Genomic DNA, 108,279 nt, shown 5'->3' with positions numbered 1-108,279 from the left:
CGTCCTCGTCAACAGGGTCGATCCGGCGACGCTGGAGCAGTTCCGCCTGACCACGGCCGTCACCAACCAGGACGCCGCCATCCGCGACTACGCGCAGGACGGCGGGGCCGGGCACGTCGCGCAGTACCGGGCGGCCGTCCGGCAGGAGGCGGTGTCCGCCGCGCGAATGCGGCGGCTCCTCACCGGGGTGCCGGGCCGGGCGGACGTCGACCGCCTGCTCGCCAAGGCCACCGCCGACTCCCGGGCATGGCGGACCGAGTTCGCCGACGAGGTCGCGGCCGGACCGGGCGGGCAGGGCCTGGAACCCGGCCAGGGCCGGCGGGCGCGGCGGCTGCTCAACGAGGCACGCGGCGACATGACGCCCCTCCAGGCCGGCCTCACGAGGCTGCACGACCGGGCCGCCGCGAAGCTCACGTCCCGGGCGCAGACCGCCCAGTGGTCGACGGTCGCCGCGCTCGTCGTGGTCGTCGTGGCCGCGCTGCTGCTCGCCCTGCTGTTCCGCCGGACCGTGCTGACCCCGGTGTCGTCGCTGACCGGACGCGTCCGCGCCGTGTCCCACGGCGACTTCGGGCACCGCCTCGACGTCCCCGGCCCAGCCGAGATCAACGAGCTGGCGGCGATCATCGATGCGATGCGCACCCGGATCATCGAGGAGTGGCGGGCCAGCGAGGCGAAGACGCGCCGGCTCGACGAGCAGGCGCGGGCGCTCAACGAGCAGACCGAGGAGCTGCGCCGCTCCAACGCCGAACTGGAGCAGTTCGCCTACGTCGCGAGCCACGACCTGCAGGAGCCGCTGCGCAAGGTCGCCAGCTTCTGCCAGATGATCGAGCGCCGGTACGGTGACCAGCTGGACGAGCGGGGAAAGCAGTACATCGCGTTCGCCGTCGACGGCGCCAAGCGCATGCAGGCCCTGATCAACGACCTGCTGAGCTTCTCGCGGGTCGGCCGGCTGTCGCGTCCCGAGGAGTCCGTCGACCTGAACGACGTCGCCCGGCGGGCCCTCGACAACCTGGCGACACTCCGCGAGGAGACCGGCGCCGAGGTGGACGTGGCGGACCTGCCGGAGGTCTCCGGCGACCGCACGCAGTTCACGCAGCTCTTCCAGAACCTCGTCGGCAACGCGATCAAGTTCCGCCGCGAGGGCGTGCCGCCTCGTGTCACCATCGGCGTCCGCAGGGACGGCGACGAGTGGGAGTTCGGCTGCGCCGACAACGGCATCGGCATCGAGCCCCGCTACGCCGACCGGATCTTCCTGATCTTCCAGCGGCTGCACCCGCGCGACGAGTACACCGGGACGGGCATCGGCCTGGCACTGTGCAAGAAGATCGTCGAGTACCACGGCGGCCGGATCTGGCTGGACACCGGCGACTCCGGCGGCGCCCCCGGCACCACCTTCCACTGGACGCTGCCGGTGCGGCCGTCCACCGGCGACGGAGCGGACGGATGATGAACGAAGGCCCCCACCCCATCGAGGTCCTGCTCGTCGAGGACGACCCCGGCGACGTCCTGCTGACGGTCGAGGCGTTCGAGCACAACAAGGTCAACAACAAGCTGCACGTCGTCAACGACGGCGAGCAGGCCATGGCGTTCCTGCGCCGGCAGGGCGAGTACGCGGACGTCCCGCGTCCCGACCTGGTGCTGCTCGATCTGAACCTGCCGCGCAAGGACGGCCGCGAGGTGCTCGAAGAGATCAAGAACGACGACGACCTGCGCCGCATCCCCGTCGTCGTCCTCACCACGTCCGAGGCGGACGAGGACATCCTGTGCAGCTACGACCTGCACGCCAACGCCTACGTCACCAAGCCGGTCGACTTCGACCGGTTCATCTCCGTCGTCCGCCGTATCGACGACTTCTTCGTCACGGTGGTCAAGCTTCCCCGCTGACGTCCGCGGCGTCCGGCCGTGCCCCGAGCCAGTCGATGCACACGATCACCGCGTCGTCGACCGGCTCGGTGCCCTCGTGGTAGGCGACGAAGTGCCGGATCATCGTGCGGACGGCCTCCGCCGGGTACTGCAGCCGGGTGTCGCGCAGGGCCTGGAGCAGCGCGGAGCCTCCGTACGGGGTTCCGGCCTTGGACAGGGCGGCGTGCACCCCGTCGCTGACGATGACCAGCCGGTCGCCCCGGTCGACGGTGAACTCCTCGGTCGCGTAGCGCGTGTCGCCGAACATCCCGAGCGGCATCTGCGCCTCGAACCCGACCTCCTCGGCGGCACCGTTCCGCATCCGGTAGATCCGCGGCGACCCCGCGTCGATCACCCGGACCCGCCCGGTCGCGAGCTCGAACTCCAGCAGCAGCGTGTCCACGTGCCGCTCGCCCCGGTACCGCGCGAACAGCGCCTCGTCGGCGAGCGCCGCCTGCTCGGCGATGTCTCCGCCTGACCGGCGAGAGTTGCGCAGCGCGCTGATCGCCAGGTGGGTGAGCGCGGCCGACTCCGTCCCCGACCCCATCCCGTTGCTGACCGTCAGCGTGAGCCGCTCACCGGAGGCGGACCAGTCGAAGTTGTCGCCCCACACCGCGTACGCGGGTTCCAGTTGCCCCGCGAACCGGAACTCGGCGGAGTCGAAGGCGAGCGCGGGCAGCAGGTCCCACTGCATCTCGGCGGCGAGCGTCAGCCGCGTCCGGCGCCGGATGCGCCGGTACAGGTCGGTGCCCTGGTCGGTGATCTTGAGGGCGCGGGCGAGGGCGGCGGCGAAGCCGTCCAGCCAGGCCGGCCCGCCGTCCGGGAGCCGCACGGACAGCACCCCGAGCCGCTCGCCGCGCACGGTCAGCGGCAGGTGGACGAGCCGGCCGCCGTCCTCCCGGACGGTCCGCTGCGACGCGAAGGCCCGCCCCGGCCCGGTGTTGTCCACCGGCACGTCGTCGCCGCCGGAGATCGTCCGGACGAGGTACGCCTGCCGGTAGTCGACGAGCAGCACCTCGGCGCCCGCCCCGTCCGCGTACCGTCCGAGCAGGTCGTCCGCCGCCGTGAGCAGTTCGTACGGCCGCGCCGTCCAGATCGCCTCCTCGACCCTCTCGAACAGGCCGTCGTGCCCGGGTTCGCCATGCATCGTCGCTCCTCGCCAGTAGCCGCAGAGCCACCTCGCGGCGCCCGGGATCCATGGATCCCGGTATGCCGTGGGAGACGTCGTGTGTAACAGTGGAGGGCATGGTGGCCACGTCGGGTGATGGCGCCGCGGAGTCCGCGGCCGCGCTCGACGATGCGGCCTCCACCCTGATGAACGTCTGGTCGCGCGCCAACAATGCCCCGGACGTCCCCGTCCCGTCCACGCAGCTCCGCGCCCTCTTCGTGCTGGAGCGCGGGCCGGTCAACATCAGCAACCTGGCGGGCGAGCTGGGCGCGCTGGTGTCCTCGGCGAGCCGGCTGTGCGACCGGCTGGAGGCCGCCGGGCTGCTCAGCCGCGACATCGGACGCGACCGCCGGGAGGTCACCGTCCGGCTGAGCGCGGACGGGCGGGCGCTCCTCGACCGGCTCCGGCTGCGGCGGCGCGAGGATCTCACCCGCGTCCTCGCCGAGATGCCGGCGCCCGCGCGGGCCGCCCTGCTGTGGGGGCTCGCCGAGTTCCACGACGCGGCCTCCAGGCCGGACGACGAGGACGGCTCGCTCTCCATGCTCGCCTGAACCGTCCCATGAAATCCGTTTTTCCCGGATAAGCAGCGACATTCCACAAAGAGCTCGCCAAATCGACGGTTATCGACATTTAAAGTCGGTGTTCCGCTGCATTTTTCGCCATTCCCGATGCGGGCGCCTTCACCACTACTAACATCCCGCCCCATGGCGACAAAAAATGCCCCATGGCATTCCCTCCGCGCCGTCACCGCCGGCGGGCTCACCACGGCCCTGCTGCTGTCGCTCGCCGCGTGCGGCGGCTCGTCCCGGCACGGCACCGCGTCCGCCGAGGGCACCCGCGGGAGCGCCGGCTCCGCGAAGGTCCCCGAGGCGACCACGTACGGCACCGTCTCCGGCGCCCCCAAGGACGCGACGCCATCGGGCGCCACCGACGGCCTGGTCGCGCACCCGACCAGCCCGGCGCCGGTGCTCGACCGGCCGGGCGGACGGCGCGTCGCCACCCTCCCCACCACGGAACTGGGCGGCCCCACCTGGGTGCCCGTGGTGGAGACGTCGGGCGGCTGGCGGCGCGTCCTGCTGCCGAGCCGCCCGAACCAGGCGAGCGGCTGGGTCTCCGGTGCCGGGCTGAAGACCGCGCACACGCCCTACACCGTCCGGGTCGACCTCGCCCACCGGCGGCTCACGCTGGAGAAGTCGGCACGCCAGGTGGGCCGGTGGAACGTCGCGGTCGGCGGGGCCAAGACCCCGACGCCGCCCGGCCGGACGTTCGTCATGGCCAACCTCGCCCCGGCGAAGAAGACGCCGAGCCCGATCGTCCTGCCGCTCGGCACCCACTCGGCGACCCTGGACACCTTCGGCGGCGGCCCCGGCACCGTCGCCCTGCACGGCTGGCCCGACACCTCGGTGTTCGGCAAGGCCGTCACGCACGGCTGCGTGCGGGTGCCCGCGGACGCGCTGAAGGCGCTGTCCCGCGTCCCGCTCGGGTCGCTGGTGTTCATCACCGCCTGACCGGCCGCCGGAACCGCCCCCAGATCTCACGAGAATCGGAGTACGTCCATGCGTCACACCCATGTCATCAGGCGGCTCGCCACGGCGGGCCTGCTGGCCGGCGGCCTCGCCGCGGCCGCCACCCCCGCACTCGCCGCCACGCCCGGGAGCGAGGGCTCCGCGTACGGGCTGACGGTCACCGGCCCGATCGCCGTCCCGCCCGTGCCCGCCGTCTCGTCCAGCACGGGCACGGTCAGCAAGAGCCTGCTGCGCGAGGACCACACCAAGCTGGTCAAGGCGTCCACGCTGGACGTCAGCGCCTCCGCCGCGCGCGCCCGCTCGTCCGTCGCGCGCCTGTCCGTCCCCGCCGCCCGGCTGCTGGCGAGCGCCGTCACCGCCAAGTGCGTCGGCGGGCAGGGCTCCGCGCACCTCGCCCGCGCCGTCCTCGCCGGGAAGCGGCTCGACTCCTCGCCGCCGCCCAACACCACCGTCCCGGTCGACGTGGACGGCCTCGGCCGGACGGCCCTGGTCCTCAACAAGCAGCAGCGCACGGCGGACGGCCGGCTCGCCGTCACCGCCATCGAGCTGACCCTGCCCGGCGGCAAGGGCGCGATCCGGATCGCGTCCGCGACCTGCGGCCGCGCCGCCGCGCCGCCGCGGGGCCCGTCCGAGGCGCCCGCGCCGAAGCCGGTCGAGCACGACCTTCCCGTCACGGGCTGACCCGTCCCCGATACGCGGCCCGGCGGGCAATCGCCCGCCGGGCCGTCAGCTCGCCAGCGATTTCTCGAAATGCACGATCGAGCCGTTCCGGTGCACCCGGCCCGCGATATGCAGTTCCTCCGTGAACGCCCGCATCAACTGCAGTCCGCGCCCGCTCTCGGCCAGCGGCGGCGCAGGCGCGCCCTCCCACCCGGTGACCCCGTCCACCGCGTCGTCCGTGCCCCCGTCGATGACGTCCACGACGCATCTCGCCCCATCCATCCGCGCCCGTACCTCGTACTCCATTCCGGCCGCGGCATGCTGGATGACGTTCGCGCACGCCTCACTCAGCGCGAGCGCGATATCGGCACGGATCTCGGATCCCACCCCGAGCCCGCGGAGGGAGGCGTCGAGAGTGTGCCGCACCAGCGGAGCACTCTCGGCGTTCCTCGGCAGGGTCATTTCGAGAACGACCTCCATGCCAATCGCCTCCGTTCCCTCTAGCAGCCAGATTTCCCCTCGCTCCCCAAGGGAAACTCAAGCCAGGGATGTTTACTGCATTCTCTCCTTCTTCGGGGCCGTGACCGGCGGGGCTATTCGTCGGCGTGGCCGGCGAGTCTGCGCAGGGTTTCCACCTGTTCCTCGTCCAGGCCCTGGTAGTCGCTTTGGCGGTGTTGTTCGGCCTGGTCGTCGATCCACTTGCCGTGCGCCTCCCACGCGGCCTGCTTGCTGACCCCGATCGCCGCGCCGATCTGCGCCCACGACGCCCCGGCCCGCCGCGCCGACCGCACGGCCAGCTGGCGTCCGTACACCGCCTTACGCGCGATCACCTCTCCGAGCGCGAGCATCTCCAGCACCTCCGCGCGTCCGAGAGGTGATTCCCCGACCGCGTCCCGGACCCACAGGTCGTCGTACCGCGCTGCCGCGCTCGTCAGCGTGATGTCCCGTTCGATCCCATCTGGAGTGACCATGCTCCGAGCATGGGCGTCAGGTTCTCTTGACGTCAAGTGCTCTTGACGTCTTTCGCGTTCGGCGGAGAGCGCTTTACATGGCGTGGGTCATTTGACCCGGTGAGGGGGACGGGCAGACTGGGATGGTGGTCAAGTCGTTGCGTCCTCAGAACTACAACGAGGTCCTGTACGTCGGGCACTTCTTCCGCAAGGGCGTGCCCGTGCTCATGGACCTGACGGATCTACCCGACGGGGACGCCAAACGCCTCGTCGACTTCGCCACCGGCCTGGTCTTCGGCCGCGGCGGAGCCCTCGACCGCGTCGACCGGAAACTGTTCCTGCTCCAGCCCTGAGATGGCGAAGGACGAGCACTGGCCCGGAATGTGCGCCCGCTGCGGTCGCCGTCAGGCGTATTCGGAACCCTTCGACGCGGCGCTGTGCCCCTACTGCGATGAGTGGCGCGAGGACGCCTGCGGTGATCCCGGCTGCGAGTTCTGCGCACGCCGTCCGGCCCGGCCGAGCCTCGGACGCGAGGTGTATCCCAAGGACACCGCCCTGCGCCGCGCCGCACGCCTCGCCGCGCGACGCCCCCGCACCACCCATCCTCTGAGGTGATCAGCGCGACGTGCTCATGCCATCGCCTTCAGGATCCGGCGGGCGGTGCTCTGGATGTGGACCTCGTCAGGGCCGTCGTAGATGCGCCCCTCGCGGGCGTGGCGGTACATGCGGGAAAGGGGGAGGTCGTCGGTGAGACCGGCGGCGCCGTGGACCTGGATGGCCCGGTCGATGACGTTGTGCAGCATGCGGGCGCCGACGACCTTGATCGCGCCGATCTCGATGCGTGCATTCGCCCCAAGGCTTTGGTCGCCCGCGTCGATCTGCTCGGCGGCCTGGAGGGTGAGCAGGCGGGCCGCCTGGATCTCGGTGTAGGAGTCGAAGACGTGCTGCTGCATCAGTTGCTTCGCCGAGAGCGGCTCGCCGAACGCGACGCGGGTCCCGAGCCGGGCGCACATCAGCTCGAAGGCGCGCTGAGCCTGGCCGAGCCAGCGCATGCAGTGGAAGATGCGGCCGGGGCCGAGCCGTTCCTGGGCGATGACGAAGCCGTGCCCGCGCGGGCCGAGCAGGTTGTCGGCGGGGACGCGGACGTCGTCGTAGGCGACCTCGTAGTGGCCGCCGTTCAGGCCGAGGACGGGCGTCTCCCGGACGATCCGGTACCCGGGCGTGTCCGTCGGGACGACGATCATGCTGAAGGAGCGGTGCGGAGCGGTCCCCTCGGGCTCGGTGCGGCACATGACGGTGGTGTAGGCGGCGTCGGCGGCGCCCGTGGTGAACCACTTGCGGCCGCTGATGACCCAGTGGTCGCCGTCCAGGACGGCCTTCGTCCGCAGCTGGGTCGGGTCGGAGCCGGCGTAGGCGGGCTCGGTCATGGCGAAACTCGGCGAGACCTCACCCGCGACCATGGGCGCCAGGTACCGCTCACGCCAGCGGGGGCTCGCGTACCTGTGCAGCATGAGCGAGTCCTGGAGCGTGAACGTGCCGAGGGCGAGCTGGCCCCATTCGCTGCGCCCCTGCACCTCGTTGACGTAGACGTAGTCGAGGAAGGGCATGCCGCCGCCGCCCAGCTCGGCGGGGTGGCCGAGCGCCCAGAGCCCCCCGTCCTTGGCCTCCCGGCGGAGTTGCCGGAGTTTCTCGCGGTCGCCGGCGTTGAGCTCGGGCTCGGCCGGTTCGACGCGTTCGGTCATGAACGTGTGGACGGCGTCCCGGACGTCCCGGACGCGGTCGGGCACGGGGAAGAGCATCAGCCCTCCCCGGTCAGGTCGGCGGCGATGTCGCGGGTGCCGTAGCCCTCGGGCGCCGCGACCTCGACGACCGGCTCGGGACGGTCGTCGAACTCCAGCCGCAGCGCGCGGGACATCGTCGCGTGCATGTCGTACATGCAGGTGATGTAGGTGAGCTGAAGGATCTCCTTGTCAGGGAGGTGCTTCTTCAGCACCTCGAAGACGGCGTCGGGGACGCGGCCGCCGTCCAGGACGAGGCAGTCGGTGTAGGCGAGGACGGCCCGTTCCAGCGGCGAGTAGCAGTCGGCCGTCTGCCAGTGCGGAATCGCTTCGATCTTCTCCTCGGCCATGCCGAGCGCCCGCATCTGCTTGCAGTGCTGCGAGAAGACGAACTGGCTGCCGCGCGCCCAGCCCGCACGGCACTGGCCGAGCTCGCGCAGGACGGGGTCGAGCTCGGCGTTCCGGTACAGCGCGAAACCGCGGACGGCGTGCCGGAACACGTCCGGGGACTGGGCGAACACGGTCCACCAGTCGCCGGGCGACCCGGTCGCGGTGCCGTGGTCGGCCGCCGGGTCGCGGTCGGGGGCGAAGAGGTGGTCGTAGAAGAAGAGGATGCGCTCGTCGGTGACTTCGGCGCGGGGAACCTCACGCAGTCGCGGCATGCTTTTCCTTCCGGACGGCCCGGTCGGCGGCGTCAAGAGGTGACTTGACAGTCATATCAACTTGCCCGAGGCTCGGATACTGTTCCTGCGCACATCCGGTTGTCAACCGCCGGCGAAGGGGACCACGGCGATGCGGAGCGGCGACGATCCCGGCGGGCGGCCGCTCACCGAGCGCGGCGCGCGGACCAGGGAGCGCCTCGTCGCCGCCGCCCGCGAGGTGTTCGAGGAGCGCGGCTTCCTGAAGACCCGCGTCGCCCACATCACCCGGCACGCGGGCGTCGCCTACGGGTCCTTCTACACCTACTTCCCGTCCAAGGAAGCGGTGTTCCTGGAGGTCGCCGACCGGCTGTTCCAGGAGATGACGCACCACGACCTCGTCCCGTCCGCCGGCCCGTCCCCCGCGGACCGCGTCCGCCGCGCCAACCGCGCCTACTACGAGGCGTACCGGCGCAACGCGAAGATGATGGCGATCATCGAGCAGGTCGCGACCTTCAACGAGGAGTTCCAGGGGTTGCGGCGCAAGCACCGGGCCGCGGCGGTGGGACGTTCCGCACGGGCGATCACCCGATGGCAGCGCGAGGGGCTCGTCCCGTCCGACCTCGACCCGGAGATGACCGCCCGCGTCCTCGGCGCGATGGTCGACCACTCCCTGTACCTGTGGCTCGTCCAGGGCGACGATCCCCCGGGCACCGAGCGCCTCCTGGAGACTCTGGATGCTCTGAGCGTGCGCGCCCTCGGCCTGCAGTCCTGACGAAGGAGACCCGTGGAACCGAACACCCTGGAGCGAGCGCTCGCCGACCGGGTGGGCGCGGCCGTCACCGGGCTCCGCCGCCTGTCGGGCGGCGCGAGCCGGGAGACCTGGTCGTTCGACGCCGGCGGCCGCGCCCTGATCCTGCGCCGCGACCCGCCCGCGTCCCCCGACCCGGCCGCGATGGCCCGCGAGGCCGGGCTGCTCGCCTCCGCCGCGAATGCCGGCGTCCCCGTCCCGCGCCTGGTCGACCACGGCGATGACCTGGCCGGTTCGCCTTACATGATCATGGAGCGGCTGTCCGGGGAGACGATCCCCCGCCGCATCCTGCGGACGGAACGTCCCGGCCTGGCCCGCGAACTGGGCGGCATCCTGGCCCGCCTGCACACGATGTCGCCGGGCCCCGGTCTCCCCGGCGACGACCCGCTGACCGCGCTCACCGCGCACTATTCGGCGTTCGAGGCCCGCCCCGCGGTCGAGCTCACGCTGCGCTGGCTGGCCGACCACCGCCCGCCGCCGGGTCGCCGGACGGTCGTCCACGGCGATTTCCGCAACGGCAACCTGATGATCGCGCCCAGCGGCGTGACCGGCGTCCTCGACTGGGAACTCGCCCACCTCGGCGACCCCGCCGAAGACCTCGGCTGGCTGTGCGTCAAGGCATGGCGCTTCGGCTCTCCCCATCCCGTCGGCGGCTTCGGCCCACGCGAAGAGCTCCTCGCCGGCTATGCCGCCGCAGGCGGTACCCCGCCCACGCCGGAAGAGCTCCACTGGTGGGAGGTCTACGGCACGCTTCGCTGGACGATCCTGTGCCGCCACCAGGCCGAGCGCTATCTGAGCGGAGCCGACCTCTCGATCGAGTACGCGGTCCTAGGCCGCAGGGTCTGCGAACAGGAACACGATCTTCTCCTGGCCATGGACCTGACCGAACCCACGCTCGTCCAAGACCCACTGGAGAACGCGGAGACCCCCGATACGTCCCCTCACGACAGGCCGGACGCGCACACGCTCATAGACGCCGTGGGCGCCTTTCTGGCGGAAGCCGAACAGCCTGACGACCGCCTACGCTTCCATGCCCGCGTCGCCGCCTCCGCCCTTCGCATCGCGCGGCGGGAACTCCTTCTAGGCGAGACCCACAAGATCGCCCACCGGACCCGGCTGAAGAGCCTCGGCTGCGAAACCGACACCGACCTGGCGAAAGCCATCCGCGACGGCGTCCTGGACGACCGCATGGACGAGGTCGTGACCGCCGTGCGCGCCTCGGTGACCGACAAGCTCACCGTCGCCAACCCCCGTCACCTCTCGCTGCCCGCCTGACGCCGGCGCGCGTTTCACGGGGAACCGAAGGGCGGGCCGATGCATCAAATCCCCCAAAATCGCTCAATCAGGGGGTAATGGTGAAGCGTTCGGTTCCGGTTCTCTCGGTGCTCGCGCTCGGCGGGGTGTTGCTGGTCACCGGCTGCCAGAGCAACTCGCACAGCTGCGTCAACGGGAAATGCCATGTGACGGTGAGCGGTGCCGGTCAGACCGTGGAGGTCGACGACGTCGACGTCACGGTCTCGCAGATCAACGCTCAGGGCATGACCGTCTCGGCCGGCGGGTCGGCGCCCACCACGATCGGCAACGGGGAAAGCTCCCAGGTCGGGCCCGTCATGATCAAGGTCACCTCGATCGACGGGCAGAAGGTCAAGTTCGACCTGAACTGACCCTTGACCCTCACATCGATGTGAAGGCGTAGCGTCGTCCCCGAGCGAAGGAGGCCGGGGATGGCAGGCGCGTTGATCATCGGGGTCGGTCCGGGGATCGGGCGGGCGGTGGCCCGCCGGTTCGCCCGGGAGGGGCTGCCGGTCGGGCTCATCGCGCGGACCGAGGGGACGGTTCGGGCGGCGGCCGAAGCGGTCGAGGGGGTGCCCGTGGTCGCGGGGACGGCCGACGCCACCGACGAGGTCGCGCTGCGTTCCGCGCTGGACGAGGTCACCGGCAAGTTCGGTACGCCGGACGTCGTCGTCTACAACGCGGCGCTCATCCGGCCCGACGCGCCGGGAGAGCTGTCGGTCCAGGGCCATATGGACGCCTGGGCCGTCAACGTGGTCGGTGCGATCACGGCGGCCGCCCATGTCGCGCCCGCGATGGCGGAACGGGGCCGTGGAACGTTCCTCATCACCGGTGGAATGCCGGTGCCGAAGCGCCGGTACGTCAGCCTGTCGCTGGGCAAGGCGGGTGTCCGAACGCTGGTCGAGCTGCTCGACCAGGAGTACGGGCCGTCCGGGGTGCATGTCGCGAGCGTCACCGTTGCGGGCGCGGTCGAGCCGGGGACGGACTTCGACCCGGACGACATCGCCGAGCACTACTGGCGGCTGCACACGCAGGAACGGCATGAATGGGAGCGCGAGGCGTTCCACGGGCCCTAGAACGCGCCCGCACGCCCGAGAAGTGCGGGGGCCGGTCTACCCAGAAGGCCGGCCAGCCACGTGCCCGTTTCCGCCATGCGCTCCAGGTCGACGCCCGTTTCCACGCCGGTGCGGTGGAGGGCGTAGAGAAGGTCTTCGGTGGCGATGTTGCCGGTGGCGGCGGGAGCGAAGGGACAGCCGCCGAAACCGCCGGCGCTCGCGTCCAGGGTCACGGCTCCTTCGTCCAGCGCGGTGAGAGCGTTGGCGTAGCCGGTGTTCCGCGTGTTGTGGAAGTGGAAGCGCAGCGGTGTGCCGGGGGCCGCCTCGCGGGTGCGGCGGGACAGGTCGCGGACCTCCGCCGGGACGCCGACGCCGATCGTGTCGGCCAGCCCCACCTCGAAGGCCCCGGCATCGGCGGCGCGGCGGGCGATCTCGGCGACGCGGGCGGGCGGGGTGTCGCCCTCGAAGGGGCAGCCGAAGGCGGTCGCGATCGTCATTCCGATGGGGACGCCGGCGTCGGTGGCCGCCGCGGCGATGTCGTCCCAGGCGTCGAGCATGTCGGACGTCGTGCAGCCCTGGTTGCGGGCGCAGAAGGTGTCGGAGGCCGGAACGGCGACGTTGATCTCGTCCACGCCCACTTCCAGCGCGCGGTCCAGGCCGCGGCGATTGAGGACGAGCCCGCTGTAGGAGACGCCTTCGCGGCGGGGCACTCCGGCCATGACCTCCTCGGCGCCCGCCATCTGCGGGACGCGCCTCGGGTCGACGAAGGAGACCGCCTCGACGCGGCGGGCACCCGCGTCCACACACCGCGTGATGAAGGCGATCTTGTCCTCGGGTGAGAGCACGCGATCCTCGTTCTGCAGGCCGTCACGCGGCCCGACCTCCAGGATCATTGTATGCAAAACATCCTCCCTATGCCCTTGATGCACCCTTTGGGGACTATATTGCATGCAATCACCGCCAGGGAGGGACGATGGGGCGCGCCACCGACACGGCGTACGATGCCGTCCGGCAGATGATCCTTTCGGGCGCGGCGGAGGCGGGCAGCCGGCTCGGGGAGGCCGAGCTCGCGGAGACGCTCGGGCTGTCGCGCACGCCGGTGCGCGAGGCGCTGCAGCGGCTCGGCTCGGACGGCCTGGTGGAGGTTCTGCCGCATCGCGGCGCCCGGGTCGTCCAGTGGACGCGCGCGGACATCGAGGAGATCTTCGAGCTGCGGGCGCTGCTGGAGCCCTACGCCGCAGCGCGGGCGGCGAGCCGTGCGCCCGGCCAGGAGGTCCTCGACGACCTGCACGAACGCTGCGACGCGATGGAGCAGGCCGCCTCGGCGGGCGATCCCAGGCGGGTCGCACGGCTCAACTCCGCGTTCCACGCGGCGGTCATCGAGGCGTCCGGAAACCGGCGGCTGCCCGCCATGCTGACGTCCGTCATGCACGCCCCGCTGATCGTCGGGACGTTCCGCCGCTACGACGCGGACGAGATGTCACGGAGCATGAACCACCATCGCGAACTCGTCGCCGCGCTCGCCGCCGGCGCCCCCGCCTGGGCCGAGTCGGTGATGCGTGCCCACATCCACGCCGCAGTGGCGAGCCTGCGAGGAGAACGATGAGCACCCGGCAAGGGAACGATGGCGTCGCCGCGCTCGGCGACCTGCGGGTCGTCGAGATGGGGCAACTGCTGGCCGGGCCCTTCTGCGGCCAGCTCCTCGGCGACTTCGGCGCCGAGGTCGTCAAGATCGAACCGCCGGGCACCGGGGACCCGATGCGCGAGTGGGGCCGGGAGAAGCCGCACGGCATGTCGCTGTGGTGGCCGATCCTCGCGCGCAACAAGAAGTCGGTGACGCTGAACCTGCGCACGCCGGACGGTCAGGCGCTCGCCCGGCGCGTCATCGCCCAGGCCGACGTCCTGGTGGAGAACTTCCGTCCCGGGACGCTGGAACGCTGGGGTCTCGCGCCGGACGACCTGCGGGCCGAGAACCCGAGGCTGATCATCACGCGCGTCACCGGATACGGGCAGGACGGCCCGTACGCGCCGCGCGCCGGGTTCGGCTCGATCGGCGAGGCCATGGGCGGCATCCGGTACGTCACCGGCGATCCGGACAGGCCGCCGTCCCGCGCGGGCATCTCCCTCGGGGACGAGCTGGCCGGCACGTTCGCCGCCCTCGGCACCCTCGTCGGGTTGCACGCCCGTCATCGGACGGGACGCGGCCAGATCGTCGACTCGGCACTGTACGAGGCGGTCCTGGCGATGATGGAGTCACTCGTCCCGGAGTGGGAGATCGCCGGTTACCAGCGGGAACGCACCGGGTCGGTGCTGCCGAACGTCGCGCCCAGCAACGTCTACCCGACGAAGGACGGGCCCGTCCTCATCGCCGCGAACCGGGACACGATCTGGCGCCGCCTGGCCGCGCTCATGGGACGTCCCGAACTGGGAGACGACGAGCGTTACGCCACGCACGGCGCGCGCGGCGCCAATGCGGAGGAACTGGACGACCTCATCGCGGCCTGGACCGCCGGCCAGGACTCGGCGCCGCTTCTCGGCCTGCTCCACGAGAACGGCATCCCCGCCGGGCTCACGTACCGTGCCAAGGACATGCTCGCCGACCCGCACTACAAGGCGCGCGAGGCGATCATCCGGCTGACCCATCCCGACTTCGGCGATTTCCCGATGCACAACGTCTTCCCGAAGCTGTCGGACACACCGGGCGGGGTCCGCACGCTCGGCCCGGCCCTCGGCGAGCACAACACCGAGATCTACGAACGACTCGGCCTGACTCCCGCGGACATCGCCGGTCTGGAAGCCGCAGGCACGATCTGACGAGACCACCACCTCCGGCGGGCGTCCAGGACGGCGCTCAGGAAGTGCCGTCGGACGCCGTGAAGTAGGCGGCGCTCTCGGCGTCGGCCGGGTAGTACGACTCGATCGCCACCTCGTCCAGGGTGATGTCCATGGGGGTTCCGAACGTGGTGATGGTCGAGAACAGCCGCAGCTCCCGTCCGCCGATGCGAATGATCATCGGGATCGCGACGTCGGACTCGATCGAGCGGTCCGCCGTGTCCTCCGATCCGGGCGCCAGCAGTTCCTCGTAGAGCGCCGTGAGCTCGGGGTCGGGCGCGGTGGCGAGCTGGCGCGTGATCCGGGTGCGGAACATCGCGCGCACGTCGGCCAGGTTGACGACCAGGGAAGCGAGCCCGCGCGGGTCCAGCCCCAGGCGCACCAGGTTCAGCGGCGGCCGCAGCAGGTCCGGGTCGACGTCCGCGAAGAACGGGTCGACGGCGCGATTGGTCATCAGGATGTTCCATCGGCGGTCGAAGACCAGCGCAGGGTACGGCTCGTGCGCCCGGAGCACCCGCTCGACCGCGCCGCGGGCCGCCGACAGCGCGTCGCCGTCGAGCGGCCGCTCGGGGTACCGGGGCGCGAAGCCGGCGGCGAGCAGCAGCCGGTTGCGATCACGCAGCGGCACGTCCAGCTGGTCCGCGAGCCGGAGGACCATGTCGGCGCTCGGATTGGACTTGCCGGTCTCGACCAGGCTGACGTGACGCGCCGACACGTCGGCGGCGATCGCCAGATCCAGCTGGCTGAGCCGGCGGCGGTGCCGCCACTCCCTCAGCATCTCCCCGACCGTGTTCACGATCACCGAGGGTACTCATCGTGGCCCTGGACGCCATGACATGCCATTTCATCGACAACCATCGCGACCGCGGAAACACTGCGAACATGACCGGAGACAACAAGGACCTCGTCCAACGGGCACTGGCGGAGCTGATCGGGGCGGGCGGCGTCGACGCGATCGAGCCGTACCTGAGCGACGACTTCGTCCATCACAGGCCCGACTCGACCTCGTCGACCAAGGAGGAATGGCTCGCCGCCGTGCGCGCGGCGCTCGGCCCGCTCGCCGGAATGCGGGTGGACGTCCGGCATGTGCTCGGCGACGGTGATCACGTGGTGGTGCACTCGCAGCGCCGGCTTCCGGGCGGCGGCCCGGAGATCGCGGTCGTCGACATCCTGCGGGTCGGCGAGGACGGGCTGATCGCCGAGGCGTGGGAGATCATCGAGCCGGTGGACCAGGCGGCCGCCAACCTGCGCTGGTGGGAACCCGCCGGCCGCTGACCGGCCGGTGGACCTGCCCGACCCGCGCGGCCGGGCAGGTCGTCGCCGGTCAGCAGTACTTCGAGGAACCCGTCCGACCCCACGAGCACTTGTCAGCCACCCGGCCGCTCGCGTAGAGCAGGTAAGCGGTGTCGCCGGTGTTGTTCCAGACGTACCACTTCTTGCCCCAATAACGGTGCGTCGCGGTGCTGGAGCCCCTGCCGGTATGGATGTAGACCGACTTGCGGCCCTTCAAGGTGAAGGAGCCGAAAGTAAATGTGTATCCGGTCTTGTCGCGGAGCTTGACGCCCTTCAAGCTCTTCGACGATCTCGACGTGTTGAAAAGCTGCACCCATTCGGCGTTCAGCGATTTGTTCGAGCCCGTGTCGCTGCCGGGCGAGTTGTAGTACACCCGGTAGATCTGGACCGGGCTCGCGGCCTCGGCAGGCGTCGCCACCAGCACTCCGGCTCCCGCCGCCGCGATCGCGACGGCCCCCGTGACGAGAAGCTTCTTCACCCCTGTGGATCCCTCCTGGTCGAACGGATCCCTAGATGTACCGGTATTCACTGATCAATAGAGGTTTCTGGCCATGTTTGGGCTCGACGCCAACCGGGGGCCGGAACCACGCGTCCAACTATCCGCGTTTGCCCAGGTCATCCGGGAAAACACGGGGTCGTCAGAGCTCCTCGGGGTCGCGGCCGACCGCGTGGCGCCCACCGTCGACCGGGACCACGGCCCCGTTGACGAAACTCGCCTCGTCCGAGAGCAGATAGGCGACGGCGGCGGCCACCTCGTCCGGACGCCCGACACGGCCCAGCGGGTGAAGCGATCGCATTTCCTTCTCTATTCGCGCCGCCTCTTCCCGGGGCTGGTTTTCGAGAAAGGTCTCGTACCGGGCGGTGGTGATCGAGCCGAGCGCGACGACATTCGTCCGTATGCCGTGCGGGCCGTAATCGACGGCCAGTGCGCGGCTCAGCCCCTCGACCGCGGCCTTCGCCGTCGCATAGGGCAGCGAGCCGCGCACCGGACGCTGCGCCTGATGGGACGAGACATTGACGATGGCGCCACCCGCTCCGGCGTCCAGGAAACGGCGGACCGCGGTCACACAGCCGACCACGGCCGGATCGAAGTTCAGCGCGACCAGATCCAGAAGCTCACGGGCGGACGGGTTCACGACGTCCCGGAAAACGGCCGCGTTGTTGACCCACCCGGCGAGATCTCCCGCTTCCTGCGCCGCATTGGCCGCACGCTCGGCGACGCTCTCATCGGCGGCGCTTCCGGCGACCGCGGTTATGTCCGGGTGGTCATGCGTCCATTCGAGAACGGCCGGGTCGAGTTCGATCACGACGACACGTCCGCCGTCCGCCGTCAGGCGCTCGACCACCGACCGCCCGATCCCCCGTCCGCCTCCGGTCACGACATACGACTTCCTCACCCGCACATCATGAATCATCTGCCGCACAGGGCCATGGGGAGGGCATCGTCCATGGCGTCGTCCAGGGCCGGCCCGCCGCCCGGGTTGAGGTTGACCATGACGGTGGCCTGCCTTCCGTCCTTGGTCGCTCCCGTGCGGGCGCTGAAGCCGAGCATGTCGCCGTCGTGCCCCCAGAATCCGTCGCCGCAGGCGGGCAGATCCTTGGCCGGCAGCCACTCCAGCCCCAAGCCGTACTTGGATCCTGATGCGCGTCCCGTCGGACGGGCGCGCAGCATTTCCCGCAGTTGCGCCGGCCTCAGCAGGCGTCCGCGCAGCAGCGCCCCCAGAAAGCGATTGAGGTCCGAGGCGCTGGAGATCATTCCGCCCGCGGCGCCGCCGACGGTCGGGTTGAGACGGGTGACGTCCACCAGATCGGACTCCGGCCGCACGTATCCCCGCGGGTGCGGCCCGGGAATGCCGGGCGCGTCGCTCGGCACGAAGGTGTCGTGCAGCCCGAGCGGAACGAGCACCCGCCGCCGGATCTCCTGCCCGTAGGGACGCCCCGTCACCCGCTCGATGATCATTCCGGCCACCAGGTAGTTGGTGTTGGAATAGCCCCATTTCTCGCCCGGAATGAAGTTCCGGGGGTGCTGCAGAGCGATGTCGACCAGCTCACGCGCCTCCCAGTGCCGGAGCGGGTCCCTGAGGATGTCCATCGGGGTCAGGAACTTCAGAACGTCCGGCAGCCCGCTGGTGTGCTGCAGCAGCTGGCGGACGGTGATCTCCCGCCCGTCGTTGTCGGCCCCGCGCACCACCCCCGGCAGGTACCGCTCCACCGGGGCGTCCAGCTCGATCCGCCCCTCGCCGACGAGCTGGAGCACCACGGTGGCGGTGAACGGCTTGGTCAGGCTGCCGATCCGGAACCGGCTGCGCGGATCGACCGGCGCCCCCGTGCGAATGTCGGCGACGCCACCGGTCGCCACCTGCCGGCCGTGCCGATCGTCGACCTCCGCGAGCGCCCCCGGCGCCCCGTCCGGCCCGGTGAGCCGCTCCACCACCGCCCGCAGCCCACCATGCCCGGCCGCCTCCGCCGGGCCGGCCGCAGCCGTCCCCGCCAGGGCCAGAACCACCGCCACCGCACACAGGAACGCCGTACTTCTCGTGATCATGGACCGAACGATAGGAACCGGCGCACCGACCGCACATCCACCGCGTTAGCCATACGCCCCCTCACCCCCAAAGGTGAGCCACCCGGTACATGAAGGTGGGGCCCGGCGTGCGCCGGGCCCCTGTGTCGGCGCGCCTGGATACGGCACGCATCCCATGGCCTCACGACCGAATGGGTGGGTTGTTCAGGAACCAGCACCGGCCGACTCAGCGGCCGTCTCGCTTCGCTGGTCTAGATCTGGCTGGGGACGATCAAGAAGTTGGAGACCGTCTTGATCTTGTCGGACACGCCTGAGAGGAAGCCCTGGTAGAGCATCTCTCGGGTCACGCCGCCGGGGGCGTCCGTCCTCGAAGCCCGTCCCGGGACCGTTTCTTTGAGGGCCGAACCCGAGTTGGTGGACAGGTCGTTGTAGAACCTGATCCCCTTGTCCTCGGTCGCGTCCTTCACGTCCTCGGTCACGTACATCGCGAACACGAGGGCTTCGATCGCTTCGCCCGCCCTGCTGAGCCGGTTGGGCTCCACGGAGCAGAACGCGACCGCCCCCATCCCGGAGCATTCCGGGATCGCCGAGACCACTGCGCGGCACCGCTCCGTGGCCCTCAGTTTCGTGTCGAGGTGCACCGTCTCCGCGAAGGTCTTCGGCCCATCCTCGGTCACGAAGTTGACGAACGCGAAGTACTCGGTCGTGTAGGTGGTCACCGCGGCTGCCACCACGGCCTCCACCACGCCTGCCGCCTCGGCCTTCACCGAGCGCCGACAGGGAGTTTCGTTTGACATGATCCGTCCTTTGCCTTTGCTTCGTCCGCGCATGCGACGCGGGAGCCCCTTGGAGAGGGCTCGCAAAGGACAGTCCTCCCTCACCGAGACCCGGCAAGCTCACGGCCCGGCCGTCCGGATGTGGACGAAGGAAACGGCCGTCTCGTCAGCGGCCGGGCCCGGCGTCGCGTGGCCCGCCCCCCCGACGGGCCACGCGACGCCAGCGGGAGTCAGCCGGCTCCTGGGTCGTCCATCGACTCGCACAGCTGGACGAGTTGCTCGCACGCCTCGGTGATGTCGCTGATCGGAAGGCGGCCGGCCTCCGCGGAGCGGACGCACCAGCGGAACGTCGCCGCCTCGCACCAGACGGTCACGTCGCCGCGACCGGACAGGACGGTCATGCCGAACTCGTCCTTGGGCGTGAGGTGGATGACGCCTCGCTGGACGAGCAGCGCGTGCAGGTCTTTGGTGGCGTGGGGGCCGTCCACGCGCCAGACGTGGCGCCGGCGCACGGTGTGCGGGAGCGGAAGGGCGAACCAGGTCGCCTTGCCCGGGACGGCCGGCGCCGCCAGCCGGGACCGGGACGCGTGGTGCCCCCACCGCCCCTTGGTCAGCAGTTCGATGATCTCCAGCCCGCGACCGTGTTCGAGCATCGGGCCGGTCTCGTCCGGGCGGTGGCGCCAGGTGCGGAGGGTGTCGAACGCCTTGACGACCAGCTCGTCCCGCCCGTGGCCGTCCGTGCGCTGGTAGACCCAGAGTTCGGCGCTGGGGCCGCCTTCGCGGGGCGTGGCGTGCTGCAGGACGTTGGTGGCCAGCTCGCTGACCATGAGCGTGATGTCGTCGGAGTCCTGAATGGAGAGCCCGAGCGCGGGGAGCAGTCCTTTGACGTGGGCGCGCGCGACCCTCGCGATGGAGTCGTCGGCGGGCAGGGGCAGGGCCGCGCAGCCGCCGTTCTCCAGCCTCCAGGGAATCCCGCACATCGTCGCGGCCTTCGTCATGGCGCCCACCCTCGGGGGTTGCGGAGACATGTCGCGATTCAGACATTCGCGACATGAACCTCGATGGTTCGCGACTCGCTATGTGTGAATCACAGATCAAAGCTTCGCACATTTCTGGCCTCTCGGCGCACGACATCGCAAGGATCATGCGTTCACAGATGAGACGTACACCGAGGCACCCGAATGCGTACAAACTTCATCCACCCGGGGTACCGAAAACGTGTACCGGCGGACACGGGACCGCCCCGAGGGCGGCGCTGTAGCGTGGACGGCGCCTGAGAGAGGGCCGCACACATGAAGATCCCCCAGGGGTGCAGCCCTGGGGGATCCTGTGTGCGGCCCGGTCAGCGGTCGTACCGGCCCGCCCGCACATCGTCGAGGAACGAGGCGAAGACGGACCGGGCGACGACGTGCGCCCCGGCCTCCGGTGTCCTGCTGTCGCGCAGCCCGGTCGCCGTGTTGAGGTCGGCGACCTCGACACATCCCCCGTTGCTGCTCGCACTGGCGGTGGCCTTGAACCACCGTGCCTGAGAGAGGTCCATACGTCCTACTCCAGTGTCGCGATGAGTTTCTCCAGGTGGTCCGCGGTGTCGGCGGGGCTCAGCGCCGCCTGGCGGATCTGTTCGAAGATCGCGTCATACGCCTCCACTTTTCCGGGGGTGTCGATTTCCTGGATGTCCGCGTCGTTCTCCAGGAAGACCATGGACGGCTCGCCACCGGGGAACCGGAAGATGTTGACCAGCGTCGACATGCCCGGATGCAGGCCGTCCGACAGACGCAGCAGCCGCAGCTCGACGTTCGGGCGCGCGGCCATGGTCAGCATGTGCCGGTACTGGGCGCGGCGGTCCCCGGGGTCGCCCCACTCGTACATGAGGGACGCCTCGGTGATCAGCGCGGTGAGCTCCGGCGCCGTCCCGTCGTCACGGTCCAGGATCTGCTGCCGCCGCAGCCGGGCCCGCAGCGCCTGTTCCCGCCACTCGGGCGACTTCGTCCCGGACGACAGCAGCGCCTGCATGTACGGCAGGGTCTGCAGCAGGCCCGGCAGTACCAGCGGCATGACCACCCGGATGCTCGACGCGTCCCCCTCGTAACCGGGGAACTCGTTGTGGAAGACATCCGGGTAGTCGCGCCACCAGGCCCGCTTCCGGGCGCGCGTCGCCAGCTCCTCCAGTTCCCCGAGGTCGCTGCCCTCGTAGATGCGCGCCAGATCGCGGATGTCGCTGAGTTCGGGACGGACCCAGTTGTTGGCCTCGAACCGGCCGACCTTGCCCCGTCCCCAGTTCAGCCGGTCGCAGACCTGGTTGGCCGTGTATCCCGCCTCGACGCGCAGGTCCCGCAGCCGGCGCGCCAGCCCCAGCTTGGCAATGGTGGCCCCGTACGCCTCGCTCATCGGAGCCACCTCCCTTGACATACGGCCGGCATCAGCATACGCCTTCCGAATTTGTGAATCACAGATCTTGCCGGATCAGGATGCCGCCTGGTCGAACTCGCCCTTCTTCACACCGTCCAGGAAGCAGGCCCACTCGTGCTCGTCGAACACCGAGATCAGGTCTCCGGACGTGCGCAGCAGCGTCCACTCGCCGACGAACGCGACCTCGATGCCGCCCTCGTCCGTCTGAGAGCGCTTCCAGTCGAGGGCGTCGGGGTCGACGCCCAGTTCTTCGATCGATGGTTTCTTCATTCTGGCTTCCTCGCTACAGCACAGTAGGCCCAGCGTGACCCATCACTATCGGCCGCGTCAGGGTCCTCGGCCCCCCACTCACCGATGTAGCAGACCTTCGCCGCCGCCCCCTTCCACGGCGGGACGATTTCCAGTCCGGTGAAGAACCGCTCGACCTCGGCCCGAGTCCGCAGATGGACGCTGGCCGAGGACTTGGAGTACACGGACGTGAGCGTGCCGACGGCCCGATCGGACTGCCGGTCGCCGGTGCCGGCGGACAACGCCACGTAGCTGCCAGGCGCCAGCCGGCTGAGGTACCGCTGAAGGAGGCCCCACGGGTCCTCCTCATCGGGCACGAAGTGGACCAGCGCCACCAGCAGCAGCCCGACCGGTTTCGTGAAGTCGATCGTCTCCCGGGTGACCTCGTGCGCCAGCAGCCCCTCCGGGTCGCGGAAGTCGGCCGTCATGAAGGCCGTCCCGGACGAGCCCGCCAGCAGCTTTTCCGCGTGGACCCGCACCATCGGGTCGTTGTCGGCGTACAGGACCCGCGCGTCGGGCGCCACCGCCTGGGCCGCGTCGTGCGTGTTGTTCATCGTGGGCAGACCCGCCCCGACATCGATGAACTGCCGGATACCGTGCCGGGCCAGCCAGCCCACCGAACGCTGCAGGAAGCCGCGGTTCGCCCATGCCGCGTCCTGGGCCTCCGGCATGTTCGCGACGACCTTGTCCGCGGCCGTGCGGTCGACTTCGAAGTTGTCCTTGCCGCCGAGGAAGTAGTCGTACATCCGGGCCGGACTGGGGACGGTGATGTCCACGCCGGGCGGAGCCTGCTCGATGTCGCTCACCGTTTCGCCTCCATTGCCGCAACTTGTGATGCACGAATTATGAAGCAATGCGTGCCGCCATGCGATGCATCCGGCCTGCACATTCATGGTTCGGCTGGCACAGGCGGGGCATTGGCCGGGGCGAAGGGGGCAGACCATGAAAACCGCACCAGAACTCGCGCTACGCCAGGTCACACTGCAATTCATCGGGAATGCAACGACGCTGCTGCGCTGCGGACCTTTCACGCTTCTGACCGACCCCAACTTCCTGCACCGCGGGCAGCGCGCCTATCTCGGGCACGGGCTGACGTCCCGGCGGCTGACCGAGCCCGCCCTTCAGGTCGGCGACCTTCCGCGGCTGGACGCCGTCGTCCTGTCCCACCTGCACGGCGACCACTGGGACCGGGTCGCCCGCGCGAAACTCGACCGGGGCCTGCCGATCATCACCACCCCGCACGCGGCCCGCCGCCTCCAGGGCTGGCACCGCTTCCGGCACGCGATCGGCCTGCGCACCTGGGAGTCGCACACCATGGTCAAGGACGGGGCGGTGCTGCGCATCAGGTCCCTGCCGGGCCGGCACGCGCCCGGCCCCGCACGTCTGCTGCTGCCTCCGGTCATGGGCAGCCTTCTGGAGTTCGGCCCCGCCACCGGCGACGTGCAGTTCCGCCTATACATCACGGGCGACACCCTGATGTTCGACGGCATCCAGCAGATCGCCCGCCGCTACCGCGACATTGACCTCGCCGTCCTCCATCTGGGCGGCACCAAGCTGCCCGGCGGGCTCCTCGTCACGATGGACGCCGGCCAGGGAGCCGACCTCATCGAGACGATCCGTCCGGCGAACGCGGTCCCAGTCCACTACGACGACTACACCGTCTTCACTTCGCCTTTGGAAGACTTCCGCCGCGAACTGGAACGCCGTGGCCTCTCCGAGCAGGCCACCTATGTCGCCCCAGGCCAGACCCACACCTTCACACCCCCGTAGGCCGTGCATAGGTGGCGTGAGCTGGGTAAATGCAATGGTGACCCTACAGCTGGACGGGACACATGTTCGAAATCGAGGACATCCGGGACTGGCGGGGCCGGAACGTGATCGACGAGTCCGGGAGCAAGATCGGCGAGCTTGAGGCCATCTACGTCGACACCTACACCGACCTCCCGTCCTTCGCCACGATCAAGGTCGGCCTGCCGACCCGGCAGCGGCTGGTCTTCGCACCGCTGGCAGGATCGACGATCGGCCCGGAGCACCTTCGTGTCGCGCACACGAAGAGACAGGTCAAGGACGCGCCCTCGATCGACACCGACGGCGAACTGTTCGCCGAGGCCGAATCCGAGGTGTTCACCCACTACGACCTCCCCTACGAGGCCGGCCCGAACGAGCGCCGCCTGGCCCGTCGCTGACCTCGCCGCCCGGGCACGGGAACCTGGGCTCCCGCACACTGTGATCATGACGGTGGTGGAGACCGAGCGGCTGATCCTGCGCCCGCTGACCGGCGACGACTTCGACGACTACGCGGCGATGATGGCCGATCCGCAGGTCGCGGGCGGGCTGGCCGAGCCCGTCGGCCGATCGCCCGCCGACGCCTGGCGGAGCCTGGCGCTGTTCATCGGGCACCGGGAGATCCGGGGCTACTCGCACTGGGCGGTGGTCGAACGGGCGACGGGACGGTTCGCTGGACGAGCGGGCCCCTGGCGGCCGCACGGGTTCCCGGGCCTCGGCGTCGGCTGGTGCCTGGCCCGCGAGCACTGGGGCAAGGGCTACGCCACCGAGGCCGCACGCGCCACCGTCGCCTACTGCTTCACCGAACTCGGCGCCGAAGAGATCATTTCCGTCATCCGGCCCGGCAATCAGCGCTCGGTGTCGGTCGCCGAGCGCATCGGCCACCGCCTGCTCCGCGAGATCGACTACAAGGGCGGGCCCGCGCTCGTCTACGGGCAACAACGCCCCTGACACCGGTCGCGGGCCCCGCGACCGCATGACGGAAGATGGAAGGGGAGCACGATACGAGAGGAGGCCGTGATGGGGATCGTCTCGCCCGGGTTCCACGGCCGGCGGCGCGAGTCCGCCGTCGAGCTGCCGCCCGGCCAGTATCTGACCGAGGACTTCCCGGTCCTGTCGGCCGGCCCGACTCCGCGCATATCGGCGGACGACTGGGAGTTCACCGTCACCACCGAGACCGGGCACGAGCACCGGTGGTCCTGGCGCGATCTGCTGGAACTGCCGTCCGACACACCGCACGTGGACATCCACTGCGTCACCAAGTGGTCCAAGCTGGGCACGGACTGGCAGGGGGTCTCGCTGGACGTCCTCCTGGCCGACGTGGAGACCACGGCAGATTTCGCACTCGTGTCCTCCTATGGCGGATACACCACCAACCTGCCGCTTGAGGATCTGCTCGACGGGCAGGCCTGGATCGTCTACCGCTACAACGGCGACGATCTCGCGCCGGAGCACGGGGGCCCGGCGCGGCTGCTGGTGCCGCACCTCTACTTCTGGAAGTCGGCGAAGTGGGTGCGCGGCATCGACCTGCTCACCCAGGACGAGCCCGGCTTCTGGGAGACCGCCGGCTACCACGACTACGGGGACCCATGGCGAGAACAGCGCTACCAGGGCGACTGACATGGCGGGTCGCGCGGCTCACCGAAGCACGCCGGGAGACCGGGACCGCCCGCACGCTGGTCTTCGACGTGCCGGACTGGCCGGGGCATCTGGCCGGTCAGCACGTCGACGTGCGGCTGACCGCCGACGACGGCTACACCGCGCAGCGCAGCTACTCCCTCTCCGCACCTGGCCGGGTGGAGCTGACCGTGCAGTGGATTCCGGACGGTGAGGTCTCCCCCTACCTCACCGACGTGCTCGGCCCCGGCGACCCGGTCGAGATCCGCGGCCCGGTCGGCGGCTGGTTCGTCTGGCGTCCCGATGCGGGACGGGCCGTCCTGCTGATCGCGGGCGGCTCCGGCATCGCGCCGCTGATGGCGATGATCCGCGCCCGCCGCCTGGCCGGGAGCGGCGCCCCGTTCCGCCTGCTGTACTCCACGCGCACACCCGCCGACGTGTTCTACGCCGACGAGCTACAGCACCCCGACCCGGGCGTCGACGTCACTCACATCTTCACCCGCAAGGTCCCCGACGGCTGTCCGCGCCCACCCGGCCGGCTGGCCCCCGCCGATCTGGAGGGCATCTCCACGGACGTCGACTGCTTCATCTGCGGGCCGACGGGATTCGTGGAGGCGGCCGCCGACCTGCTGCTCGCCCGCGGCCACGACCCGCGCCGCATCAAGACCGAACGGTTCGGCTGACCGGAGGCTGACATGTCCGTGCGCTCTGGAGACCACGACCACCTCGACGGCAACGCTCTCGCGGGCCCGCTGAGCGAGGTCTTCGCCGTGGACGTCACGGCGGCCACCGGCCGCTGCGTCAACTGCGGCCGGACTGGCCCGGTCGCCGCCCTGCGGGTCTACGACCGGGCCCCCGGCCTGGTCGCCCGCTGCCCCGGCTGCGACCACGTCGTGCTGCGCCTCGTCCGCACCCCGGACGCCGCCTATCTCGATCTGACCGGCACGGTCTCCCTGCACATCCAGCTGCCGCCCGCCGCAGGCGAGCCGGGAACGTAGCGCGACTGCGTCCGAAGACGCAGATCCGGACGATCACCCTCGCTAGGCTCTCGTCAAACAGACGCCATTGTTTGACAGACCTGAGGCAGGTGGGATGTCCGGCGCAGGACTCAGAGCGCTCAGGGCCGGTGACCCGGCGCGGGTCGGGCCGTACCGGCTGCTGGCACGGCTGGGGGCCGGCGGGATGGGGCAGGTCTACCTGGGCCGCTCCCGGGGCCGCCGGCTGGTCGCGGTCAAGGTCGTCCACCCGCATTTCGCGGACAACGCGGTGTTCCGCCGCCGGTTCACGAAGGAGGTCGCGGCCGCCCGGCGCATCGGGGGCTTCTACACGGCGCACGTGATAGACGCCGACACCGACGCGGACCCGCCGTGGCTGGCGACGGAGTACATCGCCGGCCCCTCGTTGCAGGACGCCGTCGACGAGAACGGCCCGCTGCCCGAAGTGTCGGTGGCGGCGCTCGGTGCGGGGCTCGCCGAAGGGCTGCGGGCGGTCCACGACCAGAACGTGATCCACCGTGACCTCAAGCCGGGGAACGTCCTGCTGGCCCAGGACGGCCCGCGGATCATCGACTTCGGCATCGCCCGCGCGATGGACGCCCCGTCCCAGAGCATGTCCCTCGTGGGCACGCCCGGGTACATGTCGCCAGAACAGTACGTGGGCGGCGCCATCGGACCGGCCAGTGACATGTTCTGCCTGGCCGCCGTGCTGGCCTTCGCGGCGACCGGCCGCCACCCCTTCGGGGAGGGGCCGCCCGATGCCCTCGGCTACCGCGTCCGCCACGAGGACCCGGACCTGACGGGCGTCCCGGCGTCATTGCTGCCTCTGATCGCGGCCGGCCTGGAGAAGGACCCGGACGACCGTCCGCCGGCCGGGGAGTTCCTGGACCGCTGCTCCGCGCTGACCGTGGACGAGGGCATGTCCCTGCCGAAGAAGGTCAGCCGGATGATCGCGACGCGGGTGGCCGAGACCGAGGTCTTCGCGAAGGAGGCCGACACGGGTGGGCGGCAGGCGCCCCCGCCACAGGCCCCGCCCCCGCCGCAGGACCCGCCGCGGCCGCGACCGGCGCCCGCACAGGCGCGGCCTCCGCAACCGCGTCCCCAGCCAAAGCCGGGCGTCGCGGTCGCGGTCGGGGTCGTGGGCATCGTGCTGATCGCCCTGCTCATCGCCCTCACCGACAAAAGCGGCTCCAAAGGGGTGAACACCGCCAATGCCACGTCGACCCCGACCGAGACGCCGTCAACGAGCGGGACGACCAGCCTCACGGGCGACGACCCGAGCACCCCGAGCCCGACCCCGACCCCGGACCCGACGTATGAGGCCTTCGACGCGATCTCGCCCGGTGACTGCCTGGACGCGTACGAGGACCCCTACGACTCCTCCGAATGGAGCGAGGACGAACCCAACGCGGTCTCCTGCGGCAGCAGCAACGCCTACGTGAAGGTGACCGCAGTGGAGGAGGACGCCAGTTCGTGCGACTCCGAGGCGCTCGACGGAGAGTCGTGGTGGCGGTCCCCCACGTACGACGGAGACACGATCTACCTCTGCCTGCGCCGGGAGTTCAAGGAGGGCGAGTGCTTCCTGGGCAAGAAGGGCAGCGAGGAGGGCAAGGTGGCCATCACCGGGCACGGCCTGATGACCTCGTGGGGATGCAACAAGAACACCGTCCCAAGGGAGTTCGACTACATCCTCCAGTTCACCGGCTACTACGAGAGCCAATGCCCCAGCGACTCAAAGAGGTGGGACGACTTCCGCCTGGGCGTCCTATGCGCCCGAGTCGTCTAGAGACCCAATGTGACCGCTGCAGGCGCCTGCGCGGTCGCGGCAGATCACCCGGACGCCGGGCGCTCGACCAGCCAGACGACTCCCTCCGATAGTGGAATGAAGCGTTCCGTTCTGTTATAGTCAGAGCAGAACGTTCCGTTCCACATAGTTAGGGGTTCGATCATGACCTTCCTCGTCGCAGGTGCCACCGGGACCGTCGGCCGTCTCGTCGTCGAGGAGCTCCGCGCGGCAGGGCAGCCGGTTCGCGCCCTGACCAGGAACCCCGCCAAGGCCACCTTCCCCGAGGGTGTCGAGGTCGTCGCCGGCGACCTCGCCGACCTCGACTCACTGACCGGTGTCTTCGACGGCGTCGAGGCCGCACACCTGATCAACTTCGCAGGTGACGACTACACGCCCCTGCCCAACGGCGCCGACCTGGTGAAGCTGGCCGCCGAGGCGGGCGTACGGCGGGTCACGGTGCTCGGCGGGCGCGCGGACGGCGAGCTGGAGCAGGCCCTCACCGCCACCGACATCGAGTGGACGCTGCTCGAGCCGGTCGAGTTCATGTCCAACACGCTGCGCTGGTGGGCACAGACGATCAAGGCCGAGGGCGTCATCAAGGAGCCGTTCGGTGACCGGCTGAGCGCGCTGGTACACGAGCGCGACATCGCCGCCGTGGCCGCCACGGTGCTGATCGAGGGCGGGCACGGCGGCCAGACCCTCACCATCACCGGCCCCGAAGCGATCAAGCTCAAGGACAAGGTCGCGATCCTGAGCGCGGCCATCGGCACGGACATAGGGTTCGTGGAGCTGACCGTGGACCAGGCGCGCACCAAGTGGCGCGGCGACGGCATGGGCGAGGAGACCATCGAGTTCCTCGTCAACGCGCTGGGCAACACGCCAGAGGCCGGCTACACCGTGGTCCCGACCGTCAAGGAGATCACCGGCCGCCACGCGCGCAGCTTCGCCCAGTGGTCCGCGGAGAACGCCAACGCCTTCCGCTCCTGATCGATACCCACAGGGAAGGCGGCGGGACGGGCGCGCGGCGTCCGTCCCGCCGCCTTTCGCCCCTCACCCCCTTGATCCGTTCTGGGGCCGTCGCAGCCGCTCCAAAGTATTCCTTGACACGAATATTCTTGCTGGTGAATACTTCTCGGCATGGACGCACTCCTCAGCGCACTGGCCGATCCGGCCCGGTGGCGGCTCGTGAGCCTGTTGGCCGAGCGGCCCCGCTCGGTCGGCGTCCTCGCTCGGCTCACCGGGGCACGCCAGCCGCAGACGACCAAGCACCTGCAGACCCTTGAGCGCGCCGGCATCGTCACGTCCCAGCGCGCCGGCCAGCGCCGCATCTACGCGCTCCAGCCCGATCCCCTCCGGGACCTGGCCGCCGCGCTCAGCCGGCTCGCCGACACCGCGGACCGGCTCGGCGGCTCGCGCGAGACCTACGACCGCTACGGGCTCAGCCTCCAGGCGGAACGGCTCGCCGCGGAGGAGGCGGGGTGGGCCGACGGCCGCTCGTTCGGGTTCCGCCGGTCGCTGGCCGGACGCCCCGAGGTGGTGTGGCGCCACCTGACCGAGGCGTCCCTGCTCGCCCGATGGTGGACGCCCGACGACCTCCGCGTCTCCGAACTCGTCTTCGAGGCGCGACCGGGCGGGCGGGTCGTCCTGGAGTACCGCGATGCCGAGGACACCGACGGCTCCGACCTGGTCGCCGGACGCGCGGAGGGAGTCGTCGACGACGCACTCCCTGGCGAGCGTCTCACCTACCAGAGCTCACCGCTGCTTCCCGATGGCGGCCGCGCCTTCACCGCCCACGTGGACCTCGTCCTCCGGCCCACCGACACCGGAACCGATCTCGACGCCCGCTACCGGATCACCGGTAGCACGGTCGACTCCGCGGACTTCATCGCGGGCATCGAGATCGGCTTCGGCCAGAGCCTCGACAAGCTCGCGGCGAACCTCGCCGCGATCTCCGACAGCACCGAGCACGACATCGACACAGGGAGCACGAAATGACCGAGCAGACCGGCGGCCGCAGGGTCGTCACCAACATGAGCCTTTCCCTCGACGGCCACTACGCAGGGCCGGACGACCCTCGGGACATGAGCTGGGTGATGCCGTACGCCATCACCGACGTCGCCCGAGACCACCTGGCCGGCCTCTGGGAGACGGCGACGACGGCCCTGCTCGGACGGGTCAACGCCGAGGGCTTCCTCGGTTTCTGGCCCACCGTCATCGGCATGGAGGGTGCCGACCCGCGCGACGAGGGCTTCGCGAAGTGGCTCGTCGACAGCGACAAGGTGGTCCTTTCGTCCACCCTCGGCGAGGCGCCGTGGGAGCGGACGACGATCGTCGACAAGCCGACCACCGAGGCGGTCGCGGACCTCAAGGCGACCGACGGCGGCGACATCCTCGTGCTCTCCAGCGCGAGCGTCATCAAGGCGCTGCTGGCGGCCGACCAGGTCGACCGGCTTGCGCTCAACATCTTCCCGGTCTTCCTCGGCGGCGGCCCGCGCCTCTTCGACGACGGCCTGCCCGCCGGGAAGTGGACACTCGTCAGCCAGGCCGCGGGCGAGCACGGAACGCTGGCACTCGTCTACGACCGAGTCCGCTGAACGGGCCGACCAGCACGCGACTCGCCGTCGGCGTCTCGGCCGGAACCAGGGACGAGGATGATCCGAGAGTTCTGGGCGTCTCATCGGGCCAGAAGGAGATATTCGCAGTTGGTTACCACTCTGTCGTATCACGCACCCGCGGCCGGGCGCCGGAAGAAGGGCTCTGGACACGAAAGCGCGCCCGACTTGCGGGAGGTACGCATCGGTGACCAGAACAGCATGCGTGCTCTCGCATACGTCGAGGCGGACCCCGCGCTCGGAAACTCCGCCGACGGCGCGAGCAGGCGACCGAAGAACGCGCGGACCCTGGCCCTCTGGGAGGATCCACACCGGTCGCGGCGGCTCGCCGTCGTCACCACGAAGGCCGCCACCAGCCGCCGGTGCACCGAATATGAGGTGTGGGGGCCGTCCGGCGAGGCGCTCGGAACGATACGTCTGGACAAGGCGTCGCTGTTCCCGCCCCGACGTACCCGCTGGAACCTCCGGCCGGCCGTGGGCCCGTCCGTCGAAGGGGCCAAGGGCCGCCTGTTCTGGTGGTGGGTCTGGTGGTCGCTGTCCCCGCTCTGGCTGCTCATCATCCTGGGCAGCTTGATCTCCGCCAGCGGCGACATCGCGCGCATGCCCCGCAGCGTCGAATGGCGGTTGAACGGTGAGAAGGTGCTGAGCTTCGACGCTTCGACCGAAGGCTATCGGCTCTTCGTTCCGTGGCTTGACCTGCGCCTCGTGGCGGCGATGATCGCGCTACACAAAAGCCACCCGGGCATCCTCGCGTAGCTCCGCCGACGAGTCATCCGAGAAGTGGGCCACTGAAGGGTTAAGAGCCGGTGGCGGCGACGTTAACCCTTAATGAAAGGCGGTGTGGCCGACACGGAAATGAACAGCCACAGTTTGACAGGCATCCCTTCGTCCGGACTGTAGCGGATGACCTTACCAACCGGGCGAGGTTGGCCACTGAATATGGCCGGAAACGAGACTCGGGAGCAGAAATGTGGCGCACCCTATGGCACCTCCTGCGGGGCATCATTTTCCATAAGAGGTTCTGCCTCAGGAGCCCCGACGGCAAGCACGACCTGAGGAAGGCCGGCATCGTCGGTCGCTACAAGTGCGAGTACTGCCCCTACTACGAGAAGATCGACTAATTACCGGAGTCTCGGCATCATCGTGGGCCTCCGGAGTACGGCAGCGCTTCCGGCCGGCTGGTCCGGCCGGAAGCGTTCTTCCTCACCGAACGGCCCGTGCGGGCTTCCCTACTCGGGTGATCTCAGCGCGTCGGCCAGCCGTCCCGCCGGATCGGCGGCGATCCGGTGGCGCGACCGTCCAGCCGGCCGGGCGGCATGTCGAAGACATCGGCGTAGTGATCGGTCGGGATGACCAGCGTGCCCTGGGGCGAGAGGGCTCAGCGGCACGAAGGCGGCGGCCGAGGAATCACGAGTGACCCAACGCGCGGTGCCCGTTTGGAGCAGGCCACAGAAGATGCACTCCATGACCACCGAAGCCTACGAGTTCACGGTTCGACCAAGGGCAGGCCCATTGCGAAGTGGGTCTGAACTCGCCCGGCACGGTTGCCCCGCGGCGTGAAGAAGGCCATGATCGTGGCGTCATGTCCGAATACGCTCGGGAGCGGTTCATGGTGGGGTTCAGGCCCCTTGTTCTCGGTCTGTTGGTGGTGCCCGTGCTCGGCCTGGCGGCCTGCTCGGGCGGGGGTGGGGACAGCACCTCCAGCGGAGGAAAGGGCGAAGGATCACAACGTCCGTCACCCGCGTTGCCCTCACTCAAAGGAAGGACACTCGACGCCGTCAGCGACGAGCTTGGTCGCTCTTGGCCCGCCTACACCAAGGCGTTCAGGGCGCTGACTGACGGTCATCTGTTCGACGGTGAGTCCTACTCCGGTACCTGGATCGTCTGCACACAGGTCGAGGACCCTCAGGCGAAGAAGGTGGAACTCGGCTTCCTGCCCCCGCAGGTGCCCTGCCCGCCCGACGGCCGCGTCACCAACTGGCCCGTGGTGCCGAACTTCGTCGGCAAGACCGGCAATGAGGCGAAACAGGCCGCCTTGCAGCTCGGCTTCCCGTACGTGAGCAGCGAGCCCCTCGTGACCGAGGGATACGACGACGGTTCGCACCTCGAACGCGCCGTCTGCACCCAGGACCCGCCCGCCGGCCAGAGCATGAGCAAGTACTACGGCTCGGCGCTGGACCTGCGAGTCGCCGACAGCAAGGGGTCATGCACCCGGTAGTCGCCCTTCCGGTCATGTATCGGCGCGAAGACCCTGGATGGCCGCGGTGATCCCTTTCTTGTCGTAGGCGCTGGTGGGCATGGTGGCGCCGTGAGCGTGGCGGACGATGCCCCGGGAATCAATGAGCACGCTGCCTGACTGCTGCAGGGAGCCGAAGACCTTTCTGCTGAGGCCGATCATTTCGTGCGGGGTCCCTCGGCGACCCACGAGGACGGGGAACGGGACACGGCGCTTGTTCTTCCACGCGTGCGCTTCCTGACGGTCCGCGGGAACCGCGACGAGCACCTGAACATCGTCCTCTGCGAACTCGCTGCGGCACCGGACGAGGTCATGGACGTGCCTGTTGCAGACCGGGCACGACGTCGACCGCATGAAATAGATCAGCACGGCATGATCGCCCTTGTAGTCGGACAGGCGGACGGTCTGGCCGTCGGTGTCCTCCAGCACTACGTCAGGCGCAGGCGATCCGTTTTCGAGCATGGCGGAACTCCCCTTCGAACTCGGGTTTTGGAAATGCCGTCTACACAGGTCGGATGCCGATGGCCCCGGGGTCTTTACGGGTTTTCGGCGGGGCCGTTCATGTCGGCCAGGCTGAGCCGGAGGCTACTGCGGGCCCGGTGCAGCTGGGACTTCATCGCGGCGTTGCTCAAGCCGAGCGCCTCGGCCACTCTCCGCCCCGGGTGGCCCAGTACGTCCCGCATGATCAGTACTCTGCGCTGAACATCCGGCAACTCCTGGATCGCCCGCGCGACGAGCTCGGCCTCCAGCCGCCGGATGGCCTCGTCCTCGGCCGACGTCGCCAGACGGGTCTCGGCCTCTTCACGACGCTCCAGCAGCAGTCGAGCGCGGCGCAGGCACTCGTTCCGGACGATCCGGAACATCCACGATGCCAGCGCCCCGGTGGCGCGCAGTGAGCCGATCTTCCGGTAGAGGATGATCAGCGCTTCCTGCGCGGCGTCTTCGGCATCCTGCGGCGACGCGCAGAGATGCTCCGCGAAGCGCCGCACGTGGGAATGGGCGCAGGAGACCACCGCGGTGATCGACTCGCGATCACCGGCCTGTGCCGCCTCGATGAGCTGCGCGCTCACCCAAGAGCGGTCAGCCACGCCCGCACCCTTGCCGACGGAACGAGGTCCCGTAGAGCGCCTGCGGCACCGCCGGCATCACCAAGTCGCCCATCCACATCTCCTCCCCAGTGTTCGCCGTCACCCCATAAGAGGCCCGCAGACCGCGAAAGGATTCAGCGGAACCAGAGCGCGTCAGTGCTTTCTGCCCAGACCGCAGAACTGGTAGACCGGCGCCGGCGGCCGGTCGACGTCTCTGACGTCCGCACGCCATTGGGAGCACGAGACCACGCCGGGCTCCAGCAGCTCCAGGCCGTCGAAGAAGCGCTCCAGCTCCGCACGGCTGCGCAGGCACATGGGCGCCACGCCGGCGTCGTTGCTCATGTCGACCGCCTGCTGCGCGGCCTCACCATTGACCTCTCCGGTGGGATGGGCGATCGCCAGATGGCTGCCGGACGGGACGGCTTCGAGAAGCCGGTCGTTGTCGACATAGACGATGCGGGCCTCCGGCGCGATGGCCTGGGCGACCTCGTGGGTGTTGCCGGCGGTGGGCAGCCCGGTCCCGAGGTCCAGGAACTGCCGGATTCCGGCCTCGCCGGCGAGGTGGCGGACCGCACGTCCCAGAAACCCGCGATCGGCACGGGCCGAGGCGACGATGTCGGGGATGACCTCCTGGATCTGGTCGCCCAGTCTCCGGTCGGCGATGTAGTTGTCCTTGCCGCCCAGCCAGTAGTTCCATACCCGGGCCGTGTGCGGCACGGAGGAATCCACATGCTGCGGCCGGGCCGGGTCCTGAGGGGTGGAGTCGCCTGTCACGTCGGGCCCTTCCGTATGCGCTGTACACGCCAGATACAGGTGCCGAGCGGGTGAAAGCGAGCCTAAGCCATTTCCCCAGGCCACCGGCGGCTGGAAACGGTCAAATGTCACCCCATTCCCGCCCCGCCGTACTCTGCGGAGATGTCGATGAACGCTCGGCCGGAGTCGGGCCCCTCCCGAAAAATCCTCCGCCCCTGGCGATGGCGGCGACGATGGCGGTGGCTCGTCTCTTTGATGCTGGCCCCCGTTCTCGCGGCATCGGCGGCGGTCGTGGTCGCCTACGGGATGGGCGGCTGGTACGCGGTCAACGTGATGCTGCGCCGCGGCGCCAACATCTGGGTCGACGTCGACCCGGACGACCGCCGGCTGTCTCCGGGGATCCGGCTGTCGCTGGCCGGGCGGCGCACACCCGACCCGGCGGAACCGGTTCGCTGGCGGCAGGTCGCCGCCGGGCTGGACGTCGCCGAGCTGCCCGTCCGGGTCGGCGGCCGGCCCGTGGACGCTCTGCTGCTCAGCCGGATGGACCCGGCCCGCTACCGGTTCCGGGTGCTCAACCGTCCGGCCGGGGACCGGGACGTCGGCGACTGGATGACGGCCACCGGGGCGTCGCTGGTCGTCAACGGCAGCTACTACTCCCGCGACGCCGTCCCGGACACCCCCGTGATCAGCGACGGCCGCCGGCTCGGTCCTGCCGCATACCAGGCCGCGCACGGTGCGTTCGTGGCCGGCGGGACCGCCGGCCCGGACGGTGCGCGGCTGGTGGATCTCGCCGGTCACGACTGGCGGCAGGTCACCGGCGGCGCGCGTCAGGCGATGGTGTCCTATCCGATGCTGCTGGGAGCCGACGGGCACGGCCGCACCCCCGGCGCGGACGAGCGATGGCTGGCCAACCGCAGCTTCCTCGGCCAGGACGGCGCCGGGCGGATCGTCGTCGGCACCACCCGCGACGCCTATTTCTCGCTGCCCTCGCTCGCGGCGTTCCTTCCCCGGGCCGGGCTCGACCTCCGCCTGGCCCTGAACCTGGACGGCGGGCCGGTCGCCTGCCAGAAGGTGTCGGCGGGCGGATACCGGCGGGACTTCTGCGGACGTTACGAACTCGCCGTGCACGGTGACCAGCTTCAGATGCTGCGGCCGCTGGTGGATTTCCGGCGCTCGTCCCTGCCGATGGCGCTGGTCGCCGTCCCGCGCTGAATGTTGATCATGGACCCGGTGGAACGTCCTCCGCTCAGGACGCCGGTTCTCGCCGGGAGTGCGGCCTGGCCCGGACGTGCACGCGTTCCCCCTGGCGACCGAACAGGTTGAGGACCTCCACGGGCGAGTCGCCCGCGGGGCCGAACCAGTGCGGCAGGCGGGTGTCGAACTCGGCGGCCTCGCCCGGTCCCATGATCAGGTCGTGGTCGGCCAGGACCAGCCGCAGGCGCCCGGACAGGACGTACAGCCACTCATAGCCCTCGTGCGTGATCGGCTCGGGCCGGTTCTGTTCGGCCGGGATGATCGATTTCCAAGCCTGCAGGGGTCCAGGGTGGGGTGTCAGGGGGATCACCGTGCGGCCGTTGTGGACGCGGGGTTTGGCTCGGATGCGCGGGTCGCCGACCTCCGGCGCCCCGACCAGCTCGTCCAGCGGCACCTGGTGGGCCTGTGCGATGGGCAGCAGAAGCTCCAGGCTGGGGCGGCGCTGGCCCGTCTCCAGCCTGGAGAGCGTGCTCTTGGAAATGCCGGTCGCCTCGGCCAGCGCCGCCAGGCTCACACCACGCCGGGTGCGGATGCCCTTGAGACGGGGACCGACCTGGGCCAGTGCGGCGGCGATCGGGGTTTGCTCGTCCATCCGCTCATCTCACCTCCTGCGTCCCAGAATCGGCAACAGAAGTTGTCGGTTCATCGCCGGGGTCCGCACCATCGGCCGCGGAGGTGATCGCCATGATCAAGGCGACGAACGACCTGGCCGGCGGCGCGCCGCGCACCGCCGGCGACGGGACCTACGACGTGGTGGTGGTCGGTGCCGGTGCGGCCGGCCTGAATGCCGCCCTCCTTCTGGGGCGGGCCCGCCGCAAAGTGATGATGATCGACGCCGGCGAGCCGCGCAACGCGCCCGCCTCGCACATGTACGGCTTCTTGTCGCGCGACGGCTCGGACCCCGCGACCCTGCTCGAACTCGGCCGCGCCGAAATCGCCCGGTACGGCGTCCGGCTGGTCCAAGGCCGGGTCGAGGCGATCGACCACGGCTACGACGTCCGCATGGTCGGCGGGCCCGTGTTCCAGGCCCGCCGGGTCCTGATCGCGACCGGACTGCGGGACGAACTGCCCGACATCCCCGGCGTGCGCGAACGGTGGGGCAAGGACCTGCTGCACTGCCCCTACTGCCACGCCTACGAAGTCCGTGACCAGCCACTCGCCGTCCTCGGCACCAGCCCGGGCGCCGTGCACCAGGCCCTGCTCCTGCGCGCCTGGAGCGACGACGTCGTCTTCTTCACCCACACCCTTGAGCTGTCGGCGCAGGACCGGGAAAGGCTGGAGGCGCGCGGCCTGCGCATCGTCGAGGGCCGGATCGGACATCTGGTGACCGAGGACGACCGGCTACAGGGCGTCGCTCTCACCGACGGCCGGATCGTCCCCCGCGCCGCCGTCTTCCTCTTCCCACGCATGGTCCCGCAGGACGAACTGCTGACCCGGCTGGGCTGCGCCAACGACGGCAACGGCTGGGTCACCACCGACCGCACAGGCCGCACCAGCGTTGACGGCGTCTGGGCCACCGGCAACGTCATCGACCCGCGCGCCCAGGTGGTCACCGCCGCAGGCATGGGGTCGGCCGCCGCCTTCGCCATCAACACCGACCTGCTGGAGGAGGACGTCGACCACGCCGTCCAGCGGCGTCGTGCCGAGGCACGGGGCGACGGCCGATGAGCGTGGAAACGGCACGACGGCAGGCGCCGATCTCTCGCGGGAGGCTGCCGCTCGGGGTCTACCTGCTCGCGTTCAGCCTGTTCGCGATGGGCAGCGCGGAGTTCCTGCTGGCCGGGGTGCTGCCGGAGATCGCCGCCGACCTCCGGATCAGCCTGTCCTCCGCCGGCGCGCTGATCTCCGCGTTCGCCGTCGGTGTCGTGATCGGCGGGCCTCCCTTCGCCATCATGACGCTGCGCTGGCCGCGGCGCGCCACACTGGTCGGCGCGCAGGCCGTCTTCGCCGTCTCGGTGGCGGTCGGCCTCCTGACCGGCGACTACACGGTCCTGCTTGCGACCCGCTTCATCTGCGGCCTCGCCTACGCGGGGTACTGGGCGGTCGCGGCGGTCACCGCGATCGGCCTCGTCACGCCCGACCGCACCGCACGCGCCTCCGGCGTCGTCGTCAGCGGGCTCAGCTTGGCGATGATCGCCGGGGGCCCGGCAGGCGCGCTGCTCAGCTACTTCACCGGATGGCGGGGCGGATTCTGGGGCGTGGTCGCCCTCACCACCGCCGGCGCGATCCTTTGCATGCTCGCGGTGCCGGCGACTCGGGCGGACGCAGAGCCCAGCGTGAGGCGGGAGCTGGTGACGATGAGGCGGCCGCAGCTGTGGGTCGTCTACGCCGCCACCATCCTGAGCACCGCCGCCTACATGATCTCGTTCAACTACCTCGCGGCGCTTCTGACCGACGTCACCGGCGTCCCCGGCGTGTGGGTCCCCGCGGTCCTCGCGCTGTTCGGCGTCGGCGCCTTCATAGGCCTGTCCATCGGAGGCAGGATCGCCGACAGGGAGCCCACCCGGGCACTTCTGACAGGGGCGATGGGGATAGTGGTCAGCTCGATCCTGCTGGCGGCCCTCGCCCGTCATGCGTCGGCCGTCGTCCCTCTCGTGCTGCTTCTTGGGGTCGCCGGCTTCGTGCTGAACCCTGCCATCTACGGGCGGGTGTTCACCATCGCCGCACAAGCACCGACACTCGCCGGCGCCACCACCGTGTCCGCGTTCCAGCTCGGCATCAGCCTCGTCCCGGCCCTCGCCGGGACCGCCCTGAACGCCGGCTTGGGCCTCACGTCCGTCACCTGGATCGGCGCCGGCCTGGCCACGGCCATCGTCCCGGCCGTCCTTACAGACCGGACGCTGTCGCGCCGCCGTCCACCGTGACCTCAGCCGGGCCGCGGCTGCGCCAAGGCCCATGCGCACTGGGTGTATGCGCTATGCCGACAGCCGGACTCTGTCGTGCCGGAGCGTCGCCCACCTCAAAACAGACCTGCTGCACCGACTCTGACATCGGCTCCATCTTCCGGACTGTCTGCCTCGTAGACAGCCGAAAACCAAATCTTGGACGACGTGGTCGTCCAAAAGTGGGGAGAAACCCGATGAACTGCAAGGACGAGCCCGCGCGGTTCGGACTCACCTGGCTGAGCCTGGGCTGCTTGGTCCCCGACGGCACCAGCGTCGAGGAGGCCGAGCAGAACCTCCTGGGCCAAGCCCGCGAAGCCTGGCCTGCCGTCGCCGAGTTCGAGGTTCGGCGCTTCATGACCCCCGACGACTATGAGGAGTCGAGCGACTGGTCTGTGCCCCCCGGCTATCCCACAGTGATGGTCAGGCCCAGGCCCCAAGCCGACTGAATCCCGCGTGGTCGCTTGCGGGAGCGGCCTGCCTTCGTGTCGTCCGCGACGCGTGGGAACCATCGCCGCCGCTTCGGCGGCCACCACCTACCGGACCGGCCTGCTCCCCCAAGGGAGCAGGGCCGGTCCGTTTTCGTTCCGCGGAAAGCCCGCCGGAGCGTCGGACCTCGCGGGTTCCTTCAGTTACCGCTTGAGGCGCGGTCGAGGCCGGCCTTCCGGGCCAGCGCGTCGGCCTCCGCAGTCCCCCGCGCGGCCTTGCCCTTCGCCCGCCGTTGCCGGTAGAGCAGCACGGGGAGCCCGCCGCCCACCGGGGAGGTGACCCCGCCGAAGCGCCGGTCGCCCGCGAACCACACCAGCTCCGGGTGCGCCCGCCGAGACCGGGCCTTGGGAGAGCGGTTCAGCAGGCCCCCGCCGAACGGGGCCGTGTGCCCCTGCGCGAACTCGATCGTCACTCGCTGCCCGGCGCCGCCGGAGATCATGTCGAAGGACGCGGGGAAGGCCTCCCAGCCGTACGTCCGAAGAACGCGCTCGGTGCGACGCAGCGCGACCATCGCCGTCGCCTCCAGGGGCAGCGCCAGCAGCACGAGCAGCAACTCGGCCACGAAGATGAGCGCCGGTACGCCGAGCAGCACACAGATCGGGACGACCGCCACGGCCGCCGCGACGGTGGCGATGAGCCACAGCCGAAGCCGGCGCGCCCGCCCGCGCACGTTCTCCCTCGTCGGGGCGTGCTCCCAGGCGGGTCCAGGCGGCGGGGGGACCTCGATCATCAAGGCGTGATGCTAGCAGGACGCCATCGGTCGCCCGTGTGCTCGGCCGCCAGGGCCGAGTGCTCCCCGAACCGCTTGCACGACGACCAGGGCCCGGGTGGCCCCGCGATGTGGCGCAGGGTCATAGGACGGCGGAGCTGCGGCGTTCGAGTAGGACGACGTCGCGCCATTGACCGTGGAGTCGCCCGAGGCGGCGGCGGGTCCCGACAGTGCGGAATCCGGCCTTGGTGTGCAGGCGGAGGCTGGGGGTGTTTTCGGGGAAGACACCGGTCTGGATGGTCCAGATGCCATCGGCCTCGGTGGCGGCGATGAACGTGGTCAGCAGTGCGGCGCCGATGCCTCGGCCACGGGCCTTGGGGCGGACGTAGATGCTGTGCTCAACCACCCCGGCGTAGCAGCACCGGTCAGAGCCGGGGCTGGCAGCGATCCAGCCGAGCACGTTGTGACGCGGGTCTGCGGTGGGGTCGGTCGCGACGTACCGGTACTGGTCGAGCCTGGTGGCGTCAAACGCCTCCCAGGTGGGGGCGGTCGTCTCAAAGCTGGCGTGTCCGGTGTCCAAGCCGTGCTGGTAGATCGCCAGCACCTGGTCGGCGTCCGCGTGCTGCATGGCGCGGATGGTGATGCCGGGGTCCTGGTGCTGGTGAGTTGGCATGGTGCCTGGCGGCGAGCAGTTCGCGGCGGTACTGGGGTCAGCCATCAGGTGTTTCCCTCGGGCGGACAACTCGGCGTGATGGGGGCCGGGAGCCCCATGACGAGATCGGCGGCGGTGGGGAAGCACCGCACGCACGCCTGGTTGATCCGGTAAAAGCGGGCGGTGCCGTGCTGGTCGACCAGGACGAACCGCACGTCCGAGAGCACTTTGAGGTGCGCTGAGACGGTCGACTGGCCGACATGGACTGCGTCTACGATCTCGCCGACGTTCATCGGCCGTCCCCGGCGGGCGAGGAGGGACACGATCTGGACGCGGGTCGGGTCGGCCAGTGCCTTGAACCAGGACGCGTACTCGGTGGCGGTCGGCCGATCGAGCGGCCCTTTCTCCTCGTTCATCGTCCATCGACGATAGACGATAGACGATGAAAAGTGCATATGGAAGGGCGGGGGCCTGGTGCCGGGAATCGTCAGGCGTCGGCGGGCAGGAGTTCGGCGAGCAGGGCGCGAACGCGGGCGTCGATCTCGTCGCGAATGGGGCGGATCTTGTCGGCAGGCTGGCCGGCGGGTCGGGAAGCCGCCAGTCCAGATACCGCTTGCCGGGGAAGACGGGGCAGGTGTCGCCGCAGCCCATGGTGATGACCACGTCGGCGGACTGGACGGCCTCGCCAGTCAACCCCCCGCCTCGGCCATCACCTCGGCTACGGCGGGGTTGACGGTGTCGGCGGGCGCGGATCCGGCCGAACGGACACGGACGCGCCCGGCGGCATGGTGGTCCAGCAGCGCGGCGGCCATCTGAGAGCGTCCGGCGTCGTGGACGCACACGAACAGCACCTCGGGCACGGCGGACGCAGTGCCGGTCATGATGCGGCGGGAACGGGCACACGCGAACCGAGAGCCGCCGACAACCGCTCCAGCACCCCCGGATTGAGCCAGTAGTAGACCCAGGTCCCGCGCCGTTCGGAGTCGACCAGACCCGCCTGCTTGAGCACCTTGAGGTGATGACTGATCGTCGGCGCGGTCAACTCGAACGCGTCGGTCAGGTCGCACACACACGCCTCGCCACCCTCGTGGCAGGCGATCAGCGACAGCAGCCGCAGCCGCACCGGATCGGCGAGCGCTTTGAACAGCGGCGCCAGCTCACCGGCCGCGGCGTCGCTCAACGGTTCACACGCCAGCGGTGTGCAGCATGCCCCCTCGCCGTCGGCGGCGGCCGGGCCAGGAGTCAAGATCGGCAGCTGTTTAGACATGTCTCTAATTTGACATCCTTCTATCCATCAATGCAAGCTGAGGCCAGTAGCTGATTAGACAACCGTCTAAACAGCGCTCGACCGGAGGAGGCTCCACATGTCTCGCGTTCAGCTCGCTCTGCGGGTGTCCGATCTGGAGGGCTCGATCGCCTTCTACTCCAAGCTGTTCGGCACCGAGCCGGCCAAGCTCCGGCCCGGCTACGCCAACTTCGCCGTCGCCGAACCGCCCCTGAAGCTCGTCCTGATCGAGGGCGAGAACGGCGAGCCGACCCGCATGGATCACCTCGGCGTCGAGGTGGAAGACTCCAGCCTCGTCCACGACGCGACCAAGCGGCTCGCCGACGCCGGACTGGCCACCCTGGAGGAGAACGACACCTCCTGCTGCTACGCCCTCCAGGACAAGGTCTGGGTCCACGGCCCCGGCGGCGAACCCTGGGAGGTCTACACGGTCAAGGACGACGCCGACACCCTCGGCAAGAGCACCGCCGCCACGGGGGAAGGCGACGCCTGCTGCGGCACCTCGGCATGCTGCACACCCGACGAACAGGCCCTCGACCCCGCCCAGACCCCGGCTGAGGCCAAGACCGCAGCCGGATGTGCCTGCACGGCTTGATCCATCACCAGGCAGCCATCCACGGGTTCTAGCGTTCTGGCAGCGTTGCGTGTGGAGATGTGGGCGCGATGTCGATCATGGTGTTCGTGATCGCCCATCGTTCGTGGTCTCGCCAGGCTCCATCGATGTACAGCAGTTCGGGCGAGTAGCCCTCATGCCGGAAGCCGACTCGTCGCACCAGCCTGAGGGAGGCGTGGTTATCGGGCTGTATCTGGGCTTCGAGCCTGTGAAGTTGCAACTGCTCGAAGGCGTAGCGCACGACCAGCGCGAGTCCTTCTGTCATGTAGCCCTGTCCGGCGGTGGGCGCGAAGGCAGCGTAGGCGATGGACCCGGATTGAAACCGTCCCCGGATGATGCTGTTGACGTTGACCACACCAGCGATGGCTCCACTGTCGCGCACGCAGATCAGCACCGATTCCTCGGCGGGCTGCTCGTATCGCGTGAGGTAAGCCTGGAACTGCTCTGATGTGGACGGCAGAGCCATCCACGGGCGGTGGAGCTCCATACTGGCACTCACCAGCTCAAGGAACTCCTTCTCATCGTGCCTGGCGAGGTGACGCAGGGTCACCCGGCAGGACGCGTCCGGCTGGTTGTCCAGAAAGGCTTCGATCGCCGCATCGTTCACGGACGGACGGTACCCGGCACCTGGAGAGATAGACGACCGTTGCCCCTGCCTCGAACATACCGAGCAAGCGACACGGCGGAGTCGGCCTGGGAAGGACCCACACCAGCCGCAGGGGGCGGTTGCGGCGGCCGCGCGGGCGGCTGTGGTCCACCCCGGTAGGGTCCCCACGGACGCTGTCCAGCGCTCGTCAAACAACCCCCTCCCAAGATCGGACGGGGGGCTGTGACGTGGAAGCCGCCTAGCGGACCAGCCTCGTCCGCTGACCTGCTCGGCAGCCTTCCGTGCACCACTCGGTTCCGCCACCGTCCAGCCAGTCCAGACCGCCGTGAGCACGCGCGTCAGCAAGCCCGAGCGCTCCGCACCGGCCCGTCCAGGGTGCTCGTTCGCGCGAACGGCGCCTGCCCGTGGCGGAGTGTCTCGCACGAACGAGCGTCCCGGGCCGCGGGGGCCGCGGTGTCAGTCTCCGGTTCAACCAGCGCAACCACCCGGGACCTCACCTGAAAGATCGACCATCCCGCTTGCCGATGGCGGCGACGCCACGACGGTCTTCCCCGGAGCATGCCTTCATCATCACGACAAAGAAAAGAGTCCGAAATGAACATTGCCTTAATCGTCGCTGCCGTGCTGGGCGTCCTGGCGGGGCGCGCCGCGAGGACGAAGGACTGGGCGGCCATCCCCATGGCCGTCGTGGGGATCGTAACTCTCCTCCTGGCGGGCAACAAACTTCCCGCCGTCGCTATCGCTGCCGTGCTGGGCTTCCTGGCAGGGCTGCCGAAGAAGAACTGGGTGGCTTACGTCGGAGCCGGCGGACTGCTCTTGGCCGCGCTGCACTTTACGCAGTGAGCCGCAGGGCGGCCGCCCAGAGGACCAGTAGTCCCATGGCCTAACCCCGCTCCGATCTCATTCGCGGACGGGGTAACCCCAGTGCCCCGGCAGAGAGACTTCAGGTCTCTCTGCCGGGACATTTTCGTCATAGGACCCGAGAACTGCAGGTGGGGCCAAGGCATTCTCGGTTAGCACGCTTGCCGGGTCTTACTCGTCGGCCGGCGCGTACACCAGTTCGAGGACTCCGGATGGGAAGGCCGTGCTCTTCACCAAGCGCAGGTTCACGGCCTGATCCAGCTCGGGGAACAGCGGCGCGCCCTTGCCGGTGACGGCGGGCAGCACCCAGAGCCGGTACTCGTCGACCACGCCGAGCTTGATCAGGGAGTGCATGAACTCGGTGCCGCCGGCGGCGACGAGGTCCTTGCCGGGCTCGGCCTTGAGCTTGGCGATCTCTTCCCTCGTGTCACCGCCGGCAATCCGGGTCTCGGGCCAGTCGTCGGCGGTTTCGAGGGTGCGGGAGAACACGACCTTGGGGATCTCGTTCATGGCCTTGGCGGACGGGTGGTCGGAGTTGGGCCAGTATCCGGCCATGATCTCGTAGGTGTTGCGGCCCATGAGGAAGGCCCCAGCCTCCCACAGCCGGCTGACGAAGTACTTTTCCTGCTCGGGGTCGTCGATGCTCATCATGACGTCCCGGATTCCGTTGTCCCCGTCAGCGCTCTTACCGTCGAGTGAGACGTAAAAGCCCAGAATCAACTTCCGCATCCGGTGCCTCCATGTGGGTCTTCCCCCGCCGGGACGGTCCCAGCGTCCACCGCTCGATCAACTCGTGCTCAGTGGCTGATCACTCGCAGACTCAGACCGCCGGTCCCCCCAAAACTCATCGCGCTTCAGGCCATCGACATGATCAAGAAGAAGGGGGCGACGCGATGGCCGTGGACACCCAGCGTGGCCCCTGACGCGACGAGGGCGCGCGTAGATCCCCCTGGGGAATGCCCCCTGATTGCCCGCCGATTTCCGCTGACCTGGCCGCCTAGCGTTCCCATCGCCCGTCCCCTGGCCTGCGACGCTTGGGCCGGCGGAGTCGTACAGGCATGCATGGTCCGGCACCCCCGCACCCCGACCGTCCGCCTTTCAGAAGTTGCAACGACCGTGATCCCGCGGAAGGTGCCAAGGTAGACGGTGCTCGTACTGCCCGGCCTTTCTCCGCTGGGCACGGTCGACGAGCGAGGCACGCGGGTCGGCTGCCAGCTCGTACACCTCGACCTCGAACGGGTCGGCGTCGCACTCGATGAGGTGGCTGAGCGCCTTCCGGTCCTGCTCGACGGTGGACGGACCTACGGAATCCCCAGCACACCCCGATACTCGTCGCCCCATGGTCACGATGGCGGTCCTGCTCGTACCGTCACGGGCATGAGGCGGATCGCTGCGTGGACTGTTGTGATCACCATCGTGGTGGGTGTTGTGCTCGGCGGGTGTGTCGCGTTTGCTCCTGGCTGGATCGTCCGGCATGACCTTGGTGCGCACGGTCTGGCCACCCTGTCGGCAGCCGACCGGTTGAAGGCCACAAACGACGTACGGGCGACCGTACTGCAGGGCCTGGCGGCTCTGGTCGCCCTGGGCGGGGTGGGGCTGGGTGCGGCCGTGACGTTGCGTCAGATACGCGTCAGCCGGGAAGGCCAGTTCATTGACCTGTTCACCAAGGCCCTTGAGCAGTTGTCGAGCGAAGAAGTGGTCGTGCGACAAGGCGGTGTGTACGCCATGGAGCAGATCGCCGGGGCCGCCCCGCACTACCGAGGCCACATCGCGGCGCTGCTGGCCGGCTTCGTCCGGCAGCAGGCGCCGTGGCCGCCGTCACGGCCGTTGGAGGAGATTGAGGCCGAACGGCGGAGCTATACCGGTGGGCTGCGCGATGACATCGGGGGAGCCATGGCGGCTCTCAGCCGCCGGACGATGATCCTGCCGGGAACCGGCATCGAACTGGAAAAGGTCGATCTCCGGGGTGCTGACCTGGCCGGCCAGAACCTGAGCAGGTTCTGCTTCGTGGGCTCCAACCTTGAAGGTGCCACGCTCGCCGGATGCGATCTGTCCCACACAACCCTCGCCGACACCGTGCTGAAGGATGCCGACCTTTCCGGCGCGACGCTGACCGGAGCGGATCTGACCGGGGCCGACCTGACTGGGGCCATAGGTGTCGACCAGACTCGGTCGTGAGATCCCCTTGATCACCCTGGCCAATTCCCACTAATGGCCCGCCACCATAGCCGCTGAACTGCGCATCCTCGGCCTGATGGGAACCGACAGCACTCCGAATCGCCCGAGGGCAAGTGGACCCGGAGCACAAGGTCGGCCAGGCCCGAACACCGGAAGCCGCATGGCGTGCGCCACGAGGCGCTGTTTGACCGTGCGGAGGTGAAAGGACTCCGCTGATGGCCCGTCGTAGCGGGTCGTTGAAGTTGGAGGCAGCCTGATCCCGGAGACACGGGTGAGGGCGGGAGCAGCCTCGACAACGTCGGGACGTGCCGGTACTGCCAGATGGCACGGGTCCGGTTAACGAGTGGGAAAGGTGTACGTGAGGAACCAGTGGTGTAACGCCCTTCAAGGCTTCCACCAGCTCAAATCTGGCGGATATGGGCTGGGTAGCGGTGCGCACCCGCCGGGCGATGCCTGGTGGGGAACTCCTGGGCCGGTTGTCGCGCTTGGTCGGGAGGCTCTGGTGAAGGACTACGGCGTAGCCAGAGCGATGCCGCAGGGGCATAGCTGGACACCTCCTCCCACAAACGGTCAACAGTGAACGTGGGAACCATCTCGTACTGCTCCCCGGTCCGTCTCTTCCAAGGACGGGCTGGGGATAGGCGTGTCGTCCGCCGAAGGTGCGTGGTGGGGCGGAGCCTGCGTAGTACTCCGAGCGCGGGAGAGCCGCGCACATGGGGAAGGCAGGCAGCAGTTTCAGCAGGTAGGGACGTCATGTCAGGAGGTCGCCTGTGAATATGGGCGAACTGCTGCTTGAGCCGGAACTGGCCGAGTGGCGGGTACTGAGTATTCAGAACAAGCTGCACCGTTGGGCCGGTGAGGATTCCTCTCGGCGGTTTGATGATCTGTTCAATCTGGTCGCTGACCCGGCGTTCCTCGTGATGGTGTGGCGTCGGGTCCGGAGTAATACCGGGTCTCGGACGGCAGGCGTCGATGGGCTGATAGCCCGCGACATCCCTGCCGGATGGGGCGAGGAGACGTTCCTGAACGGGTTGCGGGAGCAATTGCGCTGCCGCACGTTCGAGCCGCTGCCGGTCCGAGAGCGAATGATTCCCAAGCCGCGCTCTTCCAAGAAGCGCCGGCTGGGCATCCCCGTGCTCGCTGACAGGGTCGTTCAGGCGTCGCTGAAGCTGGTCATGGAACCAATCTTCGAGGCGGAGTTCCAGCCGTGCTCGTTTGGGTTCCGCCCGAACCGGCGTGCGCATGACGCGATCGCTGAGATTCACCACATGGGCTCCCATCGCTACACATGGGTGCTGGAGGCGGACATCGAGGCGTGCTTCGACACCATCTCGCACACGGCCCTGATGGACCGGGTGCGCAGACGAATCGGAGACAAGCGCGTGCTGGCGCTGGTGAAGGCGTTCTGCAAGGCCGGGATCCTTACCGAGCTCGGCCAGCGGCAGGAGACGACCGCCGGTACTCCGCAAGGGGGCATCCTGTCGCCGCTGCTGTCCAACATCGCGTTGTCGGTGCTGGACGACTGGTTCATGGACCAGCATCAACGGTCGATGGCGACGGTCAGGCAGAGGGACGCTCGGCGGCAGAAGGGTCTGGCGAACTGGCGACTCGTCCGCTACGCGGACGACTGGGTCGCCATGGTCAACGGGACTCGTGCTGACGCGGAGCAGCTGAGGGAGGAGGCCGCCGGGGTTCTGACTCCGATGGGCTTGCGCCTGTCGGAGAGCAAGACCCTGGTTACCCACATCGACGACGGTTTCGTGTTCCTGGGGCACCACATCCAGCGGCGCCGAAAACGCGGAACCCAGACGTGGACCGTCTACACCTATCCGAGTAAGAAGGCGCTGAACTCCATCATCGCCAAGGTGCGGGCAGTGATCCACCCAGGACAGTCGAACCTGAGAATCCTGTTGATCCGCCTCAACGCGGTGATCCGAGGATGGTGCAACTTCTTCCGCCACGGCTCGTCCAAACGGACGTTCAGCTACTTGGCCCAATACGTATGGCACCGCGTCTGGTGGTGGCTGCGTAAGAGGCACGGTGGCCTGTCGTGGAAGAAGATGCGGACCCGGCTAATGAACGGCGGCTGGGAGTTCACCGCAGATGGGATCACGCTCCTGGACGCCGGAATGATGCCGGTCACCCGGTATCGCTGGCGGGCCTGGGACATCCCAACACCCTGGTCACGGCTAACAGCAGAGCCATCACCAACGGCATGAACCTGTGGAGAGCCCGGTGCGGTGAGAGTCGCACGCCGGGTTCGGAGGGCGGGCCGGAGAAACGGACCAGCCGCAAGGCTGGCACCGCGCTCCGGTCCGACCCCTACAGCGATCACCGCCTCTCCAGGCGGCTGTCCTGGCGGGCTGCCTCGCGCTACACGATGTCAGCGTTCGCGAACGGACTTGAGGTCGATGTCGAGGGCGAAGGGCTGGGTCGCTGTGATCCGGTCGTGGTGCACGCCGGTGGCGACATATGCGCCGCTGGAGTCGTCCAGCTCATAGGTGTAGACCGCGAACGCCGGTGCGGTCTGGTCGGTCTCAACGCGCCAGTAGTGCCTGATGCCGGCTGCCGCATACAGGGCCGGTTGCATCCGCCGGTCCTTACGCTTGGTCGACGGGGATACCACCTCGGCGACGAGGGTGACCGACTCGGCATGGATAGGCCGGTCATAGGGGTCGTGCTCGGTCGAGTACACGACGATGTCGGGAGCGATCTCGACCGGTTCCACCTCGTCGTCGTCCAGGAGCACGTCCACATCCGTGTCCACCTGCCAGGCGTCGGGGGCGGCGTCTTCGATGCGGGTCGCCAGGCGCCGCGCGATGCGCTGGTGGATCGGGCGGGGCCGTGGGCTCACGACAAGTTCTCCGTGGATGAGGCTCACGCGTACTGGGAGGTCTTCGGGCAGCGCCTCGTAGTCCGCCCGGGTCCAGGTGTCACCGGACGGCAGCGGAAGAGTCATTGCGGGCATGGCTCCTGGGTGCCTCCGGTCGGGGTCGGTACGGATACTCACCCAGAGTACCTTCGGCACATCTCCCCAAGCCTCCGCCGTGGCAACCGCTCCGGCACAAGCCTCAAGCTTCACCCTCGCTCAGGGGCGGGAGGGAGACTGAGCGGTGAGGAGTGAGACGGTGGCGCAACCAGCCTCTGGTACCGGTGGCCTAATTGCACGTTGATTGCACGGCGGCGTTCTGAGCCAGAAACGATCAAGGCCCAGGTTCGGGGATCATCTCCCTGAACTGGGCCTTCTCAGTGGAGCGGGTGACGGGAATCGAACCCGCGCTGTCAGCTTGGGAACCATTGCGAACTCGGCTGTCACCCTCGCTGACCTGGCGTTCGACCGTCCCGCAAGTGACCGTGAGTGCCCTCACTGACCGCCCCTAATGGCACGCTAATGGCACGACGGCCTAGCGGTGACCTGGGTGGTCACCACGGGCAAGAGCTTCAAGCGTCGTGCGCGGCTAGTCCTAGCCGCCTTGGCTCGCTGAGCGCGGAGGCCGGCAGCCCTGGTGATGTGGGCGGATGTTGCGTCGCCGAACGCCGAGCGGCACGAGCACGGATGCCGGTACCGCGGTGATGGCTGCTGGGTTGCCGACATCGGCCCAGCGAACACGGTCTTCCGTAACGAAGCCACAAAGCTACACCGTGGCGCGAAACCAAAAGGCCGAGGAGGCTGAAATGACTTCAATGACCGTTTCGCTGGGGCGCTCCCTCAGGGGCGCGGAGATCATGGCCATCGTCAAGGCGGTCGCCGAGCAGACCGGCGAGGAGTTCCACACCGCCCACGACTACGTGGACGGCGACGTCTACCGCATCCGCCAGTGGGGCTACGCGGACTTCGGCCTGCTCGTCAGCCCCTCGCGGGATGAAGAGTTCATCCGGCCGGACGCGTCGTACGACCGGGTGGTCGTCAGCAGCCATCAGTGGTTCGTTCCGGGTGAAGACGCCAACTACGACCCCGACAGCCACGAAAGGGTCATCAACGTCGTGCGCGAGTTCGGCGAGGCGCTGGGCCGTCACCTGTCCGGCGCGACCGAGGCAGAGGGTCGGCCGTGTGGCCGCAGGAGGTCACCGTCTGTGCTCTCTGCCAGCGCATCGTCTCGGGCACCTACGGCGTGCTGCGCTGTGCGGAGGACGGGGAGAACTCGCCGACGCGCACCATGCAGGTCATGCCCGTGGCCAGCTGAGCCGGGACCGAGAGGTTCTAGCGTGACCATGTTCCGCACCCAGGCCATGGCCTGGGTGCGGAACGCCTTTGCATCGTGGGCTCGGGCGCTGGAGAAGGCAGAGCTGGAGATCGGTGCGATCCATCTCCATGACCTGAGGCACACGGGCAACACCTACGCGGCTGAGTCCGGGGCCTCGCTGGCTGAGCTGATGAACCGGAGGGGACACACGTCTACGCGGGCCGCGGAGGTCTACCTTCACGCGCGGCGAGAGCGTGACCGCGAGATCGCCTCGTCGCTCGGCAAGATGACCAAGCGAGAGCTCAGAAGGCCCAGAAGCAGAGCAAGATCAAGCGATCGGGCATGTAGCGGGCACGGTGGCTGATGAACGAAAGACGCCCAGCGTCAGTGAGGAGTCACTGGTCTGGGCCTTCGACTTGGGAGCGGGTGACGGGAATCGAACCCGCGCTGTCAGCTTGGGAATAGTTTCGATCTTGCCTGCTGCACCCGCTGACCTGGCCTCGCACCGTACCGCAAGTGACCGTGAATGCCCCTTGATCACCCTGCCTAATGGCCCGCTAATGGCCCGGCGCCCCAACCGCTTACCTGGGCACTCTCCTGCCCTCGTGGCCCGTCGCCGCCTATCCCGCACGGGCTGACAGCGGCCAGTCCAGATTCCCCACGTACGGCCAGTTGCGATGTCACTCTCCGTTGAGTGTGGTCCGGCACGGTGCCCCTGCCGGAGACGCAGCACGACGGTGTTTCCAGTACCGCCGGCTATGGAGGGCGCCCATGGGACCTGGCCAGGGTCTCGGACCTGTGGGGGATGTCCTAGCCAAACATCGGGCCGGAGATGCCTTCAGAGAAGGCGAAGAAGTAGGGCGCACAAAGGGCTGATGCCGAGGAACATCAGGGCGAGGCCACCGCGGACGATGCGGCAGGCATCCGCCGGTCATGGCCTTCGAGGCGCAAGCGTGGCTCGCCCCCCAAGACCGTCCGCGGACCGGCGGCCAAGGCGTGCCGGGTCATATCGTTCATTCGGGGCCGAAGAGCAGGGACAGGACGAAGGCGAGCGTGAAGCATAGCCCGAAACAGACGAAGACTCCGCCGACCCAGCCGCCACGCATCGACGTGCCCTCAACAAAGGCCACGGTGGGCTTCTTGGGTTGGTACAGGACTTTGACCGGGCTCCCCTCACGCAGGCGCTGCGTCCCGATGTCGCCGCCCTTGGTCGTGATCTCGCGCCCGTCCTCGGTGACGAACTCGACGGTCGTCTCCCGGATGGTGCTCCCGTTCTCCCCGAAGATGACGTCGAGCTTGGTGATCCGTCCGGAGACGCGCACCGCGCGGGCACGGAACAGCCTGGCTCTGACCAGCAGGACGATCCCGGCCACGGTGAGGCAGACCCCGAGGACGACCAAGAACGACAACTCGTCCACGAAACCTCCCGGTCGCCTGCGCGGCCCCTCGACCGGACCGTCCGCGGCAGGCTACAGGGACCCTGCGAACTCCGGGATGCCGGGGCGGTCCAGCCAATCAGTGGGGAACCCCAACTGGCCGCTGACAACGGGCACGCTCACCCTCGACGCCATCCCGGTGGGGGGCCGGCGTCCCGGTCGGCGGCCACGGTAGTGGAGCAGAAGCGGCGAGTGCGGCGAGTCGACGTCGAGCGCGCTCCCCGCCTCGGCGTCCTGCGACCCACCCGGCTCGGCTGGCACATGCGGCTGCGGCTGCGACTCCACGACGGCCCGGTCCCGACCGACTACGAGAAGGCCGCTGACCTCGGCCTTCTGGGTGAGCGGGTGACGGGAATCGAACCCGCGCTGTCAGCTTGGGAACCAAACCGATCACACCTCCTGAGGCGGCTGACCTGGCGGCCGAGCCTGCCACGAGTGACCGTGAGTGCCCCTAGATCACCCTGACTAATTGCCCGCTAATTGCCCGCCAACGTAGCCGCTGACCTGCACCGAACCCCCCTCCTGCCGCCGGCCCTGGCCCACGGCCGCAGAGGCACACGGCGTTCCGGGTGCTCGCTCGCTCACAGAGGGCCCCAGCCCCAAGGCGGCAACGTGCCGGTCAGAGCAAGATCCGGACGGTACGCGTGGGGGCGCCGCTCAGGGTGCCCACAACAACTGGAGGTACACGATGAACGGATCCGGTAACTCGCAAGAAGGCTCGGAGCCGTCGAAGGACGAGTCGGAGTCGCCTTCGGGTGGCTCGGGCCAGTAGTACCCGAGTGACACATCAGGAGCGGTCCCCGGCCTCGCCGGGGGCCGCTCCACCTGCCTCTCGTGATCATCCGGTCTCCGGGCGCTGGCACGTGATCGATTCATTACGAGTCTCACGAACAAGATCCGCACCCGTCCAGATCCGTCCCCTGGCCTGCCCTGGAGCCCCTCCGTCGCGTCCTCTGGCTCTACCCGTGTCCAGGCTCGTCCAGGACTGTTGTTAGCACTCGTGTTAGCACGCCCGGGATACCTCCGCCACGATCCGGAGTGCTCGTTCGCGCGAACGGCGGTCAAGGTGTGACAGGCAGTTTCGCGCGAACGAGTGCTCCGGTGCGCGGGGGGCTGGGGGCTGCGAAGCCCCTCGCTTCGGGCTCGTCCAACCCGCCTGATCGCTGGCGTGTCGCGATCGCCCCTACCTGACAGGGATGGGCCACCCCGGGTCTGGTGGAGGCTCCCGTCCACGACGATTGGGTGAGCCGGTCTATCTTGCTCGCAGATGTGCTGTCTGGTGGTGCGCCGGGGGGTGATCCGGCCATGTTGGGCCACGACCGATGTGTTGGTGTGGTTCGGGCGTGTTGGTCTTGGTTACCGGTGATGCTGGGGTCATGAGGAGCGGGGGCCGTGGGCGGCTGGTCTGGTTTGTGCTGCTTCTGGTAGCGGCAGGTGTGGTGGCAGCCGCGGTGCCGATGCTGCCGGAGTCATGGCCGTTGGCGGTGCGGGCGCTTCTGGGGGTGCTGGGAGCGATCGCGGCGGGGGCCGCCGGCTCATACGTCAGTGAGGTGATCACTGCCCGCCGCAAGATCGCGGAGGACCGGCAGGCGGCCGTGGCGGAGTGGGAGGCGCGCCGACGCGCCCTGGTCACGACCCGTGAGCTGGTCGCGTCTGATCAGAGTGTGGCGGGGTTGCTGCGGCCCGAGCGTGCGGTGGTCGAGTTCATCGGACGTGAGGATGAGCTGGCGCGGTTACGGGCGTGGTGTGCCAGTGAGGTGGTGTGTCCGGTATGGCTGGTGACCGGGCGGGGCGGGGTGGGCAAGACCCGGCTGGGGCTGCGGCTGGCCGAGTCGCTGCCGTTTGACCAGTGGGAGTGCCAGACGGTCAAGCCGGGGGGTGAGGTCGCGGCGGTGAAAGCGGCGGGCCGGGTGGGCCAGCGGGTGTTGCTACTGGTCGACTACGCCGAGACCCGCCCGGAACTGGCGGCGATGTTGGCCGAGGTGGCGGCACGTGAGGCGATGGGGGATGCGCGCGGGTTGCGGGTGCTGCTGCTGGCCCGGCAGGCCGGGGAGTGGTGGACCGTGCTGGACACCGAGTCGGACGCGACGCGGGCGCTGGCGGCGCGGACCCCGGTGTTGGAGTTGACGGCGGCGCTGGACGATCAGCGCGACGACGTCCAGGTGATCGAGGAGGCGTTGCCGTTTTATGCGGCGGCGCGGGGGCGGCCAGTCCCGCAGGTCAGGTTCACGGTTGACTCGGCGGTGCGGCTGCCGGTGCTGGTGTTGCATGCGGCGGCGCTGGTGGCGGTGCTGGATGACGAGCAGGGCAGTCGCGGGGGGCGGGCGGCGGCAGATTTGGGGGTCCTGGATCGGCTGCTGGGGCATGAGCGTCGGTTGTGGGACAAGACCGCCCGGCAGGCTGTCAATCCCCTCAAAGCGTGGAGACGGTGTTATGCCACTTCGGCCCTGAGCTGGGCCGTTGATGCTCTGCGGGTTTCTGCCATCTGACGCTCGAACGTGATCGGGGCGAGCCCGTCGTTGGCGCTGTGCCTGCGGCTGGTGTTGTAGAAGTCGGCGATCCAGGTCGCGACCTTGATGCGGGCCTCGGCGCGGGTGGTGAAGCGGTGCCGGTGGACGAACTCGACCTTCAGAGTGCTGTTGAACGCCTCGGCGGCGGCGTTGTCCAGCGCGCAGCCGACCCGGCCCATCGACTGCACCACGCCCAGGGCGCGGCAGGCCGCGGCCGTGCGGGCCGCGGTGTACTCCGATCCGCGGTCGGTATGGAAGATCACCCCGTCCACGTCACCGCCTCTGGTCGCGGCCGCCATCTGCAGCGACGCCACCGCCAGGGCCGCATCGTGGTGCTCGCTCATGGCGTGGCCGAGCATCCGGCGCGAGAACAGGTCCTCGACCGTGGCCAGATACAGCGGTCCCTCGTCGGTGTCGATCTGCGTCACGTCCCCGCACCACAGCAGATCCGGCGCCACGGCGGTGAAGCTGCGGCGCACCAGGTCGGGCGCGGCCGGCCGACGTCCCGGCCGGGTCAACGACCGCCGCCGCCCCGGCGGACGCCCGGCCAGACCGAGCTCGGCCATCCGCACGGCAACGGTGTTGACCGAGACCCTCCAGCCCTCCTCCCGCAGATCATCGGTGATCCGCGGGCTGCCGTAGGTGCCGCCCGAGGCGGTGAACAGCCGCTTGATCGCCTCGTCCAGCCGGGCCCGCCGCTGCTCGCGCGCGGTCGGGGCGCGGTTGATGTGCTTGTAGAACCAGGACTGCGAGACCTCAAGGGCCCGGCAGGCGATCGCGTGCGGGATGCCGTGCTCGGTCCTGCAGGACGCGATGAACTCCGCGACGATCACCGGTTCATCGAGTCCTTCACCCACAGGACCACTGATCGCTTGAGCACCTCACGCTCCATCTCAAGCTCAGCGCGTTCCTTGGCCCACTCGGCCTTCTGCCGGCGCAGCCGAGCCAGCTCCTCACGCTCGGACCCGCGCAACGCCTCGCCCGCGGCCTCCCGCTCACGGTCGACCTTCATCCAGTTGTGCAGCGTGTAGGGGTTGATCCCCAGATCCCGCGCGACCTGCGCGACGGGCTTGCCGGTCTCCTTGACGATCCGCACCGCTCCCTCACGGAACTCCGGATCGAACCGGCGTCTCTTGTCTCCCACGACCCAACCATCTCTCTGGTTCAGGTCTCCACGCTACGAGGGGAGGCACAGGCCGGGCTGACGGTAGCTCTGCCAGTTTTGCAACAGGTGATCGCGGCGGCCGTGCTGCTGCTGGACGCTCAAGAGGGTGAGGAGGCCGCGGTCCGGCAGGTGATCCGGCGTGTCCCGGACTTGGCGGTCGCCGATGAGGAGCGGGTGGGAGCGCTGGCGCGGTGGCTGCGGCAGCTGTATCCCGGTGAGGGCGAACGGGTGGATGTGTTGCGGCCGGATCTCTTGGCCGAGCGACATGCCACCGACCAGCTCGCCGGACACGAGTTGTTGCGCGGGGCCTGTTACACCGACTTGGAGTTGCCCCGGGCGGTCCAGGCGTTGACGGTGCTGACCCGCGCCTGCGCTCATCATGACCGTGCCCCTGAGCTGCTTGACCAGGTGCTGCGGCAGAACCTCATGGGCTTGGCCGATGCGGCGATCGTGGCCGCCGTCCAGACCGGTACCCGGCTGGGTGACCTTTTGGCCGGTGCTTTGGAGGATGTTCCGGCCCGAGTGGAAGACCTTCAGCACATCGCCGGGCAGATCCCTTATCCCACGGTGGCGCTGGCGACTGCTGACGCGGTGGTCACCCGCCGGGTTCGGGCGCTCCTGCCTGCTGACGCCGACCCTGCCGACATCGCCCGCTGGAGCGGACAACTCGCTGTCGTCCTGGCCCAGTTGGGTCGGCGGGAGGAGGCACTGGAGGCCATCACCGAAGCCGCTGCGGTCCACCGCACGCTCGCCGAGGCCCACCCCGACGCCTTCCTACCCGACCTGGCCATGTCACTGAACAACCAGTCCAACCGCCTGTCGGACCTGGGTCGGCGGGAGGAGGCACTGGAGGCCATCACCGAAGCCGCTGCGGTCCACCGCACGCTCGCCGAGGCCCACCCCGACGCCTTCCTACCCGACCTGGCCATGTCACTGAACAACCAGTCCAACCGCCTGTCGGACCTGGGTCGGCGGGAGGAGGCACTGGAGGCCATCACCGAAGCCGCTGCGGTCCACCGCACGCTCGCCGAGGCCCACCCCGACGCCTTCCTACCCGACCTGGCCATGTCACTGAACAACCAGTCCGGGTGCCTGTCGGACCTGGGTCGGCGGGAGGAGGCACTGGAGGCCATCACCGAAGCCGCTGCGGTCCGCCGCGCGCTCGCCGAGGCCCACCCCGACGCCTTCCTACCCGACCTGGCCGGCTCACTGAACAACCAGTCCAACCGCCTGTCGGACCTGGGTCGGCGGGAGGAGGCACTGGAGGCCATCACCGAAGCCGTCCAGATCCGCCGCGCGCTCGCCGAGGCCCGCCCCGACGCCTTCCTACCCGACCTGGCCGGCTCACTGAACAACCAGTCCGGGTGCCTGTCGGACCTGGGTCGGCGGGAGGAGGCACTGGAGGCCATCACCGAAGCCGCTGCGGTCCGCCGCACGCTCGCCGAGGCCCACCCCGACGCCTTCCTACCCGACCTGGCCATGTCACTGAACAACCAGTCCAACCGCCTGTCGGACCTGGGTCGGCGGGAGGAGGCACTGGAGGCCATCACCGAAGCCGTCCAGATCCGCCGCACGCTCGCCGAGGCCCACCCCGACGCCTTCCTACCCGACCTGGCCATGTCACTGAACAACCAGTCCAACCGCCTGTCGGACCTGGGTCGGCGGGAGGAGGCACTGGAGGCCATCACCGAAGCCGTCCAGATCCGCCGCACGCTCGCCGAGGCCCACCCCGACGCCTTCCTACCCGACCTGGCCGGCTCACTGAACAACCAGTCCAACCGCCTGTCGGACCTGGGTCGGCGGGAGGAGGCACTGGAGGCCATCACCGAAGCCGCTGCGGTCTACCGCACGCTCGCCGAGGCCCACCCCGACGCCTTCCTACCCGACCTGGCCATGTCACTGAACAACCAGTCCGGGTGCCTGTCGGACCTGGGTCGGCGGGAGGAGGCACTGGAGGCCATCACCGAAGCCGTCCAGATCCGCCGCGCGCTCGCCGAGGCCCACCCCGACGCCTTCCTACCCAGCCTGGCCATGTCACTGAACAACCAGTCCAACCGCCTGTCGGACCTGGGTCGGCGGGAGGAGGCACTGGAGGCCATCACCGAAGCCGTCCAGATCCGCCGCACGCTCGCCGAGGCCCACCCCGACGCCTTCCTACCCGACCTGGCCATGTCACTGAACAACCAGTCCAACCGCCTGTCGGACCTGGGTCGGCGGGAGGAGGCACTGGAGGCCATCACCGAAGCCGCTGCGGTCTACCGCACGCTCGCCGAGGCCCACCCCGACGCCTTCCTACCCGACCTGGCCGGCTCACTGAACAACCAGTCCAACCGCCTGTCGGACCTGGGTCGGCGGGAGGAGGCACTGGAGGCCATCACCGAAGCCGCTGCGGTCTACCGCACGCTCGCCGAGGCCCACCCCGACGCCTTCCTACCCGACCTGGCCATGTCACTGAACAACCAGTCCGGGTGCCTGTCGGACCTGGGTCGGCGGGAGGAGGCACTGGAGGCCATCACCGAAGCCGTCCAGATCCGCCGCGCGCTCGCCGAGGCCCACCCCGACGCCTTCCTACCCAGCCTGGCCACAAGTCTTGCTGTGCTGGGAAGGGCATTGGTTGACCTGGATCGAGTCGAGAAAGGAACGCGATACCTCATCGAGGGACTCTCGATTGCTGTAGATCGTGATCTACCGGAACTGGCACGCGCCTGCACCGAGTTGCTCCGGCAGGCCCATGCGCAGGATGCCAGTGCGGTCACTGCTACCTGGCGTCAAGTCACGGGTGAGGATCCACCTCAGTGGCTTCGGTAAGTTCTAGCGTGTCACAGGCCGGTCGGTCGGGGCGGGACCGGCCCGGAGAGGCCGCACGCCCGCCCCGGCCGAACCGGCTGGCGCCCGCCTGCGGGCGCCCTTGAAGACGTAAAGAAAGTCCTCATCCGGCGGGCGGGTGCCCTAGCTAACCTTGGGTTTTAGGTGCCTTGGCCGCCGATGGTCGGGCCCGCTGGCCAGAGGGCTGCTAGGTCCGTGGGTGTCAGCGGGTCTCGGTAGGCGGCCTGGAGGACGGTCGTTCTGGTTGTGCTGTCGGCCTCGGCGAGGTTGGCGAACCAGTCGATTCCGGCGGGGTAGGCCCACAGGTAGGAGCGGAGTTGGGGGTTGGCTCCGCGGTCGGTGAGGACGTCGGCGATTGCTGCGTCTGTGGTCCAGGGCATGCGGAAGCGTGCGTGATCGGCCAGTTCGGCGATGCTCGCGCCTTGGTTGAGGGCTACATGTAGCTCGGCGCGGACGAGTTGGGTGTAGTGGTCGAACTTGGTGCGGGTGGCCAGTAGCTCGTCGTCGGGAGCAACGAACAGGGGGAGCGCTTGGGCAAGTCCTTCTAGGAGGACTTGTTGCGGGGCGTGGACCGACATCAGGCGGACCCAGGGGACCTCTTCGGCGGCAGCTCGGGCTGACCAGCTCGCGCCCTGGAGGCCGTGGCCGAGGACCTCGTGCAGGGCGAATTGGCGGGCAGCGACCTTGGTGAAGCTGGCGCGGCGGAGGTTGAGACGGAGCCGGACCTTGTTGCCGGCACCGTCCAGCCAGTACGACCAGTAGGCATCGACTTCGGTGGCCTCGATGGTCAGGTTGAACGGGGCCGTGCTGCCGGTGATCTGGCGGACGGCGGTCTCGTAGTCGGCGGCGGCCTGACGGATCGCGTCGGGCGCCTCGTCGGTCTCGATGGGGCCTTCGACGCCGGTGAGGTCGCGGGCGGTGTCGGGTCCCCACCCGATGCCCAGGGCGGCGAGTGCTTGGCGGGCCTGGTCGCCGCGGTGGGTGATGTAGCCGTCCTGCCATCCAGCGGCGGGGCATCCCTGAGTGGCCTGCACGTAGTCGTTCAGGGGTGGGTGTTCGCCCAGGAGGGCGCCGAGGTAGGCGAGATCTGCGGTCAGGCGGGCGGTGAGGCGGTCGGCTCCGGCTTCGGCGGCCTGGGCGTGGAGGTCGGTGAGGCGCTGATAGACCGCTAGGCGGCTGGTAGCTGGGGCGATGGCCTCGATGGTGGGGGCGCAATCGAAGTCGATGACGGATACGGCTCCGCGGCCGGTTTCGTATGCGTGCCAGGATCGTAGGGTCGTTTCGATCTCGTCACGCAGGTTCACGGATCACTTCCCAGCGCAGCGTCACGGCCTGGTTCGGGCGAAGGTGGTCACGGGTCAAGGTCATGACGGCGTCCTTGCCGTCGATGTCCCAAACGAGGCTATCTGTGGCGGAGTTCTCCGAACCGTCCGGGTGTTCCTCGGTGGCGGTACAGCCTGCGATGTCGATGTTGCGTTGCCTGACGTTGATCTCGTAGCGGCGGCAGTAGCGGGGCATCGATTCGCGCCAGTAGTGGTTCATGTCGAACTTCCCAGCCTCGCAGACATAGCCGACGCGTGCCCACTCCCCCGGCCGCAGTGGTGGCGAGATTTGAAAGGCGAACTTGGCGAGGTTGGTCGTGTCGTGGATGCGCTGGATGGCGATGCGCCGGTCAATATCGGGGACCGGCTTGATGGCAAGGGGGCCGGTGGTGTGCTCGAACCAGACTTCGCGGGACACGCGGGCCTGCGACTTGTCGCCGAGGTTCAGCATGTCGAATCGGTATTCCAGCCGTGCGGTGCCGTCTTCGGCGATCTCAATGTTGATCGTCTTCGCCAGCTCGACGACGTGACCGGACAGGCCGGCAAGCTCGGTGATGTCGGCGTCGTTCAAGCGGCGTTCGTGCTGGAGTTGGAGGAGTCTGCGGCCCAGGTCCTGGGCGTGGTCGCTGGCGGTCTCCCTCGTCCCTGAAAGCCGGGCCTTGGCGGCTGGGATGGTCCGAGCGGTGGCGCCCCAACTGATCTCGCCGGTCTCGGGGGTGTCGATGTGGTGCTCAAGGGTGGCGAGTAGCTCGGCGACGTCTGAGGCCATGGGCTCGTCGGGGTTGCTCTGCGGCTGGTTGGACTCCTTGGGCGGGCATGGCTCGAAGAGCTGTTCGGCCGTCCAGCCGGGGAGCATCGTCTCCAGAACGCGACAGTGATGGGGGTACGGGAGCCCCTTTAGTTCGCCGCTCAGCCAGCGGTGGAACTGTGCCCGGCTGGGCCAGCTGCCGACAAGGTCAGAGTCGATGCCCTTTGCCGCTTTGTCGTATTCGACGCAAAAGGTCTGGTGCGTCTGCCAGTGCTTCTCACGGAGAAGGACCTTGAGCCGTACGGGGGGATTCGCCATTACCAGCCTTCCGACTGGCAGTAACGTAACACAGACGAGCATCAGACGAGACAAGGCGAGAACGATCCGTCCTGGATGCGATACAGGCGGTAATGCGATGTGACGCGTCTCCCGGCCACCTTGGGAGTGTGAACACCGAGACCACTCCCGAGATCGAACTGTTGGCGGGTCTGCGGGCTGAGCTGACCGAGTACGAGGTCCGATCCGAACTCCGTGAGAACGTCGCGGGCCTTGCCGTCTTCACCGACGTGCGCGGCGTCTTCCTCTGGGTCTTCGTCGGCTACTCCGGCCGGTACTTCTCCTGGGACCAGGCGGACCGTCAGCACCCGGTCAACGACATCCCCGGGGCCGCTCGCCGCCTTGCCGAGCAGGTCCGTCCGGGTGGGGCTGAGCTGGTGACCTCGTGAACGAGTCCACCGATTCCGGCACGTCGGCGCTGGTTCGGCGTCTGCAGGGCGGTTTGGAAGCTGACTTCCCGGGCTGGCTGGTCGCGCGTGAGCGCTCCGGCCGGTGGGTCGCCACTCGGTCGGGGTGGGGCGCCTTGTACGGGCAGAGTGCGGCAGAACTCCGCAAGCGGCTCGTGCGGTTCACCGGTCAGGGGGATGCGCGATGACCAGTAGCCGGCGGGCGGCCGTCGTTCAGATCAGCCCTGCACGTCCATCGATGATCAGGAAGAAGGCGGTCGGGCTGACTGAGGAAGAGCGTCAGATTCTTCTCGCGGAACTCGCCGAGATTGCTGCGGAACTCGATGAACTTCACGCGCGGACGCGTCAGATCACGGCTCGGGTTCACGGGGCCGAATCGGCCTTCCCGCCTCGCGAGACCGGGGCGGCCTGAGATGAATGACTTCACATGAGGAAGCCTGCGATGGAAACGCGTGCGCACATCAATGACCCGGCGCTCCTCCAACTCCAGGAGGAGTTCACCGGTCACCGTATCTGGCGGTCTCGGCGTTGGGACGGGCGTCCCGGTGACTGGGTGGCGACGTTGCACGATCCGGCCGCCGGCGTTGACCCGACGGTGATCCGCTCGGACTCGGCGTCCCTGCGTGAGGCACTGAGGCAGGAGCGGGAGCGTGCGGGCCGTCCGGTCATAAAAAGGGCCTGGTGATGGTGGCCTGGGCTCCCCCGCCACCATCGGACGGGGCCGCCTCCGATCTCGGGGCGGTCCGGGGGGAGGCTGAGGCGGCGCGGCGGGTGCCTATCCCCCCGGATGCACTGGCCGCGCTGCCTCGGCCGCTGACCGCACGGCGACTGCTCAACCGGCTTGCGCGGGCGCTGCGGCGCCAGGGGTGGACGGTTGACCGCCGGTACTCCGAGACGCTGCCCATCCTGCGCGTGTTCTTCCCCGGCGCGCCGTGCCTGGGCGAAAGCATCACCATTACCGCCGGGGACGGCGGATGGTGGTACCGGTCCAGCACCGGGGAACTGCTGGCGCCGTGCTCGGATCTGGACCTGGCGGTATCGCGGGTGACGACAGTGCTGCGGCGGTGGGTGTCGGCGATGCGCTCGTCCGGGAGCACGGACGAGACCTGATAGACCCGCGCCCAATGGCGCTACGGGGACGCGCTGGTTTCGTCCGCGGCTTCCGACGGAAGCGATCACCTGAGCGTTGTGCCGGTACTGCATTGCATGGATAGCGACCTGACCTGCCGCCTCGACAGTCTTCTCGACATCGGCGAGGGCAGGCACTTCGGATGGGGGCCAAGCTCACGTGGCAGCGCCGCTGTCGGCGTGTGCATGGGCGGTCTTCGCGGTCACGCTGCTCTGCCGTCGCGTACTTGTACTTCAGAACATCATGTCAAGTACCAGTTGCGGTCATACCTAGCGCGGCATGACCCGCTTGCTGCCCTGGGTATGCCCGACTCGCACCCAAACCGAAAACCTGCCCACGGACCCCGAGGCTGACGGCCTCTAAACAAGAGGAGCACTTGGAACTCCGTTTCGCAGCAGCGAGACTCGCACGAGTAGCCTCGCTTACCCCGAAAGGTGACCTCTATGGCTCAGCACCTGCTCCTGGCCTGGCGAGGCCGGGACTTCCCGGACAGACGCATCTTCTTCAGCCTCATGCAGGATGACGGGGTCTGGGGGGAGCAGGCGCAACTTCCTGGGGCCTTGACCGGCGCGTACCCGCTCGTTTCGCGGATCTTCGACGGCTACAACGTCCTCACCTTCAAGGGCGAAGTTCCGTCAGAGAAAAGGGTGTTCCGCTCCAATGTCTACGGCTACAACAGCTTCGGTGCACCGTTCGAGGTAGCGAACATTCGGTCCCAGTGGGGTCTGTCGCTGGCCGCTCCACCCCGTCTTAACTCGTCCACCACCTCCATGGGGGCGTGGGTAAGTGACGGTGGCCAGATCTGGTATGCGACGGACTCGATACATGCGAGACCGGAGGCGGTCCCCGGAGCCACCTCCAACCACCCGCCCATGCTCTTGAACCACCGGGAAGTTATCTACCTGTTCTGGCGAGGTAGGGACAACCAGCACTTTTACTGGTCCTCGCTTGGGACCAACGGCTGGGGATCGCCGATCGGGCTCACCGATCGGATCAGCAGCGACGTGCCCGCAGTGACGTCGTTCGGCAACTGGCTGGTCATGGCCTGGGTCGGCGGAGGAACCGACAGCACGTTGTACTACAGCGTCCAGAACGCCGCCGGTTGGTCAGCGCAGAGAGCGACGCCGTTCAAGAGTGCGTGGCGACCGACACTGGCAGAGTTCAACGGCAAGCTCTACATGGCGTGGAAAGGAGAGAACGATCCCGCCATTCACTGGAGCTTCACCACTGACGGAACCCACTGGTCTCCCGAGCAAACCGTGCCTGGAGCCGGGACCTACTCCGCTCCGTCGATGGCAGCCTACCGTTGAAGCTGGGCGCGATCGGTGGCTGCGCCGTTAACTCGGCAGCCACCAAGGCTTACAGCGAGACGCGGACAAGCCACCACTGCGGCCGGCGATCGCGGTCCGGAGGGACTAGCCGGAAGGCGCCTCCCACGTCTCCGCCATCGAGTGACTCTTCAAAGACCGTGACCACTTCCCGAAACTGAGCCAGATCCGATTCTCACGGTCGCAGCCAAGGGACGTTCCTTGGCCTAGATGTCCTTCGTTCTTTCGTCAAGGTCGTCGAGCCTGGCGCTCAAACGCCGGAGTTGGCCCCTGATGTCCTGGAGTTGAGTGATGAGGAGTCGGAACTCCTCGCTCCGCTCCGAGGGGGCCGCTCCGGTGTCTTGCGTTTCCGGGGTCGCGATGACGGTTGCGCCTCTGGCTCCCTGCCGGGTGGTGACCAAGCCCTCTTCGCGCAGGACGGCTATGGCGTTGCTGACGGTCATGCCGGAAACGCCGTACTGATCGGCCAGCTTCGCGCCTGGGGGCAGGGTCTCCCCCACCGGATAGACCCCGGACGCGATGTCACGGCGCAGATCGTCTGCGATCCGCACGTACGGCTTGCGTCGGTCTACCGGGCCTTTTGCCATGTCAGGGAGTGTACGCCTGCGCCTAGGTCTCTAGGTACCTGTAGAAAATTCCGGTCTACCGCTTGACATCGCTACTTACCTAGGTACCTTCATATATAGGTAAGCAACGTCGATCCCTGGAGGGGTTCATGCGAAACATCCCGGTGGACATCTCGTCCCTGTCGTTCGTGTGCGTGTCGCCGGCACGCCCGAAGCTGGTGAACCAGGAGACGGGGGAGGTCAAGCTCGACAAGAACGGTGAGGCGGTCTATCAGGTCGGCCTGTCGGCGGCGAACGAGGCGGGTCGCGTGGACCTGCTGAACATCGCGGTCACCGGCGACCCCGGGCTGACGCTCGGACAGGTGGTCACGCCGCTCGGCCTGGTCGGCTTCTTCTGGGAGCAGACCATCAACGGTGAGAAGCGGTCGGGCGTCTCGTTCCGTGCTGAGCGGGTCGTCGCGGTGGGCGGCGAGGCTGCGGCGGCTGCCTGAGATGAGCGAGGCAACCGCCTATCTGGTGCTCGGGGTCCTGGCCGCTGCGGCGGCCGGGCTCTGGGCCTGGCGCCGGTACCACCCGGTGTCGTTCTGGTACGGGGTCGGGTTCCCGGTCCGGGTCGTACGGGTGTATCTCACCTGGCGTTCGGTCGCGTCGGGCTGCAAGCTCACCCGGCGCAAGCGTGCGTGGCGCATCACCCTGGATGCGATCCCGGTCGTGGGGCCTGCGGCGCGGTCGGCGGCGACGGTGGTCGAGCAGAAGCGGCGGGTCCGGCGGGTCGATGTCGAGCAGGCTCCCCGGCTGGGGCTAATGCTGCCGACCTCCTACGGGTGGCGGCTGCGGGTGAAGCTGCTCGACGGTCAGATTCCCGACGACTTCGCCAAGGTCGCTGAGCGGTTCGCACACTCCTGGCGGGTGCACGGCGTGCGGGTCCTGGAGCACAAGCCGGGCCGCATCACGCTGTTTGCCACCCGGCGCGATCCGCTGAGGCTCGTCAGCGTGCCCGGCGAGGCTACCGAGTTGCTGGTTGTGCGCCCGGGCGTGCTGGAGAACGGGGAAGTGTGGCTGATCGACTTCCGGACGGTGCCGCACTGGATGATCGTCGGGGCGACCCAATCGGGGAAGTCGAACCTGGCCAACGCCATCATCAAGGCTCTGGCCGCTCAGCCGGTGGCCATCATCGGCTTCGACCTCAAGGGCGGTGTGGAGTTCACCCCGTACGCCCCGCGGCTGTCGGCGCTGGCCACCACGCGTAAGGAATCGGTGGATCTGCTGGCTGAGCTGGTCGCCGAGGTTGAGGCCCGGATGGCGACGTGCCGCGCGCACGGTGCCCGCGACATCTGGAAGCTTCCCGAATCGGTTCGGCCGGTCCCGATCGTCGCCTTGGTGGACGAGGTGGCTGAGCTGTTCCTGATGGCCGACAAGTCGGAGAAGGACGAGGTGGCCAAGACCGGTACCGCGCTGCTGCGGGTCGCCCAGCTCGGTCGGGCGTTCGGGGTCTTCCTGATCATCTGTGGACAGCGCGTCGGCTCCGACCTCGGCCCTGGGGTCACCGCGCTGCGTGCTCAGCTTTCCGGGCGGGTCTGCCACCGGGTCAACGACCCCGAAACCGCGAACATGGCGCTCGGCGACCTCGACCCGGCCGCCCTGGAGGTCGCCCGTTCGATCGCCCCGGAGACTCCCGGCGTCGCGGTGGTCGCCGGACAGGATGGCAGTTGGCATCGCGCCCGTGCCGTGCACGTCAGCGAGGAAGCGGCGGAACAGGCTGCCCGCGACTTCGCCGCGCTCACTCCGTCCTGGGATGACCTGACCGGCGGCGCCCCCGCCATCGACGCCGCGTAACCCCCTCTCCTTCTCTCCCCTTCGGTCCGGCGTGGACCCACATCACGCCACGTCCCTACCCGACCCATGTCGAAAACGCCCCTGGAGGGCTCCTGATGATGATCGTCCTGCGTCACCGTCCCCGTCCTCTCCCGACCGCTTCGCCGTCCTCGCCCTCGTCCTGGTCCTCGGTGGTCCTCCCGCAGGCGTTCGGCTGGGGCGGGCTCGGGGAACTGCACGTCGCGGTCTGCAAGGGGTGCGTCCGCTCGTTCGCCTCGTCGGATGCGGCCGAGGTCGACGCCTGGGCCGACGTGCACACCTGCGACGCCGAGCAGGCCGACGACAAGCAGGCCACTCGGCCGGACGAGATCCCTGGGCGGGCGGCGTGACTCGGCGTCTGGCCGGTGCGGTGGCCGACTCGGGGCCGGTGCTGGTCCTGGCGGGGATCGCGGCGGCGGGGTCTTTCACCCACATCCGCGACACCGCGACCGAGCATGGTCAGGGCGGCTGGATGGCCTGGGCCGTCGCGGTCTGCATCGACCTCACGTGCGTGATGGCGGCCCGCGAGCGGCAGCGTGACAAGCGCACTGCGCGCCAGGCGGCGCGGCTGTCGTGGCCGACGCTGGTCCTGGTCGGCGGGATCCTGCTCTCGCTGGCCGCGAACCTCGCGCAAGCGGAAACGTCGGTGTGGGGCTGGCTGTCGGCGGCGACTCCGGCCGGCGCCTTCCTCGTCGCGGTCTCCATGCTGGAACGTCGCGCGTCCGGCTCCCGTCCCGCGCCGTCCGCCGTCCCGTCCTCGGACCGCACGCCCGTCCCGCCGTCCTTCGGGCACCCGGACACTCCGTCCCCGTCCCTGGCTCCGTCCTCCTCGCCCCCGCCTGTCCCGGACGATCCTCGCCCGGAACTTCCGGCCGCCCAGGACGAGCAGGACGAACCGAACGAGCAGGACGGACAGACAGAGATCCCTGTCCCCGCGGTGACCCCTAAGCCTGCGCCGCCCGCGTCGGCTCCTGAACCGGCGGCTCCTTCCCCGGCCGCGCCGCTCCTGGACTTCGCCCGCCGCGTTGCCGACGAGCACGAGGACAAGCACGGACGCCCGATCACCCGTGACGCCCTCCGTTCCCGGCTGGGCGTGTCCAACCAGCTCGCCTCTGACCTGCTCCGCCAAATCCGCGCCGACCAGACCCCAAGCAACTCGGCCGCCTGAAAGACCAGCTCAGGAGATCACCATGACTGGACAGAACCTCATCCCCAGCGCCGACGGCCCGACCGCCGACGAGAGGTCACACCGTGACCGCACCATCGAAGGGCTTCGTGACCTGGCGGCCTTCCTGGAGGCAAACCCGACGGTTCCCGTCCCCCAATTCAGCTGGAGATTGAGCGTCCCCTCCGGCGTGAGCGCCGACCAGGCGACCGACCTTCACCAGCGCGCGGAAGTCGACCGCATCGCCGATGCGCTCGGCGTCCCCGTCTGCGACCAGACCCCAGAGGGCGGCCACTACATCGCCCGCAAGCACTTCGGCCCGGTCACCTACGAGGTGGTCCACGTCCCGGCTCACCAGATGGCCCGGCACTACGCGGCACGCAGCTACGACGACAACGTGACGCTCGATGGTGAGGCCGCCTGATGGCCCTCGACAACACCACCGGCAACGCCACCGGCAGCGTTACGGAGTGGCGGCTGCGGTGCCGTGCCTGCAACGTCACCACCGACGGCCTGAGCTGGGTAACGCTGCTGACCCTGCGCGGCGGCCCCTCGTGCCCCGGCTGCGGGTCAAACGAGGTCACCACCCAGGACCCGGCGACCGGATCGGCCATCACCTTCCCGCGTCCGCTCACCCCGGTCGGCCAGTGGTGGCAGTGCTGCAACTGCGGCGGGACCGGCCTGGACTCCTACGGCGACACCTGCCCGCACTGCCAGGGCCTCGGCAACTGCCAATAGCCCTGAGCGCCCCCGGCGTGGCTGCTCAACCGCCAAGTCACGCCGCCACGTCGGGGGCCATCCCCTCTACCGCCTGTATCGGTCAGGAGACCCCTTCATCGTGCCTCACCCTGTCGTCACACCGCAGGACGCCCGGCAGATGGCCAAGATCATCGACCGGCCCGACTTCGAGCGTTGGGCGGCCCGTGCCCGCGCCACCGGCGGCTGCTCGCAGCCGGTCTTCCTCACCGGAACCGTCGATCACGTCCACACCGGTACCGGGGAACTGCTGCACCACTACTCCACCGACCGCGAACCCGACGGCGCGCTCCCGGTGGCGTGCAAGACCCGGCGGGCTTCCCGGTGCCCGGCCTGCGCCGAGATCTACCGGGCCGACACCTACCAGCTCATCCGCGCGGGCCTGGCCGGTGGCAAAGGCATCCCCGAAACCGTCTCCGGACACCCGGCCGCCTTCGTCACCTTGACCGCGCCCTCCTTCGGTCCCGTTCACGCACGCCGCGAACGCAACGGCGGACGAGTCGAGCGCTGCCACCCCCGTCGGAACGCCAAGCCCTGCCCGCATGGCGTCGTGGCATCCTGCGGCGTCCGGCACGGCGCCGATGACCCCCGGCTCGGGGAACCGCTGTGCCCCGACTGCTATGACTACGCCGGGTCGGTGCTGTTCAACGCCACGGCCCCGGAACTGTGGCGGCGCTTCACCCTCGCGCTGCGCCGCTACCTCGCCAAGACTGCGGGGCTCACACAGAAGGAGTTCCGAGAGGCCCTGGCCGTCTCCTTCGCCAAGGTCGCCGAATACCAGCGGCGCGGCGTCGTCCACTTCCACGCCGTCATCCGCTTCGACGGCCCCGACGGCCCGACCACACCCCCGCCCGGCTGGGCGAACGTCGAGCTCCTGGCCGACGCCGTCCGGCACGCCGCCGGCGCCGTCTCGGTCACCACACCGGCCGCCCCCGGCATCCCGGAACGGTCGCTGTCCTGGGGCGCACAGGTCGACATCCGAACCATCACCTCATCGGGCACCCTCACCCAACAGGCCGTTGCGGGCTACATCGCCAAATACGCCACCAAGGCAGCCGAATGCGTCGGCACCCTGGACCGGCGGCTCCGTCCCACCGACGACCTTGCCGCGCTACCGATCACGCCGCACGCCCGGCGGCTGATGAGCGAATGCCTCCGCTTGGGTGCCCTGGAGGAATTCGCTGACCTGCGGCTCGTCCACTGGGCTCACATGCTCGGGTTCCGGGGCCACTTCTCCACCAAATCCCGCCGGTACTCCACCACCCTCGGCGCACTCCGACAAGCGCGCATCGACTACGTCCGCGAGCAGTTCCCCGGCTGGCAGCCCCCCGACGACCAAGACCCTGACCTGGTCCTCGCCGTCGGCGAATGGCGCTTCCACAGCCAGGGCCTCACACGCGGCGAAGCACTCGTCACCGCCGCACTCACCGGAAGACCCCTACCGCCTCCCGCAACGACCGACAGGAAAGCCGCATGAGCAAAGCAAAGGCCGATGTGTCCCCGATCAACCTGCGTGAACGGCTGCTGACCGTCGCTGAGGCGGCAGAAGTTCTGTCGACCTCCGAACGGTTCCCGCGGCGGCTCATCGCAGAGCGGCGGATCCGCTTCGTCCGCCTCGGCGAACCGGGCAAGCGCGGCCACGTCCGCATCCCTGAATCAGCTCTCCGCGAGTTCATCGCGAGCGGCCTCGTCGAGCCCATGACCACGTCTGACATCTGGAGGGCTGCCTAATGGCCAAGGGGAACAAGGCTGGGCATCGCCGGTTCGGCAACATCCGTAAGCGCGATTCCGGCCGCTATCAGGCGAGCTACATCGGGCCGACCGGCCAGCGCCATTTCGCGCCGGAGACGTTCGAGCGCAAGAGCGATGCCGAGCGCTGGCTCTCGCTGGTGGAAACGCAGATCTACAGGGGAGAGTGGTCGGATCCGGAGCGCGCCAGGGTAAAGCTCGGCGAGTACGCGGCGAAGTGGATCGACCAGCGAGCGGGCCTTCGCCCCCGTACGGTCGAGCTGTACCGGTGGCTGCTGAAGAAGCACATCGCTCCGCACCTGGGCGCCGTCCAACTCGGCAAGCTCAGCACGGCCATGGTTCGTGACTGGCGGTCGGCGCTGCTCGATGCCGGGGTGTCGCCCAGCATGGCAGCCAAGGCGTACCGGCTGTTGCGGGCCGTGCTCATGACGGCGGTCGTGGAGGACAAGCTCCTGACCCGCAACCCGTGCCAGGTTCGCGGGGCCGGCACTGAGGATGCGCCCGAACGTCCCACGCTGACCGTGGCTCAAGTCTTCGAGTTGGCCGAACGGGTGGGCGTGCGGCCGGTCGGCAACATCCGCCAGCTCGACTCCGGCGAGTACCGCGTGCGCTATCGGGTCAAGGGCGGGGTCATGCGGCGGTTCCCGCAGACCTTCGCCGCCCGGGTCACGGCCGAGCGGGCCCTGTGGAAGCTCGCTGAGGATGGGCATGCGGACGTGATCCGGGATGACCGGCTGCGGGCGTTCATCCTGCTCGCTGCGTTCGCAAGTCTTCGATGGGGTGAGGTGACAGCGCTCCGGCGGTGTGACGTCGACACCGTGAACCGGACCGTGCGGGTACGTGCGGCGTACGTCGAGCAGGCCAACGGCAGGATGCTGCTCGGGCCTCCCAAGTCCAAGGCCGGACGGCGCACCGTGGCCATCCCGGCGGCCATCGTGCCGGACCTGGTGGCACACCTGGAGAAGTACACCGAGCCCGGAGATGACGCCCTGGTCTTCACCGGTATCAAGGGCGGGCCGCTGCGGCGAAGCGGGTTCAACAAGGTCACGCGGTGGAAGCCCGTCGTGGAGGCTCTGGGAGTTCCCAACCTTCACTTTCATGACTTGAGGCACACCGGCAACACGCTTGCCGCTGATATGGGCGTCTCGCTGCGGAACCTGATGGCGCGGATGGGGCACGACAACGAGCGGGCCGCGCTGCGGTATCAGCACCGGTCGAACAACGCTGATCGCGCCATCGCGGACGGGTTCGATGCCCTGATGGAGGCGGAGCGGAAACAGGACGAGGACGAGGGGGACGACGGGGCGGCCGGGACGCTCGTGCCCGTGGCCTAATCGCCCGCTAATTGCCCATGGGGCTCCACGCCCAGAAACGATCAAGGCCCAGCGCCAGGGATCATGTCCCTGGCCTGGGCCTTTTAGCGTGAGCGGGTGACGGGAATCGAACCCGCGCTGTCAGCTTGGGAAGCTGAAGTTCTACCATTGAACTACACCCGCGTGGGGCGCTGAGGGCGCCGTGCTTTGGACACTGTACCGGATCGGCGGTGGGGCGTGGGTGGGATAGCTTTCTGGGGTGCTGCTCTCCGATCGCGACATCAGGGCCGAGCTCGAGTCAGGGCGGGTGAAGATCGACCCGTATGAGCCGGGGATGGTTCAGCCGTCCAGTGTGGACGTGCGGCTGGACCGGTACTTCCGGGTGTTCGAGAACCACAGGTATCCGCACATCGATCCGGCGGTGGAGCAGCCGGATCTGACGCGGCTGGTGGAGGTCGAGGCCGACGAGGCGTTCGTCCTGCATCCCGGGGAGTTCGTGCTCGCGTCGACCTATGAGGTGTTCGGGTTGCCGGACGATCTGGCCGCGCGGCTGGAGGGGAAGTCGAGCCTCGGCAGGCTGGGGCTGCTGACGCACTCGACGGCGGGGTGGATCGATCCGGGGTTCGGCGGGCACGTGACGCTGGAGCTGTCGAATGTGGCGACGCTGCCGATCAAGTTGTGGCCGGGGATGAAGATCGGGCAGATGTGCCTGTTCCGGACGAGCTCACCGGCGGAGTACCCCTACGGATCGGCGAAGTACGGGTCGCGGTACCAGGACCAGCGGGGGCCGACGCCGTCCCGGTCGTACCAGAACTTTCATCGCACGAAGGTGTAGTCGGTTCGTGACCCGAACGTGACGGAACTCACCAAAAGATGAAACATGTTCTCCGGACGGGTAGTTTCGGGCGACGCATGGCTTTGGCGTCTGGTTGACACGCTCTTTGCATGAGTTCGTCACCGTCCGGCGCCTGGACCGGATCGAGGCGACCCGTTTCCGCGCATCGACGTGGGAACCCGGAAGGAGATCGTGTCAGTACTCCGCGCGGAAAGCGTCACCAAGCTCTTCGGCCGCAGAACGGCTGAGGCACAGCGGAAACTCAAGGCGGGCGCCGGCCTGAAGGCGGTCCGCGACCTCGGCGTCACACCGGCGGTGGTGGACGCCACGTTCGAGGTCCGGCAGGGCGAGATCTTCGTGGTCATGGGCCTGTCGGGGTCGGGGAAGTCGACCCTGATCCGGATGCTGAACGGTTTGCTCGGGGTCACCTCCGGAAGCGTCGAGATCGACGGCCAGGACATCGCGAAGCTGTCGCCGAAGGCGCTGCGTGCGCTGCGGCAGAACAAGATCAGCATGGTCTTCCAGCACTTCGCGCTGTTCCCCCATCGGACGGTTCTGGCGAACGCCGCGTACGGCCTGGAGGTCCGCGGTGTCCCGAAGGAGGAACGCGAGAAGACGGCCCGCGAGTTCCTGGCCCTGGTCGGGCTCGAAGGCTGGGAGAACAAGATTCCCGGCGAGTTGTCGGGCGGCATGAAGCAACGCGTCGGGCTCGCCCGGGCGCTCGCGGCCGGCACCGACATCATCCTGATGGACGAGGCGTTCAGCGCGCTGGACCCGCTGATCCGCCGGGAGGTCCAGGACCTGCTCCTCGACCTGCAGGGGCGGTTCGGCAAGACGATCGTCTTCATCACCCATGACCTGAACGAGGCCATGCGCATCGGCGACCGCATCGCGGTGATGCGCGAGGGGCGGATCGTGCAGATCGGGACGGCCGAGGAGATCCTCACGGATCCGGCCAACGACTACGTCGCCCAGTTCGTCGCGGATGTGGACCGTACCAGAGTGCTGACGGCTTCCTCAGTGATGGAGAAGCCGCTGGTCACGGTGCCGGCGTCGACCGGGCCGCGGACGGCGCTCCGGACGATGCGCGAGCACCAGACGTCGGCGGCGTTCGTGGTCGGCCGCGACCGCAAGCTGGTCGGGTGGGTGCGCGCGACGGTGATCGCCGACGCGGTGCAGGAGAACGTCCAGAAGCTCGACGGCCTGATCGACCCGGAGGATCCGGAGCCCGTGGCGCCGGACACCCCGGTCGCGGACCTGTTCACCCGGTGTGCGGAGAGCCACCTGCCGGTGCCTGTCGCGGACGAGGACGGGATTCTGCTCGGCGTCATCCCCCGGGTGACGCTGCTCGCGGCCCTCGGCGCGATCAACTCGCATACGGACGAGGTCCTCGAGGAGGACGACGCCGAGCCGGAGCTCGCGCTGACGAAGGAGGGTGGCAGTGTTGACGGCGAGTAAGACGATGGCGGTCGATCTGCCCCGGGTTCCGGTCGGCGAGTGGTTCGACAGCCTGGTGACCTGGTGCACGGACAACCTGTCCTGGCTGTTCGACGGGATCGGTTCGGCGATCGAGACGTCGGTCGACGGGCTGACGGACGTCCTGAACGTCCTGCCTCCGTTGGCGCTGACGCTGGTGCTGGCCCTGATCGCGCTGTTCATCAGCGGCTGGAAGCTGGGCCTGTTCACGATCCTCGGTTTCACGCTGATCGACAGCATGGAGCTGTGGGAGTCCGCGATGGACTCGCTGGCGCTGGTGCTCGTGTCGGCGGTGGTGGCGACGGTGCTGTCGATACCGATCGGCATCGCGGCCGCGCGCAGCGATGTGGTGAGCCGGATCGTCCGGCCGATCCTCGACTTCATGCAGACGATGCCGGCGTTCGTCTACCTGATCCCGGCGATCTTCTTCTTCAGCATCGGCTCGGTGCCGGGCGTGGTGGCGACGGTGATCTTCGCGATGCCGCCCGGGGTGCGGCTGACCGAGCTCGGCATCCGCGGCGTCGACCCGGAGATGGTCGAGGCGGGCGAGGCGTTCGGCACGCCGCCGAACCGGATCCTGACCCGGATCCAGATCCCGCTCGCGATGCCGTCGATCATGGCGGGCGTCAACCAGCTGATCATGCTGTCGCTGTCGATGGTCGTCATCGCGGGCATGGTCGGCGCCGGCGGGCTCGGCGGCGAGGTGCTGGAGGGCATCAACCGGGTGGACGTCGCCAAGGGCTTCGAGGGCGGCATCGCCGTCGTCGTCCTGGCCATCTACCTGGACCGGCTCACCGGCGCCCTCGGCGAGGGCCCGAGCATGCTGCGCGCCCTGTTCACCCGCGGTAGGAGCCGCCACGGCGCGGCCACCCCTTCGGTCGACGTCGCCGCCTGACGAGTTCGCCCCCCGCATCACCATGCAAGCCAACGAGAGGATGGGCATGCGCTTCAAGTTCAAGGGCCTGACGGTCGCGGCGTTGACGCTGACGATGGGCCTGAGCGCCGCCGCGTGCGGCGACTCCGGTTCCGGAGGCAAGAACGACAAGGAAATCACCATCGGCATGGTCTCGGGCTGGGCCGAAGGTGAGGCCGCCACGGCCCTCTGGAAGCGGCTCCTGACCGACAAGGGTTACAAGGTGGAGGTCAAGACCCTCGACACCGGACCGCTGTACGCGGGCATGTCGAAGGGCGATGTCGACCTGTTCGTGGACTCCTGGCTCCCGGGGACCCACGAGGACTACTGGAAGCAGTACGGCGACAAGCTGGAGAAGATCGGCGCCTGGTACGACGCGGCGCCGCTGACGATCGCCGTGCCGAACTACTCGCCTCTGCAGTCCCTGGAGGATCTGAAGGGCAAGGGCGGCCAGTACGACGGCAAGATCGTCGGCATCGAGAAGAGCTCGGGCCTGTACCGCGTCTCGCAGGAGAAGATGCTCCCCGCGTACGGCCTGAAGGACGAGTACAAGGTGACGACGTCCTCGACGGCGGCGATGCTGACCGAGCTGAAGAAGGCCATCGACGCCAAGAAGGACATCGTCGTCACGCTGTGGCGTCCCCACTGGGCGTACACGAAGTACCCCATCCGCGACCTGAAGGACCCGAAGGGCGCGATGGGCAAGCCTGACGGCATCTACACCGTCGCCCGCGAGGACTTCGGCAAGGACCAGCCCGACGTCACGAACTGGCTGAAGAAGTTCAAGATGGACGACAAGCAGCTCGGCTCGCTTGAGGACCTGATGGAGAACAAGTACAAGGGCAAGCCCGACCAGGCCGTCGACGAGTGGCTGAAGTCGAACCAGAGCTACGCCACGTCGCTGACGAGCTGACCGGCCCGTACAGAATCGGCGGCAGAGGGCCGTCCGGGGCACCGGACGGCCCTCTGCCGTTCCCGGGCAGGTGTCAGCCCGCCAGCCCGACGCTGAACAGGACGGCCAGCAGACCCAGCCCCGTGGCGCAGAGCGTCATGATCCGCGGGTGGACGCTGTGCGCCTCGGGCAGAATCTCGGCCGCCGCCAGATACAGCAGGACGCCGGCGAAAAGCCCCAGGTAGGGCCCGAGGACCGCCTCCGGGACGGTGGCCAGCGTGCCGATCGCGGCCCCGGCGATCGGGGCGGCGGCGTCGGCGAGCAGCAGCAGGACGGCGGGCCGCCGGTCGCCGCGGTTCAGCGAGGCCGCGGTGAAGGTGTTGAACCCGTCGGCGAAGTCGTGGGTGACCACGGCGAGGGTCACGAAGATCCCGACGTCCGTCCCGGACTGGAAGCCGAGGCCGATGCTGAGGCCGTCCACCAGGCTGTGCGCGACGAGGGCGGACGCGGCGAGCAGCCCCGCGGAGCCGCTTCCGCGCGCGTGGGCGTGCGGCGCGTACTCGGCTTCGTGGGCGCGGTGGATGGCCACCGACTGCTCCACGACGTGCAGCAGCACGAATCCCGCCGCGAAACCGATCATGGGGGCGGGGACGCCGAGCGGGCGGTGCCGGGTCATCTCCAGTGACTCGGGGATCAGGTCGAACGCGACGACACCGAGCATCAGCCCGCCGGCGAGCCCGAGGACGAGGTGCCGGTGGTCGCGGACCCGCATCGCCGTGAGGCCGCCGGCGAGCGTCATCAGGAACGCGAGAACGGACACGAGCACGGCCATTCCGGTGTTCTACCAGGTGTACGTGCCCGCAATCTCATCGCCGCGGGGCACCGCCCGCCCGGTGCGCACCCGTGCCACCGGGCAGGGCGGCCGGTCACTTGAACGCGTCGCCGTCGACCACGGTGCCGGCGGGCGGCCGCCGGACGTCCACCGGTTCCTCGTACGCGAGGTACTCGACGCCGTTGCCCGGGCCGCCGGTCAGCGCCAGCACGTACGGCTCCCCCTGCGTCGCCACCTGGATCGTCTCGCCGGGCGCCCGGGTCAGGCTCACGGCGGGGGTTCCGCCGGCCGTTCCGGTCTCGCCCTTCTTCCAGGTGCCCGGGGCCTTCAGGGCCTCGTTGAGGAGACCCGTCCGCTCGGTGAAGATGCCGATGTCCTTGAAGTCGGGAGTCTTGGTGGTCGTCTTGAGGTACTTGCCCGAGAGGAGCTGCACCGCGGCCTTCCCACCGATCGACTTCCAGAACGGGTCGTTGCCCTTCACGTAGATGTCCCTGCCGATGCGTGTGATCTCGACACGCTGCTTCCCCGTCTGGAACCATCCGGTCGCCTCCGTCTTCCCCGCGTAGCGGAAGTCGATGGCGATCTTGTCCTTGCCGTCCTCGATCCGCCCGCGCATCCGCAGGTACCGCGCCGCGGCGGTCGCCTTGCGGGCACGGCGCAGGATCTGGCCGGCCCGGAGCCGGGCCACCCCGTTGGCCGTCGCGGTGGCGGACACGCTCGGGGACGGCGCGGGCGCGGTCTTCGAAGCCGTCCCGGCCTCCTCGGCCGGCCCGCAGGCCGTGGCGAGCACGAGTACAAGGACGAGTGCGGCCGGCGCGTGGGGCCGCCGTCGGTGCTGAGCCATCCAGGTTCCCTCTCTTCCTGATTTCGGAAATCGCCCTCGATGTCCGAAAGGAGACTGCTCCCTGCCGTTGCCGAACCGCTGTCGTTATGCTGCGGTCACTGCGCCCGGGCTGCGGAACGACTGCGGTGGTGCCCGGGGACGGTGAGCGGAGGTGGTCGCGCTGCCGGGCGAGGGACCTGCACTGCGCTTCGGGATCCTGGGCCGGCCCGCCGCCTGGCGGGACGGACGGGAGCTCGACCTGGGCCCGGGCAAGCAGCGGGCGGTCCTCACCGTCCTGCTGCTGACGCCGGGCCGGGCGGTGCCGACGGCGTCGATCGTCGAGGCGGTGTGGGGGGACGAGCCTCCCGACAACGGCGTGAACGTCGTCCAGAAGTACGTGGCCGGGCTGCGCCGCGTGCTGGAGCCCGATCGCTCGCCGCGCACCCCGGGGCGGCTGCTGACGTTGACCGGCGCGGGATACGCGCTGAACGTCCCGCCGGAGGGCCTGGACACCGAGGTCTTCCAGGAGCGGGTGGGGACGGCCGAGGCCGTGCGCGCGGCGGGCGATGCGGCACGGGCCGAGGTGTTGCTGCGCGAGGCGCTGGCCATGTGGCGCGGCCCTGCGCTCGCGGGGCTGAACGGCTCGTTCTTCGACGCGGCACGAGGGCGTCTGGAGGAGACCCGGGCGGCGGCCCTGGAGACGTGCGCCGAGGTCGGGCTGGAGCTGGGGGAACACGCGCGGCTCGTGCCCGAACTGCTCCGGCTGGTCGGCGAGTTCCCGCTCCGGGAGGGGTTCCGCTGCCTGCTGATGCTGGCGCTCTACCGGTGCGGCCGGCAGGCGGAGGCCCTGGCGGCGTACCGGGACGCGCGCGACTTCCTCTCCGCGGAGTTCGGCGTCGAGCCCGGTGAACGGCTCCGGGACCTGCACGTCGGCATTCTGCGGTCCGATCCGTCGCTGGCGGCGCCGGTCGCGCGGGAGCCGGCCGACGATCCGCCCGAGCCCGTGTTCGCGCCACCCGACGACCTGCTCGCGCCCGCCGCGGGCATGATCCCCGCCGTCCCGCCCGCCCGGCCGATGCTCGCCGACGGCGCTCCCGCCGTCGAGGCCGCGGACCGTCACGTCACCGGCGCGGTCTGGACGCCGTCACCGGTTCGTCCATGCGAGGGGAGTGGAGAGTCGTCCCTCCACGGGAGACCGGCCGGGCGGCGGGTTCCGTGGCCGGTGCGGGCCGCCCTCATCTCCATCCCGGTGCTCAGCTTCGGGCTGGTGACGTGGGCGCTGGCCGCCTACTACGCGGCGCGGCGCCGGAGCTGGAGGCTCGCGCTGACGGCGGCGGGCTATCTGGCGCTGTCGGCCGTCTTCATCGGCGGCGCCACGAGCGGCGACCCCGACCAGAGCACGCCGTGGGACGGCCCCATCTTCGCCGCGCTGCTGGCCACGATGTTCGGCGGCGCCGTCCACCTCGCCCTGCTCACCTCCGACCCGCACCCGCTGCCGGAGCAGAGCGGCATGCCCGTCCTGGACGTCCGGCTGATCGAGCGGAGGGTCCGCAGGGAGCAGGCGCGGTCGCTGGCCGCGCACCACCCGTCGATCGCCCGCCGGCTCGGCGTCGGGCGTCCCGACCTGCCCCGCACGTTCGACGACGGCGGCCTGATCGACGTCAACTCGGCGCCCGAGCGGCTGCTCGCCTCGCTGCCGGGCCTGGACCCGTACCACGCGAAGCTGATCGTGCTGGCCCGGACGGCGCACGGCCCGCTCGCCGCCGTCGACGATCTCGCGACCCGGGAGATCCTGCCGTACCAGGCCCTGTACGCCCTGCGCGACGTGCTCATCGCCGTCCCGCCCGACCTGGGCGCGGAACCGGACGCGGAGCAGGACACGCCACCTCTGGAACCGGGCGCCTGACCCTTGGAAGCCGAAGGACCCCGGGGCAGAGCCCGGGGTCCTTCGGCGTGCCGACGTGCGCTACTCGGTGGTGGCGGGTTCCTTTTCGGGGGTGGTGCCTTCGCCCTTGATGGAGCGGATCAACAGCTGGGAGACGTCCACGACCTCCAGCGATTCCTTGGCCTCGCCCTGGTTCTTCTTCTCGTTGATCGCATCACCCAGCATCACCAGACAGAACGGGCAGGCCGTCGACACGGTGTCGGGATCGGTCTGCAGGGCCTCGTCCACACGCTCGGTGTTGATGCGCTTGCCGATGCGCTCCTCCATCCACATCCGGGCGCCGCCGGCGCCGCAGCAGAAACCGCGGTCCTTGTGCCGGTGCATCTCCTTCGTCTTCACCCCGGGCACGGTCGCCATGATGTCGCGCGGCTGCTTGTAGACCTTGTTGTGACGGCCCAGGAAGCACGGGTCGTGGTAGGTGATGTTCTCCTCGATCGGGGCCACCGGGGTGAGCCTGCCCTCCTCCACCAGGTGCGCCAGCAACTGGGTGTGGTGCACGACCTCATAGTTCCCGCCGATCTGCGGATACTCATTGGCCAGGGTGTTGAAGCAGTGCGGGCACGTCGCGACGATCTTCGTCACGCCCGCGTCGTTCAACGTCTCCACGTTCTGCTGGCCGAGCATCTGGAAGACGAACTCCATGCCCAAACGGCGGGCCGGGTCACCGGTGCACGCCTCCATCGGGCCCAGCACCGCGAACTTCACGCCCGCGATGTGCAGCAGCTCGGCGACCGCCTTGGTGGTCTTCTTGGCCCGGTCCTCCAGCGCCCCGGCGCAGCCCACCCAGAACAGGTACTCGGTGTCTTCGGACACCTTGTCGTCGACGACCTCGACCTCAAAGTCCAGCTCCTGCACCCATTCCAGGCGCTTGGTCTCCGACATGCCCCACGGGTTGCCCTTGTTCTCCAGGTTCTTCAACATCACCCCGGCCTCGGACGGGAACGACGACTCGATCATGACCTGGAAGCGGCGCATGTCCAGGATGTGGTCGATGTGCTCGATGTCGACCGGGCACTGCTCCACGCACGCACCGCAGTTGGTGCACGACCACAGCACGTCGGGATGGATGACACCGTCCTCGCCGACCAGTTCCCTATCGACCTGCATGGCCAGCTTCTGCTCGTCGGTGAAGGCCTCCCGCTGCTCTTGCGAGGCGGTGAAGTACGGCGCCTTGGCCAGCGCATGGTCGCGCAACTCCAGCACCAGCATCTTGGGCGACAGCGGCTTGCCGGTGTTCCAGGCCGGGCATTGGGACTGGCAGCGACCGCACTCGGTGCACGTCGCCATGTCCAGCAGACCCTTCCAGGTGAAGTCCTCGATCTTGCCGCGGCCGAACACGTCTTCGTCGGGGTCGGCCTCCTCAAAGTCCAGCGGCTTGCCGCCCGACATCATCGGCTGCGCCGGGCCCAGCCCGTCCGGCTGCCGCTTGAACATCACGTTCAGCGGGGCCAGGAAGATGTGCAGGTGCTTGGAATGCACCACGAACACCAGGAAGATCAACGCGACCGCGATGTGGGCCAGCAGCCCGACCGACTCCAGAACCTCCAGCGTGTCGTGGCTCAGGCCCTCGAAGGCGTGCCCCACCAGGTAGGAGAAGTAGGCGCCCCTGCCGTAGGGCAGGTTGCCGCTGGCCCACTCCACACCCCGGAACAAGAACATCGTCCAGATCACGTTGAAGATCATGAACAGTGTGATCCACGCGCCGGACAGGTGCGAACCGGCGAACCGCGAACCGCGGTCCAGCCGCTTGGGCGAGTTCTTGATCCGGATCGCGGTGAAGGTGATCAGCCCGGCGGTGCAGGCCAGCGCGATGGTGTCCTGCACGAACCCGATCGGCCCCCAGGTCTGCAAGCCCGGGATCTTGGCGTCCAGCCCGAACAGCAGCGCGACCGCCGCCTCCAGATACACGGTGATCAGCAGAATGAACGCCCACATCACCGCCGCGTGCGAAACACCGGCCAGCGTCCATTTCAGCAGCTTGCGCTGCCCCAGCACCTCCACCGCCTGACCCTCGACGGCCTTCTTGGGCGCGCGCCTGACCTGCAACGTCCGCTCGGGGTCGGGCTGGCCGCTCGTGGCGATTCCGTACAGGAACAGCACCCGCCGGCCGGCGAGCGCCAGCGCGGCCGCCGTTCCGGCGAGCCCGATGACCAACGTGATCCAGAACACGGTTCCGTCCTCCTGGGTACGGCGATGGCAGTCAGAGTAGGGCTCGCGACAGACTGCCCTTCATCCGGGGCCCGAATACTACTCGGTAGTAGCTTATGCGGTCACATTCGCTGGTGAGAGTATCGATGAGTATCGGGCGGTCCACGAGTCCATACCATCAGGCGGGCCGCGTCCACCGGCGTCCCGCACACCGGTACGGCGAAACGGAGGACTCCCATGACCCCGATGCCCGATCTCGCGCCCGCCACGCGCCGGATGGCCGCCCTGCTCGCGGGTGTCAGCGATTCCCAACTCGACGAGCCGACGCCCTGCGCCGGAACCTCGCTCGGCGCGCTCATCGACCACGTGAACGGGCTGTCGCTCGCCTTCACCTGGGCCGCGTCGAAGAACTTCCCGCAGGGCCCGTCGCAGCCGCCGTCCGCCGACGCGTCGAGCCTGCCCCCGGACTGGCGCACCCGCGTCCCCGCGCAACTTGACGCGCTGGCCGCCGCTTGGCGCGCCCCGGACGCGTGGCAGGGCATGACCGCGGCGGGCGGTGTCGACCTGCCGGGCGAGCAGGCCGGGCACGTCGCGATGAACGAACTGGTGGTGCACGGCTGGGACATCTCCCGCGCCAGCGGCCAGCCCTACGACATCGGCGAGGACGAGATCGATGCGTGCCTCGCCTTCGTCGCACCTGCCGTCGAGCAGAGCGGCGGCAAGGGGGTCCCGGGCCTGTTCGACGCCGCCGTCGACGTCCCGGAGGACGCGCCCCCGCTCGCCCGCCTCATCGCTATGACCGGCCGCGACCCGTCCTGGACGGCAAAGCGGGACTGACCAGGCGATCGTGGTCCGGGCACGGGAGTTTTACCTGCGCCGTCTGGCCCTTGATGGGGCTTTTTGTAACGATTGTCGGAGAGGTCTGCCGTGACCGGCGGCCCGGCACCCCCAGACGCGGCGGGAGCGCGATCTGAGGGGGAGGCTATGACCGAGACCACCGCGACACCTCAATGGCACGTCACCGGCGACTGGTTCGACGTCTGCAAATGCACCATCCCGTGCCCGTGCACCTATGCACAGGCTCCTACTTTCGGTGACTGCGACGGTGTGCTGGCGTGGCACATCCGCGAAGGGCGGTACGGGGACGTCGTGCTCGACGGCCTCAACGTGCTGATGGTCGGCTCCTTCGTCGGGAACGCGTGGGGTGAGCATTCCGACGCCTACGCGGGCGTCTTCCTGGACGAGCGCGCCGACGATTCCCAGCGCGAGGCCCTCGGGAAGATCTTCGGCGGCGAAGCCGGGGGATGGCCCGCCCAGTTCGTGGCGATGTTCGGTCCCGAGATGAGGGGACTCGAATTCTCGCCCATCACGATCTCCGTCGATGACGACCTCGCCACCTGGAACGCGGAGGTCCCCGGCCGGGTGGTGGCGAGGGCCGAGGCGCTGACCGGCCCCACGACACCCGAGGGGGCGCGGGTGCAGACCCTGAACCCCCCCGGTTCCGAGACCGGGCCCGGGCAGGTCGCCACGTGGGGCCGGGCGGTCGCCGACCAGGTCGACGCCTACGGCTTCACCTGGGACTGGGAGGGCCGCTCCAGCAAGCACATCCCGTTCGACTGGAGCGGACCGGAGTGAGGGCTCCGCCGGTCCCGGTGCCCCGGCGGCGGACCGGTGCCCGGCCCGCGCCCCACGAGCTCGTGTTCGTCGGGGTCCTCGTCGTCCTCTCCGCGATCGCGTGGCTGGCGGTCCATCACCTGGCCACACCGGACATGCGTGCCGGGATCCTGACCGGCGCCGCCCGTCCCGGAGACTCCATGGACGGGATGGACGCCATGCCGATGGACCGGTCCATGGGCGCGGGGCTGTTCCTCGGCACCTGGCTCGTGATGATGGCGGCGATGATGCTCCCGGCGGTCGCACCGGTGATCGTGCGGATCGACCGGCTCGTGCGCCGCAGGGACGGGACGAGCATGACGGCGTACACGCTGGCGGCCGGCTACCTGCTCGTGTGGGCGGCCGCCGGGGCGGCTGCCTATGGCCTCTTCCTGGCCTTCCAGTCGGCCGTGACGGCCGGCGACTCCGCGGCCGCCGTGCGTACGGGCGCCGCCGTGCTGCTGCTCGCGGGCGTCTACCAGCTCACTCCGCTGAAGCGTGCGTGCCTGCGGCTGTGCCGCTCGCCGCTCGCCGTCGTCGTCCGGCACGGAGAGCGGATCACGGCCGGCCCGCCGGGCGCGCTGCTCGTCGGCGTCCGCCACGGGGCGTTCTGCCTGGGGTGCTGCTGGGCGTTGATGGCCGTCCTGCTCGCCGCGGGGATGATGAGCCTGGTCTGGATGGGGGTCATCGCCGCGGTGATCCTGGTGGAGAAGGTCTGGCGGCACGGGGAACGGGTCAGCAGGCCGCTGGGCGCCGTGATGATCGCCCTCGGACTCGTCCTGCTCGCCGCCCCCGGCCTCGCGCCCACATTGACCTAGTGGCCCTAGACCCTCTCGAAGACGGCCGCCAGACCCTGGCCGCCGCCGATGCACATGGTCTCCAGGCCGTAGCGGGCCTCGCGGCGGTGCATCTCGCGGGCGAGCGTCGCGAGGATGCGGGCGCCGGTCGCACCGACGGGGTGACCGAGGGAGATCCCGGATCCGTGCACGTTGACCCGGTCCCAGTCGTCGTCCTTGAGGCCCCATTCGCGGGTGACGGCGAGCACCTGCGCGGCGAACGCCTCGTTCAGCTCGATGAGGTCCATGTCGGCGAGCGTCAGCCCGGCGGCGTCCAGGGCCCTGGCGGTGGCCGGGACGGGCCCGATCCCCATCGTCTTCGGCGCCACGCCGGCGCGCCCCCACGAGACCAGCCGGACGAGCGGGCGCAGCCCCAGCTCGGCGGCGCGTTCCCGGGTCGTGACGACACAGACGGCGGCGGCGTCGTTCTGCCCGCTGGCGTTGCCGGCGGTCACGGTGGCCTGGTCGTCGGTCTTCCCGAGGACGGGACGGAGCTTCGCCAGGCTCTCGACCGTGGTGCCGGGACGCGGGTGCTCGTCGGTGTCGACGACCGTGTCTCCCTTGCGCGACCGGACGGTCACCGGGACGATCTCCTCGGCGAACACACCAGACCGCTGGGCGGCGACGGCGCGCTCGTGGGACCGGACGGCCAGTTCGTCCTGCTCCAGGCGCCCGATGCCGTACTCGCGGCGCAGGTTCTCCGCGGTCTCCAGCATCCCGCCGGGCACGGGGTATTTATCGCCGCCGGCGGTGACACGGCCCCGCGCGAGCGCGTCGTGCAGTTCGAGGGACGGCCCTCGGACACCCCAGCGCGCCTGGGTGGTGTAGAAGGGGGCGCCGCTCATGCTCTCCGCGCCGCCCGCGATGATCACGTCGCTGACCCCGGTCTGGATCTGCATGGCCGCGTTCAGGACGGCCTGGAGCCCGGACCCGCACCGCCGGTCCAGCTGGGTGCCGCCGACGGTGACGGGCAGCCCGGCGTCCAGCGCGGCGACGCGTCCGATCGCGGGGGCGTCGGACGTTGGGTAGCAGTGCCCGAGGACCACCTCGTCGATCGCGTCGCCGGGAAGGCCGGTGCGCTCGACCAGGGCGCGGATGGCGGTGGCGGCGAGCTCGACGGGCGTGACGTCCTTGAGGGTCCCGCCGAACCGGCCGATGGGGGTACGCAGCGGCTCGCAGATCACCGCGTCGCGCATGGTGGGCTCCTCGGGCTGGGGTGCGGGCACCTCGCAGGTTACGACCCCGGTCCGGGAGGGCCGCGTCCGGGCTTCCATCCAGCGGACGGTTGAATGCGTAGAAGGCGGACCGAGCGAGGAGGCGACCGTGGACCAGTGGGCGCGGCGGGCGACGACGATCCGGGTGATCGGCACCGGGGCGATGGGGCGCGGGATCGCGCAGCTCGCCGCGGCGGGCGGGCTCACCGTGGAGCTGGCCGACATCCGGTTGGAGGCCGTGGTGCAGGCGGCCGAATACATCGGCGCCATGTTCGACAAGCTCGTCGCCAAAGGACGGATGACCGTCGAGGAGGCGGAGGCGGCGAAGGGGCGGCTGCGGCCGGTCGGCGAGCCGCTCACCCCGTTCCAGGACTGCGACCTCGTCGTGGAGGCCGCCCGGGAGGACATGCAGACCAAGCGTGAGCTGTTCGCGTCCCTGGAGAAGGTCTGCCCCGAGCACACGATCCTGGTGACCAACACCAGTTCGCTGCCGGTCACGGCGATCGCCGCCGCGCTGGAGGACCCGTCCAGAATGGCGGGCCTTCATTTCTTCAACCCGGTGCCGTTGATGCGGCTGGTCGAGGTGATTCCGGGGGCGCGTACGGCGGAGTGGATCCCGGGTGCGCTCGCCGACCTCGTGAGGCGTCTCGGTCACGAACCCGTTCTCGCGCCGGACGCGCCTGGTTTCCTCGTCAACCACGCTGGGCGCGGCCTGGTGACGGAGGCCCTGCAGATCCTCTCCGAAGGGGCGGCGGAGCCCGCGGACATCGACCGCATCGCGCGGGACGTCCTGGGCCTGAAGATGGGCCCCTGCGAGCTGCTCGACCTCACGGGCATGGACGTGTCGCACCCGGTGATGGAGTCCATCTGGACGGGCTTCTACACGGAGCCGCGGTTCCGTCCGTCCAGGATCGGCCGGGCCCGTGTCGAGGCCGGGCTCCTCGGCCGCAAGACCGGCGAGGGCTTCTACAAGTACGTGGACGGGGTGAGGCAGGAGCCCGCCGAGGCCACCGCGCCGGCCACCGATTTCCGGCCGGTCTGGTTCCAGGAGCCGCAGCATCGGGAGACGCTGGGTCTCCTGCTGTCAGAGGCGGGGGTGGAGGTCGAGGGGGGTGACGAGCCGTCCGGGCACGCCGTCCTGCTGGTCGACGCCTCGACGGACATGAGCGTCGCGGACCAGGTCGCCAACGGCCTCCCCGGTGAGAGGACTCTCGGGATCGACGGGTTCTTCGGGTTCTTCGGCCGGCTCACGCTCACCGTGCAGCCCGCGCTCGACCCGGACGCGGGCCGCGCGGCGCTCGCGGCCCTGCTCGCCACGGGACGGCCGGTGAGCGTCGTCCGGGACGCGCCCGTGGCCGTCGCGCCGCGGCTGCTGGCGTCGATCGTCAACGTGGGCTGCGGCATCGCGGAGCAGCGGCTGGCCGCTCCCGCGGACATCGACACCGCCGTCCGGCTCGGGCTCGGCTACCCGCGCGGGCCTCTGGAGTGGGGCGACCACGTCGGCGCCGAGCGCGTGCTCGACGTCCTGGGCCAGATGCACGACGCGACCCGCGATCCGCGCTACCGTCCGAGCGGCTGGCTGGCCGAACGGGCGGCGCTCGGCCTCCCCCTCACCGAGACCGGCACCGCCCCGTCCGACCTGCTCGCCTAGGGCGTCAGCCCCGTCTGCTCGACGGGGTAGGCGGGAACCTTGTCCGTCCAGCCGTAGGACACGAGCGCGCTGTAGGAGACCACCGTCCCGGGCTTGGCACCGCCCCAGGCCTTGCCCGGCTTCACCAGCACGGATTCCTGGGCGAGCAGCCGTCCCGTCACCGGGTCGATCACCAGCCGCTCGTCGACGACGGTGTCGCCCGCGCGGACCTGCCGGGCGACACCGTCGCCGCGCCGGCCGAGCGGGTCGGTGACGGAGCCGAGGGTTCGGATACCGGGCGAGTCGGCGAGCAGCCGGTACATCGCGGCGCGCACCCCGGGCTTCACCGGTGCCGCGCCGAGCTTCTGCGCGTTGCTCATCAGCCATTCGGCGGAGTCGACGTGGCCGGGGACCTGCTTGAGCGCCCGGTCCAGGAAGCGCCGCAGGCTCTGCGGGTCGGCGGGCAGTTTCCGCACGTCCGGTGCCGTGGCGCCCTCCCAGTCGGCGAGCCGGAACGCCTCCCCGCCTTTGACCTTCGCCTTCGTCCAGGGGGTCGCGCCGCTCGCCGGTGCCGGCGAGGGCTTGCCCGGTTCGTTCGTCGGGGCAGGACCGATCACGGTGGGGCCGCCGGAGGGCGCGGGGCCGAGGTCGCGGCAGCTGACCCTGTGCTCGCCGACCCAGGCGGTCTTCCCCGGCCCGGCGTCCCAGAGGCCGATCTCGCGCACAGAGTAGTACTCGCGGCCGTCCGTGATCACGTGGCCGCCCTCGCGGGTGACCGCCGACCAGTAGCGCCCGTGGCCGGCCGGGGCGCCCTCCGCCTTGACGGCCGCCGCCAGCAGCACGGTGCGGGCCGAGACCGGGGACGCGGCGGGCCGGTCGGGCGCCCGGGGCGCCGTGCCGGACGACAGCACGACGGCGCCCGCGGCCGCGGCGGCCGCCGCGGCGAGCCCGAACCCGCCGAGGGCGAGCCTGGGCATCCGGAACATGCGCCGGGACGCACGACGGGGCGAGTGGATCTCGCGCTCCAGCCGGGCCCGGCCGCGCGCCGCTGTGCCTGCTTCCGGCGGCTCGTCCAGCATCGTGGCGATCATCTGGAGTTCGTCCATGGTCAGGTTCCTTCCATGTCGAGCGCGGCGCGCAGTTTTCTGCGGGCCCGGTTCAGGCGGGAGCCGACGGTCCCGTACGGGACGCCGAGCGCCTCGGCGACCTCCGCGTGGGTGAGGCCGCTGAGCGCGACGAGCAGCACCACGTCGCGGTCCTTGCGGGACAGCCCGCCGAGGGCGCGGGCGAGCCGCGGCTGCATTCCCTCGGCGGTCACCCGCGCGGCCACGCGGTCGTCGTGGCCGCCGGGGTCGCGGTCCGCGCCGATCTTGGCGAGCGCCTGGTAGCGGCGGGTCTCGGCGCGCCGGTGCTGGGCGATCAGGTTGGTCGCGATGCCGAACAGCCAGGGCCGGACGGTGCCGCGCTCCGGGTCGAAGGCGCCGCGGCGGCGGAACGCGGCGAGGAACGTCTCGGCGACCACGTCGTCGGCGGTCTGCGGGCCGAGCCGTCCGGCGACGTAGCGGTGGACGTCGGCGAAGTGGCGGTCGTAGACGGCGGTGAAGCGGTCGCCGTCGCGGACGGACGAGGCGAGCAGCGCCTCGTCATCCGCCCGTCCGGTCTCGGTCGGGGCGGTCACTCGGCCGCCCCTTGTGCGGGGTCCGGCATTGGGCACCTCCGGGGGTTGGTCGTCATCCTTACTCCGCCGGTCCCCGGATCCGCTTTCACGCCGATTCGAGGAGCTTCTCCGGCTCGGCGCCCCCGGCGGGCGCCGGGGCACTGCGAAGCACGAGGGCGGCGAAGAGGGCGGTGGCCAGCATGACGCCGGACGCCGCCAGGGAGCCCACGGAGAGCGCATGGGCGAAGGCGTCCTTCGCTGCGTCCGCGAGGCCGGGGTCACCGGCCGCGAGAGCCTCGCCGAGGGAGTGGCGGGCTGCGGCGGGAGCGGAGTCCGGCAGGGCGCGGGCGTAGGCGGCGGAGACGACGCTGCCGAGGACGGCGACGCCGAGGGCGGTGCCGAGTTCCTGCCCGGCGTCGTTCACGGCGGAGCTGACCCCGGCCTCCTCGGGGGGGACGGCGGACATCAGCGTGGCGTAGGCGGCCGGGCTGCCGAGCCCGGCGCCGAAGCCGACGACGACCAGGGCGACGGCGAGCACGGCGTAACCGTCGCGCGGGTCGGTCAGCCCGAGCACCGCGAGTCCGGCGCCGAGGACGCCGAACCCGCCGACCAGGGCGGGACGGGCCCCGAACCGTGCCTCCAGCGAGGCGCCGAGGCCGTTGCCGGCGGCCGCCGCGACGGCGACGGGCAGCAGCGCGAGCCCCGCCTTGAGCGGGCCGTAGCCGAGGACGAGCTGGAGCAGCTGGGTCAGCGCGAACATCACCCCGGCCAGCGCGAAGCCGAACATCGCGATCATGGTGGCGGCGCCGGAGAACGCGCGGCGGCGCAGAAGGCCGAGGTCGAGCATCGGCTCGGGGTTGCGGTGCTGCCAGAAGACGAACAGGCCGAGCGCGGCGCAGCCGGATGCGGCCGCGGCCACGGTGCGGGCGTCCGTCCAGCCGTGCTGCGGACCGGAGATGATCGCCCACACCAGCGCCGCCATCCCGGCCGTGGAAAGGACGGCGCCCGGGACGTCCGGGCGGCGGCGCGGCCCCCGCGACTCCGGGACGAGGATCAGCAGGCCGGCGACGGCGGCGGCCGTGACGGGCACGTTCACGAGGAAGACCGAGCCCCACCAGAAGTGCTCCAGCAGGAACCCGCCGAGCGTCGGCCCGGCGGCGAGCCCGACCATGGACGTCGCGCCCCAGATGGCGAACGCCTTGGCCCGCTCGTCCGGCCCGAACACCTGCGCCATGATCGACAGCGTGCCGGGCATGAGGAGGGCGCCGCCCACGCCCATCAGGGCCCGCGTCGCGACGAGCTGCGCGGGGTTCGCGGCGAAGGCGGCGAGCAGCGACCCGGCGCCGAACAGGACGAAGCCGATCAGCATGGCGCGGCGGCGGCCGTGCCGGTCGCCGAGGCTGCCGGCGGTGATCAGCAGCCCGGCGAAGACCAGCGAGTAGGCGTCGATCACCCACTGGACGTCGGACGTGGTGGCGTCCAGATCCTTGAGCAGCGACGGGATCGCCACGTTGAGGATCGTGTTGTCGACCATCACGACGAAGAGGCTGAGGCACAGCACGCCGAGGATCTGCCAGCGCCGCGGATGCGGGTCCCGGTTCATCGGAGCGACCTTTCTCGTACAGTGTTCGAGTTGACTCGCACACTGTACGACTACCCTCGTACGATGTTCAAGTCCCTGTACTCTGTACGAGAACGAGGAGGGGGCAGCGCGATGGCCGAAGAGAAGAGGGCGGCGTCCGTCTGGGTGCGGCCCCCGCGAACGCGGCGCGCCCAGCCCGCCCTGACCCGGACGCAGATCGTGGACGCCGCGCTCGAACTGCTCGACGCCGAGGGGCTGGACGGCCTCAGCATGCGCCGCCTCGGCACCCGGCTGAACTCCGGTGCCACCTCGGTGTACTGGCACGTCGCGAACAAGGACGAGCTGCTGGAGCTGGCCATCGACCGGGTGATGGCCGAGGTGGTGATCCCCCGCGGGGACGACTGGCGGGACGCCGCGACCGGGTACGCGCGCAGCCTCCGCACGATGATCCACCGGCACCCGTGGACGGTCACGCTGTTCGGCAGCCGCCCGATGATCGGCCCGAACGCCACCCGCGTCCTGGACGAGGTCCTCGCCGCGTTCGGCACCACCGGATTCACCGGCTTCGACCTCGAATACGCCTGGTCGGCCGTGGTCGACTACGTCATCGGCGCGGCGGGCAGCGAGGCGAGCTGGCAGCGCAACCAGACCGGCACGACCTCCGCCGAGCTGCTCGACGGTCTAGGCCCGTACCTGTCCCAGCTGGACGAGGAGCGGCCCGGGCTGGCGACGCACATCCGCGACATCTGGATGAAGGAGACCGGCGACGTCCTGGAGGGGCGCTTCGCGTTCGGCCTCGCCTGCGTCCTGGACGGCCTCGAAGCCCGCAGGCCCTGAACGCGCGATGCCCCCGCCCGGACGGTGGGCGAGGGCATCGGCGGGGAGGCGGCGTTCACCACGGATAACGGCAGCGGCCACCCCCGGCTCAGGAGGTCAGAAGGGCAGTTTCGCGGGCGGCTTCGGCTTGGTGTCGGTCCAGCCCGAGTCGCGCACCAGCCAGTAGTTGATGACGAAACCGGGTGCCTGCGCCTTGTAGGCCCCGCCCGGGCGGGTCAGCACCCTGCGGCTACCGAGCAGCTGACCGGTCTTCGGGTCGAAAAGGATCTCCTCCCGGGACTCGAAGGAGCCCTGTTCGGCAGCGGGCGCCCCGTACTCCCCGTCGATCCGGGTGGGGGTGTCCGCGGCGGCCAGCGCGACCCCCTTGCGGCCCAGCGAGTCCGTCACCGATCCGATGGCCTTCACCCCGGGCTGCGCGGCGAGGGCCCGCATCAGCCCGGCCCGCACCGCAGGCGAGAGCGGCGCGCCCATCATCAGATCCTCGACGCGCATGACCTTCGCACGGGCGAGGTCCGCGGCGGCGACGTTCGGAGGGTTCTCCTTCATCCGCCGCTGCATCTCCAGGACCTGCGCCCGCAGCACCTTGATGTTCTCCTCGCGCTTGGCCCGGGCCTGGGGGTCCTCTGGCACAGGTTGTTTCTCGAACTGCACCAGCCGCTCCTGGACACCCTTCAGGTCAGGCCCATCCGTAGACCTGTCCCTGGACGGAAGGTCCTTGAAGAACATCGCGGCGAGACTCGCGGGGTCGGTGGGCAGGTTCTGCAGCTTCTCGACCGTCATGTCCCCGAGGAAGGTGCCGCCGCCCTTCGGGTCCGGGTCGTCGACCTCCCACGAGGACGAGTGGTGGTCGTAGGTGTAGTAGTGGTCGTTGGACCACACGCGGAACTTCGACGGCGCGCCCGCCTTGCGCCACAGCTCCTCGTCCTTCGGCGTCAGCGGCCGCGACGGGATGTCCCGTCCGTAGAACGCCTCGCCCGTGCCGCTCTTGGCGCCCGACCACTCGAACGTCTCGGTGTGCGCCCCGACGATCGCGTACGTGCCGGTCTTCGGGCGCATGATGTACGACTGCCCCTGGATCTGGTTGGAGTACCAGTACTTCCCGGTCGGGACCAGCGCGGCCTTCTCCGCCGCCGCGAGCACCGCCTGCTTGTTCAGGTCGACGCTGGGCGGGGTCTCCGGCGATCCTTGGCCGGTGGCCGCGATCGCGACGGCCGCGGCGGCTCCGGCCGCGGCCACGCCGAGGACCAGGGCCGTCCAGCGGGCCGGGCGGGCAATGCTGCGAACCGTGCGCTCCTGCGCGGCCGCGAAGGCCCGGTCCAGGTCGCGTTCCCGGCGCGCCGGATCGTCAGCCGGGTCCAGCTGCGGGGGGCGGGCTTCCGCCAGGCGGTTCAGCACATCGCGGCTCATCGGGCGGCCTCTCTTCCTTTGGTCAGCACGGCTACGGGCACCGCCCGGTCGCCGGGCGCGCTCGCCCCCGCGGCCAGGGCCTGTTCCAGACGTCGCCGCGCGCGGTGCAGCCGCACGAAGAACGCGGCCTTCGAGCACCCGACGACCCTGGCCGCCTGGCCGGCCGACAGCCCGTGCCAGGCGATCAGGGTCAGCAGTTCGCGGTCGTCGCCGGACAGCGACGCCAGCGCCCGCAGCACCTCCGCACGCTCGACGACGGACTCGCCGACGTCACCGACGCCGGGTTCGCCCGACGCCCACGTCCGCAACTCCTTCTCCAGCGCCGCACGCCTGTCCCTGGCGCGGTAGGAGTCGCGGAGCACGTTGCGCGCGATTCCGAACAGCCAGGGGAGCGGCTCTTTCGGCAGGTCGCGCATCCGCCGCCAGGCGATGAGGAAGGTCTCACCGGCCACCTCTTCCGCGACCTGCTGCCCCGCCCGGCTCACGGCGTAGGCGTGGACGCGCGCGTAGTACGCGTCGTACAGCGCCGTGAACCGGGCTTTGTCATCGGGATCCGACACGATCAGAGCCCTTCGTCCGGGTATGCCATCACCGATGAAGGTGGTCGCGGCCCTTCGTTTCTTACCGGTGCCGACGAACTTCGATCAGAAGGGCAGCTTCGCGGGCGGCTCCGGCCTGGTGTCCGCCCAGCCCGACGCGCGCGTCAGCTCGTAGTTGATGACGAACCCTGGCTTCATCTTCTTGTACGCGCCGCCGGGCTCGGTCAGCTGGTTCTCCAGGGCCAGCAGCGCGCCGGTGCGCTCGTCGAAGACGATCACGTTGCGGGAGCGATAGGTCCCCTGCTCGCTCTTCGGCGTTCCGAACTCCCCGTTGTCCGTGCTGGGAAGGGAATAGCCGGCCAGCGCGACACCCGGGCGGCCCAGCGGGTCGGTGACGCGGCCGATCGCCTGGACGCCCTTCTGCGCGGTGAGCGCCCGGATCAGGCCGGCCCGGACCTTCGGCGGCGTCGGGCCGCCCAGAAGCGCGGACACCGTCCGGATCTTGATGTTGGGCAGCACCTGCGGCCCGACGTGCTGGGCCAGTCTCTGCATTTCGGCCTTCTGCCCCGACTCCTTGGTCTCGTCCAGGAACATTTCGGTGAGCTTGGCCGGGTCGGTGGGAAGGTTCTGCAGCTCCTTGGCCGACTTGCCCAAGGCGAACCTTCCGCCGCCGTTGGGGTCCAGGCCCACATTCGCACCCTCCGACCGCCACTTCGTCGCCTTGGTGGTGAGGGTGAGGTGCTTGTCGCCCGACCAGACGCGGAAACTCGACGGTGCTCCGTCCTTGCGCCACAGTGCCGCATCTCGCGCCGTCAGCGGGTGGACCGGGAGATCACGGTCGTAGTACATCTCCCCCATGCCGGGCTTCACGCCGTGCCAGCCGAACAGCTCGCTGTGCGCGCCGACGATCGCGTACGCGGCGCCGGACTTCGCCCGCACGACGTACGACTGGCCGCTGATGACGTCGGCGTGCCAGTACTTGCCGGCCGGCTGCGCTTCGGCCTTCTGCGCCGCCGCCAGCACCGCCTGCCTGCCGAGGTCGACGCCGGACGGCGGGTGCGGCGTCGAACCCGGCGACCCCTGCCCGGTGACCACGATGACGGCGGCGGCCGCCGCACCGGCGGCGACCAGGCCGACGCCGATCCGGAACGTCCACCCGGACCACGGCCGCGTCCCGGACGACAGCCGCAGGAGGCGCCCGCGGTCCGACGCCATCTCGTCCTCCAGCCTGCTCAGTGCCTTCGCGGAGACCTCGGCGGAGGGCGGTGCCGGCTCCCGCAGCAGTTCCCTGACCTGGTTCAACTCGTTCATGTCCATGGCGTTCACGCAGTCGACTCCTCGACGATCAGGGCCGGATTCGTTCCGCCGAGCGCCTCCCGCAGGCGGCGCCGGGCGCGGTTCAGACGGGACGCGACCGTGCCCGTCTTGAGGCCGAGCGCCTGCCCGACCTCCTCGTAGGACAGGTCGGCGAGCGCGACCAGGAGCAGGACGTCCCGGTCCCCCCGCGGCAGCCGGTCCAGCGCGGCGGCCAGCTCGGCGCCGGCGCCGCCGGCGGTGACCCGTGCAGCGACCCGGTCGTCGTGGCCGTCCTGGGCGCGCTCGGCGGGAGTGCGCGCGAGCGCCCGGTAGTGGCGGCCCTCGGAGCGCCGGTGCTGCGACACCAGCCGGGTCGCGATGCCGTAGAGCCACGGCCGGACGGTGCCGCGCGCCGGATCGAACCGGCCGCGCTTGCGGAACGCGGCCAGGAAGGTCTCGGCGGCGATGTCGTCGGCCGCGTCGGAGCCGAGCCGGCGGGCGGCGTAGCGGTGGATCTCGGCGAAGTGCCGGTGGAAGATCACCGCGAACGCGTCGGGCTCGCGCCGCGAACGGACGATCAGCGCCGCGTCGGACGCCTCCGCGGACGCGTCCGGCGCGGCCGCGTCACGCCTCGGCGGGGCTCCGGGATCCGGCGGACGGTCAAAGGCCATGGGCTGATCCTCGCTGTGGGGGGACGGACTTTCCTCCGTTCTCAGCCGATCCCCCGTTCCGCCTTCACGCACGACGCCCCCCGCCCGGACGGGGGCGGGGGGCGTCGGCAGGGGGAGGCGGCTCTCGCCAAGGGATAACGGCAGCGCTCACCCCCTAGCCCGGACGGCTCAGAAGGGCAGCTCCGCGGGCGGCTTCGGCTTGGTGTTCGTCCAGCCCGAGGACCGGTCCAGCTTGTAGTTGATGACGAAGCCCGGCTTCATCTCGGCGTACTCGCCGCCCGGCTTGGTCAGCTCGTGCTGGACCGACAGCAGCGCCCCGGTGTGCCGGTCGAAGATGATCACGTCGCGGGCGCGGTAGCTCGTCTCGGCACGGTCGGCGGTCGCCAGGGCGACACCCGTACGGCCCAGCGGGTCGGTGGCACGGCCGATCGCGCGGAGGCCCGGCTGGGCGGCCAGCGCCCGCATCAGACCCGCCCGGACCTTGGGCGGGATCGGGCCTCCCAGCACCGACGCCGTCCGCCAGATCTGCGCGTAGGAGTTCCCCGGTCCGGACCCCCGCCGCCCCGACGGATCCGCGCCGGACAGACCGGCACCCGAGGGATCGGCACCCGACGGGTTGCCGGACGACGGGTCCCCCTGTCCCGAGCCCAGGAACAGCTTGGCGAGCTTGGCCGGGTCGGTCGGCAGCTTCTGCAGGTCCTCAAGCGTGGCCGGCCCGGGGCCCGGGCCGACGAACTGCCCGCCGCCGTCCGGGTTCGTGCCGACCTCCGGGCCGCTCGACCGCCACTTCGGCGCCCGGGTCGTGTAGGTGATGTAGCGGCCGTCGCCCCGGACGCGGAAGGTCGAAGGCGACCCGGCCTTGCGCCACAGCGCCTCGTCCCGCGCGGTCGCCGGACGGGCGGGCAGGTCCCGGTTGAAGTACGCCTCCCCCATTCCGGACTTCGCGCCGGTCCAGTTGAAGGACTCGGAGCTTGCGGCGGTGATCGCGTAGGTTCCGGTCTTCGCGCGGATGACGTAGGACTGGCCGTCGAACGAGTCGGAGTACCAGTACTTGCCGGTCGGCTGCGCTTCGGCCTTCTCCGCCGCCGCGAGCACCGCCTTCTTGTCCAGGTCCACCGCCGCGTGGGGCGAGGGTGGGGCGGGCGACCCCGATCCCACGGCCGCGATCGCCACCGCGGTGGCCGCGCCCACGGCGACCACGCCGACCCCGGCCTTGAGCCGCCAGCCGAACCGGACGCGCGTGCGCGGCGGCTTCCCGAACATCGCGGCGCGTGCCTCGGTCATCTCCCGCAGCGTCGGCGGTGTGGGCTCCCCGTACGCCTCGCGGACCATCTGCAGTTCATCCATGGCCGTTCTCCTGTTCACGCATCGGATTGGTGCCGCCGAGCGCGGCGCGCAGCTTCCGCCGGGCCCGGCTGAGCCGCGACCCGACCGTCCCGTACGGGATGTCCAGCGCCGCGGCGATCTCTTCGTGGGCGAGGTCGGCGAGGGCGACGAGCAGCAGCACGTCCCGTTCGCCGTCCGACAGCCCGGCGAGGGCGCCGGCCAGCCGGCCCCGCAGCCCCTGGGCGCTGACCCGGGCGTCCACCCGGTCGGCGTGACCGCCCTCGTCCCGGCCGGGGCCGAGCCGGGCGCGTGCCCGCAGCCCGCGCACCTCGCTGCGCCGGTGCTTGCCGATGACATTGGTCGCGATGCCGTAGAGCCAGGTCCGGACGGCGGCGCGGGACGCGTCGTAGCGGGCCCGGCCGTGGAAGGCCTCCAGGAACGTCTGCGCCGCGACATCGGACGCGGCGTCCGGGCCGAGGCGCTTGGCGGCGTACCCGTGGATCTCGGCGAAGTAGGCGTCGAAGATGTCGCCGAACCGCTCCGGGTCCCGCAGCGACAGGCGCAGGACGGCCGAGTGGTCGACCCGCCCCTGGCCCCCGTCCCGGGGCGGGTCTGCGGTGAGGGGTTCCCCTGTCATGTGATGCCTTTCCTTGGGGGATGGCGGTCACAGACGTATCACCCGAAACCCCTCACCGCTTTCACACGAACCTCAGCGGACCCGGTAGGCGCGGATGATGCGCTGGTCGATGCCGCTGCCGCCCGCGTCCTGCGCGCTGACCCGCAGCGACACGGCCTGCCCCTTGACGGGCGCCGGGAGCGGGGCGCTGAACCGCCCGCCGCCGAGGGCCTTCGCCTGCACGGCCTGCCACGTTTTCCCGTCGTCCACGGACGTCCAGAACCGCAGCCCGGTGACCTTCGCCGTGCCGGAGCCCGCGACCCGCGCGACGGTGAAGACGGCCGGTTCCCCCGCGGGCTGGTTCCGCAGATCCAGGCCGAGGTCGTAGTCGACGAGGAGCAGCGGCAGGAGCCTGCCCGACGTCCCGCGCGGCGTGGCCGAACGGAACGTCCAGGAGGTCGAGGTCCGGACCGACACCGGCAGCAGCGCTGACGCGTCGTTGTCGTAGGTCAACCGGTAGTCGGCAGGACCGGACGGGACGTCGAAGTCACCGCGCGGCCCATTCGCGCTGCCCACCTTCTTGTCACCGGACTTGTCACCGGAGAACAGCGCGAGTTCGCCGGTGACTCCCTCTACGCCGCAGTCGAATCCGTCCGTTCTCGTCTGCAGGTCGACCAGTTCGACATGGACGTGGTCGCCGGACCGGGTGGACGGATTCGGGGTGCAGGCGCTCAAGGTGACGCCGGATCCGGAGACCGGGCCGGGGCGCACCGGCTGGCGGCCCCACGTGTGCGAGATCCGTTGCCCCGGCCGCAGTTCGCGGAAGGGCAGCTGGTCGACCCACTCGCCGTTGGCGATCGCGCGCGGGAACGCCTCGTCGGCCCAGAGCATCCCCTTGCCCGTCGAGACGTAGTCGGTGCGGGTCGTCCCGGACGGCACCTCGCTGGACGCGTCCAGCCCGGCCAAGAGCAGGCCCTCCGGCGAGGTGCCGTAGCGCTTCTCCATGACGGCCTTGCCGGTGTCGCCGTCGAACGCCGCGAACCGCTGGTCGACGCGGGCCATGCGCGCCTTCTCCTCGGCGCCGACGACATGTGACGGGTCCGCGGGGATCCGGTCGCCGAGCGGGTGGATCAGGTCGTAGACCGTGCCGGGCGCGGTCAGGCGGTGGCTCGTGTAGGCGCGGAACAGGCCGGTCTTCACGCCGTCCATCGGCTGAGCGTAGACGGGAGCGGCCGACGGCTTGTCCGAGTAGACGCCGACCGTCCACAGTCCTTGGCTCGTGCCGCGGACGACGGACGCGCTCGCCATCGTCATCTCGGTAGACGCGCCCGCGACGCTCGCCTTGACCGGTTTGCCCGCGGGGCCGTCCAGCGTGACCGTCAGGTCGCGGTCGACGACCACCTCGGGCGTACCGGCAACGGCCGAACGCCAGGAGTCGCCCTTCGTGTCGTCCACGGTGCCGAGCACGGCGTACCGGCCTTCGGGAACGCGGACCTTCGTGCCCTCCGGAGTCGGGTCGACGGTCTCGGCGTACAGGCTCGCGTCGTCCAGGTTGACCACTCCGGAGTAGAAGGAGGAGTCGGCCGGGTCGGTGCCGGGCAGGGGGACGCCCTTCACGGTGAGCGTGTGCGACGGCGGCTCGACGTAGAACGTCACCGGCGTGTGGACGACGGTGCCGCCGCTCTTCGCCGTCACCTCCGCGGTGTAGAGCCCGGCGGGGAGCTTGGACGCGTCGATCCGCAGCGACGCCGACGCAGTGCCACCGGCCGGAACGTCGACCGCGGCGGAGGACAGGCTCGCCGCGCCGGGCGTGCTCCGGCCGTGCCGGTCGATCACGTCCACGCTCAGCGCCAGACGGGAGGCGTTCGCCTGGGACGTCCAGCCGAGTTTCGTCGTCAGCGCGTCATGCGCCGGGTACGCGGACGTCCCGAGATCCACGATGCTCTGGGCGGGCAGGACGGGGCTCGTCACGGCCGCGTTGACGTCCACGCGTCCTTCGCCGCGCTCGTAGACGTCGCCGCCCGTCGCCGGGTCGGCCGTCCCGACGAGCGCGGCCTTGAGCTGCTCGGGCGTCCAGCCCGGGTGCTTCGCGGCGAGCAGCGCGGCCGAGCCCGCGACGTGCGGGGTGGCCATCGACGTGCCCGACGCCCGCGTGTACAGCAGCCCGATCGGCGTGCCCAGCACGGTGCCCTTCGCGCGGGCCGCCGCGATCTCGACCCCAGGCGCGACGATCTCCGGCTTGGCGGCGAACCGGCCCATCCGGGGGCCGCGGCTGGAGAACTCCGCGAGCCGGTCCCGGCCGTCGACGGCGCCGACGGTGAGCGCCGCGTCCGCCGACCCCGGCGCGTTGATCGAGCCGCTCACACCGTCGTTGCCCGCCGCGACGACGAACAGCGTTCCGTGCTCGCCGCTCAGCTTGTTCAGCGCCTGCGAGACCGGGTCGGTGCCGTCGGACGCGTCGCCGCCGAGGCTCATGTTGACGACCTTCGCCTGCGGCGCCGCCCACTCCATGCCCGCGATCAGGCCGGAGTCGGTGCCGTACCCGTCGTCGTCCAGCACCTTGCCGACCAGCAGGCTCGCGTCCGGCGCGACGCCCTTGCGCGCGCCGGACGCCGCCGCGCCGCTTCCCGCGACCGTCGCGGCGACGTGCGTGCCGTGGCCGAACCGGTCGACGGTGTCGGGCGACTCGGAGAAGTTCTTGGACGCGGAGATGCGGCCCTTCAGGTCGGGGTGCGTGGCGTCGACACCGGTGTCGAGCACGGCGACCTTGGCGCCCGCGCCCGTGAACCCGGCCTTCCAGGCCCGCGGCGCGCCGATCTGCCGCAGGTTCCGGTCGAGCTTCGCGCCCGGAGCGGCCTTCACCGCTGTGGCCAGGGCGGTCGCCTTCACCTTGCCGTCCAGCCAGACGTGCCGGATGCCGCCCGTCGCCTTCAGCGACGGGCCGTTCATCCCGGCGAGCGACGAGCCGAGCCGCCGGGCGTCCTTCTTCGGCTGCCGCGCGGCGACGGCCCCGATGCTCGGCAGCGCCACGCCCTCGCGCAGCGTCCCGCCGCCGAGCGCCGACAGCGAACGCGCGCCGGCGGAGCGCTGCACGATCAGCGGCAGATCCCGGCTGCGGGCGTCGTCGTAGCCCTGCCGGATCAGGTTCGTGACGTCGAACAGCCCGGGGTCGAGCACCTTCCCGACCAGGCCGGCGACGTCCAGCGGGGTCACCAGGACGTGCCCGTCCGGCCGGGTGACCGTGCGGAACAGGTGGGCGTCGCGGCCGGGCGCGGGGGTGACCGCCACCATGGGCGCGCGGCCCTTGACCGTCCGCACCCGGACCACGTCCCCGGTCAGCAGGGTGACCTTCCAGGAGCGGCCGGGCGCGAGCCCGGCGGCCGGGGGATTGGGCCCGCCCGGCGAGGCGTGCGCGGCGGTCGGCACCACCGCGAGCACCCCGGCCGCGAGCAGCCTGCCCAGGAGGGCGCCGGGCAGGGCCCGGCTCCGGCGTCTGTGCGTCATCGAGTCTCCTCCACCATGGCCGTCCCGCGTTGGACGGTCGTTATTGATCACCCGGAAGGGCTGATCAACTTCACGGAGGAAGTCGCGATGGATCCCGGTTTCTTACAGGCGTCGTCGAGGGCGCATCAGGCAAAGCAGACTTCACCCTCTGCCTGCCAGGCCTTTCCACACCCGGAGTTACTGGCTCCCGCTTCGGGGGAGGGCGTTAGCCGCCTGGCACCGGACCGGAGGAGGGGCGACATGCCGTCAATTTCTGTGCGGGAGAACCGGGAGATCGAGGCGGCCAACGCCTCTCGCGACACCCCGGTCGTTTTCATCCACGGCCTCTGGCTGCTGCCGAGCAGTTGGGCCGACTGGGCGGACTTCTTCAAGAAGGCGGGCTACGCACCGCTGACGCCGGACTGGCCGGACGATCCGGAGACGGTCGAAGCGGCCCGGGCGAACCCGGATGTCCTCGCCAAGAAGACCTTGAAGCAGATCTCCGATCACACCACCGAGATCGTCAACGCCTTGGACAAGAAGCCGGTGCTGATCGGGCACTCGACCGGAGGCCTGCTGGCGGAGATGCTCGCGGGCCAGGGCCTCTCGGCGGCCACGGTGGCCATCGACCCCGGGATCTTCCGCGGCGTTCTGCCGCTGCCGGCCTCCGTGCTCAAGGTCGCGGGCCCATTCCTGGTCAACCCGCTCACGCGCGGCCGCGCGATCACGCTCACGTTCGACCAGTTCGCCTACGGCTGGGCGAACGCACTGGACGAGAAGGAGGCGAAGGAGCTCTACAACACCTTCCACGTCGCCGGCTCCGGGATCGCTCTCATGCAGATGGGCAACGCGAACCTCAACCCGTGGACGGAGGCGAAGGTGAACACGAAGAACCCCGCCCGCGGCGCCCTGCTGATCATCGACGGCGAGAAGGACCACACGGTGCCCTGGGCGATCGCGAACGCCGCCTACAAACGGCAGAAGCGCAACCCCGCCGTGACGGAGATCGTGAAGATCCCGAACCGAGGCCACTCCCTCACCATCGACCACGCTTGGCGCGAGGTCGCCCAAACCGCACTCGACTTCGTCAAGCGCTCCGCCAATTGACGCCAGGGCAGACTCACTGGCGGATGAATCAATGAGGTGGAACGCCGGTGGCGCCCGAACGTGCCGGTCACGTTCGGGCGCCATCGGCGTAGGCGCCGCCGTTCTTACGGCGACGGCCCGGGTCAGCACATGATGCTGACGTCCTTCGAGCGCGCCGCGCGAGATGCCGGGGTCTCGCGCACGGCCTTCTTGCCGGTGGCCGTGGAGGTGCAGCCGGTCACGCAGGCGCTGAGCGCCGATGTGGCGAGGCTCCTCTTGGTCGACGGGTTGAACGCCCCCGGGGTTCCCCTCTTGGGGATCCGGTGCACCCCGCCCTTGTTTCCGATGCCGGCGATCCGGTCCGTCCTGTTCTGGTAGGACCACACCTGCTTCTTCACCGATTTCGGCAGCGAGTGGCAGCCCAGCTTCGAGTTGTAGGTCACCTTCACTCCGTTGTAGTGCGTTTTGCTGTAGACGCAGAAATGGCCGGGGGCGCAGGTGCTGGCCGCGCCCACCGGTACGGTCGCCACCGTCATGGCCCCGTTGTCGTAGGACAGCTCGTGCGGGCCGATGCGGGTTCCGCCGGGGTTCTCTGCGGCGTACCGGGCGATGGTCCGTGCCCCGGAGTCGGCCGTCGCGGCGCCCGCGTCGGCCGCTACGGGACCGGCGGTGGCCAGGGCCGCCGCCACGCCGACGGTCGTGGCGAGCAGGCGAAGTACTTGCTTTCTGGCGGGCATCTGAGCACCTCTTTCATGTCGATGTGCGCTCCCCCGGTCGAGTCCGCGATGGAAGGCTGATCAACTTCATGGGGGAAGTGGCGACAGATCCCGGTTTCTTACAAGCGACCGGCTTCCGTGGCGGTGATCCGTTGCAGCTGGTATCACGATGCCGTCATGGTCGGTCCGAGCAGGAAGCGGTCGGCCTCGTCGAGCGTTCGCGGCTGTTCGGGTGTCACCGTCAGGACGTCGCGCCGGTAGTTGCGGATCTCCAGCACGCTGCCGGGGTCCGCCTCCACCGTGAGGCGCAGCCCCCGTTCCACCATTGCCCGTGGGTAGACCTTGAACGTCTTCTCCCGCACCGACGTGCGCCCGCCGATTTCCTCGAAGCCGTCCGCCCTCCGCAGGTCGAACTTCAGGTCGATGACGGGGAACGGCTCGCGGTCCCAGGTGGTGCACGGCATCGAGTTCCGCCCCTGGATCCGTGCCTCGACGAACGTCTCGGTGTCCTCGTCGCCGATCTCGCAGTCGCGGATCGGGAAGACCCTGCCGAGCCTGCCCCCATAGTTCACGGCCGTCAGCGAGGGCCCACAGAACAGCACGTGGTCGAATGGGCCGATCGGCGCGGGCAGCGGCACCTTGTGATGAGAGCGGCCGTCGAAAGCCAGCCCGACGCGCGGTCGGACGAAGTCCAGGAAGGCCGACGCCATCGCCTCGTCGTGGCCGGGCTTCTTCACCACCAGGGACAGGCCCCGGCCCTCGTCCTCGCCGACGATGTAGTACTCGTAGAACGGCCCGGGCCCGGCCTTGAAGTCGTGGAATCTCACGACCACGCCTGAGTGATCGGCGACCGGCTCGTACTTGTCGCCGTTCCCGACCATGTCGAGCAGCCGGACGTCCGCTTCGGTCTCGGGCTCCGCCTTCGCCCGCGGCGCCGCCGTCCCGGGCCCGGGCGCGACCTCGACGTATCCGCCCCGCTTTTTCTCGCTGATCTTCTTGGTGAAGTGGCGGAGTGCGTGCGCCCCATCGTCGAGCGTCATGCTCGACCCGCGCATGACGCCGCCGGCCACGCCCCAGCCCATGTGGCAGCGGATGCCGTCCAGGGTGATCTGCCAGCATCGGACGACGCCTTCGTCGTTCTTCTCGAAATACCGTGTCTCCGCCATGCCCCCCGCCTGCGTCAATGGAGAGTGTGGACGTCACCGTTCTTGATCCGGGCAGTCAGCGCACGCCACGCGGACGGCGCGACCGCCAGCACCGGTCCGTCCGGATCCACCGAGTCCCGAACGCCTACGACGCCGGGGATGTTGAGGGCCACCTCGACGCACGTGTCGTTGCCGGAACCAGAGTGGCTACTGATCTGCCACTTCGCCTCGGCCGGGAACCTAAGCATGGACATGAGCTTGGAACTCCTCCCGGATGGTGGCGATGAGCGCCACCGACTCATCTTGAGACAACGCCGCGCCGCCGATGCGGTCAAGCATCGAGCAACAGCGCCGCACCTGCATCATGTCCTCGACGTACATACCGCCCGCCATAGTTTCCACATACGCCGTGTCGAGTTCCAGCGGCGCCGAGAACTCGAACACAACCATCGAGCCTTGGCCAAGGCCGGGCCGGTATCCGAGCGCTATCGGCACGACGCGAAGCGACACCGATGGTTGCTCCGCCGCCTCCAGGAGCGCCGCAAGCTGGCCCGCCATCACGACCGGACCGCCGACAGGACGACGCAGGACCTCCTCGGCGAGAACGACGTCGAATTCGGGAGCGTCGGTGCGCGCAAGCCTGGCACGCCTCGCTATCCGGGCTTGCAACCGCCGATCGACCTCGTCCTGATCGTCCGGGTACTCGCCTGCGATCAATGTGCGAGCGTAGTCAGGGGTTTGCAGCAGACCAGGAGGAGCTTCCGTTTGCCATGACCGGATCCGGTTGGCCGCGTCCTCCAATTCGACATATCCACCGGCCAGGACGTCGTCGAAGGCCGCCCACCAGCCCCGGTTCCGGATGCCACGGGCAAGCTCCAGCAACGCGGCCCGGATCTCCCCCGGACCGCCATAGGCCTCCAGGATGTGCCCGACGTCGCCGACCCTCGGCATGATCGTCGCCGTTTCGATGCGGACGAGTTTGGTGCGGCTCCAGCCGAGGATTCCGGCGGCGACCTCAGGCGTCAGGTTCGCGGCTTCGCGGAGGCGCCGAAGCTCGGCGGCGAGCCGACGATGGCGGGCGGTCGGTCCGTGCTCAGCAGGCATGGCAGGCAGTCTCCCAGCGGTGTGGTCACCCTGTGTGGCTAATTCGTAACAGATCTTTTGCACCAGCGCTGGAATTCTTAACAAGTGCGGTTCATGATGGCACTGTTCCAACACGTAGTGAGGTCGAAGGAACGCGCTGCGTGGTCGCCACCGCATGACCCCCAGATGCGGATGGTGATCACGTGGGCCGTCGGTGCGGTGTCTGCGGGCTCGTGCCGGTCGGGATGTCGCGCGGCGGGGCGCACCCCCAGGGATCCCGCCGCGCGGCGCACAAGAGCGAGTCGCGCGCCTGCGCGCTCGTAGATACAGGGCGGCCCCGGGACAGGTGCTGGCACACCATTACGCCCGGGGCCTCGATCGGATGGAGGTCCGATCTATGGGCAACCTAGCCGATTGCTCCGCGACGGGATGGGTCTACCTCGACCCCGACGAGATCCGGCGAGAGCTGGAGGCCGCGTTCCCCGGCGTTCGAGCATGGCTCGGTGACTACACCGGGCACTGGTGGGCCCTGGCGAACGATCGCCTGGTGGAGGCGGACACCCCTCGCCAGCTCGCCGACAGGATTCACGACGTTCTCAGCATCCGGCGGGCGATACCGCCGCGGCGCCCGGTCTTCGGAAGGACACAGCGGCCCGGCGGGGCGGCCAGCTCCCGGTCACGGGAAGCGTCCCGTCCGGCCCACGCACGGCCGAAGCGGCGGCGGCGTGCCCTGTTCGGGGGTGGCCGATGAGGGCGCGGGCGGCGCACGAGCCGCCGCAGATGTACGCCTGGGACGTCGAGAACGGCCGGTCCGGGGTGACCGATGACATGGACGCCGCGATCACCTATGTCGATCTCGCTCTTCGTGGGGCGACCGCCGGTGTGTGCGGTGCGATCCGGCTCGTGACCGTGTCCACGTACGGCAAGAGCGAGTACATCGACCTCGGAGTCGTCGGCGAGGCGCGACGTGACGTCGGCGGGGTCTTTTGGACGAGGCGCTCCTCCTGGTGGGGGATGACCGAGCGGGCGTTCTCCTCCGTGCAGGTGATCCCTGAGCCGATGGGACCGTTCGGGGAACCGGAATAGGTGGCTCAATCGTCCTGTTGTAGAGGACGGCAGCAAAGTTGAGTCCGGTCGACTCAAGTCATTTGACAACGGACGGCCGGCCGGGCAATCTTGCGGCCTAGAGACTCAACCGGCGCGCCCTGGGGGCGACCGGGGCTGCGATAACTCCCGGCAACGGGGTTGACACCGGAAACGACGGAGGACGAGAACATGGCACGTGCGGTCGGCATCGACCTCGGGACGACCAACTCGGTCGTCGCGATTCTGGAGGGCGGCGAGCCCACCGTCATCGCGAACGCGGAGGGGTCGCGGACCACGCCGTCCGTCGTCGCCTTCGCCAAGAACGGCGAGGTTCTCGTCGGCGAGGTCGCCAAGCGCCAGGCGGTCACCAACGTGGACCGGACCATCCGGTCGGTCAAGCGCGAGATGGGCACCGACTGGAAGACCAAGATCGACGACAAGCCCTTCACCCCGCAGCAGATCAGCGCGTTCGTGCTGCAGAAGCTGAAGCGGGACGCCGAGTCCTACCTGGGCGAGACCGTCACCGACGCGGTCATCACGGTTCCCGCCTACTTCTCCGACCACCAGCGGCAGGCCACCAAGGAGGCCGGCCAGATCGCGGGCCTGAACGTCCTGCGCATCATCAACGAGCCGACCTCCGCGGCGCTCGCGTACCACCTGGAGAAGGAGAACGAGGCCACCATCCTGGTCTTCGACCTCGGCGGCGGCACCTTCGACGTCTCCCTGCTGGAGGTCGGCGACGGCGTGGTCGAGGTCAAGGCCACCAGCGGTGACAACCACCTGGGCGGCGACGACTGGGACAGCAAGGTCGTCGACTGGCTGGTCGAGAAGTTCAAGAACGCCAACGGCGTCGACCTGTCCAAGGACAAGATGGCGCTGCAGCGGCTCCGCGAGGCCGCGGAGAAGGCGAAGATCGAGCTGTCCGGCTCGTCCGAGACGCAGATCAACCTGCCCTACATCACCGCGTCGGCGGAGGGCCCGCTCCACCTGGACGAGAAGCTCACCCGGGCCGAGTTCCAGCGGATGACCTCCGACCTGCTCGACCGGACCAAGGCGCCGTTCCACTCGGTGCTCAAGGACGCCGGCATCACGGTCGACGGCATCGACCAGGTCGTCCTGGTCGGCGGCTCGACCCGCATGCCCGCGGTGTCCGAACTGGTCAAGGAGCTGACCGGCGGCAAGGAGCCGAACAAGGGCGTCAACCCCGACGAGGTCGTCGCGATCGGCGCCAGCCTCCAGGCCGGCGTGCTCAAGGGCGAGGTCAAGGACGTCCTGCTGCTGGACGTGACCCCGCTGAGCCTCGGCATCGAGACCAAGGGCGGCATCTTCACCAAGATCATCGAGCGGAACACCACGATCCCGACCAAGCGGTCGGAGACGTTCACCACCGCCGACGACAACCAGCCGTCCGTGGAGATCCAGGTCTACCAGGGCGAGCGCGAGATCGCCGCGTACAACAAGAAGCTCGGCACCTTCCAGCTGACCGGTCTGCCGCCGGCGCCGCGCGGCGTCCCGCAGATCGAGGTCACCTTCGACATCGACGCGAACGGCATCGTGAACGTCAGCGCGAAGGACCAGGGAACCGGTCGCGAGCAGTCGATGGTCATCACGGGCGGCAGCGCGCTGCCCAAGGACGACATCGAGAAGATGATGCGCGACGCCGAGGAGTACGCCGAGGAGGACCGCAGGCGCAAGGAGGAGGCCGAGGTCCGCAACCAGGCCGACACCCTCGCGTACTCGACCGAGAAGTTCCTGCGGGAGAACGACGAGAAGGTCCCCGCGGAGCTGAAGACCGAGGTCAACGACGCGGTCGCCGAGGTGAAGAAGGCCCTGGAGGGCACCGACGTCGACGCGATCAAGGGCAGCGCCGAGAAGCTGGCGCAGGTCAGCCAGAAGATGGGCGCGGCCATGTACGCGCAGAACCCCGAGGGCGCCCAGGCCGGCCCCGAGGACCACGGGCCGACGGCGGACGCCCAGGGCGGCGAGCCGCAGGACGACGAGGTCGTCGACGCCGAGATCGTGGACGAGGACAAGCCGAAGGAGGAGGGCCGATGACCGCAGCGAAGCGAGGATCTTCGGCCCTCCACCCCGGGGGCCTGGGGGTCGCCCCCCAGAAAGGCGGTGCGTCGTGACGTCCTCTCCTGGCGAGGGCGAGGAGAAGGAGGGCCCGGTGATCCGCGACAAGCGGCGCATCGATCCCGAGACGGGGGAAGTCCGGGCGCAGGCGGCATCGCCTGCCCCGGAGACCACTGCGAACGGGGGCGCCACGGTCACCGACGAGGAGACCTCCTCGCTCAAGACCCAGCTCACGGAGCGTCTCGCCGACCTCCAGCGGCTGAAGGCCGAGTACGACAACTACCGCAAGCGCGTCGAGCGCGACCGGGTCGCGGTCCGCGAGCAGGCCCTCGGGCAAGTGCTGTCCGAGCTGCTCCCGGTGCTGGACGACATCGGCCGCGCCCGTGACCACGACGAGCTCACCGGCGGCTTCAAGTCCGTCGCGGAGAGCCTGGAGGCGGTCACCGGCAAGCTCGGCCTGGAGCGGTTCGGGGAGAAGGGCGAGCCCTTCGACCCGGTCGTGCACGAGGCCCTGATGCACTCGCTCTCGGCGGACGTGACCGAGACGAGCGTCATCGACGTCCTCCAGCCGGGCTACCGGATCGGCGAGCGGATACTGCGGCCCGCGCGGGTCGCGGTGGCCGATCCCGACCCGGACGCCGGGCCGGACCGGTCCGGCGGCGAGCCGGGCGACGCGGACGACGAACCAGGCGAATGATCCTTACGGGGCCCGTCCCACCGGGGCGGGCCCCGCAGGGCCCTGAAGACATGTGGCAAGTGGCGATAGCAGAAGGCGGGGCGCCGTGAGCACCAAGGACTACCTGGAGAAGGACTACTACAAGGTCCTCGGTGTCGCGAAGACGGCCTCGCAGGAGGAGATCAAGAAGTCCTACCGGAAGCTGGCCCGCAAGTACCACCCGGATGCCAACAAGGGCGACGCCGAGGCGGAGGACCGCTTCAAGGAGGTCTCGGAAGCCTACGACGTCCTGTCCGACGAGAAGCGCCGCAAGGAGTACGACGCGGTCCGGTCGATGCCGGGCGGGTTCCGCGGCCAGCAGGGTGGTGGTTTCCCGTTCGACCTCGGCGACCTGTTCGGCCAGCAGGGCGGCGGGACGCAGACGGGCGGCGCGGGCGAACGCATCGGCGACCTGTTCGGCGGCCTGTTCGGCCGCGGCGGCGGCGGGGGCACCCGCCCGCCGGGGACGCGGCGCGGACGGCGCGGCGCGGACGTCGAGACCGAGGTGACGCTGTCGTTCGGCCGCGCGATGAACGGCGTGACCGTCCCGATCAAGCTGACCAGCGAGGCGGCCTGCAACAGCTGCCGGGGAACCGGCGCGAAGGCCGGCACCGTGCCGCGGGTGTGCCCGAACTGCGAGGGCACCGGGCACGAGACCCGCA

General features: G+C 69.7%; 116 protein-coding genes, 1 tRNA gene and 2 pseudogenes (2 of these 119 only partly in view). 66 read left to right on the top strand and 53 right to left on the bottom strand.

Going from position 1 to position 108,279, the window contains the following annotated elements; all coding sequences use genetic code 11:
- Together ACQPXG_RS02715 and ACQPXG_RS02710 are read left to right on the top strand one after the other, a co-directional pair.
- Positions 1-1,447, top strand: partial view of a sensor histidine kinase gene (locus ACQPXG_RS02715; RefSeq protein ID WP_433466004.1) — the 3' portion only. It extends 218 nt beyond the left edge of the window; only the last 1,447 of its 1,665 coding nucleotides appear in the window; its start codon lies beyond the left edge, outside the window; it ends in the stop codon at positions 1,445-1,447.
- Positions 1,444-1,884 carry a response regulator gene (locus ACQPXG_RS02710; RefSeq protein ID WP_433466003.1) on the top strand — a complete coding sequence of 147 codons (441 nt, stop codon included), beginning with the start codon at positions 1,444-1,446 and terminating at the stop codon, positions 1,882-1,884. The genes ACQPXG_RS02715 and ACQPXG_RS02710 overlap by 4 nt, the downstream gene beginning before the upstream one ends.
- On the opposite strand, the gene ACQPXG_RS02705 is transcribed toward ACQPXG_RS02710, so the two are convergent.
- Positions 1,868-3,049: a PP2C family protein-serine/threonine phosphatase gene (locus tag ACQPXG_RS02705; protein ID WP_433466002.1), complete on the bottom strand. Its 1,182-nt coding sequence runs from the start codon at positions 3,047-3,049 to the stop codon at positions 1,868-1,870. The two genes, ACQPXG_RS02710 and ACQPXG_RS02705, sit on opposite strands and share 17 nt — an antisense overlap.
- A gap of 98 nt (positions 3,050-3,147) precedes the next feature.
- On the opposite strand from ACQPXG_RS02705, the gene ACQPXG_RS02700 reads away from it, so the two are divergent.
- The 3 genes from ACQPXG_RS02700 to ACQPXG_RS02690 all read left to right on the top strand — a co-directional run bounded on the left by ACQPXG_RS02700 (position 3,148) and on the right by ACQPXG_RS02690 (position 5,277).
- Positions 3,148-3,621, top strand: a complete 474-nt coding sequence (locus tag ACQPXG_RS02700) for a MarR family winged helix-turn-helix transcriptional regulator (protein WP_433466001.1) — start codon at positions 3,148-3,150, stop codon at positions 3,619-3,621.
- A 153-nt stretch (positions 3,622-3,774) separates the two neighbouring features.
- Complete coding sequence (locus tag ACQPXG_RS02695) at positions 3,775-4,578, top strand: L,D-transpeptidase (RefSeq protein ID WP_433466000.1); 804 nt, start codon at positions 3,775-3,777, stop codon at positions 4,576-4,578.
- A gap of 48 nt (positions 4,579-4,626) precedes the next feature.
- The gene (locus ACQPXG_RS02690; protein ID WP_433465999.1) at positions 4,627-5,277 is read left to right on the top strand and encodes a choice-of-anchor P family protein; all 651 of its coding nucleotides are present in this window, start codon (positions 4,627-4,629) and stop codon (positions 5,275-5,277) included.
- Between the two features lie 45 nt (positions 5,278-5,322).
- On the opposite strand, the gene ACQPXG_RS02685 is transcribed toward ACQPXG_RS02690, so the two are convergent.
- A complete protein-coding gene (locus ACQPXG_RS02685; RefSeq protein ID WP_433465998.1) occupies positions 5,323-5,736 on the bottom strand; it encodes an ATP-binding protein in 414 nt (137 codons plus the stop codon).
- A 113-nt stretch (positions 5,737-5,849) separates the two neighbouring features.
- Entirely contained in the window at positions 5,850-6,227 is a 378-nt protein-coding gene (locus ACQPXG_RS02680) for a hypothetical protein (RefSeq protein WP_433465997.1), read from the bottom strand.
- A gap of 122 nt (positions 6,228-6,349) precedes the next feature.
- Between ACQPXG_RS02680 and sepF the strand changes: the two genes are divergently transcribed.
- Positions 6,350-6,559: a cell division protein SepF gene (gene sepF / locus ACQPXG_RS02675; protein ID WP_433465996.1), complete on the top strand. Its 210-nt coding sequence runs from the start codon at positions 6,350-6,352 to the stop codon at positions 6,557-6,559.
- A 1-nt stretch (position 6,560) separates the two neighbouring features.
- Entirely contained in the window at positions 6,561-6,821 is a 261-nt protein-coding gene (locus tag ACQPXG_RS02670; protein WP_433465995.1) for a hypothetical protein, read from the top strand.
- 14 nt (positions 6,822-6,835) lie between these two features.
- Here the strand turns inward: ACQPXG_RS02670 and ACQPXG_RS02665 are convergent, their stop codons facing one another.
- Positions 6,836-8,005 carry an acyl-CoA dehydrogenase family protein gene (locus tag ACQPXG_RS02665; RefSeq protein ID WP_433465994.1) on the bottom strand — a complete coding sequence of 390 codons (1,170 nt, stop codon included), beginning with the start codon at positions 8,003-8,005 and terminating at the stop codon, positions 6,836-6,838.
- Positions 8,005-8,646 carry a carboxymuconolactone decarboxylase family protein gene (locus tag ACQPXG_RS02660; protein ID WP_433465993.1) on the bottom strand — a complete coding sequence of 214 codons (642 nt, stop codon included), beginning with the start codon at positions 8,644-8,646 and terminating at the stop codon, positions 8,005-8,007. Before ACQPXG_RS02660 ends, ACQPXG_RS02665 begins: the two co-directional genes overlap by 1 nt.
- A gap of 130 nt (positions 8,647-8,776) precedes the next feature.
- Here ACQPXG_RS02660 and ACQPXG_RS02655 point away from each other — a divergent pair, with 130 nt between their 5' ends.
- The 4 genes from ACQPXG_RS02655 to ACQPXG_RS02640 all read left to right on the top strand — a co-directional run bounded on the left by ACQPXG_RS02655 (position 8,777) and on the right by ACQPXG_RS02640 (position 11,802).
- Positions 8,777-9,397 carry a TetR/AcrR family transcriptional regulator gene (locus tag ACQPXG_RS02655; RefSeq protein WP_433465992.1) on the top strand — a complete coding sequence of 207 codons (621 nt, stop codon included), beginning with the start codon at positions 8,777-8,779 and terminating at the stop codon, positions 9,395-9,397.
- Positions 9,398-9,409: 12 nt separating this feature from the next.
- On the top strand, positions 9,410-10,708 hold the full coding sequence (locus ACQPXG_RS02650) for a phosphotransferase family protein (RefSeq protein ID WP_433465991.1): 1,299 nt from the start codon (positions 9,410-9,412) through the stop codon (positions 10,706-10,708).
- A gap of 77 nt (positions 10,709-10,785) precedes the next feature.
- Positions 10,786-11,097: a hypothetical protein gene (locus ACQPXG_RS02645; protein WP_433465990.1), complete on the top strand. Its 312-nt coding sequence runs from the start codon at positions 10,786-10,788 to the stop codon at positions 11,095-11,097.
- Between the two features lie 60 nt (positions 11,098-11,157).
- Entirely contained in the window at positions 11,158-11,802 is a 645-nt protein-coding gene (locus ACQPXG_RS02640; protein WP_433465989.1) for an SDR family NAD(P)-dependent oxidoreductase, read from the top strand.
- Here ACQPXG_RS02640 and ACQPXG_RS02635 read toward each other — a convergent pair.
- A complete protein-coding gene (locus ACQPXG_RS02635; protein ID WP_433465988.1) occupies positions 11,799-12,674 on the bottom strand; it encodes a hydroxymethylglutaryl-CoA lyase in 876 nt (291 codons plus the stop codon). The two genes, ACQPXG_RS02640 and ACQPXG_RS02635, sit on opposite strands and share 4 nt — an antisense overlap.
- An 80-nt stretch (positions 12,675-12,754) precedes the next feature.
- Here ACQPXG_RS02635 and ACQPXG_RS02630 point away from each other — a divergent pair, with 80 nt between their 5' ends.
- Positions 12,755-13,387: a GntR family transcriptional regulator gene (locus ACQPXG_RS02630; RefSeq protein WP_433465987.1), complete on the top strand. Its 633-nt coding sequence runs from the start codon at positions 12,755-12,757 to the stop codon at positions 13,385-13,387.
- The gene (locus ACQPXG_RS02625; RefSeq protein ID WP_433465986.1) at positions 13,384-14,595 is read left to right on the top strand and encodes a CaiB/BaiF CoA transferase family protein; all 1,212 of its coding nucleotides are present in this window, start codon (positions 13,384-13,386) and stop codon (positions 14,593-14,595) included. Before ACQPXG_RS02630 ends, ACQPXG_RS02625 begins: the two co-directional genes overlap by 4 nt.
- Before the next feature lie 37 nt (positions 14,596-14,632).
- Here the strand turns inward: ACQPXG_RS02625 and ACQPXG_RS02620 are convergent, their stop codons facing one another.
- Positions 14,633-15,409: a helix-turn-helix domain-containing protein gene (locus ACQPXG_RS02620; RefSeq protein ID WP_433465985.1), complete on the bottom strand. Its 777-nt coding sequence runs from the start codon at positions 15,407-15,409 to the stop codon at positions 14,633-14,635.
- Positions 15,410-15,495: 86 nt separating this feature from the next.
- Here ACQPXG_RS02620 and ACQPXG_RS02615 point away from each other — a divergent pair, with 86 nt between their 5' ends.
- Positions 15,496-15,888, top strand: a complete 393-nt coding sequence (locus tag ACQPXG_RS02615) for a nuclear transport factor 2 family protein (protein WP_433465984.1) — start codon at positions 15,496-15,498, stop codon at positions 15,886-15,888.
- Between the two features lie 49 nt (positions 15,889-15,937).
- Here the strand turns inward: ACQPXG_RS02615 and ACQPXG_RS02610 are convergent, their stop codons facing one another.
- From ACQPXG_RS02610 to ACQPXG_RS02570, 9 genes are all read right to left on the bottom strand, one after another.
- Positions 15,938-16,384, bottom strand: coding sequence for a lamin tail domain-containing protein (locus ACQPXG_RS02610; protein ID WP_433465983.1), 447 nt, complete (start codon positions 16,382-16,384; stop codon positions 15,938-15,940).
- A gap of 160 nt (positions 16,385-16,544) precedes the next feature.
- On the bottom strand, positions 16,545-17,321 hold the full coding sequence (locus ACQPXG_RS02605; protein WP_433465982.1) for an SDR family NAD(P)-dependent oxidoreductase: 777 nt from the start codon (positions 17,319-17,321) through the stop codon (positions 16,545-16,547).
- Positions 17,318-18,451 (bottom strand): serine hydrolase domain-containing protein, encoded by a 1,134-nt coding sequence (locus ACQPXG_RS02600; protein WP_433465981.1) that lies wholly within the window; start codon positions 18,449-18,451, stop codon positions 17,318-17,320. Before ACQPXG_RS02600 ends, ACQPXG_RS02605 begins: the two co-directional genes overlap by 4 nt.
- Positions 18,452-18,681: 230 nt before the next feature.
- Positions 18,682-19,227 carry a hypothetical protein gene (locus tag ACQPXG_RS02595; RefSeq protein WP_433465980.1) on the bottom strand — a complete coding sequence of 182 codons (546 nt, stop codon included), beginning with the start codon at positions 19,225-19,227 and terminating at the stop codon, positions 18,682-18,684.
- A gap of 209 nt (positions 19,228-19,436) precedes the next feature.
- Positions 19,437-20,204, bottom strand: a complete 768-nt coding sequence (locus ACQPXG_RS02590; protein WP_433465979.1) for an ATP-binding protein — start codon at positions 20,202-20,204, stop codon at positions 19,437-19,439.
- Between the two features lie 344 nt (positions 20,205-20,548).
- Positions 20,549-20,746: a DUF397 domain-containing protein gene (locus ACQPXG_RS02585; RefSeq protein WP_433465978.1), complete on the bottom strand. Its 198-nt coding sequence runs from the start codon at positions 20,744-20,746 to the stop codon at positions 20,549-20,551.
- A 5-nt stretch (positions 20,747-20,751) separates the two neighbouring features.
- Complete coding sequence (locus ACQPXG_RS02580; RefSeq protein WP_433465977.1) at positions 20,752-21,594, bottom strand: helix-turn-helix domain-containing protein; 843 nt, start codon at positions 21,592-21,594, stop codon at positions 20,752-20,754.
- A 75-nt stretch (positions 21,595-21,669) separates the two neighbouring features.
- On the bottom strand, positions 21,670-21,885 hold the full coding sequence (locus ACQPXG_RS02575) for a DUF397 domain-containing protein (protein WP_433465976.1): 216 nt from the start codon (positions 21,883-21,885) through the stop codon (positions 21,670-21,672).
- The gene (locus tag ACQPXG_RS02570) at positions 21,882-22,709 is read right to left on the bottom strand and encodes an SAM-dependent methyltransferase (RefSeq protein ID WP_433465975.1); all 828 of its coding nucleotides are present in this window, start codon (positions 22,707-22,709) and stop codon (positions 21,882-21,884) included. The genes ACQPXG_RS02575 and ACQPXG_RS02570 overlap by 4 nt, the downstream gene beginning before the upstream one ends.
- 136 nt (positions 22,710-22,845) lie before the next feature.
- On the opposite strand from ACQPXG_RS02570, the gene ACQPXG_RS02565 reads away from it, so the two are divergent.
- The 12 genes from ACQPXG_RS02565 (at position 22,846) to ACQPXG_RS02510 (ending at position 32,916) form a co-directional block, all read left to right on the top strand.
- Positions 22,846-23,673 (top strand): MBL fold metallo-hydrolase, encoded by an 828-nt coding sequence (locus tag ACQPXG_RS02565; protein ID WP_433465974.1) that lies wholly within the window; start codon positions 22,846-22,848, stop codon positions 23,671-23,673.
- A 62-nt stretch (positions 23,674-23,735) separates the two neighbouring features.
- Positions 23,736-24,089, top strand: coding sequence for a PRC-barrel domain-containing protein (locus tag ACQPXG_RS02560; protein WP_433465973.1), 354 nt, complete (start codon positions 23,736-23,738; stop codon positions 24,087-24,089).
- Between the two features lie 46 nt (positions 24,090-24,135).
- Positions 24,136-24,639, top strand: coding sequence for a GNAT family N-acetyltransferase (locus ACQPXG_RS02555; RefSeq protein WP_433465972.1), 504 nt, complete (start codon positions 24,136-24,138; stop codon positions 24,637-24,639).
- Between the two features lie 69 nt (positions 24,640-24,708).
- Positions 24,709-25,308 (top strand): sulfite oxidase-like oxidoreductase, encoded by a 600-nt coding sequence (locus ACQPXG_RS02550; protein WP_433465971.1) that lies wholly within the window; start codon positions 24,709-24,711, stop codon positions 25,306-25,308.
- Entirely contained in the window at positions 25,278-25,988 is a 711-nt protein-coding gene (locus ACQPXG_RS02545) for a ferredoxin reductase (RefSeq protein WP_433465970.1), read from the top strand. The genes ACQPXG_RS02550 and ACQPXG_RS02545 overlap by 31 nt, the downstream gene beginning before the upstream one ends.
- Positions 25,989-26,000: 12 nt before the next feature.
- Positions 26,001-26,303, top strand: coding sequence for a DUF6510 family protein (locus ACQPXG_RS02540; protein ID WP_433465969.1), 303 nt, complete (start codon positions 26,001-26,003; stop codon positions 26,301-26,303).
- Positions 26,304-26,397: 94 nt separating this feature from the next.
- Positions 26,398-28,086 carry a serine/threonine-protein kinase gene (locus ACQPXG_RS02535; protein ID WP_433465968.1) on the top strand — a complete coding sequence of 563 codons (1,689 nt, stop codon included), beginning with the start codon at positions 26,398-26,400 and terminating at the stop codon, positions 28,084-28,086.
- A gap of 162 nt (positions 28,087-28,248) precedes the next feature.
- Positions 28,249-29,073: an NAD(P)H-binding protein gene (locus tag ACQPXG_RS02530; RefSeq protein ID WP_433465967.1), complete on the top strand. Its 825-nt coding sequence runs from the start codon at positions 28,249-28,251 to the stop codon at positions 29,071-29,073.
- Positions 29,074-29,223: 150 nt separating this feature from the next.
- A complete protein-coding gene (locus ACQPXG_RS02525; RefSeq protein ID WP_433465966.1) occupies positions 29,224-30,081 on the top strand; it encodes a metalloregulator ArsR/SmtB family transcription factor in 858 nt (285 codons plus the stop codon).
- A complete protein-coding gene (locus ACQPXG_RS02520; protein WP_433465965.1) occupies positions 30,078-30,680 on the top strand; it encodes a dihydrofolate reductase family protein in 603 nt (200 codons plus the stop codon). Before ACQPXG_RS02525 ends, ACQPXG_RS02520 begins: the two co-directional genes overlap by 4 nt.
- A 186-nt stretch (positions 30,681-30,866) precedes the next feature.
- Positions 30,867-31,454, top strand: coding sequence for a hypothetical protein (locus ACQPXG_RS02515; RefSeq protein ID WP_433465964.1), 588 nt, complete (start codon positions 30,867-30,869; stop codon positions 31,452-31,454).
- An 826-nt stretch (positions 31,455-32,280) separates the two neighbouring features.
- Positions 32,281-32,916 (top strand): PASTA domain-containing protein, encoded by a 636-nt coding sequence (locus ACQPXG_RS02510; RefSeq protein ID WP_433465963.1) that lies wholly within the window; start codon positions 32,281-32,283, stop codon positions 32,914-32,916.
- Between the two features lie 12 nt (positions 32,917-32,928).
- Here ACQPXG_RS02510 and ACQPXG_RS02505 read toward each other — a convergent pair whose 3' ends face one another.
- The 3 genes from ACQPXG_RS02505 to ACQPXG_RS02495 all read right to left on the bottom strand — a co-directional run bounded on the left by ACQPXG_RS02505 (position 32,929) and on the right by ACQPXG_RS02495 (position 34,796).
- Positions 32,929-33,396 carry a peroxiredoxin family protein gene (locus ACQPXG_RS02505; RefSeq protein ID WP_433465962.1) on the bottom strand — a complete coding sequence of 156 codons (468 nt, stop codon included), beginning with the start codon at positions 33,394-33,396 and terminating at the stop codon, positions 32,929-32,931.
- Between the two features lie 74 nt (positions 33,397-33,470).
- On the bottom strand, positions 33,471-34,004 hold the full coding sequence (locus ACQPXG_RS02500; protein WP_433465961.1) for an RNA polymerase sigma factor: 534 nt from the start codon (positions 34,002-34,004) through the stop codon (positions 33,471-33,473).
- 171 nt (positions 34,005-34,175) lie between these two features.
- A complete protein-coding gene (locus ACQPXG_RS02495; RefSeq protein ID WP_433465960.1) occupies positions 34,176-34,796 on the bottom strand; it encodes an SAM-dependent methyltransferase in 621 nt (206 codons plus the stop codon).
- A 234-nt stretch (positions 34,797-35,030) separates the two neighbouring features.
- On the opposite strand from ACQPXG_RS02495, the gene ACQPXG_RS02490 reads away from it, so the two are divergent.
- Positions 35,031-35,987 carry a phosphodiester glycosidase family protein gene (locus tag ACQPXG_RS02490; RefSeq protein WP_433465959.1) on the top strand — a complete coding sequence of 319 codons (957 nt, stop codon included), beginning with the start codon at positions 35,031-35,033 and terminating at the stop codon, positions 35,985-35,987.
- A gap of 34 nt (positions 35,988-36,021) precedes the next feature.
- On the opposite strand, the gene ACQPXG_RS02485 is transcribed toward ACQPXG_RS02490, so the two are convergent.
- The gene (locus ACQPXG_RS02485) at positions 36,022-36,621 is read right to left on the bottom strand and encodes a helix-turn-helix domain-containing protein (protein ID WP_433465958.1); all 600 of its coding nucleotides are present in this window, start codon (positions 36,619-36,621) and stop codon (positions 36,022-36,024) included.
- Between the two features lie 92 nt (positions 36,622-36,713).
- Here ACQPXG_RS02485 and ACQPXG_RS02480 point away from each other — a divergent pair, with 92 nt between their 5' ends.
- From ACQPXG_RS02480 to ACQPXG_RS02470, 3 genes are all read left to right on the top strand, one after another.
- On the top strand, positions 36,714-37,697 hold the full coding sequence (locus tag ACQPXG_RS02480) for an NAD(P)/FAD-dependent oxidoreductase (RefSeq protein ID WP_433465957.1): 984 nt from the start codon (positions 36,714-36,716) through the stop codon (positions 37,695-37,697).
- The gene (locus tag ACQPXG_RS02475; RefSeq protein ID WP_433465956.1) at positions 37,694-38,893 is read left to right on the top strand and encodes a Cmx/CmrA family chloramphenicol efflux MFS transporter; all 1,200 of its coding nucleotides are present in this window, start codon (positions 37,694-37,696) and stop codon (positions 38,891-38,893) included. The genes ACQPXG_RS02480 and ACQPXG_RS02475 overlap by 4 nt, the downstream gene beginning before the upstream one ends.
- Before the next feature lie 215 nt (positions 38,894-39,108).
- Positions 39,109-39,360, top strand: coding sequence for a hypothetical protein (locus tag ACQPXG_RS02470; RefSeq protein WP_433465955.1), 252 nt, complete (start codon positions 39,109-39,111; stop codon positions 39,358-39,360).
- A gap of 179 nt (positions 39,361-39,539) precedes the next feature.
- Here ACQPXG_RS02470 and ACQPXG_RS02465 read toward each other — a convergent pair whose 3' ends face one another.
- The 5 genes and pseudogenes from ACQPXG_RS02465 to ACQPXG_RS02445 all read right to left on the bottom strand — a co-directional run bounded on the left by ACQPXG_RS02465 (position 39,540) and on the right by ACQPXG_RS02445 (position 42,028).
- Positions 39,540-40,130 (bottom strand): hypothetical protein, encoded by a 591-nt coding sequence (locus ACQPXG_RS02465; RefSeq protein WP_433465954.1) that lies wholly within the window; start codon positions 40,128-40,130, stop codon positions 39,540-39,542.
- A 121-nt stretch (positions 40,131-40,251) separates the two neighbouring features.
- Positions 40,252-40,827, bottom strand: coding sequence for an N-acetyltransferase family protein (locus ACQPXG_RS02460; protein ID WP_433465953.1), 576 nt, complete (start codon positions 40,825-40,827; stop codon positions 40,252-40,254).
- Positions 40,827-41,177 (bottom strand): ArsR/SmtB family transcription factor, encoded by a 351-nt coding sequence (locus ACQPXG_RS02455; RefSeq protein ID WP_433465952.1) that lies wholly within the window; start codon positions 41,175-41,177, stop codon positions 40,827-40,829. Before ACQPXG_RS02455 ends, ACQPXG_RS02460 begins: the two co-directional genes overlap by 1 nt.
- A gap of 71 nt (positions 41,178-41,248) precedes the next feature.
- Positions 41,249-41,642, bottom strand: a pseudogene (locus ACQPXG_RS02450) (phosphotyrosine protein phosphatase).
- Positions 41,639-42,028, bottom strand: coding sequence for an ArsR/SmtB family transcription factor (locus ACQPXG_RS02445; protein ID WP_433465951.1), 390 nt, complete (start codon positions 42,026-42,028; stop codon positions 41,639-41,641). Before ACQPXG_RS02445 ends, ACQPXG_RS02450 begins: the two are co-directional and overlap by 4 nt.
- A 97-nt stretch (positions 42,029-42,125) precedes the next feature.
- On the opposite strand from ACQPXG_RS02445, the gene ACQPXG_RS02440 reads away from it, so the two are divergent.
- The gene (locus tag ACQPXG_RS02440) at positions 42,126-42,641 is read left to right on the top strand and encodes an ArsI/CadI family heavy metal resistance metalloenzyme (RefSeq protein WP_433465950.1); all 516 of its coding nucleotides are present in this window, start codon (positions 42,126-42,128) and stop codon (positions 42,639-42,641) included.
- A 28-nt stretch (positions 42,642-42,669) separates the two neighbouring features.
- Here ACQPXG_RS02440 and ACQPXG_RS02435 read toward each other — a convergent pair whose 3' ends face one another.
- Positions 42,670-43,266: a GNAT family N-acetyltransferase gene (locus ACQPXG_RS02435; RefSeq protein ID WP_433465949.1), complete on the bottom strand. Its 597-nt coding sequence runs from the start codon at positions 43,264-43,266 to the stop codon at positions 42,670-42,672.
- A gap of 594 nt (positions 43,267-43,860) precedes the next feature.
- Between ACQPXG_RS02435 and ACQPXG_RS02430 the strand changes: the two genes are divergently transcribed.
- Complete coding sequence (locus tag ACQPXG_RS02430; protein ID WP_433465948.1) at positions 43,861-44,109, top strand: hypothetical protein; 249 nt, start codon at positions 43,861-43,863, stop codon at positions 44,107-44,109.
- Between the two features lie 189 nt (positions 44,110-44,298).
- Here ACQPXG_RS02430 and ACQPXG_RS02425 read toward each other — a convergent pair whose 3' ends face one another.
- On the bottom strand, positions 44,299-44,856 hold the full coding sequence (locus tag ACQPXG_RS02425) for a dihydrofolate reductase family protein (protein WP_433465947.1): 558 nt from the start codon (positions 44,854-44,856) through the stop codon (positions 44,299-44,301).
- A gap of 648 nt (positions 44,857-45,504) precedes the next feature.
- Here ACQPXG_RS02425 and ACQPXG_RS02420 point away from each other — a divergent pair.
- A complete protein-coding gene (locus tag ACQPXG_RS02420; protein WP_433465946.1) occupies positions 45,505-46,305 on the top strand; it encodes a pentapeptide repeat-containing protein in 801 nt (266 codons plus the stop codon).
- A gap of 776 nt (positions 46,306-47,081) precedes the next feature.
- Complete coding sequence (gene ltrA / locus ACQPXG_RS02415) at positions 47,082-48,524, top strand: group II intron reverse transcriptase/maturase (RefSeq protein WP_433465945.1); 1,443 nt, start codon at positions 47,082-47,084, stop codon at positions 48,522-48,524.
- Between the two features lie 164 nt (positions 48,525-48,688).
- Here ltrA and ACQPXG_RS02410 read toward each other — a convergent pair whose 3' ends face one another.
- Positions 48,689-49,264 carry a Uma2 family endonuclease gene (locus tag ACQPXG_RS02410; protein ID WP_433465944.1) on the bottom strand — a complete coding sequence of 192 codons (576 nt, stop codon included), beginning with the start codon at positions 49,262-49,264 and terminating at the stop codon, positions 48,689-48,691.
- Between the two features lie 725 nt (positions 49,265-49,989).
- On the opposite strand from ACQPXG_RS02410, the gene ACQPXG_RS02405 reads away from it, so the two are divergent.
- Positions 49,990-50,853 carry a tyrosine-type recombinase/integrase gene (locus ACQPXG_RS02405; protein WP_433465943.1) on the top strand — a complete coding sequence of 288 codons (864 nt, stop codon included), beginning with the start codon at positions 49,990-49,992 and terminating at the stop codon, positions 50,851-50,853.
- 649 nt (positions 50,854-51,502) lie between these two features.
- Here the strand turns inward: ACQPXG_RS02405 and ACQPXG_RS02400 are convergent.
- A complete protein-coding gene (locus tag ACQPXG_RS02400) occupies positions 51,503-51,907 on the bottom strand; it encodes a DUF3592 domain-containing protein (protein ID WP_433465942.1) in 405 nt (134 codons plus the stop codon).
- A 1,394-nt stretch (positions 51,908-53,301) separates the two neighbouring features.
- On the opposite strand from ACQPXG_RS02400, the gene ACQPXG_RS02395 reads away from it, so the two are divergent.
- Positions 53,302-54,414 carry a hypothetical protein gene (locus ACQPXG_RS02395; protein WP_433465941.1) on the top strand — a complete coding sequence of 371 codons (1,113 nt, stop codon included), beginning with the start codon at positions 53,302-53,304 and terminating at the stop codon, positions 54,412-54,414.
- On the opposite strand, the gene ACQPXG_RS02390 is transcribed toward ACQPXG_RS02395, so the two are convergent.
- Together ACQPXG_RS02390 and ACQPXG_RS02385 are read right to left on the bottom strand one after the other, a co-directional pair.
- Entirely contained in the window at positions 54,357-55,268 is a 912-nt protein-coding gene (locus ACQPXG_RS02390) for an IS3 family transposase (protein WP_433464066.1), read from the bottom strand. The two genes, ACQPXG_RS02395 and ACQPXG_RS02390, sit on opposite strands and share 58 nt — an antisense overlap.
- Positions 55,265-55,579 carry a transposase gene (locus ACQPXG_RS02385; protein WP_433461962.1) on the bottom strand — a complete coding sequence of 105 codons (315 nt, stop codon included), beginning with the start codon at positions 55,577-55,579 and terminating at the stop codon, positions 55,265-55,267. The genes ACQPXG_RS02390 and ACQPXG_RS02385 overlap by 4 nt, the downstream gene beginning before the upstream one ends.
- Before the next feature lie 87 nt (positions 55,580-55,666).
- Between ACQPXG_RS02385 and ACQPXG_RS02380 the strand changes: the two genes are divergently transcribed.
- Positions 55,667-58,408 (top strand): tetratricopeptide repeat protein, encoded by a 2,742-nt coding sequence (locus tag ACQPXG_RS02380; RefSeq protein ID WP_433465940.1) that lies wholly within the window; start codon positions 55,667-55,669, stop codon positions 58,406-58,408.
- A gap of 158 nt (positions 58,409-58,566) precedes the next feature.
- Here the strand turns inward: ACQPXG_RS02380 and ACQPXG_RS02375 are convergent, their stop codons facing one another.
- Both ACQPXG_RS02375 and ACQPXG_RS02370 read right to left on the bottom strand, forming a co-directional pair.
- The gene (locus tag ACQPXG_RS02375; protein ID WP_433465939.1) at positions 58,567-59,730 is read right to left on the bottom strand and encodes a hypothetical protein; all 1,164 of its coding nucleotides are present in this window, start codon (positions 59,728-59,730) and stop codon (positions 58,567-58,569) included.
- A complete protein-coding gene (locus ACQPXG_RS02370) occupies positions 59,717-60,814 on the bottom strand; it encodes a hypothetical protein (RefSeq protein ID WP_433465938.1) in 1,098 nt (365 codons plus the stop codon). Before ACQPXG_RS02370 ends, ACQPXG_RS02375 begins: the two co-directional genes overlap by 14 nt.
- A 128-nt stretch (positions 60,815-60,942) precedes the next feature.
- On the opposite strand from ACQPXG_RS02370, the gene ACQPXG_RS02365 reads away from it, so the two are divergent.
- The 5 genes from ACQPXG_RS02365 to ACQPXG_RS02345 all read left to right on the top strand — a co-directional run bounded on the left by ACQPXG_RS02365 (position 60,943) and on the right by ACQPXG_RS02345 (position 63,678).
- Positions 60,943-61,221 carry a hypothetical protein gene (locus ACQPXG_RS02365; RefSeq protein WP_433465937.1) on the top strand — a complete coding sequence of 93 codons (279 nt, stop codon included), beginning with the start codon at positions 60,943-60,945 and terminating at the stop codon, positions 61,219-61,221.
- Between the two features lie 202 nt (positions 61,222-61,423).
- Complete coding sequence (locus tag ACQPXG_RS02360) at positions 61,424-61,651, top strand: hypothetical protein (protein ID WP_433465936.1); 228 nt, start codon at positions 61,424-61,426, stop codon at positions 61,649-61,651.
- Between the two features lie 30 nt (positions 61,652-61,681).
- Positions 61,682-61,924, top strand: coding sequence for a hypothetical protein (locus ACQPXG_RS02355; protein ID WP_433465935.1), 243 nt, complete (start codon positions 61,682-61,684; stop codon positions 61,922-61,924).
- An 86-nt stretch (positions 61,925-62,010) separates the two neighbouring features.
- Positions 62,011-62,349 (top strand): hypothetical protein, encoded by a 339-nt coding sequence (locus ACQPXG_RS02350; protein ID WP_433465934.1) that lies wholly within the window; start codon positions 62,011-62,013, stop codon positions 62,347-62,349.
- Positions 62,350-62,811: 462 nt separating this feature from the next.
- On the top strand, positions 62,812-63,678 hold the full coding sequence (locus ACQPXG_RS02345; RefSeq protein WP_433465933.1) for a hypothetical protein: 867 nt from the start codon (positions 62,812-62,814) through the stop codon (positions 63,676-63,678).
- 224 nt (positions 63,679-63,902) lie between these two features.
- Here ACQPXG_RS02345 and ACQPXG_RS02340 read toward each other — a convergent pair whose 3' ends face one another.
- Complete coding sequence (locus ACQPXG_RS02340) at positions 63,903-64,283, bottom strand: GntR family transcriptional regulator (protein WP_433465932.1); 381 nt, start codon at positions 64,281-64,283, stop codon at positions 63,903-63,905.
- Positions 64,284-64,411: 128 nt separating this feature from the next.
- Here ACQPXG_RS02340 and ACQPXG_RS02335 point away from each other — a divergent pair, with 128 nt between their 5' ends.
- From ACQPXG_RS02335 to ACQPXG_RS02295, 9 genes are all read left to right on the top strand, one after another.
- Positions 64,412-64,753, top strand: coding sequence for a hypothetical protein (locus ACQPXG_RS02335; RefSeq protein ID WP_433465931.1), 342 nt, complete (start codon positions 64,412-64,414; stop codon positions 64,751-64,753).
- A 1-nt stretch (position 64,754) separates the two neighbouring features.
- Positions 64,755-66,098: an FtsK/SpoIIIE domain-containing protein gene (locus ACQPXG_RS02330; protein ID WP_433465930.1), complete on the top strand. Its 1,344-nt coding sequence runs from the start codon at positions 64,755-64,757 to the stop codon at positions 66,096-66,098.
- Between the two features lie 95 nt (positions 66,099-66,193).
- Positions 66,194-66,466, top strand: coding sequence for a hypothetical protein (locus tag ACQPXG_RS02325; RefSeq protein ID WP_433465929.1), 273 nt, complete (start codon positions 66,194-66,196; stop codon positions 66,464-66,466).
- Positions 66,463-67,284 carry a DUF2637 domain-containing protein gene (locus tag ACQPXG_RS02320; protein WP_433465928.1) on the top strand — a complete coding sequence of 274 codons (822 nt, stop codon included), beginning with the start codon at positions 66,463-66,465 and terminating at the stop codon, positions 67,282-67,284. Before ACQPXG_RS02325 ends, ACQPXG_RS02320 begins: the two co-directional genes overlap by 4 nt.
- A gap of 22 nt (positions 67,285-67,306) precedes the next feature.
- Positions 67,307-67,705: a hypothetical protein gene (locus ACQPXG_RS02315; RefSeq protein ID WP_433465927.1), complete on the top strand. Its 399-nt coding sequence runs from the start codon at positions 67,307-67,309 to the stop codon at positions 67,703-67,705.
- Positions 67,705-68,019, top strand: coding sequence for a hypothetical protein (locus ACQPXG_RS02310; RefSeq protein ID WP_433465926.1), 315 nt, complete (start codon positions 67,705-67,707; stop codon positions 68,017-68,019). Before ACQPXG_RS02315 ends, ACQPXG_RS02310 begins: the two co-directional genes overlap by 1 nt.
- A 100-nt stretch (positions 68,020-68,119) precedes the next feature.
- Complete coding sequence (locus ACQPXG_RS02305; protein ID WP_433465925.1) at positions 68,120-69,514, top strand: replication initiator; 1,395 nt, start codon at positions 68,120-68,122, stop codon at positions 69,512-69,514.
- Entirely contained in the window at positions 69,511-69,768 is a 258-nt protein-coding gene (locus ACQPXG_RS02300; RefSeq protein ID WP_433465924.1) for an excisionase family DNA-binding protein, read from the top strand. Before ACQPXG_RS02305 ends, ACQPXG_RS02300 begins: the two co-directional genes overlap by 4 nt.
- Positions 69,768-71,120 (top strand): tyrosine-type recombinase/integrase, encoded by a 1,353-nt coding sequence (locus ACQPXG_RS02295; RefSeq protein ID WP_433465923.1) that lies wholly within the window; start codon positions 69,768-69,770, stop codon positions 71,118-71,120. The genes ACQPXG_RS02300 and ACQPXG_RS02295 overlap by 1 nt, the downstream gene beginning before the upstream one ends.
- Positions 71,121-71,211: 91 nt before the next feature.
- On the opposite strand, the gene ACQPXG_RS02290 is transcribed toward ACQPXG_RS02295, so the two are convergent.
- A tRNA-Gly gene (locus ACQPXG_RS02290) sits at positions 71,212-71,282 on the bottom strand.
- Between the two features lie 76 nt (positions 71,283-71,358).
- On the opposite strand from ACQPXG_RS02290, the gene dcd reads away from it, so the two are divergent.
- From dcd to ACQPXG_RS02270, 4 genes and pseudogenes are all read left to right on the top strand, one after another.
- Positions 71,359-71,934, top strand: a complete 576-nt coding sequence (dcd, locus tag ACQPXG_RS02285) for a dCTP deaminase (RefSeq protein ID WP_433465922.1) — start codon at positions 71,359-71,361, stop codon at positions 71,932-71,934.
- 192 nt (positions 71,935-72,126) lie between these two features.
- Positions 72,127-73,392, top strand: a complete 1,266-nt coding sequence (locus tag ACQPXG_RS02280) for a quaternary amine ABC transporter ATP-binding protein (protein ID WP_433465921.1) — start codon at positions 72,127-72,129, stop codon at positions 73,390-73,392.
- Between the two features lie 160 nt (positions 73,393-73,552).
- A pseudogene (locus ACQPXG_RS02275) lies at positions 73,553-74,305 on the top strand (ABC transporter permease); the annotation flags it as partial.
- A gap of 46 nt (positions 74,306-74,351) precedes the next feature.
- Positions 74,352-75,236 carry a glycine betaine ABC transporter substrate-binding protein gene (locus ACQPXG_RS02270; protein ID WP_433465920.1) on the top strand — a complete coding sequence of 295 codons (885 nt, stop codon included), beginning with the start codon at positions 74,352-74,354 and terminating at the stop codon, positions 75,234-75,236.
- A 73-nt stretch (positions 75,237-75,309) separates the two neighbouring features.
- Here ACQPXG_RS02270 and ACQPXG_RS02265 read toward each other — a convergent pair whose 3' ends face one another.
- Both ACQPXG_RS02265 and ACQPXG_RS02260 read right to left on the bottom strand, forming a co-directional pair.
- Positions 75,310-76,047 (bottom strand): ZIP family metal transporter, encoded by a 738-nt coding sequence (locus ACQPXG_RS02265; RefSeq protein WP_433465919.1) that lies wholly within the window; start codon positions 76,045-76,047, stop codon positions 75,310-75,312.
- Positions 76,048-76,141: 94 nt separating this feature from the next.
- A complete protein-coding gene (locus ACQPXG_RS02260; protein WP_433465918.1) occupies positions 76,142-76,891 on the bottom strand; it encodes a hypothetical protein in 750 nt (249 codons plus the stop codon).
- Between the two features lie 151 nt (positions 76,892-77,042).
- On the opposite strand from ACQPXG_RS02260, the gene ACQPXG_RS02255 reads away from it, so the two are divergent.
- On the top strand, positions 77,043-78,776 hold the full coding sequence (locus tag ACQPXG_RS02255; protein ID WP_433465917.1) for a BTAD domain-containing putative transcriptional regulator: 1,734 nt from the start codon (positions 77,043-77,045) through the stop codon (positions 78,774-78,776).
- Between the two features lie 60 nt (positions 78,777-78,836).
- Here the strand turns inward: ACQPXG_RS02255 and ACQPXG_RS02250 are convergent, their stop codons facing one another.
- Entirely contained in the window at positions 78,837-80,984 is a 2,148-nt protein-coding gene (locus ACQPXG_RS02250; RefSeq protein WP_433465916.1) for a (Fe-S)-binding protein, read from the bottom strand.
- A gap of 216 nt (positions 80,985-81,200) precedes the next feature.
- Here ACQPXG_RS02250 and ACQPXG_RS02245 point away from each other — a divergent pair, with 216 nt between their 5' ends.
- The 3 genes from ACQPXG_RS02245 (at position 81,201) to ACQPXG_RS02235 (ending at position 83,434) form a co-directional block, all read left to right on the top strand.
- Positions 81,201-81,800 (top strand): TIGR03086 family metal-binding protein, encoded by a 600-nt coding sequence (locus ACQPXG_RS02245; protein ID WP_433465915.1) that lies wholly within the window; start codon positions 81,201-81,203, stop codon positions 81,798-81,800.
- A 147-nt stretch (positions 81,801-81,947) separates the two neighbouring features.
- Positions 81,948-82,598 carry a DUF1326 domain-containing protein gene (locus ACQPXG_RS02240; protein WP_433465914.1) on the top strand — a complete coding sequence of 217 codons (651 nt, stop codon included), beginning with the start codon at positions 81,948-81,950 and terminating at the stop codon, positions 82,596-82,598.
- Positions 82,595-83,434, top strand: a complete 840-nt coding sequence (locus tag ACQPXG_RS02235; RefSeq protein WP_433465913.1) for a DUF2182 domain-containing protein — start codon at positions 82,595-82,597, stop codon at positions 83,432-83,434. Before ACQPXG_RS02240 ends, ACQPXG_RS02235 begins: the two co-directional genes overlap by 4 nt.
- Positions 83,435-83,439: 5 nt before the next feature.
- Here the strand turns inward: ACQPXG_RS02235 and ACQPXG_RS02230 are convergent, their stop codons facing one another.
- A complete protein-coding gene (locus ACQPXG_RS02230) occupies positions 83,440-84,648 on the bottom strand; it encodes an acetyl-CoA C-acetyltransferase (protein WP_433465912.1) in 1,209 nt (402 codons plus the stop codon).
- A gap of 127 nt (positions 84,649-84,775) precedes the next feature.
- Here ACQPXG_RS02230 and ACQPXG_RS02225 point away from each other — a divergent pair, with 127 nt between their 5' ends.
- Positions 84,776-86,317 (top strand): 3-hydroxyacyl-CoA dehydrogenase, encoded by a 1,542-nt coding sequence (locus tag ACQPXG_RS02225; RefSeq protein WP_433465911.1) that lies wholly within the window; start codon positions 84,776-84,778, stop codon positions 86,315-86,317.
- Here the strand turns inward: ACQPXG_RS02225 and ACQPXG_RS02220 are convergent.
- The 3 genes from ACQPXG_RS02220 to ACQPXG_RS02210 form a co-directional block, all read right to left on the bottom strand.
- A complete protein-coding gene (locus tag ACQPXG_RS02220) occupies positions 86,314-87,402 on the bottom strand; it encodes a CU044_5270 family protein (protein WP_433465910.1) in 1,089 nt (362 codons plus the stop codon). The genes ACQPXG_RS02225 and ACQPXG_RS02220 overlap by 4 nt on opposite strands.
- Before the next feature lie 2 nt (positions 87,403-87,404).
- The gene (locus ACQPXG_RS02215; RefSeq protein ID WP_433465909.1) at positions 87,405-87,974 is read right to left on the bottom strand and encodes an RNA polymerase sigma factor; all 570 of its coding nucleotides are present in this window, start codon (positions 87,972-87,974) and stop codon (positions 87,405-87,407) included.
- Between the two features lie 85 nt (positions 87,975-88,059).
- Complete coding sequence (locus tag ACQPXG_RS02210) at positions 88,060-89,556, bottom strand: MFS transporter (protein ID WP_433465908.1); 1,497 nt, start codon at positions 89,554-89,556, stop codon at positions 88,060-88,062.
- A 111-nt stretch (positions 89,557-89,667) separates the two neighbouring features.
- Between ACQPXG_RS02210 and ACQPXG_RS02205 the strand changes: the two genes are divergently transcribed.
- Complete coding sequence (locus tag ACQPXG_RS02205; protein WP_433465907.1) at positions 89,668-90,372, top strand: TetR/AcrR family transcriptional regulator C-terminal domain-containing protein; 705 nt, start codon at positions 89,668-89,670, stop codon at positions 90,370-90,372.
- Between the two features lie 96 nt (positions 90,373-90,468).
- Here the strand turns inward: ACQPXG_RS02205 and ACQPXG_RS02200 are convergent, their stop codons facing one another.
- The 7 genes from ACQPXG_RS02200 to ACQPXG_RS02170 form a co-directional block, all read right to left on the bottom strand.
- The gene (locus ACQPXG_RS02200; RefSeq protein ID WP_433465906.1) at positions 90,469-91,779 is read right to left on the bottom strand and encodes a hypothetical protein; all 1,311 of its coding nucleotides are present in this window, start codon (positions 91,777-91,779) and stop codon (positions 90,469-90,471) included.
- A complete protein-coding gene (locus tag ACQPXG_RS02195; protein ID WP_433465905.1) occupies positions 91,776-92,339 on the bottom strand; it encodes an RNA polymerase sigma factor in 564 nt (187 codons plus the stop codon). Before ACQPXG_RS02195 ends, ACQPXG_RS02200 begins: the two co-directional genes overlap by 4 nt.
- A gap of 84 nt (positions 92,340-92,423) precedes the next feature.
- Positions 92,424-93,644, bottom strand: coding sequence for a hypothetical protein (locus tag ACQPXG_RS02190; RefSeq protein WP_433465904.1), 1,221 nt, complete (start codon positions 93,642-93,644; stop codon positions 92,424-92,426).
- On the bottom strand, positions 93,641-94,285 hold the full coding sequence (locus ACQPXG_RS02185; RefSeq protein WP_433465903.1) for an RNA polymerase sigma factor: 645 nt from the start codon (positions 94,283-94,285) through the stop codon (positions 93,641-93,643). The genes ACQPXG_RS02190 and ACQPXG_RS02185 overlap by 4 nt, the downstream gene beginning before the upstream one ends.
- 168 nt (positions 94,286-94,453) lie before the next feature.
- Positions 94,454-95,632 (bottom strand): CU044_5270 family protein, encoded by a 1,179-nt coding sequence (locus ACQPXG_RS02180; protein ID WP_433465902.1) that lies wholly within the window; start codon positions 95,630-95,632, stop codon positions 94,454-94,456.
- Entirely contained in the window at positions 95,625-96,248 is a 624-nt protein-coding gene (locus tag ACQPXG_RS02175) for an RNA polymerase sigma factor (protein WP_433465901.1), read from the bottom strand. Before ACQPXG_RS02175 ends, ACQPXG_RS02180 begins: the two co-directional genes overlap by 8 nt.
- A gap of 72 nt (positions 96,249-96,320) precedes the next feature.
- On the bottom strand, positions 96,321-99,731 hold the full coding sequence (locus ACQPXG_RS02170) for a S8 family peptidase (RefSeq protein ID WP_433465900.1): 3,411 nt from the start codon (positions 99,729-99,731) through the stop codon (positions 96,321-96,323).
- 240 nt (positions 99,732-99,971) lie between these two features.
- On the opposite strand from ACQPXG_RS02170, the gene ACQPXG_RS02165 reads away from it, so the two are divergent.
- Entirely contained in the window at positions 99,972-100,817 is an 846-nt protein-coding gene (locus tag ACQPXG_RS02165; RefSeq protein WP_433465899.1) for an alpha/beta hydrolase, read from the top strand.
- Between the two features lie 122 nt (positions 100,818-100,939).
- On the opposite strand, the gene ACQPXG_RS02160 is transcribed toward ACQPXG_RS02165, so the two are convergent.
- The 4 genes from ACQPXG_RS02160 to ACQPXG_RS02145 all read right to left on the bottom strand — a co-directional run bounded on the left by ACQPXG_RS02160 (position 100,940) and on the right by ACQPXG_RS02145 (position 103,761).
- The gene (locus ACQPXG_RS02160; RefSeq protein ID WP_433465898.1) at positions 100,940-101,533 is read right to left on the bottom strand and encodes a peptidase inhibitor family I36 protein; all 594 of its coding nucleotides are present in this window, start codon (positions 101,531-101,533) and stop codon (positions 100,940-100,942) included.
- 143 nt (positions 101,534-101,676) lie between these two features.
- On the bottom strand, positions 101,677-102,678 hold the full coding sequence (locus ACQPXG_RS02155; RefSeq protein WP_433465897.1) for a hypothetical protein: 1,002 nt from the start codon (positions 102,676-102,678) through the stop codon (positions 101,677-101,679).
- A gap of 14 nt (positions 102,679-102,692) precedes the next feature.
- Positions 102,693-102,911, bottom strand: a complete 219-nt coding sequence (locus tag ACQPXG_RS02150; RefSeq protein WP_433465896.1) for a DUF397 domain-containing protein — start codon at positions 102,909-102,911, stop codon at positions 102,693-102,695.
- Entirely contained in the window at positions 102,898-103,761 is an 864-nt protein-coding gene (locus ACQPXG_RS02145) for a helix-turn-helix domain-containing protein (RefSeq protein WP_433465895.1), read from the bottom strand. The genes ACQPXG_RS02150 and ACQPXG_RS02145 overlap by 14 nt, the downstream gene beginning before the upstream one ends.
- 726 nt (positions 103,762-104,487) lie before the next feature.
- On the opposite strand from ACQPXG_RS02145, the gene ACQPXG_RS02140 reads away from it, so the two are divergent.
- From ACQPXG_RS02140 to dnaJ, 4 genes are all read left to right on the top strand, one after another.
- Complete coding sequence (locus ACQPXG_RS02140; RefSeq protein WP_433465894.1) at positions 104,488-104,826, top strand: hypothetical protein; 339 nt, start codon at positions 104,488-104,490, stop codon at positions 104,824-104,826.
- Between the two features lie 189 nt (positions 104,827-105,015).
- Positions 105,016-106,881 carry a molecular chaperone DnaK gene (dnaK, locus tag ACQPXG_RS02135; protein WP_433465893.1) on the top strand — a complete coding sequence of 622 codons (1,866 nt, stop codon included), beginning with the start codon at positions 105,016-105,018 and terminating at the stop codon, positions 106,879-106,881.
- 73 nt (positions 106,882-106,954) lie between these two features.
- Positions 106,955-107,599 (top strand): nucleotide exchange factor GrpE, encoded by a 645-nt coding sequence (gene grpE / locus ACQPXG_RS02130; RefSeq protein WP_433465892.1) that lies wholly within the window; start codon positions 106,955-106,957, stop codon positions 107,597-107,599.
- Positions 107,600-107,684: 85 nt separating this feature from the next.
- Positions 107,685-108,279: the 5' portion of a molecular chaperone DnaJ gene (dnaJ, locus tag ACQPXG_RS02125; RefSeq protein ID WP_433465891.1), read on the top strand. The gene runs 578 nt beyond the window's last position; the window shows 595 of its 1,173 coding nt (coding positions 1-595); its start codon is at positions 107,685-107,687; its stop codon lies off the right edge, out of view.

Origin of the sequence: Spirillospora sp. CA-128828, assembly GCF_050945415.1 — a bacterium.
GTDB lineage: Bacteria > Actinomycetota > Actinomycetes > Streptosporangiales > Streptosporangiaceae > Spirillospora.
The sequence above is the reverse complement of the archived record's forward strand: the minus strand, read 5'-3'. Positions and strand labels throughout refer to the sequence as shown.

Excerpts from the sequence above, each read along its gene's own strand:
- ACQPXG_RS02370 (WP_433465938.1), bottom strand. The coding sequence starts at position 60,814 with ATGGCGAATCCCCCCGTACGGCTCAAGGTCCTTCTCCGTGAGAAGCAC.
- ACQPXG_RS02630 (WP_433465987.1), top strand. The coding sequence starts at position 12,755 with ATGGGGCGCGCCACCGACACGGCGTACGATGCCGTCCGGCAGATGATC.
- sepF (WP_433465996.1), top strand. The coding sequence starts at position 6,350 with ATGGTGGTCAAGTCGTTGCGTCCTCAGAACTACAACGAGGTCCTGTAC.
- ACQPXG_RS02325 (WP_433465929.1), top strand. The coding sequence starts at position 66,194 with ATGATGATCGTCCTGCGTCACCGTCCCCGTCCTCTCCCGACCGCTTCG.
- ACQPXG_RS02300 (WP_433465924.1), top strand. The coding sequence starts at position 69,511 with ATGAGCAAAGCAAAGGCCGATGTGTCCCCGATCAACCTGCGTGAACGG.
- ACQPXG_RS02670 (WP_433465995.1), top strand. The coding sequence starts at position 6,561 with ATGGCGAAGGACGAGCACTGGCCCGGAATGTGCGCCCGCTGCGGTCGC.
- ACQPXG_RS02200 (WP_433465906.1), bottom strand. The coding sequence starts at position 91,779 with ATGAGCCGCGATGTGCTGAACCGCCTGGCGGAAGCCCGCCCCCCGCAG.
- ACQPXG_RS02440 (WP_433465950.1), top strand. The coding sequence starts at position 42,126 with ATGTCTCGCGTTCAGCTCGCTCTGCGGGTGTCCGATCTGGAGGGCTCG.
- ltrA (WP_433465945.1), top strand. The coding sequence starts at position 47,082 with ATGGGCGAACTGCTGCTTGAGCCGGAACTGGCCGAGTGGCGGGTACTG.
- ACQPXG_RS02465 (WP_433465954.1), bottom strand. The coding sequence starts at position 40,130 with ATGATCGAGGTCCCCCCGCCGCCTGGACCCGCCTGGGAGCACGCCCCG.
- ACQPXG_RS02535 (WP_433465968.1), top strand. The coding sequence starts at position 26,398 with ATGTCCGGCGCAGGACTCAGAGCGCTCAGGGCCGGTGACCCGGCGCGG.
- ACQPXG_RS02660 (WP_433465993.1), bottom strand. The coding sequence starts at position 8,646 with ATGCCGCGACTGCGTGAGGTTCCCCGCGCCGAAGTCACCGACGAGCGC.
- ACQPXG_RS02330 (WP_433465930.1), top strand. The coding sequence starts at position 64,755 with ATGAGCGAGGCAACCGCCTATCTGGTGCTCGGGGTCCTGGCCGCTGCG.
- ACQPXG_RS02510 (WP_433465963.1), top strand. The coding sequence starts at position 32,281 with ATGTCCGAATACGCTCGGGAGCGGTTCATGGTGGGGTTCAGGCCCCTT.
- ACQPXG_RS02340 (WP_433465932.1), bottom strand. The coding sequence starts at position 64,283 with ATGGCAAAAGGCCCGGTAGACCGACGCAAGCCGTACGTGCGGATCGCA.
- ACQPXG_RS02220 (WP_433465910.1), bottom strand. The coding sequence starts at position 87,402 with ATGGACGAACTCCAGATGATCGCCACGATGCTGGACGAGCCGCCGGAA.
- ACQPXG_RS02505 (WP_433465962.1), bottom strand. The coding sequence starts at position 33,396 with ATGCTCGAAAACGGATCGCCTGCGCCTGACGTAGTGCTGGAGGACACC.
- ACQPXG_RS02555 (WP_433465972.1), top strand. The coding sequence starts at position 24,136 with ATGACGGTGGTGGAGACCGAGCGGCTGATCCTGCGCCCGCTGACCGGC.
- ACQPXG_RS02480 (WP_433465957.1), top strand. The coding sequence starts at position 36,714 with ATGATCAAGGCGACGAACGACCTGGCCGGCGGCGCGCCGCGCACCGCC.
- ACQPXG_RS02295 (WP_433465923.1), top strand. The coding sequence starts at position 69,768 with ATGGCCAAGGGGAACAAGGCTGGGCATCGCCGGTTCGGCAACATCCGT.
- ACQPXG_RS02615 (WP_433465984.1), top strand. The coding sequence starts at position 15,496 with ATGACCGGAGACAACAAGGACCTCGTCCAACGGGCACTGGCGGAGCTG.
- ACQPXG_RS02625 (WP_433465986.1), top strand. The coding sequence starts at position 13,384 with ATGAGCACCCGGCAAGGGAACGATGGCGTCGCCGCGCTCGGCGACCTG.
- ACQPXG_RS02580 (WP_433465977.1), bottom strand. The coding sequence starts at position 21,594 with ATGAGCGAGGCGTACGGGGCCACCATTGCCAAGCTGGGGCTGGCGCGC.
- ACQPXG_RS02310 (WP_433465926.1), top strand. The coding sequence starts at position 67,705 with ATGGCCCTCGACAACACCACCGGCAACGCCACCGGCAGCGTTACGGAG.
- ACQPXG_RS02270 (WP_433465920.1), top strand. The coding sequence starts at position 74,352 with ATGCGCTTCAAGTTCAAGGGCCTGACGGTCGCGGCGTTGACGCTGACG.
- ACQPXG_RS02595 (WP_433465980.1), bottom strand. The coding sequence starts at position 19,227 with ATGTCAAACGAAACTCCCTGTCGGCGCTCGGTGAAGGCCGAGGCGGCA.
- ACQPXG_RS02160 (WP_433465898.1), bottom strand. The coding sequence starts at position 101,533 with ATGCCCGCCAGAAAGCAAGTACTTCGCCTGCTCGCCACGACCGTCGGC.
- ACQPXG_RS02680 (WP_433465997.1), bottom strand. The coding sequence starts at position 6,227 with ATGGTCACTCCAGATGGGATCGAACGGGACATCACGCTGACGAGCGCG.
- ACQPXG_RS02410 (WP_433465944.1), bottom strand. The coding sequence starts at position 49,264 with ATGACTCTTCCGCTGCCGTCCGGTGACACCTGGACCCGGGCGGACTAC.
- ACQPXG_RS02560 (WP_433465973.1), top strand. The coding sequence starts at position 23,736 with ATGTTCGAAATCGAGGACATCCGGGACTGGCGGGGCCGGAACGTGATC.
- ACQPXG_RS02355 (WP_433465935.1), top strand. The coding sequence starts at position 61,682 with ATGGAAACGCGTGCGCACATCAATGACCCGGCGCTCCTCCAACTCCAG.
- ACQPXG_RS02420 (WP_433465946.1), top strand. The coding sequence starts at position 45,505 with ATGAGGCGGATCGCTGCGTGGACTGTTGTGATCACCATCGTGGTGGGT.
- ACQPXG_RS02665 (WP_433465994.1), bottom strand. The coding sequence starts at position 8,005 with ATGCTCTTCCCCGTGCCCGACCGCGTCCGGGACGTCCGGGACGCCGTC.
- ACQPXG_RS02265 (WP_433465919.1), bottom strand. The coding sequence starts at position 76,047 with ATGGCCGTGCTCGTGTCCGTTCTCGCGTTCCTGATGACGCTCGCCGGC.
- ACQPXG_RS02460 (WP_433465953.1), bottom strand. The coding sequence starts at position 40,827 with ATGGCTGACCCCAGTACCGCCGCGAACTGCTCGCCGCCAGGCACCATG.
- ACQPXG_RS02700 (WP_433466001.1), top strand. The coding sequence starts at position 3,148 with ATGGTGGCCACGTCGGGTGATGGCGCCGCGGAGTCCGCGGCCGCGCTC.
- ACQPXG_RS02645 (WP_433465990.1), top strand. The coding sequence starts at position 10,786 with ATGGTGAAGCGTTCGGTTCCGGTTCTCTCGGTGCTCGCGCTCGGCGGG.
- ACQPXG_RS02550 (WP_433465971.1), top strand. The coding sequence starts at position 24,709 with ATGGGGATCGTCTCGCCCGGGTTCCACGGCCGGCGGCGCGAGTCCGCC.
- ACQPXG_RS02155 (WP_433465897.1), bottom strand. The coding sequence starts at position 102,678 with ATGGCGGAGACACGGTATTTCGAGAAGAACGACGAAGGCGTCGTCCGA.
- ACQPXG_RS02685 (WP_433465998.1), bottom strand. The coding sequence starts at position 5,736 with ATGGAGGTCGTTCTCGAAATGACCCTGCCGAGGAACGCCGAGAGTGCT.
- ACQPXG_RS02360 (WP_433465936.1), top strand. The coding sequence starts at position 61,424 with ATGACCAGTAGCCGGCGGGCGGCCGTCGTTCAGATCAGCCCTGCACGT.
- ACQPXG_RS02490 (WP_433465959.1), top strand. The coding sequence starts at position 35,031 with ATGCTGGCCCCCGTTCTCGCGGCATCGGCGGCGGTCGTGGTCGCCTAC.
- ACQPXG_RS02180 (WP_433465902.1), bottom strand. The coding sequence starts at position 95,632 with ATGGATGAACTGCAGATGGTCCGCGAGGCGTACGGGGAGCCCACACCG.
- ACQPXG_RS02530 (WP_433465967.1), top strand. The coding sequence starts at position 28,249 with ATGACCTTCCTCGTCGCAGGTGCCACCGGGACCGTCGGCCGTCTCGTC.
- ACQPXG_RS02165 (WP_433465899.1), top strand. The coding sequence starts at position 99,972 with ATGCCGTCAATTTCTGTGCGGGAGAACCGGGAGATCGAGGCGGCCAAC.
- ACQPXG_RS02345 (WP_433465933.1), top strand. The coding sequence starts at position 62,812 with ATGGCTCAGCACCTGCTCCTGGCCTGGCGAGGCCGGGACTTCCCGGAC.
- ACQPXG_RS02205 (WP_433465907.1), top strand. The coding sequence starts at position 89,668 with ATGGCCGAAGAGAAGAGGGCGGCGTCCGTCTGGGTGCGGCCCCCGCGA.
- ACQPXG_RS02575 (WP_433465976.1), bottom strand. The coding sequence starts at position 21,885 with ATGAAGAAACCATCGATCGAAGAACTGGGCGTCGACCCCGACGCCCTC.
- ACQPXG_RS02315 (WP_433465927.1), top strand. The coding sequence starts at position 67,307 with ATGACTGGACAGAACCTCATCCCCAGCGCCGACGGCCCGACCGCCGAC.
- ACQPXG_RS02475 (WP_433465956.1), top strand. The coding sequence starts at position 37,694 with ATGAGCGTGGAAACGGCACGACGGCAGGCGCCGATCTCTCGCGGGAGG.
- ACQPXG_RS02565 (WP_433465974.1), top strand. The coding sequence starts at position 22,846 with ATGAAAACCGCACCAGAACTCGCGCTACGCCAGGTCACACTGCAATTC.
- ACQPXG_RS02455 (WP_433465952.1), bottom strand. The coding sequence starts at position 41,177 with ATGAACGAGGAGAAAGGGCCGCTCGATCGGCCGACCGCCACCGAGTAC.
- ACQPXG_RS02520 (WP_433465965.1), top strand. The coding sequence starts at position 30,078 with ATGACCGAGCAGACCGGCGGCCGCAGGGTCGTCACCAACATGAGCCTT.
- ACQPXG_RS02525 (WP_433465966.1), top strand. The coding sequence starts at position 29,224 with ATGGACGCACTCCTCAGCGCACTGGCCGATCCGGCCCGGTGGCGGCTC.
- ACQPXG_RS02145 (WP_433465895.1), bottom strand. The coding sequence starts at position 103,761 with ATGCCTGCTGAGCACGGACCGACCGCCCGCCATCGTCGGCTCGCCGCC.
- ACQPXG_RS02425 (WP_433465947.1), bottom strand. The coding sequence starts at position 44,856 with ATGCGGAAGTTGATTCTGGGCTTTTACGTCTCACTCGACGGTAAGAGC.
- ACQPXG_RS02705 (WP_433466002.1), bottom strand. The coding sequence starts at position 3,049 with ATGCATGGCGAACCCGGGCACGACGGCCTGTTCGAGAGGGTCGAGGAG.
- ACQPXG_RS02545 (WP_433465970.1), top strand. The coding sequence starts at position 25,278 with ATGGCGAGAACAGCGCTACCAGGGCGACTGACATGGCGGGTCGCGCGG.
- ACQPXG_RS02245 (WP_433465915.1), top strand. The coding sequence starts at position 81,201 with ATGACCCCGATGCCCGATCTCGCGCCCGCCACGCGCCGGATGGCCGCC.
- ACQPXG_RS02635 (WP_433465988.1), bottom strand. The coding sequence starts at position 12,674 with ATGATCCTGGAGGTCGGGCCGCGTGACGGCCTGCAGAACGAGGATCGC.
- ACQPXG_RS02240 (WP_433465914.1), top strand. The coding sequence starts at position 81,948 with ATGACCGAGACCACCGCGACACCTCAATGGCACGTCACCGGCGACTGG.
- ACQPXG_RS02230 (WP_433465912.1), bottom strand. The coding sequence starts at position 84,648 with ATGCGCGACGCGGTGATCTGCGAGCCGCTGCGTACCCCCATCGGCCGG.
- dnaK (WP_433465893.1), top strand. The coding sequence starts at position 105,016 with ATGGCACGTGCGGTCGGCATCGACCTCGGGACGACCAACTCGGTCGTC.
- ACQPXG_RS02170 (WP_433465900.1), bottom strand. The coding sequence starts at position 99,731 with ATGACGCACAGACGCCGGAGCCGGGCCCTGCCCGGCGCCCTCCTGGGC.
- ACQPXG_RS02600 (WP_433465981.1), bottom strand. The coding sequence starts at position 18,451 with ATGATCACGAGAAGTACGGCGTTCCTGTGTGCGGTGGCGGTGGTTCTG.
- ACQPXG_RS02405 (WP_433465943.1), top strand. The coding sequence starts at position 49,990 with ATGACCGTTTCGCTGGGGCGCTCCCTCAGGGGCGCGGAGATCATGGCC.
- ACQPXG_RS02540 (WP_433465969.1), top strand. The coding sequence starts at position 26,001 with ATGTCCGTGCGCTCTGGAGACCACGACCACCTCGACGGCAACGCTCTC.
- ACQPXG_RS02175 (WP_433465901.1), bottom strand. The coding sequence starts at position 96,248 with ATGACAGGGGAACCCCTCACCGCAGACCCGCCCCGGGACGGGGGCCAG.
- ACQPXG_RS02690 (WP_433465999.1), top strand. The coding sequence starts at position 4,627 with ATGCGTCACACCCATGTCATCAGGCGGCTCGCCACGGCGGGCCTGCTG.
- ACQPXG_RS02710 (WP_433466003.1), top strand. The coding sequence starts at position 1,444 with ATGATGAACGAAGGCCCCCACCCCATCGAGGTCCTGCTCGTCGAGGAC.
- ACQPXG_RS02640 (WP_433465989.1), top strand. The coding sequence starts at position 11,158 with ATGGCAGGCGCGTTGATCATCGGGGTCGGTCCGGGGATCGGGCGGGCG.
- ACQPXG_RS02185 (WP_433465903.1), bottom strand. The coding sequence starts at position 94,285 with ATGGCCTTTGACCGTCCGCCGGATCCCGGAGCCCCGCCGAGGCGTGAC.
- ACQPXG_RS02485 (WP_433465958.1), bottom strand. The coding sequence starts at position 36,621 with ATGGACGAGCAAACCCCGATCGCCGCCGCACTGGCCCAGGTCGGTCCC.
- ACQPXG_RS02140 (WP_433465894.1), top strand. The coding sequence starts at position 104,488 with ATGAGGGCGCGGGCGGCGCACGAGCCGCCGCAGATGTACGCCTGGGAC.
- ACQPXG_RS02585 (WP_433465978.1), bottom strand. The coding sequence starts at position 20,746 with ATGGACCTCTCTCAGGCACGGTGGTTCAAGGCCACCGCCAGTGCGAGC.
- ACQPXG_RS02655 (WP_433465992.1), top strand. The coding sequence starts at position 8,777 with ATGCGGAGCGGCGACGATCCCGGCGGGCGGCCGCTCACCGAGCGCGGC.
- ACQPXG_RS02395 (WP_433465941.1), top strand. The coding sequence starts at position 53,302 with ATGAGGAGCGGGGGCCGTGGGCGGCTGGTCTGGTTTGTGCTGCTTCTG.
- ACQPXG_RS02695 (WP_433466000.1), top strand. The coding sequence starts at position 3,775 with ATGGCGACAAAAAATGCCCCATGGCATTCCCTCCGCGCCGTCACCGCC.
- ACQPXG_RS02470 (WP_433465955.1), top strand. The coding sequence starts at position 39,109 with ATGAACTGCAAGGACGAGCCCGCGCGGTTCGGACTCACCTGGCTGAGC.
- ACQPXG_RS02210 (WP_433465908.1), bottom strand. The coding sequence starts at position 89,556 with ATGAACCGGGACCCGCATCCGCGGCGCTGGCAGATCCTCGGCGTGCTG.
- ACQPXG_RS02445 (WP_433465951.1), bottom strand. The coding sequence starts at position 42,028 with ATGTCTAAACAGCTGCCGATCTTGACTCCTGGCCCGGCCGCCGCCGAC.
- ACQPXG_RS02150 (WP_433465896.1), bottom strand. The coding sequence starts at position 102,911 with ATGTCCATGCTTAGGTTCCCGGCCGAGGCGAAGTGGCAGATCAGTAGC.
- ACQPXG_RS02605 (WP_433465982.1), bottom strand. The coding sequence starts at position 17,321 with ATGATTCATGATGTGCGGGTGAGGAAGTCGTATGTCGTGACCGGAGGC.
- ACQPXG_RS02430 (WP_433465948.1), top strand. The coding sequence starts at position 43,861 with ATGAACATTGCCTTAATCGTCGCTGCCGTGCTGGGCGTCCTGGCGGGG.
- ACQPXG_RS02590 (WP_433465979.1), bottom strand. The coding sequence starts at position 20,204 with ATGACGAAGGCCGCGACGATGTGCGGGATTCCCTGGAGGCTGGAGAAC.
- ACQPXG_RS02335 (WP_433465931.1), top strand. The coding sequence starts at position 64,412 with ATGCGAAACATCCCGGTGGACATCTCGTCCCTGTCGTTCGTGTGCGTG.
- ACQPXG_RS02260 (WP_433465918.1), bottom strand. The coding sequence starts at position 76,891 with ATGGCTCAGCACCGACGGCGGCCCCACGCGCCGGCCGCACTCGTCCTT.